The organism is Pseudomonas sp. KBW05 (genome assembly GCF_003852405.1).
Classification (GTDB): Bacteria; Pseudomonadota; Gammaproteobacteria; order Pseudomonadales; family Pseudomonadaceae; genus Aquipseudomonas.
Map to the genome: position 1 here is coordinate 240,192 of NZ_QAJM01000014.1, position 115,343 is coordinate 355,534.

At 60.8% G+C, this 115,343-nt stretch carries 99 protein-coding genes, 1 tRNA gene, 1 other RNA gene and 1 pseudogene (2 of these 102 cut by a window edge); 46 read left to right on the forward strand and 56 right to left on the reverse strand.

Features of this window, described 5'->3' with window-relative positions:
* On the reverse strand, positions 1–51 hold the 5' end (the start) of the coding sequence (locus tag DBR46_RS13675) for a hypothetical protein (protein WP_124526617.1). 414 nt of this gene lie to the left of the window's left edge; 51 of the gene's 465 nt are visible here — the first part of the coding sequence; the start codon lies at positions 49–51; its stop codon lies beyond the left edge, outside the window.
* A 155-nt stretch (positions 52–206) separates the two neighbouring features.
* On the opposite strand from DBR46_RS13675, the gene fnr reads away from it, so the two are divergent.
* Positions 207–941, forward strand: coding sequence for a fumarate/nitrate reduction transcriptional regulator Fnr (fnr, locus tag DBR46_RS13680; RefSeq protein WP_016979302.1), 735 nt, complete (start codon positions 207–209; stop codon positions 939–941).
* 80 nt (positions 942–1,021) lie between these two features.
* Positions 1,022–1,570, forward strand: coding sequence for an adenine phosphoribosyltransferase (locus DBR46_RS13685; protein ID WP_124526618.1), 549 nt, complete (start codon positions 1,022–1,024; stop codon positions 1,568–1,570).
* Between the two features lie 131 nt (positions 1,571–1,701).
* Here the strand turns inward: DBR46_RS13685 and DBR46_RS13690 are convergent, their stop codons facing one another.
* From DBR46_RS13690 to dnaX, 5 genes are all read right to left on the reverse strand, one after another.
* Positions 1,702–2,850 (reverse strand): acyl-CoA dehydrogenase family protein, encoded by a 1,149-nt coding sequence (locus DBR46_RS13690; RefSeq protein WP_124526619.1) that lies wholly within the window; start codon positions 2,848–2,850, stop codon positions 1,702–1,704.
* A 216-nt stretch (positions 2,851–3,066) separates the two neighbouring features.
* A complete protein-coding gene (gene recR, locus DBR46_RS13695) occupies positions 3,067–3,669 on the reverse strand; it encodes a recombination mediator RecR (RefSeq protein WP_083357364.1) in 603 nt (200 codons plus the stop codon).
* A gap of 66 nt (positions 3,670–3,735) precedes the next feature.
* The gene (locus DBR46_RS13700; RefSeq protein ID WP_124526620.1) at positions 3,736–4,770 is read right to left on the reverse strand and encodes an NADP-dependent oxidoreductase; all 1,035 of its coding nucleotides are present in this window, start codon (positions 4,768–4,770) and stop codon (positions 3,736–3,738) included.
* Positions 4,771–4,954: 184 nt separating this feature from the next.
* The gene (locus tag DBR46_RS13705) at positions 4,955–5,293 is read right to left on the reverse strand and encodes a YbaB/EbfC family nucleoid-associated protein (RefSeq protein ID WP_003175481.1); all 339 of its coding nucleotides are present in this window, start codon (positions 5,291–5,293) and stop codon (positions 4,955–4,957) included.
* 43 nt (positions 5,294–5,336) lie between these two features.
* Positions 5,337–7,379 (reverse strand): DNA polymerase III subunit gamma/tau, encoded by a 2,043-nt coding sequence (gene dnaX, locus DBR46_RS13710; RefSeq protein ID WP_124526621.1) that lies wholly within the window; start codon positions 7,377–7,379, stop codon positions 5,337–5,339.
* Between the two features lie 133 nt (positions 7,380–7,512).
* On the opposite strand from dnaX, the gene DBR46_RS13715 reads away from it, so the two are divergent.
* The gene (locus tag DBR46_RS13715; protein WP_124526622.1) at positions 7,513–8,271 is read left to right on the forward strand and encodes an ABC transporter substrate-binding protein; all 759 of its coding nucleotides are present in this window, start codon (positions 7,513–7,515) and stop codon (positions 8,269–8,271) included.
* Here DBR46_RS13715 and DBR46_RS13720 read toward each other — a convergent pair.
* The gene (locus DBR46_RS13720) at positions 8,222–9,121 is read right to left on the reverse strand and encodes a DMT family transporter (RefSeq protein WP_124526623.1); all 900 of its coding nucleotides are present in this window, start codon (positions 9,119–9,121) and stop codon (positions 8,222–8,224) included. The two genes, DBR46_RS13715 and DBR46_RS13720, sit on opposite strands and share 50 nt — an antisense overlap.
* Before the next feature lie 102 nt (positions 9,122–9,223).
* Between DBR46_RS13720 and DBR46_RS13725 the strand changes: the two genes are divergently transcribed.
* A complete protein-coding gene (locus DBR46_RS13725) occupies positions 9,224–10,087 on the forward strand; it encodes a LysR family transcriptional regulator (protein ID WP_124526624.1) in 864 nt (287 codons plus the stop codon).
* A 123-nt stretch (positions 10,088–10,210) separates the two neighbouring features.
* Here DBR46_RS13725 and DBR46_RS13730 read toward each other — a convergent pair whose 3' ends face one another.
* The 8 genes from DBR46_RS13730 to DBR46_RS13770 form a co-directional block, all read right to left on the reverse strand.
* Entirely contained in the window at positions 10,211–10,798 is a 588-nt protein-coding gene (locus DBR46_RS13730; protein WP_124526625.1) for a hypothetical protein, read from the reverse strand.
* Position 10,799: 1 nt separating this feature from the next.
* Positions 10,800–11,846 (reverse strand): N-acetylmuramidase family protein, encoded by a 1,047-nt coding sequence (locus DBR46_RS13735; RefSeq protein ID WP_124526626.1) that lies wholly within the window; start codon positions 11,844–11,846, stop codon positions 10,800–10,802.
* Between the two features lie 241 nt (positions 11,847–12,087).
* Positions 12,088–12,184: signal recognition particle sRNA small type (gene ffs, locus DBR46_RS13740), an RNA gene on the reverse strand.
* 238 nt (positions 12,185–12,422) lie between these two features.
* A complete protein-coding gene (locus DBR46_RS13750) occupies positions 12,423–13,589 on the reverse strand; it encodes a putative zinc-binding metallopeptidase (RefSeq protein WP_124526628.1) in 1,167 nt (388 codons plus the stop codon).
* A 120-nt stretch (positions 13,590–13,709) separates the two neighbouring features.
* Positions 13,710–16,067 carry an NAD-dependent DNA ligase LigA gene (gene ligA, locus DBR46_RS13755; RefSeq protein WP_124526629.1) on the reverse strand — a complete coding sequence of 786 codons (2,358 nt, stop codon included), beginning with the start codon at positions 16,065–16,067 and terminating at the stop codon, positions 13,710–13,712.
* An 87-nt stretch (positions 16,068–16,154) separates the two neighbouring features.
* Entirely contained in the window at positions 16,155–17,018 is an 864-nt protein-coding gene (gene zipA / locus DBR46_RS13760) for a cell division protein ZipA (RefSeq protein ID WP_017739590.1), read from the reverse strand.
* A 259-nt stretch (positions 17,019–17,277) separates the two neighbouring features.
* The gene (gene smc / locus DBR46_RS13765; RefSeq protein ID WP_124526630.1) at positions 17,278–20,766 is read right to left on the reverse strand and encodes a chromosome segregation protein SMC; all 3,489 of its coding nucleotides are present in this window, start codon (positions 20,764–20,766) and stop codon (positions 17,278–17,280) included.
* Positions 20,767–20,768: 2 nt separating this feature from the next.
* Complete coding sequence (locus tag DBR46_RS13770) at positions 20,769–21,428, reverse strand: GntR family transcriptional regulator (RefSeq protein WP_124526631.1); 660 nt, start codon at positions 21,426–21,428, stop codon at positions 20,769–20,771.
* A 280-nt stretch (positions 21,429–21,708) separates the two neighbouring features.
* Here DBR46_RS13770 and xdhA point away from each other — a divergent pair, with 280 nt between their 5' ends.
* The 4 genes from xdhA to guaD all read left to right on the forward strand — a co-directional run bounded on the left by xdhA (position 21,709) and on the right by guaD (position 27,828).
* A complete protein-coding gene (gene xdhA / locus DBR46_RS13775) occupies positions 21,709–23,157 on the forward strand; it encodes a xanthine dehydrogenase small subunit (RefSeq protein ID WP_124526632.1) in 1,449 nt (482 codons plus the stop codon).
* The gene (xdhB, locus tag DBR46_RS13780; protein ID WP_124526633.1) at positions 23,150–25,549 is read left to right on the forward strand and encodes a xanthine dehydrogenase molybdopterin binding subunit; all 2,400 of its coding nucleotides are present in this window, start codon (positions 23,150–23,152) and stop codon (positions 25,547–25,549) included. The genes xdhA and xdhB overlap by 8 nt, the downstream gene beginning before the upstream one ends.
* Positions 25,550–25,671: 122 nt before the next feature.
* Complete coding sequence (gene xdhC, locus DBR46_RS13785; RefSeq protein ID WP_124526634.1) at positions 25,672–26,511, forward strand: xanthine dehydrogenase accessory protein XdhC; 840 nt, start codon at positions 25,672–25,674, stop codon at positions 26,509–26,511.
* 12 nt (positions 26,512–26,523) lie between these two features.
* On the forward strand, positions 26,524–27,828 hold the full coding sequence (gene guaD / locus DBR46_RS13790; RefSeq protein ID WP_124526635.1) for a guanine deaminase: 1,305 nt from the start codon (positions 26,524–26,526) through the stop codon (positions 27,826–27,828).
* Positions 27,829–27,968: 140 nt separating this feature from the next.
* On the opposite strand, the gene DBR46_RS13800 is transcribed toward guaD, so the two are convergent.
* A complete protein-coding gene (locus DBR46_RS13800) occupies positions 27,969–28,733 on the reverse strand; it encodes a GntR family transcriptional regulator (RefSeq protein ID WP_017739583.1) in 765 nt (254 codons plus the stop codon).
* 213 nt (positions 28,734–28,946) lie between these two features.
* Between DBR46_RS13800 and DBR46_RS13805 the strand changes: the two genes are divergently transcribed.
* Positions 28,947–30,137 carry a benzoate/H(+) symporter BenE family transporter gene (locus tag DBR46_RS13805; protein ID WP_124526636.1) on the forward strand — a complete coding sequence of 397 codons (1,191 nt, stop codon included), beginning with the start codon at positions 28,947–28,949 and terminating at the stop codon, positions 30,135–30,137.
* Positions 30,138–30,174: 37 nt separating this feature from the next.
* On the opposite strand, the gene DBR46_RS13810 is transcribed toward DBR46_RS13805, so the two are convergent.
* A complete protein-coding gene (locus DBR46_RS13810; RefSeq protein ID WP_124526637.1) occupies positions 30,175–30,519 on the reverse strand; it encodes a YggL family protein in 345 nt (114 codons plus the stop codon).
* A 237-nt stretch (positions 30,520–30,756) separates the two neighbouring features.
* On the opposite strand from DBR46_RS13810, the gene dacB reads away from it, so the two are divergent.
* The gene (gene dacB / locus DBR46_RS13815; RefSeq protein ID WP_124526638.1) at positions 30,757–32,217 is read left to right on the forward strand and encodes a D-alanyl-D-alanine carboxypeptidase/D-alanyl-D-alanine-endopeptidase; all 1,461 of its coding nucleotides are present in this window, start codon (positions 30,757–30,759) and stop codon (positions 32,215–32,217) included.
* Positions 32,218–32,349: 132 nt separating this feature from the next.
* Here dacB and DBR46_RS13820 read toward each other — a convergent pair whose 3' ends face one another.
* Positions 32,350–34,749 (reverse strand): GGDEF domain-containing protein, encoded by a 2,400-nt coding sequence (locus tag DBR46_RS13820; RefSeq protein ID WP_124526639.1) that lies wholly within the window; start codon positions 34,747–34,749, stop codon positions 32,350–32,352.
* Between the two features lie 232 nt (positions 34,750–34,981).
* On the reverse strand, positions 34,982–37,246 hold the full coding sequence (gene rlmKL / locus DBR46_RS13825) for a bifunctional 23S rRNA (guanine(2069)-N(7))-methyltransferase RlmK/23S rRNA (guanine(2445)-N(2))-methyltransferase RlmL (protein WP_124526640.1): 2,265 nt from the start codon (positions 37,244–37,246) through the stop codon (positions 34,982–34,984).
* A gap of 532 nt (positions 37,247–37,778) precedes the next feature.
* Here rlmKL and DBR46_RS13830 point away from each other — a divergent pair.
* The gene (locus DBR46_RS13830) at positions 37,779–37,994 is read left to right on the forward strand and encodes a ribosome modulation factor (RefSeq protein WP_002553055.1); all 216 of its coding nucleotides are present in this window, start codon (positions 37,779–37,781) and stop codon (positions 37,992–37,994) included.
* A gap of 297 nt (positions 37,995–38,291) precedes the next feature.
* Here DBR46_RS13830 and DBR46_RS13835 read toward each other — a convergent pair whose 3' ends face one another.
* The 5 genes from DBR46_RS13835 to DBR46_RS13855 form a co-directional block, all read right to left on the reverse strand.
* Positions 38,292–39,311 carry a quinone-dependent dihydroorotate dehydrogenase gene (locus DBR46_RS13835; protein WP_124526641.1) on the reverse strand — a complete coding sequence of 340 codons (1,020 nt, stop codon included), beginning with the start codon at positions 39,309–39,311 and terminating at the stop codon, positions 38,292–38,294.
* An 85-nt stretch (positions 39,312–39,396) separates the two neighbouring features.
* Positions 39,397–39,858, reverse strand: coding sequence for a transglycosylase SLT domain-containing protein (locus tag DBR46_RS13840; protein WP_124526642.1), 462 nt, complete (start codon positions 39,856–39,858; stop codon positions 39,397–39,399).
* Entirely contained in the window at positions 39,851–40,237 is a 387-nt protein-coding gene (locus DBR46_RS13845) for a winged helix-turn-helix domain-containing protein (protein ID WP_124526643.1), read from the reverse strand. Before DBR46_RS13845 ends, DBR46_RS13840 begins: the two co-directional genes overlap by 8 nt.
* Before the next feature lie 165 nt (positions 40,238–40,402).
* A complete protein-coding gene (locus DBR46_RS13850) occupies positions 40,403–40,618 on the reverse strand; it encodes a FliM/FliN family flagellar motor switch protein (RefSeq protein WP_124526644.1) in 216 nt (71 codons plus the stop codon).
* Positions 40,619–40,633: 15 nt separating this feature from the next.
* The gene (locus DBR46_RS13855) at positions 40,634–41,608 is read right to left on the reverse strand and encodes a secretin N-terminal domain-containing protein (RefSeq protein ID WP_256659296.1); all 975 of its coding nucleotides are present in this window, start codon (positions 41,606–41,608) and stop codon (positions 40,634–40,636) included.
* A 208-nt stretch (positions 41,609–41,816) separates the two neighbouring features.
* On the opposite strand from DBR46_RS13855, the gene DBR46_RS13860 reads away from it, so the two are divergent.
* The 8 genes from DBR46_RS13860 (at position 41,817) to cobA (ending at position 53,188) form a co-directional block, all read left to right on the forward strand.
* Entirely contained in the window at positions 41,817–43,043 is a 1,227-nt protein-coding gene (locus DBR46_RS13860) for a CmpA/NrtA family ABC transporter substrate-binding protein (RefSeq protein ID WP_124526645.1), read from the forward strand.
* Positions 43,044–43,056: 13 nt separating this feature from the next.
* On the forward strand, positions 43,057–43,632 hold the full coding sequence (locus tag DBR46_RS13865; protein WP_124526646.1) for an ANTAR domain-containing response regulator: 576 nt from the start codon (positions 43,057–43,059) through the stop codon (positions 43,630–43,632).
* Positions 43,633–43,843: 211 nt separating this feature from the next.
* The gene (locus DBR46_RS13870) at positions 43,844–45,055 is read left to right on the forward strand and encodes a NarK/NasA family nitrate transporter (protein WP_124526647.1); all 1,212 of its coding nucleotides are present in this window, start codon (positions 43,844–43,846) and stop codon (positions 45,053–45,055) included.
* Positions 45,055–46,725, forward strand: coding sequence for a bifunctional protein-serine/threonine kinase/phosphatase (locus DBR46_RS13875; RefSeq protein ID WP_124526648.1), 1,671 nt, complete (start codon positions 45,055–45,057; stop codon positions 46,723–46,725). Before DBR46_RS13870 ends, DBR46_RS13875 begins: the two co-directional genes overlap by 1 nt.
* A 233-nt stretch (positions 46,726–46,958) precedes the next feature.
* A complete protein-coding gene (nirB, locus tag DBR46_RS13880; protein ID WP_124526649.1) occupies positions 46,959–49,412 on the forward strand; it encodes a nitrite reductase large subunit NirB in 2,454 nt (817 codons plus the stop codon).
* A complete protein-coding gene (nirD, locus tag DBR46_RS13885; protein ID WP_017739567.1) occupies positions 49,409–49,726 on the forward strand; it encodes a nitrite reductase small subunit NirD in 318 nt (105 codons plus the stop codon). Before nirB ends, nirD begins: the two co-directional genes overlap by 4 nt.
* Positions 49,726–52,434, forward strand: a complete 2,709-nt coding sequence (locus DBR46_RS13890; RefSeq protein ID WP_124526650.1) for a nitrate reductase — start codon at positions 49,726–49,728, stop codon at positions 52,432–52,434. The genes nirD and DBR46_RS13890 overlap by 1 nt, the downstream gene beginning before the upstream one ends.
* A 10-nt stretch (positions 52,435–52,444) precedes the next feature.
* Entirely contained in the window at positions 52,445–53,188 is a 744-nt protein-coding gene (gene cobA, locus DBR46_RS13895; protein WP_124526651.1) for a uroporphyrinogen-III C-methyltransferase, read from the forward strand.
* A gap of 60 nt (positions 53,189–53,248) precedes the next feature.
* On the opposite strand, the gene DBR46_RS13900 is transcribed toward cobA, so the two are convergent.
* The 8 genes from DBR46_RS13900 to ppsA all read right to left on the reverse strand — a co-directional run bounded on the left by DBR46_RS13900 (position 53,249) and on the right by ppsA (position 61,345).
* The gene (locus tag DBR46_RS13900; protein WP_124526652.1) at positions 53,249–54,229 is read right to left on the reverse strand and encodes an OmpA family protein; all 981 of its coding nucleotides are present in this window, start codon (positions 54,227–54,229) and stop codon (positions 53,249–53,251) included.
* Between the two features lie 107 nt (positions 54,230–54,336).
* Entirely contained in the window at positions 54,337–54,927 is a 591-nt protein-coding gene (sigX, locus tag DBR46_RS13905; RefSeq protein ID WP_124526653.1) for an RNA polymerase sigma factor SigX, read from the reverse strand.
* An 87-nt stretch (positions 54,928–55,014) separates the two neighbouring features.
* Entirely contained in the window at positions 55,015–55,839 is an 825-nt protein-coding gene (locus DBR46_RS13910; RefSeq protein ID WP_003175519.1) for a mechanosensitive ion channel domain-containing protein, read from the reverse strand.
* Positions 55,840–55,841: 2 nt separating this feature from the next.
* Entirely contained in the window at positions 55,842–56,087 is a 246-nt protein-coding gene (locus DBR46_RS13915; RefSeq protein ID WP_005790375.1) for a hypothetical protein, read from the reverse strand.
* An 86-nt stretch (positions 56,088–56,173) separates the two neighbouring features.
* Entirely contained in the window at positions 56,174–57,169 is a 996-nt protein-coding gene (locus tag DBR46_RS13920) for a zinc transporter ZntB (protein ID WP_124526654.1), read from the reverse strand.
* 24 nt (positions 57,170–57,193) lie between these two features.
* Entirely contained in the window at positions 57,194–57,685 is a 492-nt protein-coding gene (gene rraA, locus DBR46_RS13925) for a ribonuclease E activity regulator RraA (RefSeq protein ID WP_017527456.1), read from the reverse strand.
* A gap of 188 nt (positions 57,686–57,873) precedes the next feature.
* Positions 57,874–58,863: an alpha/beta fold hydrolase gene (locus DBR46_RS13930; RefSeq protein ID WP_124526655.1), complete on the reverse strand. Its 990-nt coding sequence runs from the start codon at positions 58,861–58,863 to the stop codon at positions 57,874–57,876.
* Between the two features lie 106 nt (positions 58,864–58,969).
* A complete protein-coding gene (gene ppsA, locus DBR46_RS13935; protein ID WP_124526656.1) occupies positions 58,970–61,345 on the reverse strand; it encodes a phosphoenolpyruvate synthase in 2,376 nt (791 codons plus the stop codon).
* A 178-nt stretch (positions 61,346–61,523) separates the two neighbouring features.
* Between ppsA and DBR46_RS13940 the strand changes: the two genes are divergently transcribed.
* Positions 61,524–62,342, forward strand: a complete 819-nt coding sequence (locus DBR46_RS13940) for a pyruvate, water dikinase regulatory protein (RefSeq protein ID WP_017739558.1) — start codon at positions 61,524–61,526, stop codon at positions 62,340–62,342.
* A 127-nt stretch (positions 62,343–62,469) separates the two neighbouring features.
* Here the strand turns inward: DBR46_RS13940 and DBR46_RS13945 are convergent, their stop codons facing one another.
* Positions 62,470–63,894 (reverse strand): PLP-dependent aminotransferase family protein, encoded by a 1,425-nt coding sequence (locus tag DBR46_RS13945; RefSeq protein ID WP_124526657.1) that lies wholly within the window; start codon positions 63,892–63,894, stop codon positions 62,470–62,472.
* A 160-nt stretch (positions 63,895–64,054) separates the two neighbouring features.
* Here DBR46_RS13945 and DBR46_RS13950 point away from each other — a divergent pair, with 160 nt between their 5' ends.
* From DBR46_RS13950 to DBR46_RS13980, 7 genes are all read left to right on the forward strand, one after another.
* Positions 64,055–64,948 carry a DMT family transporter gene (locus tag DBR46_RS13950; RefSeq protein WP_177325364.1) on the forward strand — a complete coding sequence of 298 codons (894 nt, stop codon included), beginning with the start codon at positions 64,055–64,057 and terminating at the stop codon, positions 64,946–64,948.
* Between the two features lie 23 nt (positions 64,949–64,971).
* On the forward strand, positions 64,972–66,834 hold the full coding sequence (moeB, locus tag DBR46_RS13955) for a molybdopterin-synthase adenylyltransferase MoeB (RefSeq protein ID WP_124526658.1): 1,863 nt from the start codon (positions 64,972–64,974) through the stop codon (positions 66,832–66,834).
* 15 nt (positions 66,835–66,849) lie between these two features.
* On the forward strand, positions 66,850–67,764 hold the full coding sequence (locus DBR46_RS13960) for a PLP-dependent cysteine synthase family protein (RefSeq protein WP_017739554.1): 915 nt from the start codon (positions 66,850–66,852) through the stop codon (positions 67,762–67,764).
* Between the two features lie 37 nt (positions 67,765–67,801).
* Entirely contained in the window at positions 67,802–68,794 is a 993-nt protein-coding gene (locus DBR46_RS13965) for a serine O-acetyltransferase (RefSeq protein WP_124526659.1), read from the forward strand.
* A 2-nt stretch (positions 68,795–68,796) separates the two neighbouring features.
* Positions 68,797–69,525 carry an alanyl-tRNA editing protein gene (locus tag DBR46_RS13970; protein WP_124526660.1) on the forward strand — a complete coding sequence of 243 codons (729 nt, stop codon included), beginning with the start codon at positions 68,797–68,799 and terminating at the stop codon, positions 69,523–69,525.
* Positions 69,526–69,762: 237 nt separating this feature from the next.
* Positions 69,763–71,508: an ABC transporter permease subunit gene (locus DBR46_RS13975; protein ID WP_124526661.1), complete on the forward strand. Its 1,746-nt coding sequence runs from the start codon at positions 69,763–69,765 to the stop codon at positions 71,506–71,508.
* Positions 71,509–71,523: 15 nt separating this feature from the next.
* A complete protein-coding gene (locus tag DBR46_RS13980) occupies positions 71,524–72,846 on the forward strand; it encodes an AAA-associated domain-containing protein (protein ID WP_124526662.1) in 1,323 nt (440 codons plus the stop codon).
* Between the two features lie 148 nt (positions 72,847–72,994).
* On the opposite strand, the gene prpD is transcribed toward DBR46_RS13980, so the two are convergent.
* The 6 genes from prpD to DBR46_RS14010 all read right to left on the reverse strand — a co-directional run bounded on the left by prpD (position 72,995) and on the right by DBR46_RS14010 (position 81,478).
* Positions 72,995–74,479: a 2-methylcitrate dehydratase gene (gene prpD / locus DBR46_RS13985; protein ID WP_124526663.1), complete on the reverse strand. Its 1,485-nt coding sequence runs from the start codon at positions 74,477–74,479 to the stop codon at positions 72,995–72,997.
* 233 nt (positions 74,480–74,712) lie between these two features.
* On the reverse strand, positions 74,713–75,903 hold the full coding sequence (prpF, locus tag DBR46_RS13990; RefSeq protein WP_124526664.1) for a 2-methylaconitate cis-trans isomerase PrpF: 1,191 nt from the start codon (positions 75,901–75,903) through the stop codon (positions 74,713–74,715).
* A 9-nt stretch (positions 75,904–75,912) separates the two neighbouring features.
* On the reverse strand, positions 75,913–78,507 hold the full coding sequence (gene acnD / locus DBR46_RS13995; RefSeq protein ID WP_124526665.1) for a Fe/S-dependent 2-methylisocitrate dehydratase AcnD: 2,595 nt from the start codon (positions 78,505–78,507) through the stop codon (positions 75,913–75,915).
* Between the two features lie 199 nt (positions 78,508–78,706).
* Positions 78,707–79,834 carry a 2-methylcitrate synthase gene (prpC, locus tag DBR46_RS14000; protein ID WP_124526666.1) on the reverse strand — a complete coding sequence of 376 codons (1,128 nt, stop codon included), beginning with the start codon at positions 79,832–79,834 and terminating at the stop codon, positions 78,707–78,709.
* 40 nt (positions 79,835–79,874) lie between these two features.
* Positions 79,875–80,768, reverse strand: a complete 894-nt coding sequence (prpB, locus tag DBR46_RS14005) for a methylisocitrate lyase (protein ID WP_017739215.1) — start codon at positions 80,766–80,768, stop codon at positions 79,875–79,877.
* Positions 80,768–81,478, reverse strand: coding sequence for a GntR family transcriptional regulator (locus tag DBR46_RS14010; protein WP_124526667.1), 711 nt, complete (start codon positions 81,476–81,478; stop codon positions 80,768–80,770). Before DBR46_RS14010 ends, prpB begins: the two co-directional genes overlap by 1 nt.
* Before the next feature lie 272 nt (positions 81,479–81,750).
* Between DBR46_RS14010 and DBR46_RS14015 the strand changes: the two genes are divergently transcribed.
* From DBR46_RS14015 to pabB, 4 genes are all read left to right on the forward strand, one after another.
* Positions 81,751–82,287, forward strand: a complete 537-nt coding sequence (locus tag DBR46_RS14015) for an ATP-dependent zinc protease (RefSeq protein WP_124526727.1) — start codon at positions 81,751–81,753, stop codon at positions 82,285–82,287.
* Positions 82,288–82,292: 5 nt separating this feature from the next.
* Positions 82,293–83,825, forward strand: a complete 1,533-nt coding sequence (locus tag DBR46_RS14020; RefSeq protein WP_124526668.1) for an inactive transglutaminase family protein — start codon at positions 82,293–82,295, stop codon at positions 83,823–83,825.
* On the forward strand, positions 83,825–84,811 hold the full coding sequence (locus DBR46_RS14025; protein WP_027603666.1) for an alpha-L-glutamate ligase-like protein: 987 nt from the start codon (positions 83,825–83,827) through the stop codon (positions 84,809–84,811). Before DBR46_RS14020 ends, DBR46_RS14025 begins: the two co-directional genes overlap by 1 nt.
* Before the next feature lie 180 nt (positions 84,812–84,991).
* Positions 84,992–86,335 (forward strand): aminodeoxychorismate synthase component I, encoded by a 1,344-nt coding sequence (pabB, locus tag DBR46_RS14030; protein WP_124526669.1) that lies wholly within the window; start codon positions 84,992–84,994, stop codon positions 86,333–86,335.
* 123 nt (positions 86,336–86,458) lie between these two features.
* Here pabB and thrH read toward each other — a convergent pair whose 3' ends face one another.
* Positions 86,459–87,076: a bifunctional phosphoserine phosphatase/homoserine phosphotransferase ThrH gene (gene thrH / locus DBR46_RS14035; RefSeq protein WP_124526670.1), complete on the reverse strand. Its 618-nt coding sequence runs from the start codon at positions 87,074–87,076 to the stop codon at positions 86,459–86,461.
* Positions 87,077–87,228: 152 nt separating this feature from the next.
* Here thrH and DBR46_RS14040 point away from each other — a divergent pair, with 152 nt between their 5' ends.
* The 3 genes and pseudogenes from DBR46_RS14040 (at position 87,229) to DBR46_RS14050 (ending at position 90,661) form a co-directional block, all read left to right on the forward strand.
* The gene (locus DBR46_RS14040; protein WP_124526671.1) at positions 87,229–87,963 is read left to right on the forward strand and encodes a phosphoadenylyl-sulfate reductase; all 735 of its coding nucleotides are present in this window, start codon (positions 87,229–87,231) and stop codon (positions 87,961–87,963) included.
* Positions 87,964–88,393: 430 nt separating this feature from the next.
* Positions 88,394–89,919, forward strand: a pseudogene (locus DBR46_RS14045) (NCS1 family nucleobase:cation symporter-1).
* Positions 89,920–89,932: 13 nt separating this feature from the next.
* Positions 89,933–90,661 (forward strand): aspartate/glutamate racemase family protein, encoded by a 729-nt coding sequence (locus tag DBR46_RS14050; RefSeq protein ID WP_124526672.1) that lies wholly within the window; start codon positions 89,933–89,935, stop codon positions 90,659–90,661.
* A gap of 122 nt (positions 90,662–90,783) precedes the next feature.
* Here the strand turns inward: DBR46_RS14050 and DBR46_RS14055 are convergent, their stop codons facing one another.
* The gene (locus DBR46_RS14055) at positions 90,784–91,707 is read right to left on the reverse strand and encodes a LysR family transcriptional regulator (protein WP_124526673.1); all 924 of its coding nucleotides are present in this window, start codon (positions 91,705–91,707) and stop codon (positions 90,784–90,786) included.
* Positions 91,708–91,833: 126 nt separating this feature from the next.
* On the opposite strand from DBR46_RS14055, the gene DBR46_RS14060 reads away from it, so the two are divergent.
* The gene (locus DBR46_RS14060) at positions 91,834–92,580 is read left to right on the forward strand and encodes a 3-oxoacyl-ACP reductase family protein (protein ID WP_124526674.1); all 747 of its coding nucleotides are present in this window, start codon (positions 91,834–91,836) and stop codon (positions 92,578–92,580) included.
* Between the two features lie 111 nt (positions 92,581–92,691).
* On the opposite strand, the gene DBR46_RS14065 is transcribed toward DBR46_RS14060, so the two are convergent.
* Complete coding sequence (locus DBR46_RS14065) at positions 92,692–93,378, reverse strand: HAD-IA family hydrolase (RefSeq protein ID WP_017739227.1); 687 nt, start codon at positions 93,376–93,378, stop codon at positions 92,692–92,694.
* Between the two features lie 109 nt (positions 93,379–93,487).
* On the opposite strand from DBR46_RS14065, the gene DBR46_RS14070 reads away from it, so the two are divergent.
* The 7 genes from DBR46_RS14070 to DBR46_RS14100 all read left to right on the forward strand — a co-directional run bounded on the left by DBR46_RS14070 (position 93,488) and on the right by DBR46_RS14100 (position 99,600).
* Entirely contained in the window at positions 93,488–93,853 is a 366-nt protein-coding gene (locus DBR46_RS14070; RefSeq protein ID WP_124526728.1) for a DUF2784 domain-containing protein, read from the forward strand.
* Positions 93,854–93,907: 54 nt separating this feature from the next.
* Entirely contained in the window at positions 93,908–94,486 is a 579-nt protein-coding gene (locus DBR46_RS14075) for a DUF4337 domain-containing protein (protein WP_017739229.1), read from the forward strand.
* Positions 94,487–94,768: 282 nt separating this feature from the next.
* Complete coding sequence (locus DBR46_RS14080) at positions 94,769–95,428, forward strand: M24 family metallopeptidase (RefSeq protein ID WP_124526675.1); 660 nt, start codon at positions 94,769–94,771, stop codon at positions 95,426–95,428.
* A 17-nt stretch (positions 95,429–95,445) separates the two neighbouring features.
* On the forward strand, positions 95,446–95,799 hold the full coding sequence (locus tag DBR46_RS14085) for a gamma-glutamylcyclotransferase family protein (RefSeq protein ID WP_124526676.1): 354 nt from the start codon (positions 95,446–95,448) through the stop codon (positions 95,797–95,799).
* An 86-nt stretch (positions 95,800–95,885) separates the two neighbouring features.
* Entirely contained in the window at positions 95,886–96,263 is a 378-nt protein-coding gene (locus tag DBR46_RS14090) for a c-type cytochrome (protein ID WP_124526677.1), read from the forward strand.
* Between the two features lie 301 nt (positions 96,264–96,564).
* Positions 96,565–97,314 carry a fimbrial protein gene (locus DBR46_RS30540; protein ID WP_124526678.1) on the forward strand — a complete coding sequence of 250 codons (750 nt, stop codon included), beginning with the start codon at positions 96,565–96,567 and terminating at the stop codon, positions 97,312–97,314.
* Positions 97,315–97,662: 348 nt separating this feature from the next.
* Positions 97,663–99,600 (forward strand): acyltransferase family protein, encoded by a 1,938-nt coding sequence (locus DBR46_RS14100; RefSeq protein WP_124526679.1) that lies wholly within the window; start codon positions 97,663–97,665, stop codon positions 99,598–99,600.
* Between the two features lie 221 nt (positions 99,601–99,821).
* Here the strand turns inward: DBR46_RS14100 and DBR46_RS14105 are convergent.
* Positions 99,822–99,911 (reverse strand) — tRNA-Ser (locus DBR46_RS14105).
* Positions 99,912–100,247: 336 nt separating this feature from the next.
* Here DBR46_RS14105 and DBR46_RS14110 point away from each other — a divergent pair.
* From DBR46_RS14110 to DBR46_RS14120, 3 genes are all read left to right on the forward strand, one after another.
* Positions 100,248–100,940 carry a crotonase/enoyl-CoA hydratase family protein gene (locus DBR46_RS14110; RefSeq protein WP_124526680.1) on the forward strand — a complete coding sequence of 231 codons (693 nt, stop codon included), beginning with the start codon at positions 100,248–100,250 and terminating at the stop codon, positions 100,938–100,940.
* Positions 100,941–101,153: 213 nt separating this feature from the next.
* Positions 101,154–101,876 carry a 1-acyl-sn-glycerol-3-phosphate acyltransferase gene (locus DBR46_RS14115; RefSeq protein WP_124526681.1) on the forward strand — a complete coding sequence of 241 codons (723 nt, stop codon included), beginning with the start codon at positions 101,154–101,156 and terminating at the stop codon, positions 101,874–101,876.
* 155 nt (positions 101,877–102,031) lie between these two features.
* Positions 102,032–103,003: a magnesium and cobalt transport protein CorA gene (locus DBR46_RS14120; protein ID WP_124526682.1), complete on the forward strand. Its 972-nt coding sequence runs from the start codon at positions 102,032–102,034 to the stop codon at positions 103,001–103,003.
* Here DBR46_RS14120 and DBR46_RS14125 read toward each other — a convergent pair.
* From DBR46_RS14125 to DBR46_RS14135, 3 genes are all read right to left on the reverse strand, one after another.
* Complete coding sequence (locus tag DBR46_RS14125) at positions 103,000–103,725, reverse strand: amidotransferase (RefSeq protein ID WP_124526683.1); 726 nt, start codon at positions 103,723–103,725, stop codon at positions 103,000–103,002. The two genes, DBR46_RS14120 and DBR46_RS14125, sit on opposite strands and share 4 nt — an antisense overlap.
* Before the next feature lie 94 nt (positions 103,726–103,819).
* Positions 103,820–105,964 (reverse strand): 3-hydroxyacyl-CoA dehydrogenase NAD-binding domain-containing protein, encoded by a 2,145-nt coding sequence (locus DBR46_RS14130; RefSeq protein WP_124526684.1) that lies wholly within the window; start codon positions 105,962–105,964, stop codon positions 103,820–103,822.
* Between the two features lie 16 nt (positions 105,965–105,980).
* A complete protein-coding gene (locus DBR46_RS14135) occupies positions 105,981–107,186 on the reverse strand; it encodes an acetyl-CoA C-acetyltransferase (RefSeq protein WP_124526685.1) in 1,206 nt (401 codons plus the stop codon).
* 650 nt (positions 107,187–107,836) lie between these two features.
* Here DBR46_RS14135 and DBR46_RS14140 point away from each other — a divergent pair.
* Entirely contained in the window at positions 107,837–108,643 is an 807-nt protein-coding gene (locus tag DBR46_RS14140; RefSeq protein ID WP_124526729.1) for a cytochrome c, read from the forward strand.
* Between the two features lie 55 nt (positions 108,644–108,698).
* On the opposite strand, the gene DBR46_RS14145 is transcribed toward DBR46_RS14140, so the two are convergent.
* From DBR46_RS14145 to DBR46_RS14185, 10 genes are all read right to left on the reverse strand, one after another.
* The gene (locus tag DBR46_RS14145) at positions 108,699–109,502 is read right to left on the reverse strand and encodes a transglutaminase family protein (protein ID WP_124526686.1); all 804 of its coding nucleotides are present in this window, start codon (positions 109,500–109,502) and stop codon (positions 108,699–108,701) included.
* On the reverse strand, positions 109,499–110,449 hold the full coding sequence (locus DBR46_RS14150) for an alpha-E domain-containing protein (protein ID WP_026137110.1): 951 nt from the start codon (positions 110,447–110,449) through the stop codon (positions 109,499–109,501). The genes DBR46_RS14145 and DBR46_RS14150 overlap by 4 nt, the downstream gene beginning before the upstream one ends.
* A 4-nt stretch (positions 110,450–110,453) precedes the next feature.
* On the reverse strand, positions 110,454–111,863 hold the full coding sequence (locus DBR46_RS14155; protein WP_017739244.1) for a circularly permuted type 2 ATP-grasp protein: 1,410 nt from the start codon (positions 111,861–111,863) through the stop codon (positions 110,454–110,456).
* 63 nt (positions 111,864–111,926) lie between these two features.
* Positions 111,927–112,094, reverse strand: coding sequence for a hypothetical protein (locus tag DBR46_RS30225; protein ID WP_158619154.1), 168 nt, complete (start codon positions 112,092–112,094; stop codon positions 111,927–111,929).
* A gap of 169 nt (positions 112,095–112,263) precedes the next feature.
* Positions 112,264–112,605: a ribonuclease E inhibitor RraB gene (locus DBR46_RS14160; RefSeq protein WP_015885395.1), complete on the reverse strand. Its 342-nt coding sequence runs from the start codon at positions 112,603–112,605 to the stop codon at positions 112,264–112,266.
* A 213-nt stretch (positions 112,606–112,818) separates the two neighbouring features.
* On the reverse strand, positions 112,819–113,055 hold the full coding sequence (locus DBR46_RS14165; RefSeq protein ID WP_124526687.1) for a hypothetical protein: 237 nt from the start codon (positions 113,053–113,055) through the stop codon (positions 112,819–112,821).
* 103 nt (positions 113,056–113,158) lie between these two features.
* A complete protein-coding gene (locus tag DBR46_RS14170; protein WP_017739246.1) occupies positions 113,159–113,764 on the reverse strand; it encodes an START domain-containing protein in 606 nt (201 codons plus the stop codon).
* 41 nt (positions 113,765–113,805) lie between these two features.
* A complete protein-coding gene (locus DBR46_RS14175) occupies positions 113,806–114,060 on the reverse strand; it encodes a YkgJ family cysteine cluster protein (RefSeq protein ID WP_026137112.1) in 255 nt (84 codons plus the stop codon).
* Positions 114,061–114,222: 162 nt separating this feature from the next.
* The gene (locus DBR46_RS14180; protein WP_124526688.1) at positions 114,223–114,687 is read right to left on the reverse strand and encodes a translation initiation factor 2; all 465 of its coding nucleotides are present in this window, start codon (positions 114,685–114,687) and stop codon (positions 114,223–114,225) included.
* 104 nt (positions 114,688–114,791) lie between these two features.
* A protein-coding gene (locus DBR46_RS14185; protein ID WP_017739249.1) for a PLP-dependent aminotransferase family protein crosses the window boundary here: on the reverse strand, positions 114,792–115,343 show its final stretch. 888 nt of this gene lie beyond the right edge of the window; 552 of the gene's 1,440 nt are visible here — the last part of the coding sequence; its start codon lies off the right edge, out of view; it ends in the stop codon at positions 114,792–114,794.

Sequence of the window (115,343 nt, forward strand, 5' to 3'; positions counted from 1 at the left end):
CGTCGTCGTAATCTGCGTGCGCATTGCCAGGTCGAGCGTAAGGGAAGCCATCTTGTGAACATCCAGGTTCCAGGGTTGATAGCAAGCCATCGGCACCCGACGAAAAATCTTTATACCCCTGTCGGTTTTTTGTACAGGCTGGCCTCACCCTCCCTCAGTGCGTTACCCTTACGTCTTATGTGTGTTTTCCCACAAGGATTTAAGAAATGTCCGAGCCAGTTAAACTGCGCGCTCACAGCCAGGCTCATTGCAAGGATTGCAGCCTGGCCCCCCTCTGCTTGCCACTTTCGTTGAATTTGGAAGACATGGATGCGCTGGACGACATCGTTAAACGCGGCCGCCCACTGAAAAAAGGCGAGTTCCTGTTTCGCCAGGGCGACAAGTTCGATTCCGTCTATGCAGTACGTTCCGGCGCGTTGAAGACGTTCAGCCTGAGCGACAGCGGCGAAGAGCAGATCACCGGTTTCCACTTGCCCAGCGAATTGGTCGGGCTATCCGGCATGGACACCGAGATTCATCCGGTGTCGGCCCAGGCGCTGGAGACCACGTCGGTGTGCGAAATTCCTTTCGAACGCCTGGACGAACTGGCCCTGCAATTGCCGCAGTTGCGCCGCCAGTTGATGCGCGTGATGAGCCGCGAGATTCGTGACGACCAACAAATGATGCTGCTGCTGTCGAAGAAAACCGCCGACGAGCGCATCGCTACCTTCCTGGTCAACCTGTCCGCACGCTTCCGCGCCCGTGGCTTCTCGGCCAACCAGTTCCGCCTGAGCATGTCGCGCAATGAAATCGGCAACTACCTGGGCCTCGCGGTGGAAACCGTGTCCCGCGTGTTTACCCGCTTCCAGCAGAACGAGCTGATCGCCGCCGAGGGCAAGGAAGTACATATCCTCGACCCGATCCAACTGTGCGCGCTGGCCGGTGGCTCCCTCGAGGGCTGATCCAGACACTTGCGGCCGCGCCAACCAGCGAGGCCGCAGGTATACTTCGAGTCCGTTTCCAACCCCAGGACTCTTCGACGATGACCTTCGATTCGTTCGACATAAAATCCCTGATCCGCCCTGTCATCGACTTCCCCAAGCCTGGGGTGATCTTTCGTGACATCACGCCACTGTTCCAATCGCCCCGCGCCCTGCGCCTGGTGGCTGATACCTTTGCCCATCGCTATGTCGAAGCTGACTTCACCCATATCGGCGCGATGGATGCGCGGGGCTTCCTGATCGGCTCGATCATCGCCTACCAGTTGAACAAGCCGCTGATCCTGTTCCGCAAGCAGGGCAAACTGCCGGCCGATGTGCTGGCCGAGGGTTACCAGACCGAATACGGCGAAGCCTTCCTGGAAGTGCATGCCGACAGCCTGTGTGAAGGCGACTCGGTGCTGATGTTCGATGACCTGATTGCCACTGGCGGGACCTTGATTGCTGCGGCGAATCTGGTGCGGCGCATGGGCGCGAAAATTTTTGAAGCGGCGGCGATTATTGATTTGCCGGAGCTGGGTGGCTCGCAGCGCTTGGAAGATATGGGGATTCCGACGTTTTGTTTGACGCAGTTTGCCCTGACTGAGCAGTAACTTTTTCGGTTGTCTGTGCTGGCCTCTTCGCGAGCAAGCCCGCTCCCACATTCGACCTCATTCCAAAGGATGTACTCGGTCAACTGTGGGAGCGGGCTTGCTCGCGAAGAGGCCCTAAAAACACTACAAAACTACAGCCCCATCTGCTTGCTGATGATCTCGTTCATCACCTCTCGCGTCCCCCCACCAATCGACAGAATGCGATTGTCGCGATACAGCCGCTCCACCAGGCTGCCGCGCATATACCCCTGCCCGCCGAGGATCTGCACCGCGTCATAAGTGACCCGATCCGCCGTGTCGGTCGCCAGGTTCTTGGCCATGGAAATTTCCTTGATCACACTCTTGCCCGCCGCCATCTTCGCCGCCTGGCGATAGGTGAATTCCCGCGAGACTTCCACCGCCGTGGCCATTTCCGCCAACCGGTGCTTGAGCACCTGGAATTTGCCGATAGGCTTGCCGAACGCTTCACGCTGAGCGGCCCACGTGAGGCTTTCTTCCAGGGCCATTTGCGCCGTCATGTTGGCCATCAACGCCAGGGCCAGGCGTTCGCTCTGGAAGTTGCCCATGATGCAGGCAAAGCCCATGTTCTCGGCGCCGATCAAGTTGCCTACGGGCACTCGGCAATCGTCGAAGAACAATTCGGCTGTGTCCGACGCCCACCAGCCCATTTTCTTCAGGGGCTGACCGACGGTGAAACCGGGAGTATTTTTTTCGATGAGTAGCAGGCTGATGCCGGCAAAGCCCGGCCCGCCGGTGCGCACGGCAACCGTATAGAAGTCGGCGCGGATGCCGCTGGTGATAAAGGTCTTGCTACCGCTGACCCGGTAATGGTCGCCATCACGGACGGCGCGGGTTTGCAGGTTGGCCACATCGGAACCACCGCCCGGCTCGGTGACGGCCAGGGCGATGATCTTTTCGCCCGCCAGCACCAAAGGCGCCACGCGTTCGCGCACCTCGGGCCGCGCCCATTTGACGACGGGCGGCAGGCCTATATCCAGCGAACCGAGCCCCGCCACCACACCGCCAGAGCCACAGCGCATCAACTCCTCGCTGGCCGCGACCTTGGCGAACAAATCGCCTTCATGGCTGCCGCCGAGGGCTTCGGGGTAGCCGATACCCAGGATCCCCGCCGCGCCGGCCTTGAGGTATAGCTCGCGGGGAAAGCTCTCGGCCTCCTCCCATTGCTCGATCCCCGGCAGCATCTCGCGCTCGACAAAACGGCGCACGCTGTCGCGGACCAATTGGTGGCTAGGGTCGAAGTAGTCCTGATAGGCAGACATCGGCAAGCTCCACGGTGAGGTGGAGGAAAATTACCAAGCGCTTGCTTGGTTATCAAGCCAGACACAAATATCACCCACAACACAAAACCACTGTGGGAGCGGGCTTGCTCGCGAATGCGGTGGGTCAGTCAATAAATCTGGTGACTGACACACTGTATTCGCGAGCAAGCCCGCTCCCACACAAGCCCTCACCCACCGTTAGTTTTGCAGTATTGGTTAGAGCGCGATTGGCTTGCGACCGGCAAAGGAGTGCGCCAACGTGCCGCCGTCCACCAGCTCCAACTCGCCCCCCAACGGCACGCCATGGGCGATACGCGAAGTGATCAGGCCTTTGTTGGTCAGCAGTTGCGCGATGTAATGCGCCGTCGCTTCGCCTTCCACCGTCGGGTTGGTGGCCAGGATCACCTCGGTAAAGGTGCCCTGCTCTTCAATTCGCGCCACCAGTTGCGGAATGCCAATCGCCTCCGGCCCCAGGCCGTCGAGCGGCGAGAGGTGGCCCTTGAGCACAAAGTAGCGCCCGCGATAACCGGTCTGCTCCACCGCGTACACATCCATCGGCCCTTCCACCACGCACAGCAACGTGTCGTCGCGGCGCGGGTCGGCGCATTGCGGGCAGAGGTCTTCTTCGGTAAGGGTGCGGCACTGGCGGCAGTGGCCCACGCCAGTCATGGCCTGGCTCAGGGCCTGGGCCAACCGGGTGCCGCCACTGCGGTCACGCTCCAGCAGTTGCAGCGCCATGCGCTGGGCGGTTTTCTGGCCGACGCCGGGCAAGGTGCGCAGGGCGTCGATCAGTTGGCGAATCAGGGGGCTGAAGCTCATGGGCGAAGGGTCCGACAAAACAACGAGACGCGGTTTATACCCGCGCCCCGGATTAGCGTCAAATGCTCAATCCTGCGCGACGCGCACCACCAACTTGCCGAAGTTGCGCCCTTCGAGCAAACCGATAAAGGCTTCGGGCGCCTGCTCCAGGCCGTCCACCACGTCTTCGCGGAATTTCACCTTGCCCTCGCGCACCCACGGCACCATGGCGCTGATGAACTCGGGTTGGCGGTCGCCGTAGTCGTCGAACACGATAAAACCCTGGATGCGCACGCGCTTGGTCAGCAACGTGCGTTGCAATGCGGGCAGCCGGTCAGGACCGCTCGGCGGCTGATGGGCGTTGTAGCCGGCGATCAACCCGCACAACGGGATGCGCGCCTTGGGATTGAGCAACGGCACCACCGCGTCGAACACCTTGCCGCCGACGTTTTCGAAATAGATGTCCACGCCCTTGAAGCAGGCCTGGGCCAGTTCATCGGCGAAGTCCGCGCTCTTGTGATCGATACAGGCATCAAAGCCCAACTCGTCCACCACATAGCGGCACTTGTCCGCACCGCCGGCGATACCCACCACACGCAAGCCCTTGAGCTTGGCCACTTGCCCCACCACCGAGCCCACCGCACCGGACGCCGCCGCCACCACCAGGGTTTCGCCGGCCTTGGGCTGGCCGATGTCCATCAGGCCCATGTAGGCGGTCATGCCCGGCATGCCGAGCACGCCCAAGGCCATGGAGGGGCTGGCGAGGCCCTTGGGCACCGGGATCAGGTTGCGTCCGTCGGAGATGCTGTGGCTTTGCCAGCCGGTGGCGCCCACAACTAGATCACCTTCCGCGAATTTCGGATTACGCGACTGCTCGATACGGCTGACAGCACCACCGGTCATCACCTCGTCGATTTCCACCGGAGCAGCGTAGGACGGCGCGTCACTCATGCGTCCGCGCATGTAGGGGTCGAGGGACAGGTACAAGGTCTTTAGCAGGACTTGGCCGTCTGCCAACTCCGGAAGATTCACACGCTCCAGGCGGAAGTTTTCCGGGGTGGGTGCGCCCTGTGGGCGTGAGACCAGGACAATGCGCTGGTTCAAAGTCGGTTGTTGAGGCATCTGGGGCTCCTTTCGCGAATCCATCGGTATAGGGTGCAGACCATGGTAGAGCGGTTGGGGTTCGATGTTTTATCAACAGCACCGAGGTGAATGCATCGCAGGCAAGCCAGCTCCCACAGGGGGCGCGCGTAAAAAAAATGCCAGGCACGTGGCCTGGCATTTGAGTCTAGCTAAAGCTCGCCGATTAGAACGGCAGCTTCATGCCTGGCGGCAGTTGCATGCCAGCGGTCACGCCGCCCATTTTTTCCTGGCTGTTGGCTTCGATCTTGCGCACGGCGTCGTTGACGGCCGCGGCGAACAACGCTTCGAGCATTTCCAGGTCGTCTTCGCCAACACCTGGCAATACGCTTGGGTCGATGCTGACGCGCTTGATGTCGTGACGACCGGTCATCACCACGCTGACCATATCGCCACCGGCTTTACCGGTGACTTCGGCGTTGGCCAGTTCTTCCTGCATCTTGGCCATTTTTTCCTGCATCTGCTGCGCCTGCTTCATCAGGCCGGCCATGCCACCTTTCATCATGGGAATTACCTCAAAGTACGTGGATCAAGTGAGTAGCCCGGTATCAGGACGCCTGGGGCACCGGGGCTTCGACAGGTTCAATAGTATCGTGACGGACGACCGCACCGAACTGTTGCATCATTTGCTGGATGAGCGGATCAGCGTGGATCGAGTCCTCGGCTTCGCGCTGGCGGTTGATGCGCCGGCGGGTCGCGGCCTGGGCCGGGGTTTCCTGCTCAGGCTTGATCAACTCGATGGCGATGGTCAGCGTGCGCTCATGGTACTGGTTCAGTGCGTCATTCAGGCGACGTTGCTGGGTGGCGTTGAACAGGGCGCTGTGGGCCGGGTCCAGGTGCAGCAGCCAATGGTCGCCGTCAATGGCGATCAGTGTGCAGTTGGCAGCGATGCTACCGGTCATGCCGGAAATCGGCAGTTTCGGGAACAGCTCCAGCCATTGCAGGGCCAGGCCGGTGGCCGGCGCCGCAGCGGGTTCCGCCTCGGGTTCGGGGGCCGGCTCGGCAGTGTGCTCGCTGGCCAGGTCGTCCAGGTAGCTGTAGGCCGAATCCATGTCCGGCTCGATGTAGTCTTCGTCCAGCGGCGGTTCGTCGTCGTCGATACCCGGCACGGCCGCTTCAACCTGGGCGACGGTCGGCTCGGGCACGGGTGCAGACACCCACTCAGGGGCGTCGGGCACCGCGCTGTCCGGGGTCGGCGTGGGCATTGGCGTCAGCTCGGGTTGCTCGCCGGTGGTTTCCAGCACAGGCTCCACGGCGGGCTGTTGCTCAGCTTCGGGCTCGGCCTCGGCTGCCACCGGGTCGTTCCACGGCAGGTCAACGACCGGCTCGGGCTCGACCACAGGTTCCGGCGCGACCACGGGCGCAACCACCACCGGCTCGGGAGCCGGCGCCGGTGCAGCAACCACTGGCGCGACAACCGCCGCGCCAGCCACTGGTTTGGCGGAATCAACTGTGGCCTGGCTGATCCCCACTGGCTTTAGCGGCTGTCTCGGCGCATCTGCCGAGTCAGCGGGCCGGAACGCCAGCATCCGCAGCAGGACCATTTCGAAACCACCGCGCGGATCCGGCGCCAGGGGCAGGTCGCGACGACCGATCAGGCCCATCTGGTAGTAGAACTGCACATCTTCGGCCGGCAGCGCCTGGGCCAGGGCCAGCACGCGATCACGGTCACCGTGGCCGTTATCGACGCCTTCAGGCAAGGCCTGGGCGATGGCGACGCGGTGCAGCACGTTGAGGATTTCCGAGAGCACGCCGTTCCAGTCCGGGCCCTGCTCCGACAGGTGGCGCACGGCTTCGAGCAACGCCTTGGCGTCGCCTTCGATCAGCGCGTGCAGCACGTCGAACACCTGGCCATGGTCGAGGGTGCCGAGCATGGCGCGCACATCGGCGGCCATGACCTTGCCTTCACCAAAGGCAATGGCCTGGTCGGTAAGGCTCATGGCGTCACGCATCGAACCATCGGCGGCGCGGCCGAGCAGCCACAGCGCGTCGTCTTCGAATGGCACGTTCTCGACACCCAGCACGTGGGTCAAGTGCTCGACCACCCGCTCGGGGGTCATGTTCTTCAGGGAGAACTGCAGGCACCGCGACAGAATCGTTGCAGGAAGTTTCTGCGGGTCGGTGGTGGCCAGGATGAATTTGACGTAGGGCGGCGGCTCTTCCAGGGTTTTCAACAAGGCGTTGAAGGAGTGGCTGGACAGCATGTGCACTTCGTCGATCAGGTAGACCTTGAAGCGGCCGCGGCTGGGCGCGTACTGCACGTTGTCGAGCAGCTCGCGGGTATCTTCGACCTTGGTGCGGCTCGCGGCGTCGATCTCGATCAGGTCGACAAAGCGCCCTTCGTCGATTTCCCGGCACACCGAACAGGTGCCGCAGGGCGTCGAAGTGATACCGGTTTCACAATTCAGGCATTTGGCGATGATGCGCGCGATGGTGGTCTTGCCCACCCCGCGTGTGCCGGTGAACAGGTAGGCATGGTGCAGCCGCTGGCTGTCCAAGGCATTGATCAGAGCCTTGAGCACATGGGTCTGGCCGACCATTTCGCGGAACGAGCGCGGACGCCATTTACGTGCAAGAACCTGATAACTCATCGAAAACCGTCGCAACTGGGAAGCGGAAGCCGGTAATGCTAGCGGAGCAAGGGGGAAATTGCATCCGGCACGCTCGCCTAATCTGACTAAGCTCATCGCATTGGCCCCGAAAAGGCCTGAACCCGGAGAGCATATGCGCGTAGTCCTGGGCGCTTTATGGATGATTGCCACGGCTAGCCTGGCGGCGCCTGCACCGCTGCGTTTCTCGGTTTCCGACAGTTGGGCGATGCCCATGGTGCAACTGGAGGACGGCCGGCCTACCCAGGGTATTTTGTATGATCTGATGTCCAGCCTCGCCACCCAGGTCGGGCACCCGGCGCACTTCCACGTGCTGGCCCGGGCACGCATTGCCGCCGCCATGGAGCATGGCGAGATTGATGTGCGCTGTTATGTCGCCCAGGCGTGGGTCGATGACATGTCCGGCGACTACACCTGGAGCGTGCCGCTGTTTGTGCAGCGCAACCTGCTGGTCAGCACCCACGTGCCCGCACAGACCGTGCAACTGGACACGCTGGCACCGCAGTTGATCGGCACGGTGCTCAACTACCGCTACACCACCCTCGACCCCTTGTTCGCCAGCGGCCAGCTCATCCGTGACGACGCCCGCAGTGAAGAGCAGGTGCTGCACAAACTGGTGGCCGGTCGCTTCAAGTACGCGGTCACCAATGAATGGATACTCGACCGCTTCAACCAACGCCTGGCGCCTGGCCGGCGCTTGCACAAAGTCGCGATAATCGAGGAGCAAAGCCTGGGCTGCACCGTGCGCAATGACCCGAATGTGCCGGTGCAACGCATCCTGCGCACCTTGTTGCGGATGAAAATGTCCGGCGAGATCGACGACATCATCCAGCTGTACACCGGGGAGCGCGCAGCCGGCGCCCCTCCAGACTGATCGCCGCCACGCTGGCCAGCACGATCCCCCCACCCAGCACCACTTGCGCGGCAATCTGCTCGCCAAGCAGCGTTGCGGCCATCAGCATGGCCACCGGCGGAATCAGGTACATCGCCACCGACGCGCGGCTGACCTCGACATGCTTCAACACATAGGCCCACGCCAAGTATGCCAAGGCACTGGGAAAAATCCCCAGCACCAGCACTGCCAGGTTCTCCGCCAAAGGCGCCTGCGCCACGGCGGCGGGCAGGCCTGGCAGGTTGATGCACAGCATCAAGGTGCCCGCCCACACCATGTAGCACGCCATCGTCAGCGGGCTGTAGCGCTGGGCATAGTGCTTCTGGATGGCGAAATACACACTCCACGACAGCGCCGCCAGCAGGATCAACGAGCCACGCGGATCGATGTCACCTACCCCCTGATCGCACCACATCACCACCAGCACACCCAGCAAGCCGAGCAGCACACACCCCCAGCGCCAGCCGCTGACCCGCTCCTTCAAAGCGAAAAACGCGATCAACACGCTAAACAGCGGCGCCGACTGCGCCAACACGCTGGACGCCGCCGCCGTGACGAATTGCTGCCCATAGTTGAGGCTGGTGTGGTGCAGGAACACACCGAAAAAACCCAGCACCAGCAACCACGGCAGATCCCGCAGGCGCGGCCGGCCGATGCCCATCGCCAACGCCACGCCGCCCATGAACAGCGACGCAATCAGAAACCGCAGCAAGGCCAATTGCCCGGGGCTGTAGCTGTGCAGCCCCATGTGCACGCCAATTGGCGAATAGGCCCAACAGAGGATGACGCTGGCAACCACTAGCGTAAGCTTGACGGGTGACGGGGAATTCATCGAAGGCATCCAGAAACAGAGAAGGAATGCCGTCAGTCTTGGCCCCGGTAATCCGTAGGACAATTAACCGTTTCTGACTTCTGCAATCACTGGAACTGAGCAATGGAACTGGCCCAACTGAAGATGGTGCGAGCCGTGGCGCAAACCGGCAGCGTGGCCCAGGCCGCCGTGCAATTGCACTGCGTGCCGTCCAACATCACCACGCGCATCAAGCAACTGGAAAACGAGTTGGGCACACCGCTGTTTATCCGTGCCGGGCGCGGGCTGGCGATCAGTGCCGCCGGCGAGATCTTCCTGGAGTACTGCGAACGCATCCTCGCACTGGTGGACGAATCCAAACGCGCCGTGGACGCCAACGCCATACCCCGCGGCACCTTGCGTATCGGCGCGGTGGAGTCCAGCGCCAGCGGGCGTTTGCCGCCGCTGCTGGCGGAGTATCACCGGCGTTACCCGGACGTCAGCCTGGAGTTGGTGACCGGCGCCTGGAGCCAACTGCTCGACGACCTGCAACACCATCGCCTGGACGTGGCATTGGTGGCCAGCGGCGGCAAGCGCGCCAAGCTCGAACACAGCGTGGTCTACAGCGAGCGCCTGGTACTGATCGCCAGCGCGTCCAGCGCGCCGATCCACAGCGCCGAAGACCTGGCCGGGCGCACGTTGCTGGTGTGGCCACCGGGCTGCCCCTATCGCGCGGCGCTGGAGAACTGGGTCAAGCCCCAGGCTTTCAAGCCAAGCATTGCCAGTTATGCCAGTTGGGGCACGATCATCGGTTGCGTGAGCGCAGGGATTGGCGTGGCCTTGGCGCCGGAGGGCATTTTGGCGCGGTATGAGCAGGCCAATCAGCTGGCGTCGTATCGGTTTGAGGAGTTGCAGGCGGTGGATAACCTGCTGTTCTGGAACACGGACACCCAACGGCACGTGGCCAGGGATGCGTTTGCGGGATTACTTCGAGAAACCTTTGGCTGACACATCCCCCTGTGGGAGCGGGCTTGCTCGCGAATGCGGTGTATCAGTACCAGATTCATTGACTGACACTACGCATTCGCGAGCAAGCCCGCTCCCACATGGGTATGTGTGTTGTTGTTGAAATCAGCTTTTCGAAGGAGTCAGGCGCGCGTACTGATCCTGGCTGATCCAGCCAATAAACGAACGATTCTGCGCATTGATGAACTCAACCTGCGCCCAGCCATCCTTGAAGGCCAGCACGCCCACCACATCATCCTTGATGATATACGGACGTTTGGCCGCCTTGGCCCCCGGGGTTTTCAGCAGGTAAACCTTGTCGGAGGCCACCGTCACCAGGCCAATCCACTGTTTATTCGCGGTCTGGGTCAGGTCCAACCCCGTGGCAATCTCTGGCATCAACACATTCATGCAGCCGGGATGTTGGCGGCCCTGCTCCACGGTCAAGGTCACGCCGTCGGCGGACGGTGTCACGTTGCCAGGGTAGGCATCGACGAGCCAGGTGGTCAGTACGTTCCCGTTGCCTTGTAGGTAGAACGCGCATCTGCTGACGCCCTCCCCCAGTTCCTCCGCGTAAAAACCTTCCACCCGGTGCTCGGGCGTCACCGCCAGCATCAGCCCTTCATACATCCCCGAATGCAGCGCAGGCGCCCCCGCAAATGCCGGGGCCACGGCGCACAACGACAACACACCCATCGTCAGAAAACGGATCATCTTATTTTTTCCCTTCAAGTGCGTTGTAGGCTTTTTCGATAAGCACGTCATAGTTACCGTAATCCTTGCCGTTATAGTTACGCGCCATGGACACGTAATCCTTGTCTTTCATAGCCTTCATCAGTGTCGGGCTCTGACTGCAAAAACTCAGGAACGCCCTTAGTTGGCTGCCGGCATTTATCTTTAATGCCGCGACAAACTCAAACACCGTCTTGTAACCGCACGCCGCAAAGTTGAAACCCATGACCTGAAACATGCCCCAGGACGCCGACATCAACGCCGCTTCCTGATCCAACGCAAAGGCGGTGGCCATGGTCTCCCAGGCCTTGACCTGATCCTTGTTGTTGACCTGCCACTGCGGCCCGGCTTTTCGCACATAGGGATATGACAGCAGCGGATGCGCCTGGTCGTAAATGTGCTTGGTGTACTTGCGAAACAGGTGCCCTTCAAAGGCGATCACCGGCAACTTCGCCGGCCCGAACCCCGAGCGCCCGCCCGACTCAACCGTGGCGAAGGCCTTGATGATATTTACCGAGATGCCGTTGCCCAACTGCTTGGCGGCGTTCTGGAAGTCAGTTTCAGTCAGGGTCATGCCCCCGTCGCACGTGGCCTGGAGCACCAACTGGCGGTTGCGCCGCTCGGCCTCGACCATGGCGCGCATGCGGTCCAGGTACACATTGACCGTAGCCTGCACCGCATCGCCCTGATTATTGCCGAACACATTGAGAAAGCTCGGGATACGCATCGCCGGGAACGCCTTCACCGGCACTTTCACCGCTTCTTCGATCAGGCTGTTAAAGGTGCGCCCCGTCGGATCGATAACACCATCAGGGTGGGCATATTTGAGATGGCGGAACTGGTACTGGCTGATGCATTGCACCAATTGGCCGTCGCACTTGCCGTTCTCGGCCAGCGGAAAACCCAGCTTGGGAATGATCAGATTGAATAAATACTGGATGCACTGCACATCGGCGGGCAAGTTGCGGGCTTTACCGGGAGCGCCCACCGACGCACTGATAAGACGGGGCAACCCTTGCAGGCTTTTCATCACAGACATCCTTGTTAGTTAAAGAAGTGATAGCACTTCAATATCAATTCCGTGCACTTGTCACATTCTGAAACAAGCGGCCGGCGCAAACTAACAAGGTGGTTTTGGCTTGTAAAGTGGGGGAAATTTAAAGTTGTGAGGCAGCCGTCATCGCTGCGCAATAAGTTTGGCAGGTGGCTAGATATAATATTTTTGATTAGGCGCAGAAGAGGTACTGCAAGGAAGAGCGTTATGGAGGCAACCCCACCAGCCACACCCCGGCACACAATGTTCCCGCTGTGGCTGCTGCCTTCCGGCTCTGACCAGGTTCACGGGTAATCGTTGCGGGGGGACCGATGGGGTCACCATAACGACGCCTGCCTCTCGGCAAGCGGGGCCATTGTACCGATCTCATCGGAAGTTACAACCGTTGGTGCTGGAATAAAAACATCTGGCTGTTCAAGCACTTGCCCACGGCCTCAGCCAGTACATCGCCCCCTGTGGGAGCTGGCTTGCCTGCGATAGCGTCACCTCGGCCCAACTGATACACCGAGGTGCCTGCATCGCAGGCAAGCCAGCTCCCACAGAAAAGCCATTTCACTGGGCCTGTAGGACCTCATCCGCCCTTCCGCCCTCCTCCTGGATCACCAGATGGATAAAGTGCAACTTGGCAATCACCGCCGGTGGCAGCACAAAGGGATAGAAATCCGGCTGGCCCATGCTGCGTGACAGCTCGTTGAGCATGCCGGCCAGTTCGATCCAGGCGTTGACGAACGACAGGAACGCCACGCCACCCGGATGTTCAGGGTCGTAAAGGGTGCTGAGGGGGAACGGCTGGTAATCCAGGTCCATCTCGCGGGCGCTCATGCCAAAGCCCAGCGCGGTGTCGACGGCATCCATCATATGCAGGTAATGGGCCCAGGTTTCGGCCCAGTCTTCCCAGGGGTGCATGGTGGCGTAGGCGCTGACGCAGGTCTGTTGCCAGTCGGGACGCGGGCCGTTCTGGTAGTGCTGGTCGAGGGCATCGGCGTAGCTGGCGCGTTCGTCGCCGAACAGGCGGCGAAACGGTTCAAGCCAGTGGGTATTGGCGATCAGGCGATCCCAGTAGTAATGACCCACTTCATGGCGAAAATGCCCGAGCAAGGTGCGGTAAGGCTCACGCATCTGTACGCGAACTTTCTCACGATGGGCGTCGTCGGCTTCCTTGATGTCGAGGGTGATCAGGCCGTTGGCATGGCCGGTCATGGGCGCGTTGCCTTCCAGGTCGATACCGACAAAGTCGAAGGCCAGGCCGGTGTCTTCGTCGACGCTCTTGGGCACCACTTGCAAGCCGAGGCTGATGAGCTGGGCCACCAGGCGGCGCTTGGCGATCTCCACTTTGCGCCAGCGTTCGGGGTTTTCCGCGACAGACAGGTCGGGAATGGTGCGATTGAGGCTGCACGCCACGCACAGTGGCGCGGTGCTATGGGCGGGGATCAGCCAGTTGCAGGCGGCCGGGGTGTCGAGGTTGGCGCAGCGGCGGAAGGCGCCGGCGTCCAGATTACCGTCTTGCAGCCAGGTGCCTTCCACGGGGCCGGGTTGCAGGGAGGCAAGCCGGCTTTGTTGCGGTTGGTAGCCCAGCAGGGCCTGGCAGGCCAGGCATTGGCTGTTGCGAAAAAACAGGGATTGGCCGCAGCGGCATTGCCACACCTTGCCGTCGCGGGACGGCCCGGCCACGAAGGGGGCGGCGATGCGTGAACTGAGCTGCTCGAAGTAGCGGAACATGGCGATCTCTCCCCTGGATGACTGAGACTAGATCATTTGCGGGTTGAGATCGTTCCGTTTTCCTACAAGGGGGCCGCTGCGCGGCCCAGCGGGAGCAAGCTCCCTCGCCTCAGGGCGCGATCAGACGGTGATGTTGTGCTTGGCCAGGAAGGCGACGAAGGCTTCTTCGTCGAGAACCTTGAGCCCCAGCTCGCTGGCCTTGGCCAGTTTTGAACCGGCGCCCGGGCCGGCCACCACGCAATGGGTTTTCGCCGAGACGGAGCCCGCCACCTTGGCGCCGAGGCTTTCGAGCTTGTCCTTGGCCACGTCGCGGCTCATCAGCTCCAGGGAGCCGGTGAGTACCCAGGTATGCCCTGCTTCGGGCAAGCCTTCGACGACCTTCTTCTCGCTCTCCCAATGCATGCCGAAGTCTTTGAGCTGCTGCTCGATGGCCAGGGCGCGGTTGGCGTTGTCAGGGTTGTCGAAAAACTCACGCACGGCCTTGGCCTGCTTTTCCGGCAGCGCCTGGCGCATGTCCAGCCAGTCAGCCTTGATCACGCCTTCGAGGCTACCGAACTTGTCCGCGAGTTTCTGCGCCGCACCCGGGCCAACGCTCGGCACATGCAACTTGTCGAGCAAGCCGCCCAAGGTGGTGCTGGCGGCGAACTCGGCACTCAGGTCGCCCTGCTCCTGCAATTGCAGGCCGCACTCGTCCGGCGCCAGCAACGCGCCAATCACTTCCTGGTTATGGCTGTCCTCAAAGAAGCTGTGAATCTCGTGCGCCACTTCCAGGCCCACGTCCGGCAAGTACGTCAGCACTTCCGGCAAAGCCTTCTGCACGCGCTCCAGGGACGCCAGGGAACGCGCCAGCACCTTGGCCGTCTCCTCGCCCACGTCGGGGATGCCCAGCGCATAGATAAAGCGCGCCAGGGTCGGCGTCTTGCTGTTTTCGATGGCCGCGATCAGCTTCTTGCTGGAGATGTCGGCAAAGCCTTCCAGGTCGATGATCTGCTCGTACTTGAGCTTGTAGAGATCCGCCGGCGAGCCGATGAGCTTTTCGTCCACCAGTTGCTCGATGGTCTTGTCGCCCAGGCCATCGATGTCCATGGCGCGGCGCGAGACGAAATGGATGATCGCCTGCTTGAGCTGCGCGCCACACGCCAGGCGCCCGACGCAGCGGTACACCGCGCCTTCGCTGACGGTTTCCTTGCCCTTGCTGCGCTTGACCAGCTGGGTGCGTTCCACATGGGAACCGCACACCGGGCAGCTTTCAGGAATCGGTACTGCGCGGGCGTCTTCCGGACGGCGCTCCAAAACAACCGAAACAACTTGCGGGATCACGTCCCCGGCGCGGCGGATGATCACGGTGTCGCCGATCATCACGCCCAGGCGCGCCACTTCATCCATGTTGTGCAAGGTGGCATTGGACACGGTGACGCCCGCGACCTTGACCGGCTTCAAGCGCGCCACCGGGGTGACGGCGCCCGTGCGGCCGACCTGGAATTCCACGTCGAGTAGTTCGGTCAGTTCTTCCAGGGCCGGGAATTTATGCGCGATGGCCCAGCGCGGCTCGCGGGCGCGGAAGCCCAGCTCGCGCTGGTAGGCAATGCTGTTGACCTTGAACACCACGCCGTCGATCTCGTACGGCAGGCTGTTGCGGCGCTCGCCGATGTCGCGGTAGTAGTCCAGGCAATCCTGAATGCCCTTGGCCAGCTTCAGCTCGTGGCTGATGGGCATGCCCCACTGCTGCAGCTGTTGCAGGTTGCCGATATGGGTGTCGCTGATGTCAGTGGTCACGCCATAGCAGCAGAACTCCAGCGGACGGCTGGCGGTGATCTTCGAATCCAGCTGGCGCAGGCTGCCGGCGGCGGCGTTGCGCGGGTTGGCGAAGGTCTTGCCGCCGACTTCCAGCTGCGAGGCGTTGAGCCGCTCGAAACCGGCCTTGGACATGAACACTTCGCCGCGCACTTCGAGGGTCGCCGGCCAGCCGTTGCCGTGCAGTTTCAGCGGGATATTGCGCACGGTGCGCACATTGACGCTGATGTCTTCGCCGGTGGTGCCATCGCCACGGGTGGCACCGCGCACCAGTTCGCCGTCCTGATACAGCAGGCTGACCGCCAGGCCGTCCAGCTTGGGTTCGCAGCTGTATTCCACCACCGCACCACCGCCGAACAGATCAGCGGCCGGCAAGTCGAGGCCTTCGGTGACCCGGCGATCAAACTCCAGCATGGTGGTTTCATCAAACGCGTTGCCGAGGCTGAGCATTGGCACTTCATGCTTGACCTGGGTGAACGCCGACAACGCCGCACTACCGACCCGCTGTGTCGGCGAATCCCGCGTGACCAGCTCCGGGTGCTCGGCCTCCAGGGCCTTGAGCTCGTGGAACAACCGGTCGTACTCGGCGTCCGGGATGCTCGGCTCGTCGAGGACGTGGTAACGGTAGTTGTGCTGATCCAGTTCAGCGCGCAGTTCGAGAATGCGGGTGTGGGCGGCGGTCATGGGTGTTCTCTCATAAAGCAAAAGAGCAGCCGAAGCTGCTCAATATGTTAGTGCACGGATTCTACAGACAACGCTTAAGCTCAGGCCTCAGCGTTTCTGTGTCAGGGCGCGACGCTCGAACTCGACGATGCGCTGACGGTAATGTTCGATTGTCTGCGCGGTGAGGACGCTGCGTTGGTCGTCCTTCAGCTCGCCATTCAGTTCCTGGGACAGCTTGCGTGCTGCGGCCACCATCACGTCGAACGCTTGTTTCGGGTGACGTGGGCCTGGCAGGCCGAGGAAGAAGCTCACCGCCGGGGTGCTGAACAGGTCGATGTCGTCCAGGTCAAACGTGCCCGGCTTGACCGCGTTGGCCATGGAGAACAGCACTTCGCCGTTGCCGGCCATGCTTTCGTGACGGTGGAAGATATCCATCTCGCCAAAACGCAGGCCGCTTTCGAGGATGTTCTGCAACAGCGCCGGGCCTTTGAAGCCGGCGGCGTCGCGGCAGATCACGCTGATCACCAGCACTTCTTCAGCGGCCGGCTGGTCGTTGACCGATTGGCGCGGCGCGGGCTTGCCGACGTTTTCATCCGGGAAATCATCGTCGCGGCTGCTGAAGCTCGGGCCGTCATCGACGTCGAGGTTCAGGTCGCCCTGATGCGGCTCGGCCACGGCGGCACTCGCACGCTTGCCACGCTTGGACGACGGCTCGCGAGCCTCACGCAACGGCGCGCTCATCGACGGCAGGTCATGCTCGTCCAGTTGCGGTTCTTTATGGGTATCCAGCACACGGGGCGGCCCCAGCAGCTCGGCGGCGCCGTCATCGTCTGGCAGGTTGGACAGGTTGCGGTCCAGACGAAATTTAAGCTTGCCCTTGCCACCGCGCATCCGGCGCCAGCCATCAAAAAGAATACCGGCAATGACAATAATGCCGATGACGATCAGCCACTCGCGCAGACCGATTTCCATGTAATCCCGTGCCTCTAATAAAAAATGCTGAAAAATAAGGGGTTTAGCACCGTGCAAACCGCTTTAAAACGTGGCGCCAACTCTATGTTCTGACTGACGTTTTGCCCACGCACACGAAAAATTGACATTAAACTAGCACGACCAAAGATAACTTTACACCGTCTGTCAAAATGCCTTGAACAATTATGTCGTTAGGCCATCTTTGCCAGACCGGTAAAACACCTTACATCCTGCTGAAAATTCTCTTTCGAAGCCTGGGTCAGGATTCCACCATCGCCATTGCTTCTTCCACATCCACCGCCACCAGACGCGAACAACCCGGTTCATGCATCGTCACGCCCATCAACTGATCAGCCATTTCCATGGCGATCTTGTTGTGGGTGATATAGATGAACTGCACGGTCTGGGACATCTCTTTGACCAGTCGTGCATAGCGTCCAACGTTAGCGTCATCCAGCGGCGCGTCAACTTCATCGAGCATGCAGAACGGCGCCGGGTTCAACTTGAAGATGGCAAATACCAGAGCCAATGCGGTCAGGGCTTTTTCGCCGCCGGACAACAAATGGATGGTGCTGTTCTTCTTGCCCGGAGGCCGCGCCATGATCGTTACCCCTGTATCGAGTAGATCTTCGCCCGTCAGTTCCAAGTAAGCGCTGCCACCGCCGAAAACTTTCGGGAATAACGCCTGTAAACCGCTATTAATCTGATCAAAGGTATCTTTGAAGCGGTTGCGGGTTTCCTTGTCGATCTTGCGGATCACGTTTTCCAAAGTATCCAGGGCTTCGACCAGGTCGGCGTCCTGCGCGTCCAGATAACGTTTACGCTCGGATTGTTGCTGGTATTCGTCGATGGCCGCGAGGTTGATCGCGCCAAGGCGTTGAATGCGCGCGGCAATCCGCTCCAGTTCTTCTTCGGCGTCTTTTTCGTTGGCCTGGGTGGTCAACGTGTTGAGCACGCCATGCAAGTCGTAGCCGTCTTCCAGCAACTGGTCTTGCAGGGTCTTGCGGCGCACGGTCAGGGCTTGCCATTCCATGCGCTGTTGTTCGAGCTGGCCGCGGATCAACTGGGATTGCTGCTCGGCCTGGGTCCGGCGTTTCTCGGCGTCGCGCAGTTCGCGGTCGGCGTCTTCCAGGGCGATTTGCGCGGTCTTGAGTTCTTCGTCGACGGTCATGCGCTTGTCGAGCAACTCTTCGAGCTTGAGACGCAACTCTTCCAGCGGCGCCTCGCCCTCTTCCAGGTTGAGGCTCAGTTGCTCGCGCTTTTCGGTGAGGCGTTCGGACTGCATCTCCAGGCGTTCAAGGGCCTGGGCGGTGGACGCGTGCTGGGCCTTGAGCGAGCCCAGGCGCACCGCCAATTGATGTGCGTGGTCCTTGTGCTGACGGGCTTCCTGGCGCACGCGGTCGAGGCGTTCGCGCAGGCTGTCGCGCTGGGCCAGCAACAGTTCGCGCTGCTCGGTGTCGAGGGCCATGCTGTCGAGGGCTTCCTGCAACTGCAGGCGCGCTTCGCCGATCTGTTCATGTTCCAGGGCGCGCTGCTCGCCCATCTCGGCGACTTCTTCGTCGAGGCGGGTGCGGCGCAGGGTCAACTGTTCGGCCTTGGCCTTGCTCGCGGAGAGCTGGGCCTTGAGTTCACCTTGCTGGCGCGCTTCGTCCTGCAACAGGCGGCGCAGGTGTTCGCGACCGGTTTCTTGCTGGCGCTGGGTGGCGCGCAAGGTTTGCAGTTGGGTTTCCAGGCTTTCGAGGGTGGCTTCGCGTTCTTCGCGTTCGGCGATCAGGTTGACGATTTCCTGGCCACGGGCCAATACGCCGCTTTCCGCTTCGCTGGCGCGGCGCACCCGCAGGAAGTGCCGGCCGACCCAGTAGCCGTCGCGGCTGATCAGGCTTTCGCCGGCCGCCAGTTGGCCGCGCTGGGCCAACGCTTGCTCAAGTGACTCAACCGGCTTGACCTGGCCCAGCCACGGCGACAGATCAATCGCCGCCTCGACCTTGTCCAGCAAACTGCCCGGCACCCGTTTGCCATCGGCAGCAGGGCTGAGCAAACGCAGGTCGCCCTGGGCAAAACCGGCCAGGTCGAAGCCGCCAAAGTCATCCACCAGCACGGCTTGCAGGTCGGCGCCCAGCACGGTTTCCACCGCCAGCTCCCAACCGGCTTCCACTTTCAAACCTTCGGCCAGGCGCGGGCGCTCGGCCAGGTGCTGGTCGCGCAGCCATTCAGCGGTGCCGGTGCCGGGGTCCAACGCCGCTTGTTGCAACGCCTCAAGGGACGCCAGCCGACCGTTAAGCCGCTGCAAATCGCCCTGGGCCTGCTGCTGCGCCTGGGTCGCCTGTTGCAGTTGCTGACGCAATTGCTCCAGGCGCTCCACTTGTTGTTCTTCGCTGGCTTCCAGCTCCTCAAGGGTCATTTCGCTTTCGGCCAGTTGCTCGCTCAGCTCCATGATCGCCGCGTCTTCCGGGTCGGCGGCGAGCAGCACGCGCTCTTCCTGCAAGCGGCGCTGGCGCTCGGCCAGACGCTCCATGCTGGTTTCCAGTTGCTGGATGCGCGACTGCTGCACCTCGGCCTGGCGGCGCGGCTCGGCGGATTGCAGGTTGAACGTGTCCCACTGCTCCTGCCAGCCGTGCATGGTGCTTTCGGATTCTTCCAGGGCGGCGGCGGCCTCTTCGGCGGCAGCGCTGGTGACTTCCTGCTCGGGGGTGAGCATGTCCAGCTCTTCGCCGAGGGTCAGCAGCAACGTGCGGTCGTGGCCCAGGTGAGATTCGGTCTCCAGGCGCGCGCGTTCGGCTTCCTTGAGATCGTCCTGCAACTGGCGCAGACGCTGCTGGCCGTGTTGGATACTTTGCTCGACGCGGGCGATATCGCCGCCCACGGAATAGAAGCGGCCCTGCACCAGATTGAAGCGCTCGGACAGATCATGGTGCCCATCACGCAGGCGTTCGATGCTGGCGTCGGCATTGCGCTGTTCGGCCACCAGCGCTTCAAAGCTGATTTCCTGGTTGCCGATGATCGCCTCGCGCTGGCCGACCTGCTCGTTCAGCGCCTGCCAGCGCAGGGCCGACAGTTGTGCCTTGAGCTGGCGCTCTTCGCCCTTGTATTCCTGATACTTCTCGGCCGCCTGGGCCTGGCGGTGCAGGCGCTCCAACTGGCGCTCCAGCTCTTCGCGCAGGTCGGTGAGGCGGGCGAGGTTTTCGTGGGTGCGGCGGATGCGATTTTCAGTCTCGCGGCGGCGCTCCTTGTACTTGGAGATGCCGGCCGCTTCCTCGATAAAGTTGCGCAGATCTTCGGGCTTGGCTTCGATCAGCTTGGAGATCATGCCCTGCTCGATGATCGAGTAGCTGCGTGGGCCCAGGCCGGTGCCGAGGAAAATATCGGTGATGTCCCGACGGCGACACTTGGTGCCGTTGAGGAAGTAACTGTTCTGGCTGTCGCGGGTCACTTTGCGGCGAATGGAAATTTCCGCGTAGGCCGCGTACTCGCCAATCAAGGTGCCGTCGGAGTTGTCGAATACCAGTTCGATGCTGGCCTGGCTCACCGGTTTACGGCTGGTGGAGCCGTTGAAGATGACGTCGGTCATCGACTCGCCGCGCAGGTTTTTTGCCGAGCTCTCGCCCATCACCCAACGGACGGCGTCGATGATGTTCGACTTGCCGCAACCATTGGGCCCGACCACCGCCGCCATATTACTGGGGAAGTTCACCGTGGTCGGGTCGACGAAGGATTTGAACCCCGCCAGTTTGATGCACTTGAGCCGCACGTTTAGGCGTCCGCCAACGCAGCGATGACCAGCGAGCAGCTACGTTCGCCGTAGGCCGACAGCACCTGGCGAATCTGTGGCAGGTCACGGGCGAGGACGGCGGCGAGCAATTGCTCGAACAACACCAGGTATTCGCTCATGGACGCCTTGCGCTGATCCAGGGCCAGGTAATAGGCGCGGTTCATCGCCGGTTGCAGGTTTTCGACGGTTTCCTGCAAGTACGGGTTGTTGGCGAACGGGTACGCGGCGCGCATCACGTTGAAGCTTTCTTCGACGAAGGCACGGATGTCCTGGCGCTCGAAATTAGTCACCAGGCGCTGCTGGATCTGCACGAACGGCGCCATGTCGGCCTGGGTCTGCCAGCCTTGGGCGACCGCATTGCCGAGCAGGATGTACAACTCGCCCATCAGCGTGCACAGGCTCTGCACCTTGTGCGCGGTGAGTTCGGTGACGTGGGCGCCACGGCGCGGCAGGATCGCGATCAGGTGGCGGCGTTCGAGGATCAGCAAGGCTTCGCGCACGGAACCACGGCTGACATTGAGTGCCAGCGTGACCTTTTGCTCCTGGATCCGCTCCCCAGGCTTGAGTTCGCCGCGAATGATGCGTTCGGCGAGGTGGTGAGCGATTTGCTCGGCGAGACTGTCCGGCGCCTTGAACGTCATGTTTTACCTTCAAAATCTTCTATCGATACAAGCGCGGCAGTGTAGCGCATTGGCCCGCTGATGGCGCTACGCCCACCGTGGCGAATTTGGCACGGAATAAGCACAGCTGAAAACTCAAAAGCCCCTGAAAACGCCGGTTCCAGAAGACTGGACCATAATTGAAAGTGTTGTGATCGCAATTTCTTGACCTTCCGGTCAGAAAACCATTGACCGAAAAGTCAGAGATGACTAGATTCGGCGCAAAGCGGTTAACAACAATAATGAGTCTGCGAGGCCTTCCGTGATCCAGTTTTTACTTAACCAGGAACTCCGTAGCGAGCATGCCCTGGACCCCAATCTCACCGTGCTCAACTACTTGCGCGAGCACCTGGGCAAATCCGGTACCAAGGAAGGCTGCGCCAGTGGCGACTGCGGTGCGTGCACCGTGGTGGTCGGCGAGCTGCACACCGATGCGCAAGGCGCGGAGCAGATTCGTTACCGCAGCCTCAACTCGTGCCTGACCTTTGTCTCGTCCCTGCACGGCAAACAATTGATCAGCGTCGAAGACCTCAAGCACCAGGGCCAACTGCACAGCGTGCAACAGGCGATGGTCGAGTGCCACGGCTCGCAATGCGGCTTTTGCACCCCAGGTTTCGTCATGTCGTTGTTCGCCCTGCAAAAGAACAGCGACGCCCCCGACAGCCAAAAAGCCCACGAAGCCCTGGCCGGCAACCTGTGCCGCTGCACCGGTTATCGGCCGATCCTCGCCGCCGCCGAACAGGCTTGCTGCAACAAGCCGCAGGATCAGTTCGACAGCCGCCAAGCCGAGACCATCGCGCGCCTCAAAGCCATCGCGCCGACGCAGACCGGCGAACTCAACAGCGGTGACAAACGCTGCCTGGTGCCGCTGACCGTGGCCGACCTGGCCGATCTCTACGACTCGTATCCGCAGGCACGCCTGCTGGCCGGCGGCACTGACCTGGCACTGGAAGTCACCCAGTTCCACCGCACGCTGCCGGTGATGATCTATGTCGGCAATATCGAAGAGATGAAGCGCATCGACGACTTCACCGACCGCCTGGAAATCGGCGCCGCCACTGCCCTCTCCGATTGCTACACCGCACTGCACCACGAATACCCGGACTTCGGCGAGCTGCTGCACCGCTTCGCCTCCTTGCAGATCCGCAACCAGGGCACCCTCGGCGGCAATATCGGCAACGCCTCGCCGATTGGTGACTCGCCGCCCCTGCTGATCGCCCTCGGTGCGCAGATCGTGCTGTGCAAGGGCAACACCCGGCGCACCCTGGCGCTCGAAGATTACTTCATCGACTACCGCGTCACCGCGCGCCAGGACAGCGAATTCATCGAGAAGATCATCGTGCCGAAGGGCCACGCACTGTTTCGCGCCTACAAGCTTTCCAAGCGCCTGGACGATGATATTTCCGCCGTCTGCGCCGCGTTCAACCTGAAGATCGATAACGGTGTGATCCGCGAAGCCCGCGTGGCGTTCGGCGGCATGGCCGCCACGCCGAAACGCGCGAAAAGCTGCGAAGCCGTGCTGGTCGGTGCTACCTGGAACAGCGCCACCGTGGAGAAAGCCTGCGCCGCCCTGGCCGAGGATTTCACCCCGCTGTCGGACTTCCGCGCCAGCAAGGAATACCGCCTGCTCAGTGCGCAGAATTTGCTGCGCAAATACTTCATCGAACTGCAAACGCCGCACATCGAGACTCGGGTGACCGCTTATGTCTAACCATCACGCCGTCGTTAAAACCCAGGCCGAACTCGCCGAGTTGTTCGCCCAGGACCTCACCTCCGGTGTCGGCCGCAGCGTCAAGCATGACAGCGCCGCCAAGCACGTCAGCGGTGAAGCGCAGTACATCGATGACCGCCTGGAATTCCCTAACCAACTGCACCTGTATGCGCGCATGTCCGACCGCGCCCACGCCCGCATCATCAGCATCGACACCGCGCCGTGCTACGCGTTTGAAGGTGTGCGCATAGCGATCACCCACGAAGACGTACCCGGCCTGAAAGACATTGGCCCGCTGATGCCCGGCGACCCGTTGCTGGCCATCGACACGGTGCAGTTCGTCGGCCAGGTCGTCCTCGCCGTCGCCGCGCGTGACCTGGAAACCGCACGCAAAGCTGCAATGGCAGCCGTGATCGAATACGAAGACCTGGAACCGGTGCTGGACGTGGTCGAGGCCTTCCGCAAGAAACACTTCGTGCTCGACAGCCATACCCACCAACGCGGCGATTCGGCCAGCGCACTGGCGTCGGCGAAAAACCGCATCCAGGGCACCCTGCACATCGGCGGCCAGGAACACTTCTACCTGGAGACCCAGATCTCCTCGGTGATGCCCACCGAAGACGGCGGCATGATCGTCTACTGCTCCACGCAAAACCCCACCGAAGTGCAGAAACTGGTGGCCGAAGTGCTGGACGTGTCGATGAATAAAATCGTCGTCGACATGCGCCGCATGGGCGGTGGTTTCGGCGGCAAGGAAACCCAGGCCGCCAGCCCCGCGTGCCTGTGTGCGGTGGTGGCGCGCCTCACCGGCCAGCCGACCAAGATGCGTCTGCCACGCGTCGAAGACATGCTGATGACTGGCAAGCGCCACCCCTTCTACATCGAATACGACGTGGGCTTTGACGACAGCGGCCGCCTGCACGGGATCAACCTGGACCTGGCCGGCAACTGCGGCTGCTCGCCGGACTTGTCCAACTCGATCGTCGACCGCGCGATGTTCCACTCCGACAACTCGTATTACCTGGGCGATGCCACGGTCAACGGCCATCGCTGCAAGACCAATACCGCGTCCAACACGGCCTATCGCGGTTTCGGCGGTCCGCAAGGCATGGTCGCCATCGAAGAAGTGATGGACGCCATCGCCCGTCACTTGGCCCTCGACCCGCTGGCGGTGCGCAAGGTCAATTACTACGGCAAGACCGAGCGCAACGTCACCCACTACTACCAGACCGTCGAGCACAACCTGCTCGAAGAGATGACCGCCGAACTTGAGGCCAGCAGCCAATACGCCGAGCGCCGCGAAGCGATCCGCCTGTACAACGCCCACAGCCCGATCCTGAAAAAAGGCCTGGCGCTGACCCCGGTGAAATTCGGCATTTCGTTTACCGCCAGTTTCCTCAACCAGGCCGGTGCGCTGATCCACATCTACACCGACGGCAGCATCCACCTGAACCACGGCGGCACCGAGATGGGCCAAGGCTTGAACACCAAGGTCGCGCAGGTGGTGGCCGAAGTGTTCCAGGTGGAAATCGACCGCGTACAGATCACCGCCACCAACACCGACAAGGTGCCCAACACCTCGCCAACCGCCGCCTCCAGCGGCGCCGACCTGAACGGCAAGGCCGCGCAGAACGCCGCCGAAATCATCAAGCAGCGCCTGGTGGAATTCGCCGCGCGCAAGTACGACGTGAGCGAAGCGGATGTGCAATTCCACAACGGCCATGTGCGCGTGCGTGAGCAGATCCTCACGTTCGAGGCGCTGATCCAGCAGGCGTATTTCGCCCAGGTGTCGCTGTCGAGCACGGGCTTCTACAAGACCCCGAAAATCTTCTACGACCGCAGCCAGTCGCGCGGTCGGCCGTTCTACTACTTCGCCTTCGGCGCGGCGTGCTGCGAAGTGATCGTCGATACGCTGACCGGCGAATACAAGATGCTGCGTACCGACATCCTCCACGACGTGGGCGACTCGCTGAACCCAGCCATCGACATCGGCCAGGTGGAAGGCGGGTTTATCCAGGGCATGGGCTGGCTGACCATGGAAGAGCTGGTGTGGAACAACAAAGGCAAGCTGATGACCAACGGCCCGGCCAGCTACAAGATCCCGGCAGTGGCGGACATGCCGCTGGACCTGCGGGTGAAGCTGGTGGAAAACCGCAAGAACCCGGAAGACACGGTGTTCCATTCCAAGGCCGTGGGTGAGCCGCCATTTATGCTGGGGATTGCCTCGTGGTGTGCGATCAAGGATGCGGTGGCGAGTTTGGGTGACTATCGGCATCAGCCTAAGATCGATGCGCCGGCGACGCCGGAGCGGGTGTTGTGGGGGTGTGAGCAGATGCGGCAGTTGACTGTGCCGAAAGTGGTTGAGGCTGATACCGAGATGGCTTCGCTTTAGACCGAGGTGCTGCCATCGCAGGCAAGCCAGCTCCCACATTTTGAGCTGTGAACACCGGCAAATGTGGGAGCTGGCTTGCCTGCGATAGCGGCCTGACTGACAACAGAGATGTTGAGGTAGACATGAACAACTGGATCAGCGCCCTCGCCCACCTGCAAACCAGCGGCGAACCCTGCGTACTGGTAACCATCATCGAAGAACTCGGCTCCACCCCGCGTAACGCCGGTTCCAAGATGGTCATCAGCGCCGCCCAGACCTTCGACACCATTGGCGGCGGGCACCTGGAATACAAGGCGATGCAGATTGCCCGCGACATGCTTGTACGGGGCCAGCAGAACACCCATCTGGAGCGTTTCAGCCTGGGCGCCAGCCTGGGCCAGTGCTGCGGCGGCGTGACCGTGCTGCTGTTCGAGCCCATGGGCCAGGTACAGGCACAGATCGCGGTGTTTGGTGCTGGACACGTCGGCCGCGCGCTGGTGCCGTTGCTGGCCAGCCTGCCGTGTCGGGTGCGCTGGATCGATTCGCGTGAACAAGAGTTTCCGGAACACATCCCCCAGGGCGTGCGTAAAATCGTCAGCGAAGAGCCGGCCGACGAAATTGCCGACCTGCCGGTGGGCAGTTACTGCATCGTCATGACCCACAATCACGCGCTGGACCTGGAACTCACCGCCGCCCTGCTCAAGCGCAATGACTTCGCCTACTTCGGCCTGATCGGCTCCAAGACCAAACGGGTCAAGTTCGAACACCGCCTGCGTGATCGCGGCTTCGACGCCGCACAGTTGCAACGCATGCGCTGCCCCATGGGCCTCACCGAGGTGAAGGGCAAACTGCCGGTGGAGATCGCGATCTCCATCGCCGGCGAAATCATCGCCACCTATAACGCTAATTTCGGCCAGCACACCGCCAGCGCCGAACCCATTGCCAAACTGCTGCCGGCTTCGCGTCGCAGCCAAGCCATTTGAATTGAGATGACCATGCCTTTGACTCGCAAAGCCTACCGTGCCGCCATTCTGCACAGCATCGCCGACCCCGCTGAAGTGGGCATCGAAGCCTCTTATGAGTATTTCGAAGACGGCCTGCTGGTGATCGAAAACGGCAAGATCAGCGCCGTCGGCCATGCCAGCGATTTGCTGCCGACCCTGCCCGCCGATATCGACGTCACCCATCACCAGGATGCCCTGATCACTCCCGGCCTGATCGACACCCATATCCACCTGCCACAGACCGGCATGGTCGGCGCCTACGGCGAGCAGTTGCTGGACTGGCTCAACACCTACACCTTCCCGTGTGAAAGCCAATTCGCCGACAAGGCCCACGCCGAGGAAGTTGCCGACATCTTCATCAAGGAACTCCTACGCAACGGCACCACCACCGCACTGGTGTTCGGCAGCGTGCACCCGCAGTCGGTGAACGCGTTCTTTGAAGCGGCCGAAAAGCTCGACCTGCGCATGATCGCCGGCAAGGTGATGATGGACCGCAACGCCCCGGACTACCTGACCGACACCGCCGAATCCGGCTACCAGGAAAGCAAGGCGCTGATCGAGCGCTGGCACGGTAAGGGCCGCCTGCACTACGCCGTCACACCACGTTTTGCGCCGACCAGCACGCCGGAACAACTGACGCTGGCCGGGCAACTGCTGGGGGAATACCCGGACCTGTACATGCAGACTCACATCAGTGAGAACAAGCAGGAAATCGAGTGGGTAAAAGAACTATTCCCTGAGCGCAACGGCTACCTGGACGTGTACGACCATTACCAGCTGCTCGGCGAGCGCTCGGTGTTTGCCCACGGCGTACACCTGTGTGACGACGAGTGCGCGCGGCTGGCGGAGACCGGTTCGGCGGTGGCGTTCTGCCCGACGTCAAACCTGTTCCTCGGCAGTGGTTTGTTCAACCTGCCGATGGCGGAAAAACACAAATTGCATGTCGGCCTGGGCACCGACGTGGGCGGTGGCACCAGCTTCTCGCTGCTGCAAACGTTGAACGAAGCCTACAAGGTCATGCAGCTGCAGGGCGCGCGGTTGAGCCCGTTCAAGTCGCTGTATCTCGCCACATTGGGCGGCGCGCGGGCGCTGCGCCTGGAAGACAAGATCGGCACGTTGCAGCCGGGCACGGATGCGGATTTTTTGGTGTTGGATTACAACGCTACGCCGCTGCTGAGCTATCGCTTGAAGCAGGCGAAGGACATTGCCGAGACGTTGTTTGTGCTGATGACGCTGGGGGATGATCGGACGGTGTTGCAGACGTATGCGGCCGGGCAATTGGTACACCAGCGCTAATTTTAGAATCACCGAAAATCAAATGTGGGAGCGGGCTTGCTCGCGAATGCGGAGTGTCAGTCAACAGATCCATTGACTGATCCACCGCATTCGCGAGCAAGCCCGCTCCCACATTTTTTGTCCCAGGTGAGTCAGGAAGATCAGAGTTTGACCGAAGAGCGCCCTGGCTTCTTGGTCTGCAACAAATGCGAAAACACCGCATGCAAATCATCCGACGCACTTTCCTCATCGAGGTTGAGCTTGCTGTCGATGTGATCCATGTGATGCATCATCAGATCCACCGCCAACACCGCATCCCGCGCTTCGATCGCGTCGATCAGCTGGGTGTGTTCATCGTACGAGCAGTGCGAGCGGTTGCCGCTTTCGTACTGGGCGATGATCAACGACGTCTGGGACACCAGGCTGCGCTGGAAGCTGATCAGCGGTGCGTTCTTCGCTGCTTCGGCCAGCTTGAGGTGGAACTCGCCGGAAAGACGGATGCCCGCCCCCCGGTCGCCACGGGAAAAGCTGTCGCGCTCGTCGTTGACCATCTGGCGCAACTCGGCCAGTTGCTCGGCCGTGGCGTGCTGCACTGCCAACTCGGTAATCGCCCGCTCCACCAGACGCCGCGCCATGAAGACCTGGCGGGCCTCTTCGACACTCGGGCTGGCCACCACGGCACCGCGATTGGGCCGCAGCAACACCACGCCTTCATGGGCCAGGCGCGACAGCGCGCGGCGAATGATGGTGCGGCTGACGCCGAAGATTTCGCCCAGTGCCTCTTCACTCAATTTGGTGCCGGGTGCCAGGCGTTGTTCGAGGATCGCCTCGAAGATATGCGCGTAGACGATATCGTCCTGGGTTCCGCTGCGACCGGCCTTGCCGGCTCGCGGTTGTTTCTTGAGAGGTTGCAACTGTTCGTTCATGGGCACTCGGTTTGGAGAACGGCGGCGAATTAACGGTAATACGGCAACAACGGGTTGCTGGCAAGTATCACCTAAAAACATGGCACATTGTACACAACCGTATGCGCCAACACACTGTACGGCTGTTTGTGGCCTCGGCTGTATTGCAATGAGTGGTTACGTTTGAGTTTAGGCTTGAATCAGCAACTTCTCTGGTTAAAGGAACACCTTTCTATGTCCGACGCCGCCCAAGCGCCCCTGCGCCCGCTGGCCGACACATCGCCATCCGCCATCGTCGCCGGTTTCATCGCCATGATGACCGGCTACACCAGCTCCCTGGTACTGATGTTCCAGGCCGGACAAGCCGCCGGCTTGACCACGGCACAGATTTCCTCGTGGATCTGGGCGATCTCCATCGGCATGGCGGTGTGCAGCATCGGCTTGTCGCTGCGCTACCGCACACCTATCACCATTGCCTGGTCCACACCTGGCGCCGCGCTGCTGATTACCAGCCTGGGCGGCGTGAGTTACGGCGAGGCCATCGGCGCCTACATCACCTGCGCGGCGCTGGTGACGATTTGCGGGCTGACCGGCAGCTTTGAAAAGCTGGTCAAACGCATTCCGGCGTCATTGGCGGCGGCCTTGCTGGCGGGGATTCTGTTCAAGATCGGCAGCGAGATCTTCGTCGCCGCCCAACACCGTACCGGCCTGGTGCTGGGGATGTTTTTCACCTACCTGATCATCAAGCGCCTGTCGCCGAGGTATGCGGTGCTGGCTGCGCTGGTGATCGGCAGCGTACTGTCAGGGCTGATGGGCCTTCTGGATTTCAGCGGCTTTCACCTGGAAGTGGCGACGCCGGTGTGGACCACCCCGCACTTCTCCCTGGCCGCGACCATCAGCATCGGTATCCCGCTGTTCGTGGTGGCGATGACCTCGCAGAACATGCCGGGCGTCGCGGTGCTGCGGGCCGACGGTTACAACGTGCCCGCCTCCCCGTTGATTACCGCCACCGGCCTGGCTTCACTGGTGCTGGCGCCCTTCGGTTCCCACGGCATCAACCTGGCGGCGATCAGCGCGGCGATCTGCACCGGGCCCCACGCCCATGAAGACCGCAACAAGCGCTACACGGCGGCGGTCTGGTGCGGGGTGTTCTACGGGATTGCCGGGGTGTTTGGCGCGACGCTGGCGGCACTGTTCGCCGCCTTGCCCAAGGAACTGGTGCTGTCGATTGCGGCATTGGCGCTGTTTGGCTCGATCATCAATGGCCTGAGCATCGCCATGAATGAGCCGAAGGAACGGGAAGCGGCGCTGATCACCTTTATGGTCACGGCGTCTGGCTTGACCCTGTTTTCCATCGGGTCGGCGTTCTGGGGGATTGTCGCGGGGGTGTTGACGCTGTTGATTCTGAACTGGCGCAAGGCATAAAAAAACGGCGACCCTCAGGTCGCCGTTTTTTTCAGTATCACTTAGCCGCGTTGATCGGCTTTTCTGGATACCACACGTCCAGCAGCGGGCTGACTTCAGCCTTGGTCAGCTCGGAACGGGTTTTCAGCCAGGCTTCAACAGCCGCACGTTGCTCTTCGGAAACCGAGCCGCGCTTCTGCAGGCAAACCAGACCGTAGTCGTCGCCGCCAACATAGCCCAGACCGTTGGCTTCCATGGCTTCGTTAATGAATGCTTCGAGGAAAGCGTCGATAGCTTCTTCACTCAGGCCTTCGCTGAAGTCCAGGTTCAGTTCGAAACCCAGCTCTTGAAATTCATCAACGCACAGTTTTTTGCGCAGACGCTGGGAACGGTTAGTCGCCATTGGAACAATCCTCTTAAGTAATAACGGGCGGCACTTTAGCAGTTTAAGGCGGCGATTGCCCGACTCTCTGGGACGGGCGGCAAATTGCCTGCAAAAAAACGCCGATTTCCAGCTATCGTTCAGCTACAAGAGGCCCCACCTTGGGGCATAATGCCGACACTTTCGTGACCAATGAGGGATTTTTCTTATTTACCCCTCGCCTTTTTCACCCTCCTCAGCAGTAGGGTTTTATTCTCTATGATCAAATCTTTGCGTCCATTGCTCCTTGCCGGTCTTCTCCTGCCACTGGCCTTCTCTGCCACCGCCGCCACCGTCAACAACACCCTGCCGCCGAACGTCCAGCAGGCACTGACAAAAGCCAAACTGCAAAACAACGCACTGTCCCTGGTGATGATCCCCCTGAACGGCCCGGGCACGCCGACCGTCTTCAACGCTGATGTCTCGGTCAACCCGGCCTCCACCATGAAGCTGGTCACCACCTACGCGGCCCTGGAGATGCTTGGCCCCAACCACCAGTGGAAAACCGAGTTCTACACCGACGGCACCCTCAGCGGTGGCGTGTTGCACGGCAACCTGTACCTCAAGGGCGGCGGCGACCCCAAGCTGAACATGGAAAAACTCTGGCTGCTGATGCGCGACCTGCGCGCCAACGGCGTGCAGCAAGTCACCGGCGACCTGGTGCTGGACCGTGCCTTCTTCAAACAACCGCTATTGCCCGAGTTCAATGACGACGGCAACGACGAGAACAAGCCCTTCCTGGTCAAGCCCGACGCCCTGCTGGTCAACCTCAAGGCCCTGCGCTTCGTGACCCGCAATGACTCGGGCCGGGTCATCGTGTCGGTCGAGCCGCCGATTGCCAGTATCCGTATCGACAACCAGGTCAAGGTGTCCAACACCAAGCAGTGCACCGGCGACGTGCGCTACAACCCGGTCACCGCCGCCGATGGCAGCGTGACGGTCACCGTCAGCGGCCAACTGGCCGATGGCTGCAGCTCGCAGACTTATCTGTCGCTGCTCGACCACGCCACCTACACCGCCGGCGCCGTGCGCGCGATCTGGCAGGAACTGGGCGGCAGCATCCAGGGCCGCGATATCCAGGCACCGGTCCCCAAGGACGCCAAGGTCCTGGCCCGCGCGTTCTCGCCGGACCTGGCGGAAATCATCCGCGACATCAACAAATACAGTAACAACACCATGGCCCAGCAATTGTTCCTGAGCCTGGGCGCACAGTTTCGCAACGATGCCGACGGCGACGACGCCAAGGCGGGCCAGCGCGTCGTGCGCCAGTGGCTGGCGAAAAAAGGCATTACCGCGCCACACCTGGTGATGGAAAACGGCTCCGGCCTGTCCCGCGCCGAACGGGTCAGCGCCCGGGAAATGGCCGCGATGCTGCAAGCCGCGTGGAAAAGCCCGTATGCGGCTGAATACATCAGCTCGCTGCCGATTGCCGGCACCGACGGCACCATGCGCAAACGCCTGAAGACCACCGCCATGCGCGGCGAGGCCCACGTCAAGACCGGCACCTTGAACACCGTGCGCGCCATCGCCGGGTTCAGCCGCGATAACAACGGCAACACCTGGGCGGTGGTGGCAATCCTCAACGATCCGAAGCCGTGGGGCGCTTCGTCGGTGCTGGATCAGGTGCTGCTGGACCTGTATCGCCAGCCGAAGCTTGCCGCTGCCGTACCAGTGCTCTAACACTTTTTGTGGGAGCGGGCTTGTGTGGGAGCGGGCTTGCTCGCGAATGCGGTGGGTCAGCCAACTTATCAGATGACTGATACACCGCTTTCGCGAGCAAGCCCGCTCCCACATGGGGTACTGCGTCAGCCTTCAGGCCCGTATCCGCTCCGCTTCTACCCGATCCCGCCCCGCCTGCTTGGCCACATACACCGCCGAGTCCGCACGTAGCAGCAACCCATCGATCCCTTCATCAACACGCCAACTGGCCACGCCAAAGCTGGCGGTGACAATACCGACCGGCTCCATCGGCTCGCTGCGCAACGATTGCCACAGCTCCATCGCCAGGCTGTAGGCCTGCTCGCCATCGGTGTTGGGGCACAGCACCATGAACTCTTCCCCACCCAGGCGACAGAACACGTCGGTACGCCGCAGGCGCACGCTGATGCGCTTGCACAACTCCTGCAACACACCGTCGCCCACGCCATGCCCGTGCTGGTCGTTGATCCGCTTGAAGTGGTCGATATCCAGCATGATCAGCGACAGCGCCCCCGACACCCGGTTGAGCCGCACCATCTCGGCCTTGAGGCGATCCTGGAAATACCGACGGTTATGAATCCCCGTCAGAGAATCGGTAATCGACAAGGCGCGCAGCTCTTCCTCAACCCGTTTCAAATCGGAAATATCCGACACATAGCCATGCCACAACGTACCGCCTCCCGGTAACTCTTCCGGCGTCGCCTCGCCGCGAATCCAACGCACGCCCCGGTGCGGCAACTGCACGCGGTATTCTTCACGCCAATGGCTCAATTGCAGCGCCGACAAGCGAATCGAAGCCCGCACCCGCTCGATGTCCAGTGGATGAATACGGTCCAGCGCCTTGCTGGCGTCCTGTTGCAGCATCCCCGGTTCGATCTCATAGATATCGCGTATGCCATCGCTGGCGTAGATAAAGCGCCAGTTGTCCTTGGGCTCAAGGGTGAACTGGAAGATCCCGCCGGGGACATGGGCGCTGAGTTTTTTCAGCAGGCGATCCCGTGCCGCCAAGGCTTCGTAGGCACGTTTTTGTTCGGTGACGTCCAGGTAAATCGCCAAGTGCCCAACCCACAAGCCATGGTCATCCAACAACACCGTGGCCAACATATTCACCGTCAACTGGCTGCCATCCTGGCGTTTCAAGGTCCACTCGCGGGCCTCATGCTGGTGGTCGGGGCTTTCTACCAGCATTGCCTGGCTCGGCGGAATGCGCTTGCCCATGATCTGGCTCAGGCTGGCGGCGCGCGCCTCCAACTCAGGTGCCAGATGCAGGCTTTCCAGGGTCAAGCGGCCCAGCACTTCATCGGACTTGAACCCCAGCATCTGCTCGGCGCCGGCATTGAACGTATTGATCACGCCGCGCAGGTCAGTGGCAATGATCGCCACCTGGGTCGCCGCGTTCAGCACGCTGCGCAACTGTCCATGGGCGCCGCGTAACTCAAGCTCGCGCAGGCGCAATTGCTCGGTGCGTTGTTCGACCAGCTTCAACGCGCGTTGGCGCTGGCTGACCAGCACGTACAACAACGCGCTGAGCAGCAGGCTGAGCAGGCCGCCCATGGTCAGGATCGTGTTCATCGAGGAGTGGTTGGCCTGGTCGAACACCTGGCTCGCTTGCAGGCTCAGGGCGTAGACATGATCGCCCAGGGTCAACCGGCGCGCGGCGGCCAGGTCGCTGCTGCCCGGCGTGTTGCTCGACGCGTACAGCACGCGCTTCTGGGTATCGGAGGTGTCGATGATCTGCATCACCAGATTGTCGCGGTTTGGCTTGGGCAACCCATCGGCCACCAACTGCCGCATGCTGATCACGGCCATCACAAAGCCATAGGCCTCGGATTGGGATTGCTGGCTGTCCGGCAGTTTGCTGACGGGTGCTACCAGCAACACGCCGGCAGCATAGGACGGTTCCACCCCCACCAGTTGCATGGGTTGCGACACCGCCATCTTGCCGGTCTTCAGCGCACGTTCAAGGGTTGAACGGCGCAGTGGCTGGGCCAGCAAATCAAAGCCCAAAGGCGAACCGAGCAGGCTCTGGGTCTGGCTGTAGAGCACCGGCACGTACTCATCACGCAGGGGCGCAGGGGTCAGCTCACCCGTGGCGTCCAGCTCGCGAATGACGAAGGGCTTGCCGAGTTGGCGTGACACCGTCTGCTCAAACGCGTCGCGCTGATCGCGAAACACCCGCGGCGCCCAGGAATAGGCACGGGCGCGCAGCAGCAGGGGTTGGGCGAAACCATCGAATTCGTCACGGGATACGTCGCCTGAATTGACGAAAAAACGCCGCAGGCTACCCAGGCGTTGCTCCTGGTCCTCAAAGCGCTCTTGCAGGCGACTGTAGCGTTCATTGACCAGCAACTGAAAGCGCTGGCGCACCTGTTGCTGATAGAGGTTGGACGCCGCCCACGCAACGATCAGCGTCAGCGCAGCCCCCGCCAATAACACCACCAATGCCACCAGCCAAGCCGATGCCTGCTCACTGATAAAACCAAGGATTTTCGGGCGAACGGCTTGCAACGGCATAGGCAACACTCACAACGCCAGCGTGCGGGGGGGTGTCACTTTGGCTAGGCGTTAAGTTATAGCCATAGGGCCTGGGTTTGACCAGCGTAATAACGGTAATTACAGCAAGCTTATGTGGCGAGGGAGCTTGCTCCCGCTGGGGTGCGAAGCGGCCCCAATATCTGGGGACTGCTGCGCAGTCCAGCGGGAGCAAGCTCCCTCGCCACAACAAGCTCTCGTCTACAAGGGACGATCAGCGCGCGGTGATTTTCCACGCCCGGTGGATCTTCGCGTTACGCGCGAAATCCGGGTCGATGGTCTTGTCGCTGATTTCCTCGACCGCGTAACGCTCGCTGAGGTTGTCCTCCAGCGCGAACTTGCGGAAGTTGTTCGAGAAATACAGCACGCCGCCCGGTGCCAGGCGGGCCATGGCCAGGTCGAGCAACTGCACGTGGTCGCGCTGCACGTCGAAGATGCCTTCCATGCGCTTGGAGTTGGAGAAAGTCGGCGGGTCGATGAAGATCAGGTCGAACTCGTCGCGGCTGGCTTCCAGCCATGCCATCACATCACCCTGCTCCAGACGGTTCTTGTCGGAGAAACCGTTGAGGGAGAAGTTGCGACGCGCCCAGTCCAGGTAAGTCTTCGACAAATCGACGCTGGTGGTGCTGCGCGCGCCGCCCTTGGCTGCATGCACGCTCGCGGTAGCGGTGTAGCAATACAGGTTGAGGAAACGCTTGCCCGCCGCTTCTTTCTGGATGCGCATGCGCATCGGGCGGTGGTCGAGGAACAGGCCGGTGTCGAGGTAGTCGGTGAGGTTGACCAGCAGCTTCACGCCGCCTTCGCTGACTTCGGTGAACTTGCCCTGGGCGCTCTGGCGCTCGTACTGCTTGGTGCCGCTCTGACGCTCGCGGCGCTTGACGACGACGCGGCTCTTGTCGATGTTCAGCGCCTGGGGAATCGCGGCCAGGGCGTCGAACATGCGCGCGGAGGCCTTTTCCGGGTCGATGGACTTCGGCGCGGCGTATTCCTGAACGTGGACCCAATCGTGGTACAGGTCGATGGCCATGGAGTATTCCGGCATGTCGGCGTCGTACACGCGGTAGCAATCCACGCCTTCACGTTTGGCCCACTTGCCCAGCAACTTGAGGTTCTTTTGCAGGCGGTTGGCGAACATCTGCCCGCCTTCGCTCAGGCGCGCCTGCTCAACCACCGGCGCCGGGGCCGGCTTGATCGGGTTGCCGTTCTTGTTGTACTGGCGCTCTTGTGGCTCAACCGGCGCTTGATCGTAAGCGGCTTGCTCGCGTTCGGCCTGGCGCTGCTCCGGGGTGCGGCGCTCGCCGGTGACAAACTGGTCCGGGTTGACCTTGATCAGCAGCAATTTGCACGGCAACGCGCCGTTCCAGAACGAATATTGCTTGTGGCTGCGGATGCCCATGCGCTTGCCCAGGTCCGGTGCGCCGGTGAACACCGCCGCTTCCCAGCCCATGCACGCCTGGCGCAGACGCTCGCCGAGGTTCTGGTAGAGGTACAACAGGCTGGCTTCGTCACCCAAACGCTCGCCGTACGGCGGGTTGCAGATGACCAGGCCTTTCTGGTTCTGGTCCGGGCGCGGCTCGAAGGTACCGACTTCGCCCTGGTAGACCTTGATCCAATGGCTCAGGCCGGCACGCTCGATGTTGTTGCGTGCAGGCTGAATCAGGCGCGGGTCGGCTTCATAGCCACGCACCCACAACGGCGGCTTGTTCATGCCGATAGCGGCACGTTCCGACGCCTCGGTGTGAAGCTTCTTCCACAGCGCCGGGACGTGACCGAGCCAGGTGGTGAAACCCCACAGCTCACGGTTCAGGTTGGGCGCCATGTCGGCAGCGATCATCGCGCCTTCCACCAGGAAGGTGCCCACGCCACACATCGGGTCAGTCAGCGCGCCACCTTCGGCAGCAATGCGCGGCCAGCCGGCACGGATCAGGATCGCGGCGGCCAGGTTTTCCTTCAACGGCGCGGCGCCCTGCTGCAGGCGGTAGCCACGCTGGTGCAGGCTGTGGCCGGAAAGGTCGAGGGACAGGATCGCCTCGCCACGGTCCAGGCGCAGGTGAATGCGCAGGTCCGGGTTGATCTTGTCGATGGACGGACGTTCGCCGGTCGGGGTGCGCAGCTTGTCGACAATCGCATCCTTGACCTTCAGCGCGCCGAAGTGGGTGTTGTCGATGCCCGAACCATGGCCACTGAATTCCACGGCCAGGGTGCCGTCCGGGACCATATGGTCGGCCCATTCGATATCCAGCACGCCGTGGTAGAGGTCTTCGGCGTCCTTCATCGGGAAGCGCTTGAGTACCAGCAACACGCGGTTGGCGAGGCGCGACCAGAGGCACAGGCGGTAGGCGGTTTCCATGTCGGCCATGCCGCGCACGGCCGAGGTGTGCTCGCGGGCTTCCTCAAGGCCAAGCCCGACGGCTTCCTCGATCAGCAGGCCTTCGAGGCCCTTGGGGCAGGTGAGGAAGAGTTCAAAACGGTCCGACATGGGGCATTCCAGGCTTTTCAGCAATAAATGAACGGGCGACGCATCGCCGGCTCGGTTTTCAATCAAGCACTTTTCTTGAAGAGTGCTCGCGTGGCACGAATGTGCCGTCCCACCCCGCCTGCCGGGCCTTTAGGCCGTGGTTGACGGGGCAGATAGATAATGTGGCGTAACAAAAGGAAATATTCCGACCCTTCGTCGAATAGTAACCGACTGCAACGGGCGGACATTCTCACTAAAGGATTAAACCCATCCTCTTTGCAGGGTGCATCATAGCTGGCTTTGCTAGGTAAATGGGGCGAAAAGCCATCCCAGCTTATGGCTATAGCATCGTTATCGTTACGTGCTTATGACAAAACGATCATTGAATCCATGTGACCTATTGGTTAGAACTCAACACAGGTTGGCGCCGTAACGACGCCGACACATAGGCTCGCCACGCCGGCAGCGAGCCCACCAACGGCAGAAAAACTCTGCCCGGCCCCAGACGAGGCCGAAGGATATCAAGACAGTCAACAAGTGAGGGAAACACCCTATGAGAAGACTTAAGCGTGATCCGTTGGAAAGAGCATTTTTACGCGGATATCAATATGGCGTTCATGGCAAATCCCGTGAGCTTTGCCCATTTACTCTACCGTCGGTACGCCAAGCCTGGATCAACGGCTGGCGAGAAGGACGCGGCGACAACTGGGACGGTATGACTGGCACTGCGGGAATCCACAGACTCAACGAACTTCACGCCGTCGGCTAATAAGGGCATTCAATTCCGACATACACTGTTGAAGATGTAATGACTTAACCACGCACGTCCTATCCGGGCGGCGGGCTTCGGCCCAGGGGGCTCCTTTATGGAGCCCTTTTTATTGGCTGGAGAATACTGTGGGAGCGGGCTTGCTCGCGAAGGCGACCTGTCAGCCAACACTGCTACAACAGACCCACCGCCATCGCAGGCAAGCCAGCTCCCACAGTTTGATCGGTGTGAACCTGAACTGGCGTGTGAACCCAATCCCCTGTGGGAGCGGGCTTGCCCGCTCCCACAGTTAATGCATCAGCGCAGTGCCGCGATCGCATCCACCGCCTGGCGAATCAACGCCGGGCCCTTGTAGATAAAGCCGGAGTACAACTGCACCAGGCTGGCGCCAGCGGCGATCTTCTCGGCGGCGTGCTGGCCTTCGGTGATGCCACCGGCAGCGATGATCGGCAAGCGCCCGGCCAGTTCGGCTGCCAGCACCTTGACGATATGGGTGCTCTGCTCACGCACCGGCGCGCCCGACAGGCCGCCCGCTTCGTCGCCATGGGCGAGGCCTTCGACGCCAACACGGCTGAGGGTTGTATTGGTCGCGATCACTGCGTCCATGCCCGAGTCCACCAGGGCCTGGGCCACCAGCACCGTCTCTTCGTCGCTCATGTCCGGGGCAATCTTGATCGCCAACGGCACACGTTTGCCATGGCGCACGGCCAGGTCTTCCTGGCGCTGGCGCAAGGCTTCGAGCAATTGCTTGAGGGAGTCGCCGAACTGCAGGCTGCGCAGCCCCGGGGTGTTGGGCGAGCTGACGTTGACGGTGACGTAACTGGCGTGGGCGTAGACCTTGTCCAGGCAGATCAGGTAGTCATCCACCGCACGCTCCACCGGCGTGTCGAAGTTCTTGCCGATATTGATGCCGAGGATGCCTTTGTACTTCGCCGCCTGAACCCGCGACAGCAAGTGATCCACGCCCAGGTTGTTGAAGCCCATGCGGTTGATGATCGCTTCAGCTTCCGGCAGGCGGAAGATACGCGGCTTGGGGTTGCCCGGCTGTGGGCGCGGGGTCACGGTGCCGATCTCGACAAAACCGAAACCCAGCTGCGCAAAACCATCGATGGCCGCACCGTTCTTGTCCAGGCCAGCCGCCAGCCCGACCGGGTTGGGGAAGTCGAGCCCCATCACCGATACCGGCATTTTTGCCGGTGCCTTGCATACCAGGCCATTGAGCCCCAGGCGGCCACCGGCACCGATCAGGTCCAGGGACAGATCGTGGGAGGTTTCCGGGGAAAGTTTGAACAACAGCTGGCGGGCCAGGGTATACATGGGCGGGCTAGACTCGGATGGCGGCGAAAGGTGGCGACGATTATAGCCGGGGTGGCGGGCTGCATGCGAGGCGTGCCGCCAATCGTCATTGGCGATTGGCTACCAGCTCTTCGTAGCGTGCCCAGATCTTTTGCGCATATTGCATGCGCAAGGCGTCACGTTTGGGGCCTGCCCCCCCACCGACGTTATAGGAGCCGACGGCAGTCCAGTTGTAACCAAAGCGCTGGATGAACTCGGTAAGAATCGACGCTGCCACCTCCACCGAGAGACAGGGCTCGCTCAACAACCGCTCTTCCGTGATGCCCAGCTTCAGCAGACGGGGCAGATGAATGCTGTTGATCTGCATCAAGCCGATATCCCGCGTGCCATTGCGGTTAGCGTTATTGATGGCCTGCGCGCGGTAACCCGACTCGACAGCAGCGATGGCCTGCAGTAACTCCGGCTCAAGGTCATAACGGCTGGCCACTTCGTCCCAGCAGTAGGCCAGTGCCGGGCTGCTGCCCATCAACAGACTCAAAAGCAGGCCTTTCCTCCAGGCTTTAAACATTGTTGACCTGACCACAAGCCGCACACACATGCGCTACCGGCCTAGCATCAGCACTTCCCACCTGCACCGGACAAGTAAACCGATACCCCCTGCCATAGATCGTCTTGATAAACCCCTTGTCGGCCTTCAAGTACTTGCGTAACGAGTAGATGCAGCGCGTCAGCGACTCCTCGGCCACCTCGCCTCTGGGCCATGCGAGTTCCAGCAAGCGGTCCTTGGTCATCAGCGTGCCACCCGAACCCAGCAGCAACCGCAGCACCTGGCCCTCCTTGGGTGGCAATTGAACGTCTGTCCCGCCCCCGGTCAACCGGCCATCGCCATGTAAGGTCCAGTGGGCAAAAACGAGGGACGTCGCTGACCTGTCAATCACGACCGCCATACGCACCTCTGTATTCAACTACTGACATTGAAATCCTTATTTCCTGTATTGGCTCACCCGCAAACATCGCGACTATAAGAAACAGTCCTACACCTGGCCCTAGGGAAAAACCCATTCATCCGGCGTTTTTCGCAGCTACTCAGTAGGACAATTCTTCATCCGGCCCTACCGGGCGACCCAATCGTGATAAACCTCGTGCAACTCGACCCCCAACCGATCCTCCAATTGCACCAACTCGCCCAAAGCCATTAACTGACCATTGACCCGCACCTCCACACAGCGAATGACGTCAGGTGTCAGCGGTAACACCTTCCCTACTGCAAACGCCGCCAGACGCTTGCGACTGATCAGTTGCTCTTGCAGAAGTATTTCCAGGTGCATGGACAAGCGCCCTATTCATGGAGAAATTTCGCGACCCCGTGGCATGTACGCGCGATGCACACGCTCATGCTGCTCCGCCGTCAAGGGTGATGGTCCGGGAGGGGCGGTCAGAGTCTTGAGTTCATTCTGATCGGTGCCTACCTGCCACAACGAGACCTCATCCGGCGGGGTGAGCACATCCAGCTCCGCGACCCACTGCTTGATGAGACTCACCTGATCGGGCTTGCCCCGGATCAGCAGGCTGTTGGTGTCTGGATAAGCAATGAACGTTAGGCTGCCTTCTGCCAGTTGAGCTTTGTGCTCGCTGGACAACCGGGCTTCGATCATTGAAGCCATCCCAGGCACGGAAATCGTGTCCGTACCCACGCCATAATGACGATCAGCCACATCGACATTGAACACCTGCACCACGCCTACGGAGGGCAACACCACACGCGGCGGGGCAGGCGGCCGATCCATCAGTTTCGCCAGGCGCAGCACTTGATCGACATAGCTTGGCGGCCCCGTGACGGAGAACATGCGCTCCGCGCTTTTACGCAAGGGATAGCTGGACTCGTCCAGCCCCGTACGACGCATCTGCCCCCGCAGCCTGTCGACGGAAATGTGCCGCAGCGCAACTGCCGAGTTCCTCACCTCATCGGCTTCGTAGAGGTACAGGACTTGCCCATCGCGATGCCAGATCAGGCCCTCCTGCAGGGCCAGTACCTCCAGGACCTGTTGCGGCGCGTCAAAATCAAACAGCCCACTGACATGCAGGCGAGCGACTTTGCGGCTGAGGACAATCGACAAGCCCAATGGCACCGAGAGCGCGGTAAAAAACCGCTGCAGGTTCTCTTCCTGCGCCCGGTAGGGCTCGCCCCTCGCCGCACAGGTGCCCAGCGATAACGCAGCGCACAACAACCAGCTGCACAGCCGCTGGTGGGTCATCCTTGCAGGGAACACACTATTCACCTTGGTTTTCTCGGCAGCCTGGCGTGACGAAGCGGCCATACTGAGAGCCCGCCAGTTTTCAATCTTGACGGAAAACTGACGGCACGCGTCCACACCCTGGCCATGGCATGTGCATTGCTACACACACTCATCAGAGCGCGCGCCAACGAAGGCACGGGCCTACGGACAAAGGCGTCGTTACCCTGCAATGGCCTCTAGCGCCATCCGAGGGAACGACGTTTTTTTTTGAGAGAAAAGGCAGGCATTGATGAACGAACCGGCAGATAACCGCCCGAGAAAAGACCCACTGGCTTGGGTCAACGGCAGTGACGCGCCGGAAAAGAGCAGTCTCGACCTGGGCTTCATGGCCCTGAGTGATTGCGCCTCGCTGGTAGTTGCCGCCACCCAGGGCTTCGCCCAACCCTACGGCCTGACACTCAACCTCAAGCGTCAGGCGTCATGGGCCAACCTGCGCGACAAACTGGTCAGCGGCGAACTGGACGCCGCCCACAGCCTGTACGGGCTGATCTATGCCGTGCACCTGGGCATCGGCGGCGTAGCGCCCACCGACATGGCGGTACTGATGGGGCTCAACCAGAACGGCCAGAGCATCAACCTGTCCCACGGCCTGCAACAGCAGGGCGTGGTCACTCCTGAGGCACTGGATCACCATGTGCACCAAAGCCGCACAAAACTGACTTTCGCCCAGACGTTTCCCACCGGCACCCACGCCATGTGGCTGTATTACTGGCTGGCGAGCCAAGGCATCCACCCGCTGCAGGACGTCAACAGCGTGGTGGTACCGCCGCCGCAAATGGTCGCGCACCTGCAAGCCGGGCGTATCGATGGTTTTTGTGTCGGCGAACCCTGGTGTGCCAGCGCCGTGCAGCAAAATCAGGGCTTTACCCTGGCCACCACCCAGGCGATCTGGCCAGACCACCCGGAGAAAGTCCTCGGCTGCACCCAGGCGTTTGTCGAGCAATACCCCAACACCGCCCGCGTGCTGGTGATGGCCATCCTTGAAGCCAGCCGCTTTATCGAACAGAGCCAGGAGAACCGCCGCTCCACCGCCCAACTGCTGAGCGCCCGCGACTACCTCGACGCGCCGCTCGACTGCATTGAGCCGCGCCTGTTGGGCAGCTACGACGACGGCCTCGGCAACCAATGGCAAGACCCCCACGCCCTGCGGTTTTTTGCCGATGGCGAGGTGAACCTGCCGTATCTCTCGGACGGCATGTGGTTCATGACCCAATTCCGTCGCTGGGGCCTGCTGCGCGAAGACCCGGATTACCTGGGGGTTGCCCGCCAGGTGCAGCAATTGACGCTGTACCGCGAGGCCGCCAGCGCCGTCGGCGTTCCCCCGATCGCCCAGGACATGCGCAGCAGCCAACTGATCGACGGCAAGATCTGGGATGGCCGCGACCCCGCCGCCTATGCGCGCAGCTTCCGTCTGCACGCGATGAACGATCCCACCAGCCGCCAGGCCTTGCGCTGACAGGAAGACCGATATGCTGCGAATCCTGTTGATCAATGACACGCCGCGCAAAGTCGGGCGGCTTAAGGCTGCGCTGATCGAGGCCGGTTTCGAGGTGATCGATGAGTCCGGCCTGACCATCGACCTGCCCGCGCGCGTCGAAACGGTGCGCCCGGATGTGATCCTGATCGATACCGAGTCACCCGGGCGCGACGTGATGGAGCAAGTGGTGCTGGTCAGTCGCGACCAGCCCCGGCCCATCGTGATGTTTACCGACGAGCATGACCCGAATGTAATGCGCCAGGCGATCAAGTCCGGCGTCAGCGCCTACATCGTCGAAGGCATCCAGGCCCAGCGCCTGCAACCTATCCTCGACGTGGCCATGGCGCGCTTCGAGAGCGACCAGGCCCTGCGCGCCCAGCTGCAGGCCCGTGACCAGCAGTTGGCCGAGCGCAAGCGCATCGAACTGGCCAAGGGCATGCTGATGAAAATGAAGGACTGCAATGAGGAAGAGGCCTACACGCTGATGCGCCGCCAGGCCATGAGCCGCCAGCAGAAACTGATCCAGGTGGCAGAGCAGATTATCGCCATGAGCGAGTTGCTCGGCTGATCTGGCTCAGCTCTTGCTAAAGGATCCCTACAGGTAACCAACGGCGGTTGCCCCTCCACGACAAAGACGTCGCACATCCGGTTTGCCCCTCGCGAACCCGGTGGCGGCGTTTTTGCGTTTTGGCCCCAGAGCATGGGGCCGGTGGGGCGGCCTTCGCCGGCGGCTCCATCACCAGGCCTTCTTACAAGACTCCCAACCGTTGAGGTGCGTGATGAAATCAAGCTTCTGGAAATCCGGGCACACCCCGACCCTGTTTGCCGCGTTCCTGTATTTCGATTTGAGCTTCATGGTTTGGTATTTGTTGGGCCCGCTGGCGATCCAGATTGCCGCCGACCTGCACCTGACCACGCAACAACGCGGCCTGATGGTCGCGACGCCGATCCTCGCCGGTGCGGTGCTGCGTTTTGTGATGGGCATGCTGGCCGACAGGCTGTCGCCCAAGACCGCCGGGCTGATCGGCCAGGTAATCGTGATCGTCGCGTTGTTCGGCGCCTGGAAACTCGGGATTCACAGCTACGAACAAGCCTTGCTGCTGGGTGTGTTCCTCGGCATGGCCGGCGCGTCGTTTGCAGTCGCCTTGCCACTGGCGTCCCAGTGGTACCCCGCGGAACACCAGGGTAAAGCTATGGGCATCGCCGGTGCGGGTAACTCCGGCACCGTGTTTGCGGCGTTGCTGGCGCCGGTGCTGGCGGCAGCGTTTGGCTGGAGCAATGTATTCGGTTTTGCCCTGATTCCCTTGATCCTGACCCTGATCGTCTTCGCCTGGCTCGCGCGCAACGCCCCGGAACGGCCAAAAGCCAAAGCCATGGCCGACTACTTCAAGGCCCTGGGAGACCGCGACAGTTGGTGGTTCATGTTTTTCTACAGCGTGACCTTCGGCGGTTTTATCGGCCTGGCCAGCGCCCTGCCCGGCTACTTCAACGACCAGTACGGCCTGAGCCCGGTGACGGCCGGCTACTACACCGCCGCCTGTGTGTTCGGCGGCAGCCTGATGCGCCCATTGGGCGGCGCCCTGGCCGATCGTTTCGGTGGGATTCGCACCCTGCTCGGCATGTACGGCGTGGCGGCGGTCTGCATTGCCGCAGTAGGCTTCAACCTGCCGAGTTCCTACGCGGCCCTGGCGCTTTTCGTCTGCACCATGCTCGGCCTCGGCGCAGGCAATGGCGCAGTGTTCCAATTGGTGCCGCAACGTTTCCGCCGTGAAATCGGGGTGATGACGGGTTTGATCGGCATGGCCGGCGGTATCGGCGGCTTTGCCCTCGCGGCGGGCATGGGCGCGATCAAACAGAGTACCGGCAGCTATCAATTGGCCCTGTGGCTGTTCGCCAGTCTCGGCGTGCTGGCCTGGTTCGGCCTGCACGGCGTGAAACGTCGCTGGCGCACCACCTGGGGCGCGGCCGCCGTGACGGCCGCGCGCGTCTGATGAGCCTGCGACTGAGCATCGCCCAGGCCAGCGCCATCGGCCCAAGGCCGGAAAACCAGGATGCGCTGCGAGTGGTCACGCCTGTGGCCGAACTGGCCGCGAGCAAAGGCTACCTGTGCGCGCTGGCCGACGGCGTGAGCCAATGCGCCGACGGCGGCCTGGCCGCCCGTTCGACCTTGCAGGCGCTGGCACTCGACTACTACGCCACGCCGCAGACCTGGGGCGTGGCCCAGGCGCTGGAACGCTTGCTGCTCGCGCAGAATCGCTGGCTGCAGGCCAATGGCGGCGGCCAGCCATTGCTGACCACGCTGAGCGCCTTGGTGTTTCGTGGCCAGCGTTTCACCCTGGCCCATGTCGGCGATTGCCGGGTGTATCGCTGGCTGGACGGAGAGTTGCAACGCATCAGCGAAGACCATGTGTGGGAACAACCGGGCATGCAGCATGTGCTCAAGCGCGCCCTCGGCCTGGATCAACACCTGGTGCTGGATTTTCTCGACGGCGAACTGCGTGAAGGCGAGTACTTCCTGCTGGTCAGCGACGGTGTGTGGGCCACCTTGGGCGACAACAGCATCAGCACGATCCTGCACGAGCAAAGCGACCTCGACCTGGCGGTCAACACCTTGGTCAACGCCGCGCACCTGGCCGGCAGCCAGGACAACGCCAGCGCCTTGCTGGTGCGTATCGACACCCTCGGCGCCGCGACCCTGGGCGATGCGCTGGTGCAATTGCAGCAATGGCCGCTGCCGCCGCCGTTAAAAGCCGGACAATGCTTTGAAGGCTGGCAGGTCGAAGGCGTGCTGGCACATAGCCGACAGTCATTGCTATACCGGGTACGTGACGCCCATCAGCAGCCATGGTTGCTGAAAACCCTGCCCCTCAACCGCGACGACGACAACGATGCCGGGCAGGCCTTGCTGTCGGAGGAATGGTTCCTGCGCCGCGTAGCCGGGCGCGCGTTTCCTGAGGTCCACGCCGCCAGCGCGCGCCAGCATTTGTACTATGTGATGCGTGAATATCCGGGGCGAACCCTCGCGCAACTGTTCCAGCAGCAAGGTCCATTGCCCCTGGCACAATGGCTGTCCATCGCCGAGCGGTTGGTGCGGGCGGTGGGCATGCTGCATCGGCGGCAGATCCTGCATCGCGATATCAAACCGGAGAATCTGCTGCTGGGTGACGACGGCGAATTGCGCGTGCTGGATTTCGGCCTGGCCTACTGCCCAGGCCTCTCGGAAGATCGCGCCCACTTGCTGCCCGGCACCCCGAGCTTTATCGCCCCCGAGGCTTTTGCTGGCGGGCATCCTACGGCTCAACAGGATTTATACAGCGCTGGCGTAACGCTGTATTACCTGCTGACCGGGCATTATCCCTACGGTGAGATCGAAGCCTTTCAACGGCCGCGCTTCACCCAGGCCGTCAGCGCCAGCCGCTACCGTCCCGACCTGCCCGAGTGGCTGCCCCTCAGCCTGGAACGGGCGGTGGCCGCCCAACCCGCGCAACGCTATGAAACAGCCGAAGAATGGCTACGGGCTCTGGAGCAGGCCGACCGCCGCGAATTGAGCGTGCGCCCAAGGCCGCTGTTGGAGCGCGAACCGCTCAAGGTCTGGCAAACCCTGGCGGCCGTATCTTTGCTGCTCAATCTGGTGCTGCTTTACTGGCTGCTGCACCACTAGAGGGCGAAAAGCTCTGCAGCATCGAGCGCAAGGCCAATAAATCCGGGCATCTTCCAACTTGGCACAACCGCTGCATTAGCCCTTTCAACACCACACATATAGCCGCCCCTTCAACGACGAAGGGCCGTGCTTCCCGAGAGAACGGGACCAGGACAAAGGCGTCCTCGCTAGATAACTAGCGGGGACGCCTTTTTTGTTTGCGCGTGATTTGTCGAGCCATTGCGGAGAACGACATGAAAAAACTCAAATTAGTGATGATCGGCAACGGCATGGCCGGGGTTCGCACCCTTGAAGAATTGCTCAAGCTGAGCAGCGACCTGTACGACATCACCGTGTTCGGCGCCGAGCCCTACACCAACTACAACCGTATCCTGCTGTCGCCAGTGCTGGCGGGTGAACAAACCTTCGAAGAGATCGTGCTCAACGACCTCAGCTGGTACCTGGATAACCACATCAAACTGCTGCTCAACCGCAAAGTGGTGCAGATCGACCGCGTCAAGCGCGTCGTTATTGCCGAGGACGGCAGCGAAGCCGAATACGATCGCCTGCTGATCGCCACCGGCTCCACGCCGTTTATCCTACCGATCCCCGGCAACACCTTGCAGGGCGTGATCGGCTACCGCGACATCGCCGACACCCAGGTCATGATCGACACCGCCAAGACCCACACGCATGCGGTGGTGATCGGCGGTGGCCTGCTCGGCCTGGAAGCCGCCAACGGCCTGATGTTGCGCGGCATGCACGTGACCGTGGTGCATATCGGCGAGTGGCTGCTGGAGCGGCAACTGGACAAGACCAGCGGCCAATTGCTGCAAACCGAACTGGAAAGCCGTGGCCTGGTGTTTCGCCTGTGTGAACAAACCCAGGCGCTGCACGATGCCGGCAATGGCCGCGTCGGCTCGGTGCAATTCAAGAACGGCGACATCATCCCCGCCGACCTGGTGGTGATGGCTGCCGGCATCCGGCCCAACACCGAACTCGCGGAAAAATCCGGCATCCCGTGCAACCGTGGGATTCTGGTCAACGACACCCTGCAAACCTACGACCCGCGCATCTACGCGATCGGCGAATGCGCCAGCCATCGCGGGATCGCCTACGGCTTGGTGGCGCCGTTGTTCGAACAGGCCAAGGTCTGCGCCAATCACCTGGCCCAGCTGGGTTTTGCCACCTACAAGGGTTCGGTGACCTCGACCAAGTTGAAGGTCACCGGCATCGACCTGTTCTCCGCCGGCGACTTCATGGGCGGCGAAGGCACCGAGACCATCACCCTCTCCGACCCGATTGGCGGCGTGTACAAGAAGCTGGTGATCAAGGACGACATCCTGGTCGGTGCCTGCCTGTACGGCGATACCGCCGACGGTGGTTGGTATTTCCGCCAGATCCGTGAGAATCATGCGATTGGCGAGATCCGCGACCACCTGATGTTCGGCGAAAACGCCTTGGGTGACGTGGGCCATCAAGGCCAGGACAAGGCCATGAGCATGGCCGACAACGCCGAGGTCTGCGGCTGCAATGGCGTGTGCAAGGGCACCATCGTCAAGGCGATCCAGGAACAGGGGCTGTTCAGCGTCGATGAGGTGAAAAAACACACCAAGGCCGCCAGTTCCTGCGGCTCCTGCGTTGGCTTGGTGGAGCAGATCCTGATCAATACCGTCGGCGGTGCGGCTGACGTCAAACCGAAGAGCGAAAAAGCCATCTGCGGTTGCAGCGACCTCAACCACGGGCAAATCCGCCAGGCCATTCGCGACCAACACCTGCTGACCATCGCCGGCACCATGAGCTACCTCAACTGGCGCACGCCCAACGGCTGCGCCACTTGCCGCCCGGCGCTGAACTACTACCTGATTTCCACCTGGCCCGGCGAAGCCAAGGACGACCCGCAATCGCGCCTGATCAACGAACGGGCCCACGCCAATATTCAGAAAGACGGCACCTACTCCGTAGTCCCACGGATGTGGGGCGGTGTGACCAATCCGTCGGAGCTGCGCCGCATCGCCGACGTGGCCGACAAGTACAACGTACCGATGGTCAAGGTCACCGGCGGTCAGCGCATCGACTTGCTGGGGATCAAGAAACAGGACTTGCCGGGGGTCTGGAAAGACCTCGACATGCCGTCCGGCCACGCCTACGGCAAATCCATCCGCACCGTGAAAACCTGCGTGGGCAGCGAGTTCTGCCGTTTCGGCACGCAGAACTCCACGCAATTGGGCATCGAGTTGGAGCATGACCTGTTCAATATGTGGTCGCCGCACAAGGTCAAGCTGGCAGTGTCCGGTTGCCCACGCAATTGCTCGGAAGCCGGGATCAAGGACGTAGGAATCATCGGCGTCGACTCCGGCTGGGAGATGTACATCGGCGGCAACGGCGGGATCAAGACCGAAGTCGCGGAGTTCTTCGTCAAGCTGAAAACCGCCGAAGAAGTACGCGAATACAACGGCGCCTTCCTACAGCTGTACCGCGAAGAAGCCTTCTACCTTGAGCGCACCGTGCACTACCTGCAACGGGTCGGCATGGAGCACATCAAGAAAGCCGTACTGGAAGACCCGGTCCGTCGCCAGGCCCTCAACGAACGCCTGCAATTCTCCCTGTCGTTCGAACAAGACCCGTGGAAAGAGCGCCTGGAACAGCCGCTGCTGAAAAAGGAATTTGATGTCATCCCCGTCCAACAGCTGGAGGTGCCGGCATGAACTGGCTGAATATCTGCGCCCTCGACGAGATCAACGTGCTGGGCTCGCGCATCATCCAAGGGCCCAAGGGCGACATCGCGATTTTTCGTACCAGTGACGACGAAGTCTTCGCCCTCGACGACCGTTGCCCACACAAAGGCGGCCCGCTCTCCCAAGGCTTGATCTACGGCAAGCGCGTGGCCTGCCCGCTGCACAATTGGCAGATCGACCTGGCGTCCGGCGAGGCCCAGGCGCCGGACATCGGTTGCGCCCACCATCACCCGGCCCGCGTGGAAAACGGCCGGGTGCTGCTGGCCCTGCGGGACGCCGTGTGATGAACCGCCAGACCACCGCGTCCACCTGCTGCTATTGCGGCGTGGGTTGCGGCGTGCTGATCGAACATGACGGTGCGCAGATCCTCGGGGTGACGGGCGACCCGGACCACCCGGCCAATTTCGGCAAATTGTGCAGCAAGGGTTCCAGCCTGCACCTGACCGGCGACCTGACCGCCCGCGCCTTGTACCCGGAACTGCGCCTGGGCAAAGGCATGGCCCGGGCACGCACCGACTGGGACACGGCCCTGGATCACGCGGCAAACGTGTTCGCCGAGACCATCGCTGAACACGGGCCGGACAGCGTGGCCTTCTACATTTCCGGGCAACTGCTGACCGAGGACTACTACAGCTTCAACAAGCTCGCCCGGGCCTTGGTGGGCACCAACAATATCGATAGCAACTCAAGGCTGTGCATGTCCTCGGCGGTGCTCGGCTACAAACGCAGCCTGGGCGCCGATGCCCCGCCGTGCAGCTATGAAGACCTGGAAAGCAGTGACTGCGTGATGATTGTCGGCAGCAATATGGCCTACGCCCATCCGGTACTGTTCCGACGTTTGGAGGAAGCCAAAGCACGCCGCCCGCAGATGAAAATCGCAGTGATTGACCCACGGCGTACAGACACCTGCGATCTGGCTGACCTGCACCTGGCAATTCTGCCGGGCACGGATGTGGCGTTGTTCCATGGGATTTTGCATCTGTTGCTGTGGGAAGACTGGATAGACCGCGCGTTTATCCAGGCCCACACCGAGGGTTTGACCGAGCTGAAACGCCTGGTACATGACTACACGCCGCAGATGGTCACGCAGTTGTGCGGGATCAGCGTCGAGCAACTGCGCTTGTGCGCAGAGTGGGTGGGTACCTCCAGCAGTTTCCTGTCGCTGTGGTGCATGGGCCTTAACCAGTCCACCGCCGGCAGCGCAAAAAACAGCGCGCTGATCAACCTGCACCTGGCCACCGGGACGATTGGACGGCCGGGTTGTGGCCCGTTTTCCCTGACGGGTCAGCCGAATGCCATGGGCGGGCGCGAAACGGGCAGCTTGTCGAACTTGCTGCCGGGGCATCGTGAGGCAGCGAACCCTGAACATCGCGCAGAGGTCGCGGCGTATTGGGGCGTGGCGTCGCTACCCGCCACTGTTGGGCTGAGCGCTGTCGAGCTGTTCGAGCAGATGCAGGCGGGCAAGATCAAGGCGGTGTGGATCGCCTGCACCAACCCGGCCCAATCGCTGCCGGACCAGAACGCCGTGCGCGCAGCCTTGGCGATCTGCCCTTTTGTGGTGTTGCAGGAAGCCTTTCACACCACTGAAACGGCGGCCTATGCCGACCTGTTGCTGCCCGCCGCCAGTTGGGGGGAGAAAGAAGGCACGGTGACCAACTCCGAGCGGCGTATTTCCCACGTACGCCGCGCCATCGATCCACCGGGAGAAGCGCGGCCGGATTGGGCAATTACCGTGGATTTCGCGCAGCGCCTGGAGCGTCGTTTACGCCCGGGGCAGGACAGACTGTTTGCCTTCGAGCAGCCAGCGCAGATTTTTGATGAGTACAAACGGCTGACCCACGGGCGCGATCTCGACTTGTCGGGCATCAGCCACGCCGTGCTCGACAGCATCGGCCCACAGCAATGGCCGTTTCCTACAGGTGCACAAGCCGGCACGCCACGCTTGTACACCAACGGCCACTTCCCCACCGCCAGCGGGCGCGCGCAGTTCATCGCCGACCCTTACCGTGCGGCCAAGGAACAGCGTGATGCGCGTTTCCCCTTGACCCTGATCACCGGCCGCCTACGTGACCAATGGCATGGTATGAGCCGCACCGGCACCGCCGCGCAGTTATTCGGACACGTCAGCGAGGCATTGTTGAGCCTGCATCCAGACGAAATGCGCCGTCATCGCGTGAAAGACGGTGATCTGGTCAACCTCAAAAGCCGGCGCGGCCAAGTGATCGTGGCGGTCAGCGCTGACGACAGCGTGCGCCCTGGCCAGGCGTTTCTGCCGATGCATTGGGGTGATCGTTTTCTCAAAGGCGGCGTGAACGCCCTCACCCAACCGGCGTTCGACCCGCTGTCGAAACAGCCGGAACTCAAGCACAGCGGTGTGCGCCTGGAGGCGGTGAGCCTGCCGTGGCAGTTGTTCGCCTTGATCGAGGGCGATGTGCAGCAACACTTTGCAGCCTTGCGCCCGCTGTGCGAGGGCTTTGCCTACGTCAGCCTGAGCCTGGCCGGACGCGAGCGCCCGGCCCTATTGGTGCGTGCGGCACACAGCGAAGCGCCCGACCTGCAACTGCTGACGCGTATCGACGAATTACTCGGCCTCAACGACGGCCCGGTGATGGCCTATGACGACCCGCGCCGTTCCATTGGCAAGCGCGTGAAAATCGAGAAAGGCCGCATCACCGCGCTGCGCCTGGCCGGGGAAACCCTGGCGCGTCACTGGCTGCAAAGCCTGTGGTTGGAGGGGCGGACCGACGATCAACTGCGGCGCTGGCTGTTGGCGCCACTCAGTGCACCGCCGGGAGGTCCAGCGGCCAGCAGCAAGGTGTTGTGTAACTGCAAGAACGTCAGCGAGAACACCGTGTGCGCTGGCATTGCCCGTGGCCTGGACCTGGATGGGCTCAAACGGGAGCTGGGTTGCGGCACGCAATGCGGCTCCTGTGTACCGGAAATCAAGCGTCTATTGGCCAGCAATCCGCAGCCAATCGCAATCAGTGTGTGAGGGGAAGAACATGAGCGCAAAAGTCTGGCTGGTGGGTGCAGGGCCCGGCGACCCGGAGTTGCTGACCCTCAAAGCAGTAAGGGCAATGAATGAAGCCGATGTGGTGCTGATTGATGATCTGGTCAACCCGGTGGTGCTGGAACATTGCGCCGCTGCACGGGTGATTACTGTCGGAAAGCGCGGCGGTTGTCGCTCTACGCCGCAGGATTTTATCCACCGCCTGATGCTGCGTTATGCGCGCCAGGGCAAGTGCGTGGTGCGGCTCAAGGGCGGCGACCCGTGCATTTTCGGCCGGGGTGGCGAAGAGGCGATGTGGTTGCGTGAGCGTGGGGTCGAGGTGGAGTTGGTCAACGGTATCACCGCCGGCCTGGCAGGAGCGACGAATTGCTCGGTGCCCCTGACATTGCGCGGTGTCAGTCGGGGCGTGACGCTGGTGACGGCGCATACCCAAGACGACAGCAGCCTGAATTGGCGGGCGCTGGCAGAGGGCGGAACGACGTTGGTGGTGTATATGGGCGTGGCGAAGCTGGAGGAGATTCGCCTGCAATTGCTGGAGGGCGGCATGGCGGCGGATATGCCGGTGGCGATGATCGAAAATGCTTCGCTGCCCCAGCAGCGCGAGTGTCGCAGCACGCTGTTGCGGATGCAGGAGGACGCGCGGGTTTTCGCCTTGAAAAGCCCGGCCATTCTGGTGATCGGCAGGGTCGCCGCTGTCGGACAGGCCGCCTATGTTGCCGCTGCGGCCAGCGCCTGAGGCAAATCGCAGGCGAAAAAAAGCCCGGCCTAAGCCGGGCTTTTTTCTACCACTCAGTAATTACTGAGCTTGGGCTTCAACCGACGCTTCTACACGACGGTTAACAGCACGACCAGCTTCAGTTGCGTTGTCAGCAACTGGGCGGGATTCGCCGTAACCTACTGCAGTTACACGGCTAGGAGCAACGCCGTCTTTAACCAGGACTTGCTTAACAGCGTCAGCACGACGCTGGGACAGCTTCTGGTTGTAAGCGTCTGGACCTACGGAGTCAGTGTGACCAGCAACTTCTACGTTGGTAGCTGGGTACTGAGCCATGAAGTCGGCCAGGTTTTTCACGTCGCCGTAGCTGTTAGGCTTAACAACGGATTTGTCGAAGTCGAACTTAACGTCCAGCTCAACACGAACAACCTGAGCAACTGGAGCTTCTGGCTCTGGAGTTGGCTCTGGAGCTGGTGCTGGGGTAGGAGCTGGAGCAGCTGCGCCAGCGTTACCGCCGAAGTTTACGCCCAGGCCGACCAGTGCGGAGTAGTCCCACTTGCCGTTGTCCAGACCGTAGTCAGCTTCAACACCGGCACGAGCGTACAGGTTGTTGGTGAAGTAGTACTTCACGCCAGTACCAACGGTAGCGAAAGTAGTCTGATCGCGACCGCTGTGGCCGTCAGCTTTGACGTTGCCACGGCTCTGGTGACCGAAACCACCTTCAACGTATGGACGCAGGCTGTCTACGCCAGCTTGACCGAAGTGATACTGAGCAACCAGGCTGCCGGTATCGCCTTTGATCTTCTGGTTACCAGTACCGTCGTTCGAACGGGTGTGGTTGGTTTTGTCGTAGGACAGGTTCAAGGACAGGTCGTCGGTCAGGAAGTAACCGATGCGAGCGCCAGGATTGAAGCCGTCTTCGATGTGCTTGACGCTATCGTTGTACTGCTTCTTGTAGAACAGCTCGCCTTCAACTGCGCCTTGGCCTTGTGCCAGAACGCCGAAAGAAGTAGCGGCAATAAGAGAACCAATGGCCAAGCCCAAGGTGTTTTTCAGTTTCATCCGTTAAATCCCCATCTGGTGATTGTAAAGCAGTCCCACAAACCGGGGGACAACTCGGCGACAAGTCTAACAGAACTTGCCTACACGTAAGAGATATTTGCCACGCACTAAGTTTCAGTCTCGCCCGCAAATTTCTCACGTAATTTATCTAGAGCACGTTTGTAACGCATTTTTGTAGCACTCAAACCCATGTGCATGATGTCAGCGATTTCCTGAAATTCCAGTTCTGCGACAAATCGTAGCACCAGGATTTCGCGGTCAATCGGGTTCACATACACCAACCAGCGATCGAGCCCGGCCTTGTCCTCGGGTGCCGGCGTCTTTTCTTCAGACGCTTCCTCAAGGGGGTCCAGACTCAAAGCGTCCATCAAGCGACGCTTTCGCCGTTCCTTACGATACTGCGTGATGCACTCGTTGTACGTGATGCTATATAGCCATGTCTTGAACTTCGATTTGCCCTCGAAGTTCTTCAAGCCATACAGCACCTTGAGCATCACTTCCTGACAGACATCATCCGCATCTCTATCGTTCCCTAAATACCTTGAACAAACGTTGAACAGAGTGCGTTGATATCTGCGCATCAATTCTTCGTACGCGCGAGTTACGTGAAACAGCTCCGTGTGCGAGCGCGCGACCAACTCCTCATCAGAGAGCTCACGGGGGTCATAGCGCGTGGACAGCGTTTGGGCTTTATTCAAAACAAGTCGTGCCGACAGTCAGGTCAATGTCCGCTACAGCCCGGTCAGCCGGGTTTGCGGCGGCGTACATTAGCAGGGTTTGCCGGGTTAGCGGCTACTGACCTGCTGTTCCAGGAGGATCCGATTGGACAACGACACCAGGTCGCCGTCATCGGTCAGCACCGTCGTCTTGACTGTACCGATCTCCTCGATTTGCCCTTCGACCTCGCCTACACGCACCTGTTGCCCAACCTGATACAACTCACGCACATAGATTCCCGCAAGAATCTGGCCGGCAATTTCCCGGCTTCCCAAGCCCATGGCCAGCGCAACGGCCAGACCAACGGTAATCAAAACGATCACAATCACGTGGTTGAGCAGGTCAGTCTTGACCTCCAACTGGCTGATCGCGACCGAAATACTGATGATGATCACCAGGCCCTGGGCAATTCGCCCCAGGCCAGCGGCATAGTCCAGCCCCACCCCTTCAGCGGCCCCGCGCACCAAGCCATTGGCCAGTTGCGCCAGTAAAACGCCTACCAGCAGTACCAGCGCGCCGCCGAAAACCTTCGGCAAATACAGCGCCAGCATGTCGAGCGTAGCTGAAACTCGCTCAAGGCCAAGGGATTGAGCCGCAGAAACCAGAAAAATCAGCAAAACGAACCAGTAGACGATCTTGCCGATCAGTGTCGAGATCGGCACTTGCAGCCCGGCGCGCCCCAACAGCTTGGTCAGGCCGGTGCCTGCCATCAGGCGGTCGAGGCCGAGTTTGGCGAGGAGTTTGGACAACAGGGTGTCGAGCAGCTTGGCCACGACAAAACCCAGCAATACCAGGACTAGAGCCCCAAACAGGTTGGGAATGAAGTTCGCCACCTTGGTCCACAATGCGGTCATCGCGGTGACCAGGCTCTGGGTCCAGAGATCAAGTTCCATATTCAATCAGCCTTATCAGCAGTGCGAGCAAGAGGTTTACGACGGGAAACCGGTGAAACGTGGGCCGAACCGTTGTTCAGGGCCATCATCAACGCCGGCAGCCAACGCCCGAGCAGGCCGAACAAATCACCCGCCCCTACCTGACGGTTGGCGGTTTTCAACACGCGGCCCAGGCAGGCATCGTCGTCACGGTTGGACGGCGAGGCATTGAGCATGTCACGCAAAGACTGTTCGAACGGATCGTGCATAAAGACCTCTCGCAAGTGTTTTAAAAGACGAGGGTTAAATTCTTGGGGTCACATGGGACCCTTCCTACGTTCAGGTCATATTCAGGTCAAACCCAGCGCAATCGTCGAAATAGCCACCATTGCCCCAGTGCCACTGACACCATCAACAGGCAGGCAATCACAAACCCATAGGGGCTGGCGGAGAACGGAATCCCGCCCACATTGATACCCAGCAAGCCGGTGAGAAAGCTCATCGGCAGGAAGATCCCGGTGATAATGCCAAAACGGTACATCGTGCGATTCATACGCACGCTCAAACGCCGGTCTTCGGCTTCCAGCACAAGCCCCACGCGCTCCCGGGTCAATTCAAGTTCTTCCAGGTAGCGGGTCAGGCTGTTGTTCAATTCGTTCCAATAGTCGGCATCGTCGTCGCAGAACCACGGCAATTTGATCCGCGTCAGCTGGGCAAAAATATCCCGCTGCGGCGCGAGGAATCGCTTCAGCCCAGCCGCTCGCCGACGGATCTGCAAAACACTGCCATGCTCCGGGGTATACCGTTCGTCGGTATCGAGTTTTTCTTCCTCGGCATCGACGATTTCGGACAGGTCGGAGACCAGATCCTGCACTTTGTTGGTCAAGTACTGCGCCATATAAAGGATAAGTTCTGACGCTGTTTTAGGACCTTTGCCATCCGCCAACTGCACCAACAGCTCATCGGTGGCGCGCAACGGCCGCAAACGCAGGGAAATCACCCGACTGGCCGCCGCAAAAATGCGCACCGAGACCATGTCTTCCGGCTCGGCGCCCGGGTTGAGGTTGACCCCGCGCAGGAACAGCAGCAACTCGGCGTCCGGCAACGGCAACAGGCGCGGGCGAGTGTTCTCCTCCAGCAGCAAGTCACAGGCGAACTCGCTCAAGCCGCTGGATTTACGCAGCCAGGTCTGCGTCTGGGGATGGCTGCGATCCCAGTGCAGCCACAGGCTTTCCTGGGGCTGCAGTTGCAAGTCGTCGAGCTCTGTCCGGGCAATCGAACGCGCACCGCCTTTACCGTCCAGCACCAGGGCATGCACCAGCCCCCATTGCGCGTTTTCTTCCTCGAACATCCTCACCCCATCGGCTATTGCGGTTTATTCAGGCATTTTCAGCGGGCTTGGCGACACGATCACGCCGTTGTTATCGGCGTAGATGTATTCGCCGGGGCGAAACGTCACGCCGGCAAACGTGACCACCACGTTGAGGTCGCCGATACCGCGCTTGTCGGTCTTCATCGGGTGGCTGGCAAGCGCCTGCACCCCCAAATCGGTCTGCGCGATGACATCGACATCACGGATGCAACCGTAGATCACCAGCCCTTCCCAGCCGTTCTTTGCGGCCTTTTCGGCGATCATGTCGCCCAGCAACGCGCGGCGCAGGGAACCACCACCATCGACCACCAACACCTTGCCAGCGCCCGGCTGGTCGGCTTGCTCCTTGACCAGCGAGTTATCTTCGAAGCACTTGATAGTGACAATCTCACCACCAAAGGAGTCTCGGCCGCCGAAGTTGCTGAACATCGGCTCGACGACCTGCACCAGCTCCGGGTAGGCGTCACACAGGTCGGGGGTCACGTAATGGTTCATCGAAAAAATTCCTTTCTGTCAAAGAAGTGTCTTTCAAGGAAGTACCGGTCGAAGCCGGTGGGGAACATCCCACCCGCGCCGCCGCAACGCAATAGCCACTGCGCGACTGAATATGACCAGAAGCGTCCAGCGCGTCATATCTTAGCCGTAACCGTAATCGAGCGAAACGCCCGTGGCTGAGCGCTCCGTCAAACCTCGGCGACGGCCGCCGCCGAGGCCCCGAACAATGGTGTGAGCGGATCCTTCAACCACTGCGCCACCAACGGCCACACTTCAGTTTGCGCCGCTTTGCTGACCAGCATCTCTACGTGGCCGAAATCCCCGCTGAAACCCTGCTGGCGCCCCAGGCACAGGTATTGGCGATGCTCAGAGCCCACCTGCTCGAACAGCTTGCGACAGGCCCAGTCCGGGTCTTGATGGTCGCCGGCAGCACTGACAGCCAAGAGCGGCACCTCGACGGCGGCCAGGCCTTTCCACCAATCGTTTTTACCTTCGCCAAAACGTCCAAACAGGCCGTTCCAGCGCATGGCTTCGATCAGCACGCCTGCGGGTTCGTCCTCCGGGCCGCGCTTGAACCGTGAGCCGGAAATCTCGCCGAAGCGTTTCAACAGCAAGCGGCCAGTCCACTCCAGCGGCGGCAGTTTCAACGGCCAATGCGTGCGACTGACCTGACAGCCAAACAGCGCCACCGAAGCCACTGCCGGCGCGCCCAGGTGTTGCCCACCCAAGGCTGCAGCCAAGCTGGTGGCGCCCAGCGAATGACCGACCCAATGCGGGATCTGCCCGCTTTGCTCACGCACAAACGCGCCAATGGCCGGCAAATCGTAGCGCGCATAGTCAGCGACACGATTGCGCGCGTAGTCCTGATTGCGCTTGGACAGGCCATGCCCACGCATTTCCGGAATCCACACATCAAACCCCTGGCGTGCCAGGTGGGCGCCCAGACCGAGCCCCTTGGGCGAATACCAGAAGCGTCGGTTGGAAAAACTGCCGTGCAACAAAATAACGGGGATGCCCCGGTTTTCCGGGACATCGGCCTGGCCCAAGCGGGTAACCGCCAGCTCGACGGTGCCGTCGGGACTGTTACCGGGCTTGAGGCGGTATACATCTTCACTCAGGTCGCCACGACGTTCAGCGCTGATCAGGGCGACGGGAAACAGGTTGCTGCTGCTTTGCATAATGCTCTTGCACAAAAAAGGGCGGCGTCCGCGAGGAGGCCCGCCCTGTACAGATAAGAATGCCGGCCACCCTCAGCGAGTGACCGGCACTTTTGACGTACCGACTTTAGGCGGACGCTTGGCCTTCCGCCAGGAAGAACCAGGTTTCCAGCACGGAATCGGGGTTCAGCGAGACACTTTCGATGCCCTGTTCCATCAGCCATTTGGCCAGGTCCGGGTGGTCGGAAGGGCCTTGGCCGCAGATACCGATGTACTTGCCGGCCTTGTTACAGGCCTGGATGGCGTTGGCCAGCAGCTTCTTGACCGCAGGATTTCGCTCATCGAACAGGTGCGCGATGATCCCGGAGTCGCGGTCCAGGCCCAGGGTCAGCTGGGTCAGGTCGTTGGAGCCGATGGAGAAACCGTCGAAGAATTCCAGGAACTCTTCGGCCAGGATGGCGTTGGACGGCAGTTCGCACATCATGATCACGCGCAAGCCGTTCTCGCCACGGGACAGGCCGTTCTCAGCCAGCAGGTCCACCACTTGGCTCGCTTCACCCAGGGTGCGCACGAACGGCACCATGATCTCGACGTTGGTCAGGCCCATCTCGTTGCGCACGCGCTTGAGGGCGCGGCATTCGAGTTCGAAGCAGTCGCGGAACGCTTCACTGATGTAACGCGAGGCACCACGGAAACCCAGCATCGGGTTTTCTTCTTCCGGCTCGTAGAGCTTGCCGCCGATCAGGTTGGCGTATTCGTTGGACTTGAAGTCCGACAGGCGCACGATGACCTTTTTCGGGTAGAACGCTGCCGCCAGGGTGCTGATGCCTTCCACCAGCTTCTCGACGTAGAAACCCACCGGGTCGTTGTAGCCGGCGATACGCTTGTCGACGCTTTCCTTGATGTCCAGCGGCAGGCCGTCGTAGTTCAACAGGGCCTTGGGGTGCACGCCGATCATGCGGTTGATGATGAACTCCAGGCGGGCCAGGCCCACACCGGCGTTCGGCAACTGCGCGAAGTCGAAGGCACGGTCCGGGTTGCCGACGTTCATCATGATCTTGAACGGCAGGTCGGGCATGGCGTCGATGGAGTTTTGCTTGATGTCGAAGCCCAGCTCGCCTTCAAAGATGAAGCCGGTGTCGCCTTCGGCGCAGGAAACAGTCACGCCCTGGCCGTCTTTGAGCAGTTGGGTCGCGTTGCCGCAGCCCACGACCGCAGGAATCCCCAGCTCACGGGCGATGATCGCCGCGTGGCAGGTACGCCCGCCACGGTTGGTGACGATGGCGCTGGCGCGTTTCATCACCGGTTCCCAGTCCGGGTCGGTCATGTCGGAGACCAGCACGTCACCTGGCTGGACTTTGTCCATTTCGGACACATCCTTGATGATCCGCACCTTGCCGGCGCCGATGCGCTGGCCGATGGCACGGCCTTCCACCAGCACGGTGCCGGTTTCTTTCAGCAGGTAGCGTTCCATGACGTTGGCCGAAGTGCGGCTCTTCACGGTTTCCGGGCGGGCTTGCACGATGTACAGCTTGCCGTCGTCGCCATCTTTGGCCCACTCGATATCCATCGGGCACTTGTAGTGCTTTTCAATGATCATCGCTTGCTTGGCCAATTCGCTGACTTCAGCGTCGGTCAAGCAGAAACGCGCGCGATCAGCCTTGTCGACGTCAACGGTTTTCACCGAACGGCCGGCCTTGGCTTCATCACCGTAGATCATCTTGATGGCCTTGCTGCCCAGGTTGCGGCGCAGGATGGCCGGGCGACCGGCTTCAAGGGTGTGCTTGTGGACGTAGAATTCGTCCGGGTTCACCGCGCCTTGTACGACGGTTTCCCCCAGGCCGTAGGCGCCGGTGATAAACACCACGTCACGGAAGCCGGATTCGGTATCGAGGGTGAACATGACGCCGGCGGTACCGGTTTCCGAACGCACCATGCGTTGCACGCCGGCAGACAGGGCCACCAGCTTGTGGTCGAAACCTTGGTGTACACGGTAGGAAATCGCGCGATCGTTGAACAGCGAGGCGAACACTTCCTTGGCCGCGCGGATCACGTTTTCCACGCCGCGGATATTCAGGAAGGTTTCTTGCTGGCCGGCGAACGAGGCGTCCGGCAAGTCTTCGGCGGTGGCCGAGGAGCGCACGGCAACGGCCACGTCCGGGTTGCCGGCCGACAGTTCGGCGAAGGCGGTGCGGATTTCTTCGTTGAGCTTCTCGGGGAACTCGGCGTCCATGATCCATTGACGGATCTGGCTGCCGGTCTTGGCCAGGGCGTTGACGTCATCGACGTCCAGTGCGTCCAGCGCGGCGTGGATCTGAGCGTTGAGGCCGCTCAGTTCGAGGAAATCGCGGTAAGCCTGGGCCGTGGTGGCAAAACCACCCGGCACCGAAACACCAGCGCCTGCAAGATTACTGATCATCTCGCCGAGGGATGCGTTCTTGCCCCCCACGTGCTCTACATCATGGACGCCGAGCTTATCGAGGGAAACTACGTACTCTACCAAGGTGATCTCTCCACTAACTGTGTTGGAAAAGCTCAGGACGCCGGCTGCTCAGTAGGAGCTTTCGCCAGCGCTTGTGGCCTGGACCTGGAAAATAAGTGAGAATGCGGCCCACTGCGGGACGGCAAAATCGCGCCTATCATATCCAAGATTCGTCATCAGCTTAAGGCCCAGGGCTCAAATGAAACGATCTGCTTTCTTTATCTCCGACGGCACCGGCATCACCGCCGAAACATTGGGTCAAAGCCTGTTGGCGCAGTTCGAAAACATTACCTTCGCCAAATTCACGCGGCCGTATATCGACAGCGTGGATAAAGCGCGGGCCATGGTACAACAAATCAATCTGGCGGCTGAAAAAGACGGCTTTCGGCCGATCATTTTCGACACCATTGTCAATCAGGACATTCGTGAGATCCTCGCGACTTCCAATGGTTTCATGATCGACATCTTCTCGACGTTCCTCGCACCACTGGAACAAGAGCTGAGTGAACACTCCTCGTACTCGGTAGGAAAGTCCCATTCCATTGGGCACAACTCCAACTATATGGAGCGTATCGAGGCGGTGAACTTTGCCCTCGACAACGATGACGGCGCCCGCACGCACTACTACGACAAGGCCGACCTGATCCTGGTGGGCGTGTCCCGCTGCGGCAAGACGCCGACCTGCCTGTATATGGCCATGCAATTCGGCATCCGCGCGGCCAACTACCCGCTGACCGAGGACGACATGGAGCACCTGACGCTGCCTGCAGCCTTGCGCTCACACCGGCACAAACTGTTCGGCCTGACCATCGACCCGGACCGCCTCACCTCGATCCGCAACGAGCGCAAGCCCAATAGCCGTTACTCCAGCTATGCACAGTGCGAATTCGAAGTGCGCGAAGTAGAAAATCTGTTCCGTCGCGAGAATATTGCGCATATCAATTCCACGCACTTTTCGGTGGAAGAGATTTCCGCGAAGATTCTGGTGGAGAAGGGTGTGGAGCGGCGGTTCAAGTAGTTGTGTTGCCTGGGCTGGCCTCTTCGCGGGCAAGCCCGCTCCCACACTTGACTGCATTCCAAAGCTGGAACTCGGTTAACTGTGGGAGCTGGCTTGCCTGCGATGAACGATAACGCGGTAACCCTGCCTACAACTGAAACCGCCCCCCACCCTGCCCCAGCGCCGTCGCCAACGCATCAAACCCCGCCAACAACAGCTGATCATCTCCGGATGTGTTGCAGACACTCGCCCGAATAAACTGCGGCACCGCCGTCTGCCCTACGGCAAACGCCTCGGCCGTGGCGATCAGGTAATTATTCTGCTTAAGCTCCGCCTCGATCTCCGACGCGCGCCAAGGTTCCGGGACTTCGATCCAGAAGTGCGGGCTATTGAGGTGCGTGCGGTACTCAAGCCCGGCCAACAACCCCTCGACCAGGGTTTTGCGGCGGCTGATCTCGTGGATCTGCTGACGCAACAGGTATTCCGCCGTGCCGTTTTCAATCCACTGCGTCGCCAGTTCCAGGGTCACCGGCGTGGCCATCCAGCAGGTTGAGCGCAGCGCCGCCGAAATACGGCTGACCAGCGCCGGCGGCGCATGCACGTAACCCACACGCAACCCGGCCGACACCGCCTTGCTCAAACTGCTGATCAAGATCGTACGCTCGGGCGCGAAATAACTGAGTGGTGGCGGACGATCTTCCACCAACACACCGTGGGCTTCGTCTTCGAGAATCAGCAGGTTGTGTTCCCGACAAACCCTGGCCAACGCTTCCCGGCGCGAAATCGACAGGACTGCCGTCGTCGGGTTCTGAATAGTCGGCGTGCAATACAACGCGGAAACCCGGTGGTTACGACAGACTTCATCCAAGGCCCCCGGGAGCACACCCTCCTCGTCCATCTCCAGGCCGATCAAGCGCACGCCAAGCATGCGTGCTGCGGTGATCAACCCCGGGTACGTCAATTGTTCGGTGACCACCGTATCGCCAGCGCGCAACAACGCCATCATCGCGCAGAGCAAACCATGCTGGCCGCCATTGACGCAGATGACCTGCTCGGGAATCGGATGGAAGTCACGCTGCACCAGCCATTGCGCGCCGGCTTCGCGGTAACGCGGCAGGCCTGCATCGGGCGTGTAGGCGCTGATGTCCTGGAGAAACTTGGCGCTGGTCGCCAGGGTTTGCAGGCTCTGGGCGAGAAACGTCGTCTCCTGCCCGGGGATATGCATGTTGCGGCTCATGTCGAAGTATTGGCGCGGCTCTTCGCTGAAGTTACGAAAGCCTTCATCACGCTGGCGCTCCATCCCACGCTTGCGCACGAAAGTGCCGTCACCCACCCGCGCCACGACCAGACCCAGGCGTTCCAGTTCGCCGTAGGCCCGGCTGATGGTGCCGATGGTCACCCCAAGATTGTCGGAAAGCACCCGGTGGGGCGGTAGCTTTCGTCCTGGTTCAATCAGCCCTTCGAGGATGCCCCGTTCCATGACATCGGACAGGCGCTTGTACTTCACGCCCTGCCCGCTGGACAACCCCTCACGCATAATTGACACCATGTCAATATTTGTTTTGACAGCCATCTTTCGCCCTAATAGTGTGCTTTTACGGGTTCAATCGCCGAATTTAATAACTCATTACAAGTTCAATATAGAGTTCAATTCCGGCTCAGGGAAGCAATAAACGATGCCAATGTCCGCCGTTCTCGAAAACGCTGAAAAAACCAAATCCCAGAAACAGTGGTTGGCCGGCCTGGTCACCAGCCTGATGTTTCTCATCGTGTGCCTGAGCTGGGGCACCACCTGGCTGGGGATCAAGATCGCCGTAGAGAGCGTGCCGCCGCTGACGTCCGCGGGCCTGCGCTTCCTGATCGCCTTCCCGCTGTTCCTGTGTTTTGCCATGGTGCGCCGCGAGCCGATCCTGTTCCCCCGGGAAAGCCGCTGGTTCTTTGTGTTCGTGACCCTTTCCTACTTCAGCGTTCCGTATTACCTGCTCAACTACGGCGAGATGCATGTGTCGTCCGGCCTGACCGCCCTGCTGTTCAGTTGCATGCCGGTGTTCATCCTGATTTTCTCCGCGCTGTTCCTGCGCGAGCGCATCTACTTCTCCCAGGTGGTCGGCATCGGTATCGGTTTCGGCAGCCTGTACATGATCATCAAGAGCCAGGGCCTGCACCTGGACCACGCCGAGTTCTTCGGGGTACTGGCGATTCTGACCGCCGCGATCATGCACGCCTTGTGCTACGTCATTACCAAGCAAAAAGGCAGCGCCATCAGCGTGATCACCTACAACACCCTGCCCATCGGCATTGCCGGGCTGATGCTGTTCGTGGCCGGGCTGTGGTTTGAAACCCCCAGCTTCGACAGCATCACCCTGCGCTCCTGGAGTGCGCTGTTCTACCTCGGCCTGGTGGCCTCGGTCGGTGGCTTCATCGTGTACTTCATGCTGCTCAAGCGCCTGAGCCCGATCATCCTGTCGTTCGTGTTCATCATCTTCCCGGTGTTCGCGGTGATCATCGGCGCCTGGTACGAAGGCGTGGCGATTTCCCGCGACCTGATGCTGTATTCGGCCATCCTGCTGGCCGGTTTTGCGATCACCAAGTTGCCGGTTGAAAAACTCCTGGCCAAGAAAAAATGACCCTCAACAAACGCGAGAGAAACATGGACGTCCTCCGCCCAAAAGCCCTGGAACAGATCTACGCCCACGCCAGCCGCAGCTATCCCGAGGAATGCTGTGGTTTCGTCTTCGCCGACGGCAGTGTGCACCTGGGCAGCAATATCCAGAACGAGCTGCACCGCAAGAACCCCGAGATCTACCCGCGCACCGCCGCCAACGGCTACACCTTCTCGGTGGCCGACACCCTGCTGCTGAACAAGGCGTTTCGCAGCGACAACCCGGTGGTGGTGATCTACCACTCCCACCCCGACGTCGGCGCCTACTTCAGTGACGAAGACCAGGACAAGGCGCTGTTCATGGGCGAACCGATCTTCCCCGTGAGCTACCTGGTGGTCGATGTTCGCCAGGGCCAGGCCCTGTGTTCAAAGCTGTTTGCCTGGGATGGCAAGCATTTCGCCCTTAACCCTTTCAACGACCTGCACACGGAGTTGTCCATGAACGCTGTCTCTTTCCCCGACATTCTGGTTCGCGTGGCCAAGCTGCCAGAATCGACCCTTGAGGGCACCGGATCGACATTGCGCGAAGTCATTGAAAACCTCTGCACCAGCCACCCGCAGCTGCGCCCGCATCTGTTCCACGAAAAGAACAACCAGCTCAAGGAACACTTCCTGTTTACCGCCGAGGAAGAGCTGATCGGCGCCGACGATCCACTCCCAGGCAAAGCCCGGATCGAAGTGTTGCTCGCCACGTCCGGCGGCATGGATGTGCAGACGTTGAGCAATGAAGAAGTACAACGTTACGTGCGCCATATCACCCTGCCGGGCGTCGGCCGTGAAGGCCAGTTGAACCTGAAGAAAGCCAAGGTGCTGATCATCGGCACCGGCGGCCTGGGCTCGCCCATCAGCCTCTACCTGGCGGCGGCCGGCATCGGCACCCTGGGCCTGGTGGATTTCGACGTGGTGGAAAGCAGCAACCTGCAACGCCAGATCGTCCACGGCAACAGCACCTTAGGCATGCCCAAGGTCGAGTCCGCCAAGCAGCGCCTGCAAGACCTCAACCGCCATATCCAGATCAACGCCCACGACACCGCCCTGAATGCCGACAACGCCCTGGAACTGGTGGGCGCCTACGACCTGGTGATCGACGGCACCGACAATTTCGACACCCGCTACCTGGTCAACGACGCCTGCGTCCAACTGGGCAAACCCTTGGTGTACGGTGCCATCTACCGTTTCGACGGGCAGATCAGCGTGCTCAACTATAAAGGCGGGCCGTGCTACCGCTGTCTGTTTCCCCAGGCACCGCCCGCTGAACTGGCGCCCAATTGCAGCGCCGGTGGCGTGATTGGCGTGCTGCCCGGTGTGGTCGGGATGATCCAGGCCACCGAGGCGATCAAGTTGCTGATCGGCATCGGCGAACCCTTGTCCGGCCGCCTGATGCGCTTCGATGCGCTGGCGATGAAATTCAGCGAGATCCGCTTCAAGCGCCGCGCCGACTGCCCGTGCTGCTCGGACCTGCGCCACAGCGCAACCCAGGCCCCGGCGGTCTGCGCCGACGCCGTGCCCGGCACGCCATCGCTGGCCGCAGAGCGCTACATCAAGCCGCGCGTGCTCAAGCAACTGCTCGAGCATCCCCGCAGCGCCGACGTACTACTGGACGTGCGCGACGCCAGCGAGCTGGAAGTGTGCAAATTGCCGGGCGTGGTACACATCCCCCTGGCCGAGCTGGATGGGCAACTCGACAGCCTCAGCCGCGACAACACCCACTACCTGATCTGTTATGCCGGCACCCGCGCCGAGCAAGCGGCCACCACCCTGCTGGCGGCCGGCTTCGCCAACACCAAAGTCCTGCAGGGCGGCATGAAACATTGGGTGCGCGACGTCGAACCCGATATGCCTTTGTATTGAGCCGGGGGCTGACTGATGCTGCATAACTCCATTCTCGACGTCATCGGCCATACGCCGATTGTGCGCCTGGCGCAGTTTTCCGAAGACCTCGGCATCGAGGTCTACGCCAAGCTCGAATCCCTCAACCCTGGCGGCAGCCACAAGGCGCGCATCGCCCTGGGCATGATCCTCGACGCCGAGCGCCGTGGCGTGCTGATCCGTGACGCCGGGCAAACCATCATCGAGCCCAGCGGCGGCAACACCGGCATTGGCCTGGTGATGGCGGGCAACGTGCTGGGCTACAAAGTGGTGCTGGTGATCCCCGACAACTACAGCCCCGAAAAGCAAAAGCTGCTGCGCCTTTACGGCGCCAAGGTGGTGCTGTCGGACAGCCGCCTGGGCAACAATTCCCACGGCGAAAAGTGCTTGGAACTGCAACTGGAAAACCCCAGCTACGTAATGCTCAACCAGCAGCGCAATGGCGCCAACCCGCAAACCCACCGCGACACTACCGCGCCCGAGATCCTGCGTGCCTTCGGTGAACGGCGCGTGGACTACTTCGTCAGCGGCATCGGCACCGGTGGCCACATCACCGGCATCGGCGAAACCCTCAAGGCCGCCTGGCCGGAGCTGCGCGTCATGGGCGTGGAGCCGGAAGAGTGCGACCTGCTGAAAAACCAGCACGCGCCGCACCATATCCAGGGCCTGTCGATCGGCCTGATCCCCAGCATCCTCAACCTGGATGTGCTGGACGGCATGCTCAAGGTGTCGCGCCAGGAGTGCATCGACATGATGAAACGCATCATGCGCACGGATGCCATCAGCCTGGGCCTGTCCTCGGCCGCCAACATGGTGGCCATTGCCAAGCTCGCCCCGGAGCTGCCCACCGAAACAGTGGTACTGACCATGGTCTACGACAATGCCGACAGCTACCTGCCCAGTTTCGAATAAGCGGTTTCCCAACCATCCAGAATGCGGGGGTGCCTCCATGGGGGGCTTTATTGACATGCAACAGCTGCACGATGAGTTGCTCACCCACCTCATCAAGACCCTGACGCCGACGCAGATGAAGCAGCTGGAACCGCACCTGGCGCCATTGGTGCAGAACGCCGCCCAGGCCGTGGCCGAAGACTTGATCGCCTATGCCTACCGTGACCCGGCGTCGCGAGGCCGGGGCGAACTGATCCTGGAGTCCTACGCCTCGTTCAAAGCGGTGCTGTTCTACCGCCTGGCGCACCTGGTGTGGAATTTCCCCGACCAGGTCAACGGCGTGTTTTCGCGCATTGCCCTCAAGCTCAGCAACCAGGGCAAGATCCTCTCCGGCGCCGAGATCCACCCGGCGGCGCGTATCGGCCGGCGTTTTGTACTCGACCACGGCTACGGCACGGTGATCGGCGAAACCTGTGAGATCGGCAACGACTGCTACATCCTTTGCGGCGTGACCCTCGGTGCCCGTGGCATCGCCAACAACCCGGACGGCAAGCGCCACCCGCGCCTGGGCAACAATGTCGAAGTCGGCTCCGGCGCGCGCGTGCTGGGCTATGTGCTGATCGGCGACAACGTATTTATCAGCCCATCCTGCGTGATCACCCAGGACGTGCCCCCAGGCACCAAGGTCAAGGTGGTCAACCAGGTGCAATTGCAAAAAAACGACGAGTCCGAGCACAGCAATTACCTCGGTGCCTTCGCCCTCGACGAGCGTCTGCACGTGGTCGGCGAAATCAACGCCAACCACAAGGTCACGGTGCTGGACGCCGACTTTCACCCCTTGCAGGGCCTGATGCTGGAGCCGACGGTGAAAGAGCGTCACCACCTGCAATTTCGCCTGCACCGCATTGAAGCCGACAGCCACCTGCCGCGCCTGCCACTGAACCTGAAGGTCTGCGGCCCGGAGTTTGAAATCACCCTGCTTTCCCCACCTGGCTTGAGTGCAATGGTGCGTCACCTGTTGCAAACCAGCCCTTTGAACGTCGGAGGTTGAACATGTCCGTGCACACCATGGAAACCCTGGCGCTGTTCGACAGCGCGCCCTACCAGAATGCGTTCAGCGCTCGGGTCATCGCCGTCAGCGAACACGGCATCGCCCTGGAGCACACGCTGTTCTATCCCACGGGCGGCGGGCAGCCGGGCGACACCGGCCACTTCACCCTGGCCGATGGCACGCGGGTCGAGGTCGTCGGCACCGTGCGCGACCCGGTGTTGCGCTCGATCATCTGGCACCAGGTGGAACACTGCCCCGAACAGTTGACCTCTGGCGTGCAGGTTGACGCCGGCCTCGATTGGGAACGGCGCTACCAGCACATGAAGATGCACACCTGCCTGCACCTGTTGTGCTCGATCATCGACGCCCCCGTGACCGGTTGCAGCATCAGTGCCGACAAAGGTCGCCTGGATTTCGACCTGCCGGAAATGACCCTCGACAAGGACAGCATCACCCGCGACCTGAACGCGCTGATCGCGCAGGCCCACACGGTGAAGGCCCTGTCGATGCCCGCCTCGGAGTATTCGACCCTGCTGCAAATCACCCGCACCCAGGCGGTTGCGCCGCCGGTGGTGCAAGGCTCGGTGCGCATCATTGAAATTGCCGGGGTGGATATCCAGCCATGCGGCGGCACCCATGTGATCAACACCGAGGAAATCGGCCGGGTGTTTTGCGAAAAAATCGAGAAGAAGAGCAAGCACAACCGCCGCGTCATCCTGCGTTTTGAATAACCCTCAAGCGGCTGGGGAGCCGATGCCCCAGGCGCTTTTCGTACAGCGAACTGACAGGAAATTTATCCGCCTGTAACATTCAGAAACGTATCATCCCACCAGCAGCCATCGTCCTGATGTGCTGCTACCTGAATCTCCGAGAAAGCGCGCCCGCCCGTTCTCGGAAGGTCTTTCGTACAGAAGCTAAGCTCACCCCATCGCCGCCCCTGAACCTGAACGCAGCAGGAATGACTGCCTATGAATAAAGTGCTCCGTCACTACATACCAGCCTCCACATTGCGCTTGCTGCCCAATCGCTGGGACCTGGTCGCCCTGCCGCTGGTGATCGGCTTTCTGCTGTTTTTTTCCATCACCGCACGGGAAACCTGGGCGCCCATCGACACGTTGCAGAGCGAGGTCATCTCCCTCGACCCGGCCAACCTGCCGGAATACGCCATGCGCACCACCCTGCGCATGCTCGCGGCGATGGTGGCGGCGCTGGTGTTCACCTTCCTCTACGGCACCCTGGCGGCAAAAAGCCGACGCGCCGAAAAACTCCTGGTACCGGTGCTCGACATCCTGCAATCGGTGCCGGTGCTCGGTTACATCTCCTTTACGGTGACCTTCTTCCTGCTGCTGTTTCCCGGCCGTGTGCTCGGCGCCGAGTTTGCGGCGATCTTTGCGATCTTCACCAGCCAGGCCTGGAACATGACGTTCAGCTTCTACCAGTCGCTGCGCATGCTGCCCCATGACCTGGTGGAAGTGTCCACCAACCTGCGGCTCTCCGGCTGGCAACGCTTCTGGAAGCTCGACGTGCCCTTTGCCATGCCCGGCCTGGTGTGGAACATGATGATGAGCATGTCCGGTGGCTGGTTTTTTGTGGTCGCCTCCGAAGCCATCACCGTCGGCGACAAGACCATCACCTTGCCCGGCGTGGGTTCGTACCTGGCCCTGGCCATCGCGCAGAAAGACCTGCATGCCGTGGGCTACGTGATCCTGGCAATGATCGCGGTGATCCTGATCTACGACCAGTTCCTGTTCCGCCCGCTGGTGGCCTGGGCCGACAAATTCCGTATGGAAACCACCGCCTCCCAGGGCGCCGCGCCGCAATCCTGGGTGCTCAACCTGATCCAGCGCACGCGCATGGTCCAGCGCATCCTGCGCCCCATCACCCGCACCATCGGCCGAATCGGCAACAAACGTTTCAGCCTGGCCGGCGGTGCGCTCAAGGCATTGCCCACGGAATCACCGGCGGCCTCCAAGGTGATCGACTGGGTGTGGGGCGCGTTGATTGCCGTGCTGACCGCCTACGCGCTGTACCACATCGTGATGTACGTCGGCACCGAAGTGACCTTCGCCGAAGTCGGCCATGTCTTTGTGCTGGGCTTGATCACCCTGCTGCGCGTGACGGGCTTGATCCTGATTGCCTCGCTGATCTGGGTGCCGCTGGGGGTGATGATCGGCCTGCGCCCGCGCTTGGCGCAAAAGATCCAGCCCGTGGCGCAGTTCCTCGCAGCGTTCCCGGCGAACCTGCTGTTCCCGGTGTTTGTCATCGTGATCCTGCACTACCACCTCAACCCGGACATCTGGCTCAGCCCACTGATCGTGCTCGGCACCCAGTGGTACATCCTGTTCAACGTGGTGGCCGGTGCCAGTGCGTTTCCCAATGACTACAAGGAAGCCGCCGCCAACTTTCGCATTCGCGGCTGGTTGTGGTGGCGCAAGGTGATGCTGCCGGGGATTTTCCCCTACTACGTCACCGGCGCGATTACCGCCTCGGGCGGTGCATGGAACGCCAGCATCGTCTCCGAGTACGTGTCCTGGGGCCAGGACAACGTGGTCGCCCACGGCCTTGGCGCCTACATCGCGCAAACCACCGCTGCCGGCGATTTCCCGAAGATCGCCCTGGGCGTGGTGGTGATGTCGATCTTTGTGGTGGTCTTCAACCGCGCAGTCTGGCGCCCGATGTACGCCCTGGCGGAAAACAAACTGCGTCTGAATTGAGGGGGATTCACCCAGATGTCTACTACGACCGAACACACCGCCGACACCCCGCAAATCTATTCGCTGAAAGACGTGAACCGGGTGTTCGGCAAAGGCAAAGATGAACTACAAGTGCTCAGCGGCGTCGACCTGAGCCTGCACGAAGGCGAGATCGTCGGCATGCTCGGCCGCTCCGGCTCCGGCAAATCGACCCTGCTGCGCATCATTGCCGGGCTGATCCAGCCATCGTCGGGCGAGGTGCATTACCACGGCGTGCCGCTGACCGGCCCGGCCGAGGGCGTGGCCATGGTGTTCCAGACCTTCGCCCTGTTCCCCTGGCTGACGGTGCTGGAAAACGTCGAAGCGGGCCTGCAAGCCTTGCAGGTCGAACGCAAGGAAACCCGCCGGCGCGCCCTGGCCGCCATCGACCTGATCGGCCTGGACGGTTTTGAAAACGCCTACCCCCGCGAGTTGTCTGGTGGCATGCGCCAGCGCGTCGGGTTTGCCCGTGGCCTGGTGGTCAACCCGACCCTGCTGCTGATGGACGAACCCTTCTCCGCCCTCGACGTGCTCACCGCCGAAACCCTGCGCACCGACTTGCTGGACCTGTGGAGTGGCAAGCAGTTGCCGATCAAGTCGATCCTGATCGTGACCCACAACATCGAAGAAGCGGTGCTGATGTGCGACCGCATCCTGGTGCTGTCCTCCAACCCCGGCCGGGTGGTCGCCGAGATCAAGGTGCCGTTTGCCCACCCGCGCAACCGGCTGGACCCGACCTTCCGGCAAATGGTCGATGACATCTACGCGCTGATGACCGACCGGCGCAGTGCCGATGCCAGCGCCGGCAAGCCCGAGTTGAAAATGAGCAGCCTGCTGCCGGAAGTCTCCACCAACCTGATGGCCGGCCTGATCGAAACCCTCGCCGCCGAGCCCTACAACGGCCACGCCGGTTTGCCCACCGTGGCCGAGCGGCGCCTGCTGGAAGTCGACGACCTGTTTCCCGTGGCGGAGATGCTGGAGCATCTGGGCTTCGCCGAACTCAAGGGCGCCGACATCACCCTCACCGACGCCGGCAAATTGTTTGCCGACTATGGCACCCAGGAACGCAAGACGCTGTTCGCCGAGCACCTGATCCAGCACGTGCCGTTGGCTGCACGCATTCACCAAGTGCTGCTCGAACGCAGCGGCCACCGCGCGCCTCGGGTGCGTTTCGAGCAGGAGCTGGAGGACTCGATGACCGAGGCGTTCGTGGAAAAAACCCTGGAAAGCGTGGTGGCGTGGGGAAGGTATGCGGAGATTTTTTCGTATGACGACCATACCGAGACGTTTAGCCTGGAGGACGTTGAAGGCAGTATGTAATTAGCTGAGACTGGCGCAGCTCAAAATGTGGGAGCGGGCTTGCTCGCGAATGCGGTGTGTCAGCCACAGATGTGTCGACTGATCCACCGCATTCGCGAGCAAGCCCGCTCCCACATTGGCCTCCATTCACTTCAGATCTCTGGTGGTTTCAGATCACGAACAGGTCCATAAACCGATTGACGGGCGTGGCCTCAAGCTTCGCCTGATCCTTGCACAACGCAAAAATCTCCCCGCTGCGCTGCGCCGTAAAGCGCGTGGCCAGGTTGGCCTTGAACTTGTCTTCCAGCAACGGAATGCCCTCCACCCGACGGCGCCGATGCCCGATCGGGTATTCCACCGCCACTTGCTCAGTGCTGGAGCCGTCCGTGAAAAACACCTGCACCGCATTGGCAATGGAGCGCTTGTCCGCCTCCAGGTATTCGCGGCTGTAGCGCGGGTCTTCGACGATGACCATCTTGGCGCGCAGCGCGTCGATGATCGGCTGGGCGGCGTGGAATTCATCCTCGTACTGCTCGGCCACCAGGTTGCCGAACGCCAGTGGCACGGCGGTCATATATTGCAGGCAGTGGTCGCGGTCAGCGGCGTTGGCCAGTTGGCCGACCTTGGAGATGATGCGGATCGCCGATTCATGGGTGGTGATCACGATACGCTCGATTTCGTGCAGGCGATCCTTGACCAACGGGTGCAAGGTCACGGCGGCTTCGCAGGCGGTTTGCGCGTGGAATTCGGCGGGAAAGCTGATCTTGAACAGCACGTTTTCCATCACGTAGGTACCGTAGGGTTGGGACAGGCTGAACGCGCGCTTGTCCTCGGGCTTGAGGGCCAGGTCCTTGTTGGTGTGGCTGAACAGCACGTCGTAGAAACCCCATTGCGCTGCGCTCAAGACGCCGGGGATGCCCATCTCGCCACGCAAGGCGATGTCGGCCAGGCGCACGCCCCGACTCGATGCATCCCCCGCCGCCCACGATTTGCGCGAGCCGGCATTCGGCGCATGGCGGTAGGTGCGTAACGCTTGGCCATCGACAAAGGCATGGGACAAGGCCGCCAGTAGTTGCTCACGGTTGGCGCCCATCAACTTGGCGGTCACGGCGGTGGAAGCCACTTTTACCAGCAACACATGGTCAAGGCCGACACGGTTGAAGGAGTTTTCCAGGGCAATCACGCCCTGGATTTCGTGGGCCATGATCATCGCGTCCAGCACCGCGCGCACGGTCAGCGGCGCGTCGCCGTTGGCCACGCGTTTTTGCGAGAGGTGGTCGGCCACGGCGAGGATGCCGCCGAGGTTATCCGAAGGGTGGCCCCATTCGGCGGCGAGCCAGGTGTCGTTGTAGTCGAGCCAGCGCACGATGCAGCCGATGTCCCAGGCGGCCTTGACCGGGTCGAGCCGGAACGAAGTGCCGGGCACCCGTGCGCCAAACGGTACCACCGTGCCTTCGACAATCGGCCCCAGGTGCTTGGTGCACTCCGGGAAACGCAGGGCCAGCAGGCCGCAACCCAGGGTGTCCATCAGGCAGTTGCGGGCGGTGTCCAGCGCGGCCGGGGAGTCGATCCGGTAGTTGAGGACGTAGTCGGCGATGTCCTGCAAGACCTGGTCGTAGTCGGGGCGGTTGTTCTGGTCGACGTTGGCGCTCATGGCAGTACTCCAAGAATGGGTTGGGGTTGGTCCTCGGGCTCACGGTTGTTGGAGAGCAGATCTTGAATGCCTGCCTTGGAATACAGATCCCCTGTGGGAGCGGGCTTGTGTGGGAGCGGGCTTGCTCGCGAAAGCGGTGGGTCAGTGAAATATGTATCGACTGAAACACCGCATTCGCGAGCAAGCCCGCTCCCACACAAGCCCTATCCCACATTGGGGATGGGTGTTGGGGCTTAGAACGCGTCGCCGGGAATGCGCACAAAGCCCTCCATCAATACCCGCGCACTGCGGCTCATGATGGCCTTCTTCACCACCCACTCCCCGTTGACTTCACTGGCCTCGGCGCCCACCCGCAACGTGCCGGACGGATGCCCGAAGCGCACCGCATTACGCTCCACACCGCCAGCGGCAAGGTTGACCAAGGTCCCGGAAATCGCCGCTGCCGTGCCGATCGCCACCGCCGCCGTGCCCATCATCGCGTGGTGCAGCTTGCCCATGGACAGCGCACGCACCAGCAGATCCACATCAGCGGCCTTGATCGCCTTGCCGCTGGAGGCCACGTAGTCCGCAGGCTTGGCGACAAACGCGACTTTCGGCGTGTGCTGGCGCTGGGCGGCTTCGTCCAGGTGTTTGATCAGGCCCATACGCAGCGCGCCGTAGGCCCGCACGGTTTCGAACATCGCCAGGGCCTTGGGGTCGCTGTTGATCGCACCTTGCAGCTCGGTGCCGGTGTAGCCGAGGTCTTCGGCGTTGATAAAAATCGTCGGGATGCCGGCGTTGATCAGCGTCGCCTTGAAGGTGCCGACGCCGGGTACTTCGAGGTCATCCACCAGATTGCCGGTGGGGAACATCGAACCACCGCCGCCCTCTTCTTCTGCGGCCGGGTCCATGAACTCCAACTGCACTTCAGCGGCCGGAAAGGTCACGCCGTCCAGCTCAAAGTCGCCGGTTTCCTGCACCGCACCGTCGGTGATCGGCACGTGGGCAATGATGGTCTTGCCGATATTGGCCTGCCACACGCGCACCACGGCCACGCCGTTGTGGGGGATGCGGGATGGGTCGACCAGCCCCGCGCTGACGGCGAACGAACCCACCGCCGCCGACAGGTTGCCGCAGTTGCCGCTCCAATCCACAAACGGTTTGTCGATGGAGACTTGGCCGAACAGGTAGTCCACGTCGTGATCGGCGCGGGTGCTCTTGGCCAGGATTACCGTCTTGCTGGTGCTGGACGTGGCGCCGCCCATGCCGTCGATCTGCTTGTCGTAGGGATCGGGGCTGCCGATCACCCGCAGCAGCAGGGCATCCCGCGCAGCCCCCGGCACCTGCGCCGCCACGGGCAGGTCGGTGAGGCTGAAAAACACGCCCTTGCTGGTGCCGCCACGCATATAGGTGGCGGGGATCTTGATTTGCGCTACGTGTGCCATGGTTACCCCTCAGGCCGTCGCCGCCGATTCCAGGAAGTCCTGGGCAAAACGTTGCAACACGCCGCCCGCCTCGTAGATCGACACTTCTTCGGCGGTGTCCAGGCGGCAGGTCACCGGCACTTCGACACGTTCGCCATTCTTGCGGTTGATCACCAGGGTCAGCGTCGCACGCGGGGTGCGCGCGCCGATCACGTCATAGGTTTCACTGCCGTCGATCTGCAAGGTGTTGCGGTCGGTGCCCGGCAGGAATTCCAGGGGCAACACGCCCATGCCCACCAGGTTGGTGCGGTGGATGCGCTCGAAACCTTCGGCGGCAATCGCTTCCACACCGGCCAGGCGTACGCCCTTGGCCGCCCAGTCGCGGGACGAGCCCTGGCCGTAGTCAGCGCCGGCGATGATGATCAGCGGTTGCTTGCGTTCCATATAGGTTTCGATGGCTTCCCACATCCGCGTGACCTGGCCTTCAGGCTCGATCCGCGCAAGGGAACCCTGCTTGACCTTGCCGTTTTCCATCACCATTTCGTTGAACAGTTTCGGGTTGGCAAACGTGGCGCGCTGCGCGGTCAGGTGGTCGCCCCTGTGAGTTGCGTAGGAGTTGAAGTCCACTTCCGGCAAGCCCATTTTCGCCAGGTATTCGCCGGCGGCGCTGTCGAGCATGATCGCGTTGGACGGCGACAGATGGTCCGTGGTGATGTTGTCCGGCAGCACCGCCAGCGGGCGCATGCCCTTGAGCGGACGCGCCCCGGCCAGCGCGCCTTCCCAGTAGGGTGGGCGGCGGATATAGGTGCTTTGCGGACGCCAGTCGTACAGCGGCGCGACTTTCGGGCCCGTGTCTTCGTGGATCGCGAACATCGGAATGTAAACTGCGCGGAACTGCTCCGGCTTGACCGACGCCTTGACCACCGCGTCGATTTCTTCGTCGCTCGGCCAGATGTCCTGCAGGCGGATTTCCTTACCGTTGGCGTCGAGACCGAGCACGTCTTTTTCGATGTCGAAGCGGATGGTGCCGGCAATCGCGTACGCCACCACCAACGGCGGCGAAGCGAGGAAGGCCTGCTTGGCGTACGGGTGAATGCGCCCGTCGAAGTTGCGGTTGCCCGACAGCACAGCGGTGGCGTACAGGTCGCGGTCGATGATCTCTTGCTGGATCACCGGATCGAGTGCGCCGGACATGCCGTTGCACGTGGTGCAGGCAAACGCCACCACGCCGAAACCGAGTTTCTCCAACTCATGGTCCAGGCCTGCGTCTTCGAGGTACATCGCCACAGTTTTCGAACCCGGCGCCAACGACGATTTGACCCACGGCTTGCGCGCCAGCCCCAGCTTGTTCGCATTGCGTGCCAACAGGCCGGCGGCAATCACGTTGCGCGGGTTGCTGGTGTTGGTGCAACTGGTGATGGCTGCGATGATCACCGCGCCGTCGGGCATTTGCCCCGGCACGTCGTCCCACTGGCCACTGATGCCTTTGGCTGCCAAATCGCTGGTGGCCACGCGGGCGTGGGGGTTGCTCGGGCCAGCCATGTTGCGCACGACGCTAGACAGGTCAAACGTGAGGCCGCGCTCGTATTGCGCGCCCTTGAGGTCATCGGCCCACAGGCCGGTGTGGCGGGCGTATTGCTCGACCAGGGTGACCTGTTCGTCTTCACGGCCGGTGAGTTTCAGGTAGGCGATGGTTTGCTGGTCGATATAGAACATCGCCGCCGTCGCGCCATATTCCGGTGCCATGTTGGAGATGGTTGCACGGTCGCCCAGGGTCAGCGCCGAGGCGCCTTCGCCGAAGAACTCCAGCCACGCGCCAACCACTTTCTGTTTACGCAGGAACTCGGTCAGCGCCAGCACCATGTCGGTGGCGGTGATGCCCGGTTGCAGCTTGCCCGTCAGTTCCACGCCGACGCTTTCCGGCAGGCGCATCCACGAGGCGCGGCCGAGCATCACGCTCTCGGCTTCAAGGCCGCCGACGCCGATGGCGATCACGCCCAGCGCATCCACATGCGGCGTGTGACTGTCGGTGCCGACGCAGGTATCCGGGAAGGCCACGCCCTCACGCACCTGGATCACCGGCGACATTTTCTCCAGGTTGATCTGGTGCATGATGCCGTTGCCCGGCGGAATCACGTCGACGTTCTTGAAGGCCTTTTTGGTCCACTCGATAAAGTGGAAACGGTCTTCGTTGCGGCGGTCTTCGATGGCGCGGTTCTTCTCGAAGGCGTCCGGGTCGAAACCACCGGCTTCGACGGCCAGGGAGTGGTCGACAATCAGCTGGGTCGGCACCACCGGGTTGACCTGCGCCGGGTCGCCACCTTGCAGGGCGATGGCATCGCGCAGGCCGGCGAGGTCGACCAGGGCGGTCTGGCCAAGGATGTCATGGCACACCACGCGGGCCGGGAACCATGGGAAGTCGAGGTCACGCTTGCGCTCGATCAACTGGCTCAGGGACGCATTGAGGGTGGCCGGGTCGCAGCGACGCACGAGGTTCTCGGCGAGCACGCGGGAGGTGTAAGGCAACGTGGCGTAGGCGCCGGGGGTGATGGCCTCGACAGCCGCACGGGCGTCGAAGAAATCCAGGCGGCTGCCGGGGAGCGGTTTGCGGTGTTCAGTGTTCATCGTCAGGACTCGGTCACGGTAGTTGCAAAAGGAAGACCTGTGCCTATCCAGAATTGAAATGCGATCCAAGTGTGGGAGCGGGCTTGCTCGCGAAAGCGGTGTGTCATTCAACACACCTGCGACTGAGACACCGCTTTCGCGAGCAAGCCCGCTCCCACATTTGATCCGGTTTCCAATTCAGGGTCGCCGGTCTTCTTACTCAGCGACGTTCGATTGCCACGAACTTGCGCTGCTCAACGCCGACGTACTCGGCGCTTGGACGGATGATGCGGTTGTTGGCGCGTTGCTCGAACACGTGTGCCGCCCAGCCGGTCAGGCGTGAGCAAACGAAGATCGGCGTGAACAATTTGGTCGGGATGCCCATGAAGTGGTACGCCGAGGCATGGTAGAAGTCGGCGTTGGGGAACAGTTTTTTCTGCTCCCACATGGTCTTGTCGATGGCTTCCGAAACCGGGAACAGCACCTTGTCACCCACTTCGTCGGCGAGCTTTTTCGCCCAGCCCTTGATCACTTCATTGCGCGGGTCGTTGTCTTTGTAGATCGCGTGGCCGAAGCCCATGATCTTGTCCTTGCGCGCCAGCATGCCAAGGGTGCCTTCGACGGCCTCTTCAGCCGAGCTGAAACGCTCGATCATTTCCATCGCCGCTTCGTTGGCGCCGCCATGCAGCGGGCCACGCAGGGAGCCAATGGCCGCAGTGACGCAGGAGTACAAATCCGACAGGGTCGAGGCGCACACGCGGGCGGTGAACGTCGACGCGTTGAATTCGTGCTCGGCGTAGAGGATCAGCGACACGTTCATCACCTTGACGTGCAATTCGCTTGGCTTTTTACCGTGCAGCAGGTGCAGGAAGTGGCCGCCGATGCTTGGCTCGTCGGTCACGCAGTCGATGCGCTTGCCGTCGTGGCTGAAGCGGTACCAGTAGCACATGATCGCCGGGAACGCGGCGAGCAGGCGGTCGGTCACGTCGTGCTGGGCACTGAAGTCTTTTTCCGGTTCGATATTGCCGAGGAACGAGCAGCCGGTGCGCATCACGTCCATCGGGTGGGCGTCGGCGGGGATGCGTTCCAGCACTTCCTTCAGGGTTTGGGGCAGGTCGCGCAGCTTGCTCAGCTTGGCGCTGTAGGCGGCCAGTTCGGTTTTGCTTGGCAGCTCGCCGTACAACAGCAGGTAGGCGACTTCTTCGAACTGCGCATCGGCGGCCAGTTCGCGCACGTCGTAGCCGCGATAGGTCAAGCCGGCACCGGCCTGGCCCACGGTGGACAGTGCGGTCTGCCCGGCCACCTGGCCACGCAGGCCGGCACCACTCAGTACTTTTGCTTCAGCCATGTCTGTTCTCCAATCTTGTATTTATAAGGAGGCGCGTTTGTTACTTCTTGGCAGCAAACAGCGCGTCGAGCTTCTGCTCGAAGGTGTGGTAGTCGATGCGATCGTAAAGCTCCATGCGGGTTTGCATGGTGTCGATCACGTTCTGTTGGGTGCCGTCGCGGCGGATCGCGGTGTAGACGTTTTCGGCGGCCTTGTTCATGGCGCGGAAGGCCGAGAGCGGGTACAGCACGATGGACACATCGGCAGCTTTCAATTGTTCGGTGGTGTACAGCGGCGTGGCGCCGAACTCGGTGATGTTGGCCAGGATCGGCGCTTTCACCCGGGCGGCGAACAGCTTGTACATCTCCAGCTCCGTGATGGCTTCGGGGAAGACCATGTCTGCGCCGGCTTCGATGCAGGCGGCGGCGCGCTCAAGGGCCGATTCCAGGCCTTCGACGGCCAGGGCGTCGGTGCGCGCCATGATCACAAAGCTGTCATCGGTGCGCGCATCCACGGCGGCCTTGATGCGGTCGACCATTTCCTGCTGGGACACGATTTCCTTGTTCGGGCGATGGCCACAGCGCTTGGCGCCGACCTGGTCTTCGATGTGGATCGCGGCCGCGCCGAACTTGATCATCGACTTGACGGTGCGCGCGACGTTGAACGCCGAGGAACCGAAGCCGGTGTCCACGTCCACTAGCAGCGGCAGGTCGCAGACATCGGTGATGCGGCGCACGTCGGTGAGCACGTCATCCAGGCCGGTGATGCCCAGGTCCGGCACGCCGAGGGAGCCAGCAGCAACACCGCCACCCGACAGGTAGATCGCCTTGAAGCCCGCGCGCTTGGCCAGCAGCGCATGGTTGGCGTTGATCGCGCCCACCACCTGCAACGGGTGCTCACTGGCGACGGCGTCACGGAAACGCTGGCCTGGGGTGCTCTTATTATTGGAACTCATCATTCACCTCGTGATTGGGCTGCGCCGTCGGGGAAGTGACGGGCGATGTTGCGTTTGGATGCGCCGATATGGCGGCGCATCAACAGTTCGGCCAGTTCACCGTCGCGATCGGCAATCGCGTCCAGAATGCGGTGGTGCTCGGCAAAGGCCTGGCGTGGACGATTGGGGGTGGCGGAGAACTGGATGCGGTACATGCGCACCAACTGATACAGCTCGCCGCAGAGCATTTGCGTGAGGGTGCGGTTGCCGGCGCCCTGGATGATCCGGTAGTGAAAGTCGAAATCGCCTTCCTGCTGGTAATAGCCGACGCCGGCCTGGAACGCTTCGTCGCGTTCATGGGTGTGCAGCACCTGGCGCAGTTCTTCGATCTCGGCGTCGGTCATGCGCTCGGCGGCCAGGCGGCAAGCCATGCCTTCGAGGGACTCGCGGATTTCATAGAGTTCGATCAGCTCGGCGTGGCTCAGCGACACCACCCGTGCGCCAACGTGCGGCACGCGCACCAGCAGGCGCTGGCCTTCCAGGCGGTGGATCGCCTCGCGCAGCGGGCCACGGCTGATGCCGTAGGTGCGCGCCAGTTCCGGTTCGGAGATCTTGCTGCCAGGGGCGATCTCGCCCTTGACGATGGCGGCCTGGATACGGCGGAAGACGTTCTCGGACATGGTCTGGGACTCGTCCGTTGTCGCCACCGCGGCTTCCACTTGATCCAGCATATTGTCGACACCTTTAAAAGCAATGTGGCAAAAACTAGCCAATCAGCCTTGGATAGTCAAAGAATAAATGCACATTGTCGACAATCGTCTAATAACCACTTCCGCACCCCAACGGGGCATGGCCGCCTGCCAGCGCTGGCGCCAAAAAAGCATCATGTTAGAATGCCCGCCGCTTTTGCCTGACATCACCTGATGAAACGGCGCACGAGGGAGTTTGCGCAGTAATGCCAGTCGCCTTGAACTCAACATCGCACTGCACCGCCTCGGGATTTATGACACTCAAGCCCTTCCTTCTATTGATCTGCCTGCTGCTCGTGCCGGGCCTTGGCGTTGCCGCCGAGAAGACCGTGTATGGCCTCAACGAATACGCCAAGCTGGCGGGTATCGACCTTGAAGTCGCCGCCAAACTCGACACCGGCGCCAAGACCGCCTCCCTCAGCGCCCGCGATATCAAGCGTTTCAAGCGCAACGGCGAATCCTGGGTGCGTTTCTACCTGGCCATCGACACCGCCCATTCCCACCCCATCGAACTGCCCCTGGCCCGCGTCAGCAAGATCAAGCGCCGCGCCGGTGACTACGATCCCGACGAGGGCAAGAACTACACCGCTCGTCCGGTGATTGCCCTCGATGTGTGCATGGGCACTGCTTTACGCAGCATCGAAGTGAACTTGACTGACCGCAGCACCTTCCAATACCCGCTGCTGATTGGCTCCGAAGCGCTGAAACGCTTTGATGCGCTGGTCGACCCTAGTCTTAAATACGCAGCAGGCAAACCCGCCTGCGCCACCGACGCTCATACCGCCGAGTAAACCGAATGCGCTCTCTGACCCTGCACCTGAAAATCCTGATCACCATCCTGGTGGTGCTGGGTATTTCGGTCACCGCCTACCAGATCTTCGTGCTGGGGATCCCCGTCACCGAGGACGCCACCGACGACTTGTGGAACATCGACGCCAAGGTCGAGTTCGTCGCCAACCCGAAAGACCCGGTGAAGATCCAGATGTTCGTGCCGCCGCTGAGCCGCGACTTTGTGAGCCTCAACGAGAGTTTTATCTCGAACAACTATGGGGTCAGCGTCAACCGCATCGACGGCAACCGCAAGGTCACCTGGTCGGCACGCCGCGCCAAGGGCAACCAGACCCTGTACTACCGCCTGGTGCTGACCAAGCGTTACAGCGGTGAAAAGGTCAAGGTCAAGGGCCCGACCTTCCGCGACAGTATCGCCGTGGAAGGCCCCGAGAAAATCGCCGCCGAAGCCCTGCTGGCGCCGATCCGCCAGCACTCGGCCGACGTCGAGACCTTTATTACCGAAGCGATCAAGCGCACCAACAACCTCAACGACGACAACGTCAAGCTGCTGCTGGCGGGCGACCCGTCGACGCCGCACAAGGCCAAGATCGTCGAGTTGCTGCTGTCCATCGCCCACGTGCCGGTGGAAAAAGTCCACACCATCCGCCTTGTCGCCGACCAGCCACAAACCCCGGAACTGTGGTTGCGCAGCTTCAATGGCAATGACTGGCTGTACTTCAACCCGGAAACCGGCGAACAAGGCCTGCCCGCCGACCGCCTGCTGTGGTGGACCGGCGATGAAAACCTGATCACGGTGGATGGCGGCAAAAAAGCCATGGTGACCTTCAGCCTGAACAACAGCGAAATGAACGCGATTCGCCTGGCCAAGCTGACCGACGAAAACACCGACGCCAACTTCCTCGAATACTCGCTGTACGGCTTGCCGCTGCAAACCCAGCAGACCTTCATGATCATGGTGATGATCCCGATTGGCGTGCTGGTGATCCTGATCCTGCGCAACCTGATCGGCCTGCAAACCCTGGGCACGTTTACCCCGGTGCTGATCGCCCTGGCGTTCCGCGAGACGCAACTGGGCTTCGGCATTGTGCTGTTTACGATTATTACGGCGCTGGGGCTTTCGTTGCGCTCGTACCTGGAACACTTGAAGTTGCAGATGCTGCCGAGGCTGTCGGTGGTGCTGACGTTTGTGGTGGTGTTGATTGCGGCCATCAGCCTGTTCAGCCACAAGCTTGGCCTGGAGCGCGGCTTGTCGGTGGCGCTGTTCCCGATGGTGATCCTGACCATGACCATCGAACGCCTGTCGATCACCTGGGAAGAACGCGGCGCCAACCATGCGCTGAAAGTCGCGATTGGCACGCTGTTCGCTGCGTCCCTGGCGCACCTGATCATGAGCGTGCCGGAACTGGTGTACTTCGTGTTTACCTTCCCGGCGATCCTGTTGATCCTGGTGGGCTTCATGCTGGCCATGGGTCGTTATCGCGGGTACCGCCTGACCGAGCTGGTGCGTTTCAAGGCGTTCTTGAAGGCTGATAAGTAATGTTCGGTTTCTGGAAGACCTGGAAAGCCCTGGAAGCGCGGGGAATCATGGGCATCAACCGGCGTAACGCCGACTACGTGCTCAAGTACAACAAGCGCAGCCTGTACCCGATCGTGGATGACAAGATCATCACCAAGGAACGGGCCATCGCCGCTGGCATCCACGTGCCGGAAATGTACGGGGTGATCTCCACCGAGAAGGAAATCGACAAGCTCGACGAGATCATCGGCGGGCGCAGCGACTTTGTGATCAAGCCAGCCCAGGGCGCCGGCGGCGACGGCATCCTGGTAGTGGCGGACCGCTTCGAGGGGCGCTATCGCACGGTGTCGGGCAAGATCATCAGCCACGAGGAGATCGAGCATCAGATCTCCAGCATCCTCACTGGCCTGTATTCCCTGGGCGGCCACCGTGACCGCGCGCTGATCGAATACCGCGTGGTGCCCGACCAGATCTTCAAAAGCATCAGCTACGAAGGCGTGCCGGACATCCGCATCATCGTGCTGATGGGCTACCCGGTGATGGCCATGTTGCGCTTGCCGACACGCCAGTCCGGCGGCAAGGCCAACCTGCACCAGGGTGCCATCGGCGTGGGTGTGGACCTGGCCACCGGCCTGACCCTGCGGGGCACCTGGCTGAACAACATCATCACCAAACACCCCGACACCACCAACGCGGTGGATGGCGTGCAACTGCCCAACTGGGACGGTTTCATGAAGCTCGCGGCCGGTTGCTATGAGTTGTGCGGGCTGGGTTATATCGGCGTGGACATGGTGCTCGACCAGGAAAAAGGCCCACTGATCCTGGAGCTGAACGCGCGGCCGGGGCTGAATATCCAGATCGCCAACGACTGCGGTTTGACCTTGCGTACCCATGCGGTGGAAGCGCGACTGGAAGAGTTGAAGGCCGCTGGCGTGACGGAAACCCCAGAAGAACGGGTGAAGTTTGTGCAGGAGATGTTTGGGCATATTCCGCCGGTTGAAGGCTGAACACCAATCAAATGTGGGAGCGGGCTTGCTCGCGAATGCGGTGGATCAGTTGAAATATCTGTGACTGACACACCGCATTCGCGAGCAAGCCCGCTCCCACATTTGAACCGCGCTCTAGGACCAAATTCTTCGGGGAGCTACAATCCCCTCCCCCACGCCAACGGCTGATCCATCCCACGCATGCCAACCTGCTCCGTACACCCGCTGCCCTACCGGGCCAACCCCGCCGAGTACTTCACGGCGATTCGCCATGCGCCTGGCGCGGTGCTGCTGGACAGCGGTCGCCCGGCGGCTGAACGTGGGTGCTATGACCTGCTCAGCGCTTGGCCACAGGCCACGCTGACGGTTTCACCAGACGAAAGCGGTAGTGATTTCCTGCAACGCTTGCGGGAAAACCTCACGCAACTAGGTGAAGCAGCGTTGCCAGCCGGTTATGTATTGCCGTTTGCGGGCGGTTTGATCGGCTACCTGAGCTACGATTTCGGCCGGCACCTGGAGCAGATGCCGCACCTCGCGGTGGACGACCTGCACCTGCCGGACGCACGTTTCGGGCTGTATGCCTGGGCACTGATCAGCGATCACCAGGCGCAGACCAGCCAGCTAGTGTTTCATCCAACGCTGGCCGACAGCGAACGGCAACGCTTGATTGCGCTGTTCAGCACCGGCATGACCGGCACGCCCGCAACCTTCAAACTCCAAGGCCCCATGGCCCCAGACCTCAGCGCCGAGGCCTATCGCCAGGCCATCGTGCGCATCCAGGACTACATCCAGGCCGGCGACTGCTACCAGGTCAACTTTGCCCAACGCTTTCGCGCGCCGTGCAGCGGTGATCCGTGGGTCGCTTATTGCGCCCTGCGCGCAGCCTGCCCTACGCCCTTCTCCGGGTTCCAGAGCCTGCCCGATGAGGGTGCCGTGCTGAGCCTGTCACCGGAGCGCTTCGTGCACATCAGCGAACGCCGCGTCGAAACCCGCCCGATCAAAGGCACCCGCCCCCGTGGCCTGACGCCAGAAGAAGACGCCGCCAACGCCGTCGAACTGCTGGCCAGCCCCAAGGACCGCGCGGAAAACCTGATGATCGTCGACCTGCTGCGCAACGACCTCGGCCGCACCTGCCGCACCGGCTCGGTCAGCGTGCCGGAGTTGTTCAGCCTGGAAAGCTACCCCAACGTGCACCACTTGGTGAGCAGCGTCATCGGCGAATTAGCCGATGACAAAGACGCCCTCGACCTGATCGCCGGCAGCTTCCCCGGCGGCTCCATCACCGGCGCGCCGAAGATCCGTGCGATGCAGATCATCGACGAGCTTGAACCTACAAGGCGCGGTTTGTATTGCGGCTCGTTGGTGTACCTCGACGTGCGTGGCGAAATGGACAGCTCCATCGCCATCCGCAGCTTGCTGGTCAAGGACGGGCAAGTGTGCTGCTGGGGCGGCGGCGGGATTGTCGCGGACTCGGAGTGGGAGGCGGAGTACCAGGAGTCGCTGACGAAGGTGCGGGTGTTGTTGGAGACACTGGAAGGTTTGTAGTGACAGGGCTGGCCTCTTCGCAGGCAAGCCAGCTCCCACACTTGACCGCGTTCCAACATGAGAATGCAGTCAAATGTGGGAGCGGGCTTGCCCGCGAAGAGGCCATCCGCCGCGCTGAAGAACCTACAGGCTCAACGACCGATTCGACGCCTTGATAAACTCCTGCTTCAAATCCTCAAACGTATGCACCGCCGGGAATTGCGGGAACTCGCGGATCACATTCTCCGGCGCATGGAACAGAATCCCACGATCAGCCTCGCCCAGCATGGTGGTGTCATTGTAGGAATCACCCGCAGCGATCACGCGGTAGTACAGGCTCTTAAAGGCCAATACCGACTGGCGCTTGGGATCTTTCTGACGCAGCTGGTAACTCACCACACGGTCGGTTTCATCGGTGATGAGGCGGTGGCACAACAGGGTCGGAAAACCCAACTGGCGCATCAGCGGCTGGGAGAATTCGTAGAAGGTGTCCGACAGGATCACCACCTGGAAGCGCTCGCGCAGCCAGTTGACGAACTCGATGGCACCGTCCAGCGGCGTGAGGGTGGCGATCACTTCCTGGATATCGGCGAGCTTGAGCCCATGTTCGTCGAGGATGCGCAGGCGTTGCTTCATCAGCACGTCGTAGTCGGGAATGTCGCGGGTGGTGGCCCGCAGGGATTCAATACCGGTTTTTTCAGCGAAGGCGATCCAGATTTCCGGGACCAATACCCCTTCCAGGTCGAGACAGGCAATTTCCACAAGACACTCCCATTAGATGTTGTTGGTTGAGCGAGCAAAAGGACTGCCGAACTCTAGCGATTCATGCTCGCCGCCGCAACGCAGAGCGGATTTTGATACCATCGCCCACCTATAGAGCGCTTAGCGCCACTGACCTTGTAGGAACCGTGCTGATGAACCAAGCCTTCGACGTCGTTGAACTCGCCGCGACTTATGCCAACAAGTCCGCCCAGGACATCCTCAAGCTGGCGTTCAGCCAGTTCGGCGATGACCTGTGGATTTCCTTCAGCGGTGCCGAGGACGTGGTGCTGGTGGACATGGCCTGGAAGCTGAACAAGAACGTCAAGGTGTTCAGCCTCGACACCGGCCGCCTGCACCCGGAGACCTACCGGTTTATCGAGCAGGTGCGTGAGTTCTACAAGATCGACATCGAACTGATCTCGCCAGACCAGACCAAGCTGGAACCCTTCGTCAAGGAAAAGGGCCTGTTCAGCTTCTACAAGGACGGCCACGGCGAATGCTGCGGCGTGCGCAAGATCGAGCCGCTGCGCCGCAAACTCTCCGGCGTCAGCGCCTGGGCCACCGGCCAGCGTCGCGACCAGAGCCCCGGCACCCGCAGCCAGGTGGCGGCGCTGGAAATTGATGGCGCGTTTTCGACCCCTGAGCGCACCTTGTACAAGTTCAACCCGCTGGCACAGATGACCAGCGAAGAGATCTGGGGCTACATCCGCATGCTGGAACTGCCGTACAACAGCCTGCATGAGCGCGGTTTTATCAGCATCGGCTGCGAGCCCTGCACCCGCCCGGTGTTGCCGAACCAGCACGAGCGCGAAGGCCGCTGGTGGTGGGAAGAAGCGACGCAGAAGGAATGTGGGTTGCACGCGGGGAACATCATCAGCAAGGCTTGAAGCTGATGCAGTAAACCATCTGGAATGAGCTTGTGTGGGAGCCCGCTCCCACACAAGCCCGCTCCCACATTTGCTTTGTGTTGGTTGCTAGAGATGTACACACAGATGTAACCATCGGTGCCATTTATGTGTGCAATTTTTCTTTACCCGCACCATTACGTAACACCTCTTTGCGCCTATCTTCTCCTCTCATGAATCACTCCCTTCCCACCGAAAAATAAATACCTGTTCAATCGGTCAATTTATATTTCTTCTAATTCAGCTAGTTATTCAACTCACCTATAAAAACGAAATTAACCCAAGTTTTCATAGATCAAAAACTGGCACGCATGTGGCTTAAGGTGAAAAGTGCTTTGTATACAATAAATACAAAATCTACATACACTTTGCCATCCGCGGATCTCTCGCAGATGTGCTGGAGCCTGCCGGAATGCGTACAAGTCTCTCGAATAACATCGCACTGGATCTGCCCTCCTCCCTGACCCCTGCAGCCGAGGGCCCCGGCCCATTGGTGCTGAGCCCGCGCCTGCACAACAAGGACCTGGCGCCACCAAGGTCGAAGGCCGACGCTGGGGGCGCTATAGCATCTTCGCGCTGTGGACCAATGACGTGCACAACATCGCCAACTATTCGTTCGCCATTGGTTTATATGCATTGGGCTTGGGCGGCTGGCAGATTTTGCTGTCCTTGGGGATAGGTGCCGCACTGGTGTACTTCTTCATGAACTTGTCGGGGTATATGGGCCAAAAGACCGGGGTGCCGTTCCCGGTAATCAGCCGTATCAGTTTCGGCATTCATGGCGCGCAGATTCCGGCGTTGATCCGCGCGGTGATTGCGATTGCCTGGTTTGGTATTCAGACCTACCTGGCCTCGGTGGTTTTCCGCGTCTTGCTGACGGCTATTCATCCAGGTTTTGCCGACTATGACCACGACTCGATCCTCGGCCTGTCGTCCCTCGGCTGGGCGTGTTTTGTCGCGATCTGGCTGGTGCAACTGGTGATCCTGGCTTACGGCATGGAGATGGTACGTCGCTACGAAGGCTTCGCCGGGCCGGTGATTTTGCTGACGGTGGCGGCGTTGGCCGGCTGGATGTACTTCCAGACGGGCGGCAACATCGCCTGGTCGATCCGCGAACCGCTCAGCGGCGGCGAGATGTGGCGCAATATCTTCGCCGGTGGCGCGCTGTGGCTGGCGATCTACGGCACGCTGATCCTCAACTTCTGTGATTTCGCCCGTTCCTCGCCGTGCCGCAAGACCATTCAGGTCGGCAACTTCTGGGGCCTGCCGGTGAATATCCTGGTGTTTGCCGCGATCACCGTGCTGCTGTGCGGCGGGCAATTCCAGCTCAATGGCCGGGTGATCGAAAGCCCGACCGAGATCATCGCCGCGATCCCCAATACCTTCTTCCTGGTGCTCGGCTGCCTGGCGTTCCTGATCGTCACCGTCGCGGTGAACATCATGGCCAACTTCGTGGCGCCGGCGTTTGTGCTGAGCAACCTGGCGCCCAAGTACCTGAACTTCCGCCGTGCCGGGTTGATCAGCGCCACCGTTGCGGTGCTGATCCTGCCGTGGAACCTCTACAACAGCCCGCTGGTGATCGTGTATTTCCTTTCCGGCCTGGGCGCGCTGCTGGGGCCGCTGTACGGGATCATCATGGTCGATTACTGGCTGATCCGTAAAAGCCAGGTCGACGTGCTGCAACTGTATAGCGAAGACCCGAACGGCGTTTATTACTACAGCCGGGGCGTCAACCTGCGCGCAGTGGCGGCGTTTATTCCTGCTGCCGTGATCGCCATTCTCCTGGCATTGCTGCCCGGTTTCGCCAGCGTGTCACCGTTTTCCTGGATGTTTGGCGCCGGTATTGCAGGGTTGCTGTACCTGCTGATCGCCAAGCGCCAGCCGTTCTACGCCGATGTCAGCGGCGAAAGCATTGCCGTCGATAACGTCAGCCATTAATCAAGGACATTCCATGCGCATCCTCGTGGTCAACGTCAACACCACCGAATCCATCACCGACACCATCGCCCAGCAGGCACGGGCCGTGGCCGCGCCAGGCACCGAGATTGTCGGGCTCACGCCGTACTTCGGCGCGGAATCAGTGGAGGGCAATTTTGAAAGCTACCTGGCCGCCATCGCGGTGATGGACCGGGTGATGGCCTACGACCAACCCTTCGACGCGGTGATCCAGGCCGGCTACGGCGAACACGGCCGCGAAGGCTTGCAGGAGTTGCTCAACGTGCCAGTGGTGGACATCACCGAAGCGGCCGCCAGCACCGCGATGTTTCTGGGCCACGCCTATTCGGTGGTGACCACCCTCGACCGCACGGTGCCCCTGATCGAAGACCGCCTGAAACTCGCCGGGCTGTACCAACGCTGCGCGTCGGTGCGAGCCAGCGGCATGGCGGTGCTGGAGCTGGAAGAAAACCCGCTGGCCGCGATGGAAGCCATCGTGCGCCAGGCGGAACTGGCGATCAGCGAGGACAAGGCCGAGGTGATCTGCCTGGGCTGCGGCGGCATGGCCGGGCTGGACGAGCAGATTCGCCAGCGCACCGGCGTGCCGGTGGTGGATGGGGTGACGGCGGCGGTGACGATTGCGGAAGCGTTGGTGCGGTTGGGGTTGTCGACGTCTAAGGTGAGGACCTATGCGACGCCAAGGCCGAAGAAAGTCATTGGCTGGCCTAGCCGGTTCGGGCGGTAGACCGAGGCGCCTGCATCGCAGGCAAGCCAGCTCCCACCGTTGATCGCATTGCAACTTTGGAATGCATTCCCCTGTGGGAGCTGGCCTGCCTGCGATGGCCACGACTCGGTCTGACAGTGTGATCAGACCGCACTGAACCGCCGCCCCCACCCCTGCTCGGCAAACTGCTCAATAATGAAATCCACGAACGCCCGAGTCTTGCCCGGCAACAACTTATGCTCGGCGTAATAGATGGAAATGTTGCCATCATCCACATACCAGTCCGGCAACACCCGCACCACCGCGCCACTGTCCAGGAACGGCACGGCCATCGGCATGCTCACCAGCGCAATGCCCAAGCCTTGGGCACTGGCGCAGCAGGCGGCTTCGGAGTCGCTCATGGTCATGCCCGGCTTGAGCACCAGCGGGCGGTGTTCTCGCTCGACGCTGGTCAGTTGCCACGAGCGCACGCGCCCGGTTTGTGGTGAACGGATCAGGATGCCGCTGCAGCGCGCCAGGTCTTCTGGCGCGTTGACCGGCGGGCGTTGCGCCAGGTAATCCGGCGCGGCCACCAACACCCGATGGGCCGGCGTCAACTTGCGCGCCACTACACCCTGGGGCAGCTCAAAACCGCCGCCGATGGCTGCATCAAAACCTTGGCCGATCAGGTCCACCTGGCGGTTATCGAAATGCCAATCCGGGCTGATATCCGGAAAGCGCTGCATGAACGCGCCCAGCAGCGGCACTACGTAGCGATTGCCAAACACCGTGCCCATGCTGACTTTGAGGGTGCCCACCGGCCGCCCTTCGGCGCTGGCCAAATTGGCCACCGCATTCTGGATGGTGGTGAGGCTGGCGCCGACTTCGTCGAGGAACAACTTGCCGGCTTCGGTCAGGGTCAGGCGCCGAGTGCTGCGCTGGAACAGACGCACGCCCAGACGCGCCTCCAACTTGGCGACACTTTTGCCCACCGCCGCCGGGGTGAGGCTCAGGTGCCGCGCGGCCTCGGCAAAACTGCCACCTTCGGCGCTGCGCACAAAGCATTCGATACTGCCAAAGCTTTCCATGTCGCCTCACTCTAAACTTTTGGTTTACACAGACTATAGCAATCACGGTCTACCGGCGCCCCAGGGCGAGGCGGATACTCGGCTCCAACAACAAGGCATTCCGCCTTGAACAGCTAGGAGATCGACATGACCACACAAAACCTCAGCGGCAAAGTCGCCTTGATTCAAGGCGGTTCCCGCGGTATCGGCGCCGCCATCGTCAAACGCCTGGCCGCACAGGGCGCAACAGTTGCCTTTACCTACGTCAGCTCGGCCGCCAAGGCTGAAGAACTGCAGAACAGTGTGATCAGCGCCGGCGGCAAAGCCCTGGCGATCCACGCCGACAGCGCCAGTGCCGATGCGATCCGCAACGCGGTCAACGCCACCGTCGAAGCCTTTGGGCGCCTGGACATCCTGGTGAACAACGCCGGCGTACTGGCCATCGCCCCGCTGGAAGACTTCAAACTGGAAGATTTTGACCAGACCCTGGCGATCAACGTGCGCAGCGTGTTTATCGCAACTCAGGAAGCGGCCAAGCACATGGGTGACGGTGGCCGGGTGATCAATATCGGCAGCACCAACGCCGAGCGCATGCCCTTTGGTGGCGGCGGGCCTTATGCAATGAGCAAGGCCGCGCTGGTGGGCCTGACCAAGGGCTTGGCACGGGACCTGGGGCCGCGCGGGATTACCATCAACAATGTGCAGCCAGGGCCGGTGGACACAGATATGAACCCGGCGAACAGTGATTTTGCCGAGAGCTTGATGGGGTTGATGGCGGTCGGCCGGTATGGGCATGTGGAAGAGATTGCCAGCTTCGTTGCCTACCTGGCAGGCCCGGAGGCCGGCTACATCACCGGTGCCAGCCTGACCATCGATGGTGGCTTCAGCGCCTGAGTCCTCAAGCACACTGCAAAACCAAATGTGGGAGCTGGCTTGCCTGCGATGGCGTCTTCAAGATCGCTATCACAGGCAAGCCAGCTCCCACATTTTTTTGACCGCGTTTATTCAGCGCAATGGCGGCAGGCCATAGGCCGCCAGGTCAAACTCCGCGAGCTTGCGGATGATCTGGTCGGCATGCTGGTACTTGCTGTCGGCCATGGCCTCATCCGGCACGGCAATGGCGGTCATGTTGGCAGCCTTTGCAGCAGTCACACCGAACGGCGAATCCTCGAACACCAGGCAATCCTCAGGCGCAACGCCCAGGCGGCGGGCGGCAGTGAGGAAGATGTCGGGCGCAGGCTTGGCGGCACCAACTTCCGGGTCATCGGCGGTGACGATGGTGTCGAACAAGCCAAACCATTCGCGGTGCAAGGTGGTCTTGTGGCCAAACGAATTGCGCGACGAGCTGGTGCCCACGGCAATCGGAATATTGTGTGCCTTCAAGTGCCGCACCAGCGCTTCGGCACCGGGCATGCCCAGGGCCTTGGGGAAACGCTCACTCATCAACGGCTCGCGAATCACCAGGAACTCCGCCGGCGTGATCGGCAGATCCAGCGCCTTGACCACATACTCGGCCAAGTCCTGCGCGCCGCGGCCGATGATGTGCTGCTTGATCCCCCAGTCGTAGGTGCGACCGTAACGTTCAGCGATGATCTGTGTGACTTCGGTGTAGATGCCTTCTGTATCCAGCAACAAACCGTCCATATCGAAAATCACGGCCTTGATCGGGCCGGCGGTACGCGGTGCGTTCATCAAAACAGATCCTTGGGGGGAAGGACTAAAAGGATTCAGCACAATAACGGCCACGCTTGCCGGCAGGCAACCCTTTAGACTGTGCGCCTCTCCTTTTGAAGTGACCATGATGCTCTACCGCCTTGCCGCCGACAGCCTGGTGCTGTTTCACCTCAGCTTTATCCTGTTCGTCTTGTTTGGCGGGCTGCTCGCCCTCAAATGGCGCCCGGTGCTGTGGCTGCACCTGCCCGCTGTAGCGTGGGGAATCGCCGTCGAGGTGCTGCACCTGCCCTGCCCGCTGACCCACTGGGAAAACCTGCTGCGCCACCTCGCCGGGCAGGACGGCTATGGCGCTGGGTTTATCGAGCACTACATCCTCGCGCTGATTTATCCCGCCGGGCTGACGCCCGATATCCAGTTGGTGCTGGGCGCGGTGGTGGTGGCGATCAATGTCGCGGTGTACGGCTGGCTGATCCGGCGTTACGTACAGGCTTGAGACAGCTCTGCTGGTGAAGAATCAGGCTCCCTCAGTCCGTTCGTAGCCGAGCCCATGTCCGAAGCCTTCGAAGTCCCCAGCCCCCACGAAAAACACATCGAACACACCACCGAACATGCCCACGGTCGCGGGGACAATTTCGCCAGCCGCATTGCGGTGATGACAGCACTGATGGCCACCCTCGGCGCCATGCTCAGCTACCAGGCCGGCTCCACCGAAAGCGAAGCGGCGATGGACAAGAACAACGCCGCCATTATCAAGACCGAGGCCGCCAACCAGTGGAACTACTACCAGGCCAAATCCAGCCGGCAGAACCTGGCGGAACTGGCCACCCACATACCCGGAGTAGACGCGGCGCATTACAAGGACGAGATCGAGCGCTACAAAAGCCAGAAGGAAGACGTGCGCAAACAGGCCGAGAAGCTTGAGGCCACGTCGAAGGCATGGGACGAAAAGTCGGAACAGGCGCTGCACCAGCACCACCGCTGGGCCCAGGCGATGACCGCGATTCAGATCGCGATTTCGCTGGCGGCGATTACGTTGTTGACGAGGAAGGAGTGGTTGAAGCGCATGTCGTATGCGGCAGCGGGTGTGGCGGTGGTATTGGGCAGCCTGGCGTGGCTACATATCTGACACACCGCAGTCCCACTGTCTTAAGAGCTTCAGCGAGACAGCCGGTAGAGTGGTTGCCTGAGCCACCGCTATCGCAGGCAAGCCAGCTCCCACAGGGGATCAGCTGTGTCTGGGGGATCTCCAGCCGAACACTGACAGCCCAACAACGCCGATCAACTGTGGGAGCTGGTTTGCCTGCGATAGCGGTGGCTCAGCCAGCACAATTTGCACTGTCACTCCACCGCTCCATCGCTATATAGTAAAAAGCATAACGAAAAACCGACACAAGCCGAGGAACCGCTGGTGACCGCACAACCCAAGGAAGCCGTGGGCGCCGCCTACAGCATCGAATCCATGCGCTACGCCCAGGCCATGACCTGGCAAGCGATCGAACAACTCGCCCAACGCATCCGCCCCGGCATGCTCGAATCCCAAGCCCGCGAACTGGGCAAGCAGGTCCTCGCCGACCTCGACATGCAACGCATCTGGCACCCGCTGCTGGTGCGCTTCGGCGCCAACACCCTGAAAGCCTTCAACCAGCGCTCCGACGGCGACCCCGTGCTGGGCGAAGACGACATCTTCTTCATCGACATGGGCGCCGTGTGGCAAGGCCACGAAGGTGACGCCGGCGCCACGTTCACCACCGGCAACGATGCACAAATGATCGCCTGTGCCAGCGCCGCCAAAGCGCTGTTCGACCGCGTCCAGGCGCGCTGGAAAAACGACCAGGTTGTCGGCCTTGAACTCTACCGCTACGCCGAAGAACAAGCCCAGGCCATGGGCTGGCAACTGAACCTCGACATCAAGGGCCATCGCGTCAGCGACTTCCCCCACGCCATCCACCGTGGCGGCGACCTCGGCGACTTCGAGCACTACCCGAACGCGGGATTGTGGATCCTCGAAATCCAGATCGCCCACCCCACCAAGCCCTACGGCGCTTTCTACGAAGACCTGCTTGCCTGACTCCCTAAGGAACATCCATGGAACGCTCCACCGAATACCCCGTACTGCTTTTTTCCTACGGCACATTGCAGGACAAAGCCGTGCAACTGGCCAACTTCGGCCGCGAACTGGCGGGCCAGCACGATGCAATGCTCGGCTACTCGAAAAGCTGGGTAGAGATCACCGACCCCGAAGTACTGGCCACCAGCGGCAAGACCCATCACCCGATCGTGGCGCCAACCTTGGAAAACGGCGACAGCGTTGAAGGCATGGTCTTTCAGATCACCGAGCAAGAACTGGCGGCAGCGGATGCCTATGAAGTTTCGGACTACAAGCGGGTGTCGGTGGCCCTGGCGTCAGGGCTGACGGCCTGGGTGTACGTGCAGGCATAATTAGCCGTGGGGGCCTGAACACTTGCCGGCCCCCAGCCAAGCACGCCTTCGACCCAAACCTTCTTTATGAAAAAGGCCATCTATCAATGAGGATGTCACTCATCGCTGCGTTGGGATTTTTATCGCTGATACAGGCGCCACTCTCCCTCGCGGAGACTATCAACGGGAAGAATCTCTTTTCACAGCGATGCGCCATGTGTCACGGAGCCGACCTCAAAGCCACAGGACCACTGGCCAACAAAAGCACCCCGCCTACCCCCAACCTGACCACACCCGCCTTCAAGAAACGTCTGAGTGATTATCCGGGCGTCATCGTGTCTTCGATCATACTTCGCCCCAATGGCGACTTGATTCCGAGAACCTTACGAGAGAATGGGGTAAAGCTCGCGCCGCATACGTGGACCATCCAGGACCTGCGCGACTTGAATGAATACATGAGCGGCGCGATCACCAAAGCCCGATGAGCAGGCTGAAAGTGCACAGCAATCAATTAGGGAACGTCTGATATTCGCAGGCTTCGATGCTGAATAGAGTGCTTCATTCTTCAGATCACTCTATCGGTATCAACATGACGTTTTGGAAAAGTTTATTGGCCAGCGCTGCCGCAGTATTGCTGGCTTACTCATCATCGAGTGCTGCAGCAAGCTGTTACTTGAGTAATAGCAACGCACTTACCGTTAATTTCGGAAAAATCTAACTCAGAGTATTTCGACACCCCAAGATGCACCGAACGGAACGGTAATTTACTCGGAAACTTCCGAAGTAATGCAAAAATTTGACCTTTTTTGCCAAAACGGAATAATCGGTTTTAACGTCAATCCTGCCTTGGGTAGTGCGACCACTGGAACGGTCTTTCCTTTAGGAGTGCCTGGGCTCGCGTTCCGAATATCTTTCGGTAACTATTATGTATCCACGCCAACACTTCAATCCGGTAACATCACCTTTTTCTACCCCTCTACAAGCTACCGCCTTGAAATCATCAAGTCTGGCGAGACTTTATCACAGAGCCCGGTCCCTGCAATCTCACTGGGAGAGTTCCGAGGCGACAACTTGAAAGTAATCACCTTCAACCTAATCAACCCAGTGACGGTGAATGCTGCATCCTGCCAAACGCCCTCGGTATTCGTGGCGATGGGTGACGACTATCAACTGTTTGAATTCGATAACGCTGGCGACGCACCTCGGCCGATAAAATTCGACTTGTCGTTGAACAACTGCCAGCGCGGAATACAAAAAGTAACTTACCAACTCCAGGCCAATACGCCGGTAATCGACGCGCAAAAAGGCATTGTCGCACTGAGCGGCGCATCAACTGCCAAAGGCATCGGCTTGCAGTTGAAGAACGATGCAGGCCAACCCATTGTGCTAAATACCCCTTACGTGTTCAGCGGGTTCAACACCACGGGCACCGACTTCAAAATCCCTTTGTCCGCTGCTTACATTCGCCTGGCGGACAGCGCCCTTCAAGCCGGCAGCGCCAATTCTGAAGTCACCTTTATCGTGAACTACTTATAGCCGAGAAGACCGTTTCATTTAGTCCAGAAGCGGCCTCTCAAAAAGCGCGGACTCGCAACCAAGGCCTGGGTTTACAAGCGCCTCATCCCGTTCAGACCTACCCATTACTAAAATTTCCTTTTTCCCACACCGTGCCCGAAAAATAGCCATGCGCTAACCGTTTTGGCGTTTTTCCTCATGCTTTCGATCGGCACAGACCGCCTGAAATTAATGACGATGCTGCGCAATGTCCCGAAATGGCGCCCCCTCTGACCACACGTAATGGCAAAATGCTTCATATAACCAAATGTATCAGGCATGATACATCGTTAAGCTAGTCCTCTACGCAACGGAAATGGATAGTTCTCAGTGCAAAAAGCTACTTTTAGAAAAGATATTAATGGGCTTCGAGCAGTCGCTGTAATCGCAGTAATTCTTTACCACTTTGGCATCACTGCTTTCGGAGGAGGGTTCGTTGGGGTCGATGTATTCTTTGTTATTTCTGGGTACTTAATGACCGAGATAATCACCTCTAGAATTGAGCAAAAAAAGTTTAGCCTTTTCGATTTCTACTTATCTCGAGCCTCGCGTATATTCCCAGCATTAATTGCACTTTGCGCGCTCCTTTTGCTCCTGGGATGGTTCTACCTGCCGCCCAACGAGCTCAAAGAGTTGGCAAAACAGGTAAAGTCCAGCCTGCTTTTTTATTCAAACCAGAAGTTCATGGCAGATGCCGGCTATTTTGATAGCGCCTCCCATGAAAAATGGTTACTGCACACCTGGTCGCTTTCAGTTGAGTGGCAATTCTACCTGGCCTATCCGTTGTTTATCCTGGGTGTATTGAAATTATCCAAGAAAAACACAGTGTTAATTTGCGCACTGGCCTTACTGGCAGTCGCCTCATATGTTTTCTCCAGCCTGGTAGCTGAAAGCAAAGCCTCTTTGAACTTTTACTCGCTTGGCACACGCGCCTGGGAAATGGCTGTTGGCGGACTCGTGTGTTTGTTAGCTGCCAAAAAGCCAAGCACACATTCCAAATATTATCTCGGGCTCCTCGGTCTGGCGCTTGTGATCCTATCCAGCCTTTTTCTCAAAGGAGGCGGGAAATGGCCAGGCATTTCAACAATCGCCCCCGTACTGGGTTGTGCTCTGGTGATATGGAGTGCAAGTAAACTATGGCTGCTTGAAAACCGCGCCATGCAATGGTGCGGCAAAATATCCTACTCGCTGTACCTATGGCACTGGCCTGTCGTCGTGACGCTCGTGTACTTCCAGCTCCTAGAGAAATCAACATGGATGCTGGCTGGTTTACTACTAACCGTTCTCTTAGGCACTGCCTCCTATTTGCTTTTCGAACAAGCACCACAACGCCGACTAAAAAGCACAACACCCCGCAAAAGTTTTTTTGCTCTTGCGTGCGCGATGGTACTCATCATCGGATCAGCGCAAGTCTTCAGAGGCACTGGTTTCCCGAGCCGAACGCCTGCCGCCATTGCAGTCGCCGAAAATGAGGCGGGAAACATGAACCCAAGAAGACGAGAATGCATGATTTCGTCGGGCGTGGAGTCGCCATCTTGCAACTATGGTGGGCCGGGCGAGATAGCGGCCATCGTATTAGGGGACAGTCACGCAGATTCTGCGGTGACCGCCGTTTTAGAGGCGCTACCCGATAAAAACCTGAAGGTTCAAGAATGGAGTTACGCAAGCTGCCCGACCATATTTGGCTTGAATCTGGTTATTAATGATCGTCAATGCAGGGAGTTCAATGAGTGGGCAGCCGAAAAGCTCAACGCCCTAGACACAAAAATCCCTGTCATCATTGTCAATCGTTCATCGTCCTATCCCATGGGTGACGAAGGCGGGACAACACATCCAAAGGGGGCACCCTATATTTACTTCAGCAAACCGTATGACCGTGCAACCCCGGAGTTCCTCGCCGAATACAAGACCCATTACATCAAGACGATCTGCGAAATATCTAAAAAACGAAAGGTGTACCTGGTCCGTCCCTTCCCTGAAATGCCGCTGAACGTACCAAAGCTCCTCTCGAGAAAGCTCATGGTCAGTGAGCGGGCTGAAGTATCGATCAGCATGGACGCCTATACAAAAAGGCACGCGGTTGTGTTCTCAGCTCAAGATGCCGCAGCAGAAGAGTGTGGCGCGACCATTCTTGACTCCGTCGCCTATCTTTGCGACCCGGCAACCTGTTATGGAAGTGAGTCAGGCAGACCTTATTATTATGACGCCAGCCATCTAAGCGAGTTTGGCAACAGACGATTGATTCCGATGTTTCAAGCGGTCTTTTAATTTCAAGGCAACACCCAATAAATCGCCGATGGTATTTGCCGAAGGGGATCCCCTCAGATCCCCTTCAAGCAGAAACACCCATAGCACGCATCTCATGCAAATCACTGCACGTTGATTGCCCTACCCAACGCCGAGGTGACAGCCAGGTATTTTTCCAGACGCCAGAAACCACAAACCCCCGGTTTCCTCTAGGAAAACCGGGGGTTTGTGTTTACTTAATGTGGCGGTGAAGGAGAGATTCGAACTCTCGATACAATTTCTTGTATACACACTTTCCAGGCGTGCTCCTTAAGCCACTCGGACACTTCACCGTATCTCGTCAAACTAGTTCAGTCTGTCGAGGCGCGCTAATGTAGTCGAAAGCCTTTCAGATGGCAAAGGTTTTTTTCAGAATTTTCATGCGCTTAGCGGGAAATGCCATTTCCTCCCCAGCAAGGTGCGGTGTTTCTGCCATTCTCGGGCATCGGCAGCGCACGCCCGGGGAGGCTGTTGTGCCCTGCCCTAGGCCGCCCAGCGCGGGGCAGGCGGGAAAAGTCTGACTGGGTAGTCAGTCATGGCGCTTTACCGGGAAGGGCGTGGTGGGTAACGTCTGTGCATGCTCGTCTATAAACAGCCTATCTATAACAAGTCCTACAAGGAACCGCGTCATGAGTGAGTTGATTGCTTACCACCTCGAAGACGGTATCGCGACCCTGACGTTGAGCAACGGCAAGGTGAATGCCATTTCTCCGGATGTGGTCAGTGCGTTTAACACAGCGCTGGATCAGGCGGAGAAGGATCGGGCGGTGGTGATTATCACCGGCACGCCGGGGATTTTGTCCGGTGGTTATGATTTGAAGGTGATGACCGCCGGCCCTAAAGAGGCGATTGGTTTGGTGACGTCGGGTTCGACGCTGGCACGCCGTCTGTTGTCGCACCCGTTCCCGGTGATTGTGGCGTGCCCTGGGCATGCGGTGGCCAAGGGCGCGTTCCTGTTGTTGTCGGCGGATTATCGGATTGGGGTCGAGGGCCCGTTCAGCATTGGCCTGAATGAAGTGGCCATCGGCATGACCATGCACCATGCCGGGATCGAATTGGCGCGGGATCGCCTGCGCAAGTCGGCGTTTCATCGTTCGGTAATCAATGCCGAGATGTTTGACCCGCAGGGCGCGTTGCAGGCTGGCTTCCTGGATAAGGTGGTGGCGCCTGAAGAACTGCACGCGGCAGCGCTGGAAGCAGCGCGACAGCTGAAGAAGATCAATATGAATGCGCACAAGCACACCAAATTGAAGGTGCGCAAAGAACTGCTGGAGGCCCTGGACGACGCCATCATCCAGGATCAGGGGCATAACCTGAGCTGACCGCCTACATCCGCAGCACTAGAGCCCGACCTTGAGTCGGGCTTTTTCTTACAAAGAAATCCGAAACACCTTTAACCGCTCTAGCCAGACGCTGCTGGCACAGGCTGAAACATGTACTTAAACATCGCCTATCTCCTACCTCTACAGGGGTAATTGCCGAATACAGTGCACATCCGTACACTGCGCCACCTTTTGTCTCGATAGGCCGTGTCGATGCTTTTTCTGTTGCGTATGTTGTTGATGGGCCTGCATTTTATGATCGCTGGTGTGTTGGGCGTTTTCATCGGGATCTGCCGGCCGTTCAACCCGGACAACAGTCGCCTGTGTGCACGCCTCTACGCGCTGCCGGCCATGTGGATTCTGGGGCTGAACGTCAAGACCGAGGTGGACTCGCTGCGAGACAAGCCGAGCGGTTGCGTGATCATCGCCAACCACCAGTCCAACTATGACCTGTTTGTGTTCGGCAACGTGGTGCCCTATCGCACCGTGTGCATCGCCAAGAAAAGTCTGAAATGGGTGCCGCTGTTCGGCCAGTTGTTCTGGTTGGCGGGCAATGTGCTGATCGACCGGGGCAACGCGCACAAGGCGCGCCGGGCGATGCTCACCACCACCGATACCCTGCAACACAAAGACACCTCGATCTGGGTGTTCCCCGAGGGCACGCGCAACCTGGGCAAAGGTCTGCTGCCGTTCAAGAAAGGCGCGTTCCATATGGCGATTGCGGCCGGCGTGCCCATCGTGCAGGTGTGCGTGAGCAATTACGTCACGCATATGCGGCTGAATCGCTGGAACAGTGGTGATGTGCTCATACGCTCGTTGCCGCCGATTCCTACGGTGGGGATGACGGTGGATGACGTGCCGAGGTTGATGCAGGCGTGTCAGGTGCAGATGGAGGCGTGTATTACGCAGATGGATCAGGAGCTGCGGGCGGGCTGAGAATCGTTGGGGGCGCTTCGCACCCCAGCGCGAGCAAGCTCGCTCGCCACAACAAGCTCGCCACCGCCACAACAAGCTAGCTCGCCGCAACAACGGAACGCCTTTCAGGCTAAGCTGCCCAACACCTGTCCTCCTAATAAGAAGTGATCAGCACCATGGGTAGAGTTGTTGCGGCCGCCGTCTACAGCGCCGGTAAGAAAGTTACTGATATCACCCTCGACGAAGGCGCGGCCTGGGCCGCCAAACCCGGCCACTTTGTATGGATCGGCCTGGAAGAACCCAGCGCCCAGGAGCTGGCCAACCTGCAACGCCAGTTCAACCTGCATGAACTGGCCATCGAAGACGCCCTGGAAAAACACAGCCGCCCGAAGCTGGAAACCTTCGGTGACGCGCTGTTTATCGTCACCTACTCACCGGTGCGCGAGAACGGCAAGCTGGTGTTTATCGAGACCCATATCTTTGCCGGCAACGGCTATATCATCACCGCACGTAACGGCCACTCGGCATCCTACGGTTTTGTGCGCCAGCGCTGTGAGGCGCGGCCGCTGTTGCTGGAGCATGGGGAGGATTTCGTACTCTATGCGCTGCTGGATTTTGTCACCGAGAACTACCAGCCGGTCAGCGAAGCGATCCATGCCGAGATCGATGAGCTGGAGCGCAACGTGCTGTGCAGCTCATTGAATGAACGCGATATCCAGAAGATTCACGGCCTGCGCCGCGATGTGCTGCGACTCAAGCGTTATGTCGCGCCGATGGTGGAGATCAGCCAGGAGTTGCAGAAGCTGAGCTTCCCGTTTATCGACAAGAACATGCGCCCGTATTTCCGTGACGTGCAGATCCACGTGACGCGGCAAATGGAAGACCTCACCACCCTGCGCGATATCGCCAGCCAGACCATCGAGATCGGTGTGTTGCTGGAGGCGTCGCGCCAGAGCGTGGTGCAGCGCAAGTTCGCCGCGTGGGCGGCGATCCTCGCGTTCCCCACGGCGGTCGCAGGGATTTATGGGATGAACTTCCAGAACATGCCCGAGCTGCAATGGCACTACGGCTATTTTGCGGTGCTCGGGTTTATCGCGTTTGGCTGCACAGGGCTGTGGGCCAGCTTCAAACGTTCGGGCTGGCTTTAAGCCACAGCGCCAGGTTTGTGCGCGACAAAACGCATCATCCATTCCGCCACGGTCACGCCGTGGTGGTCATGCTCCAGGCTCGCCACACCGCTGCTGTAGATCTTCTCGCCGAGGTTTTGCTGGCGAATATCCAGCAAGGCGCGGGAATAATCGTGGATAAATTCCGGGTGGCCCTGGAAGCACAACACCTGGTCATTGATGTGGTACGCGGCAAACGGGCAGAAATCGCTGGAAGCAATGACGGTGGCGTTTTCCGGTAGCGCGGTGACCTGGTCCTGGTGGCTGATCAGCAGGGTCAGTTCCTCCACCACCGGGCTGATCCACGGCGCCTTGGCGGCCATTTGATAGTTGTGGATGCCCACGCCCCAGCCTTGGCTCGCGCGCTCGCTCTTGCCGCCCAGCAGCAGTGCCAGCAACTGGTGGCCGAAGCAGATGCCCAAGAGTTTGTCGCCGCGCTCGTAGCGGTTGAGCAGGTAGGTCTTGAGGGTCTGGATCCACGGGTCGGTGCCGAACGAGTCGGCCTTGCTGCCGGTGACGAGGTAGGCGTCGAACACCTGCTCGTCCGCTGGGTAATCGCCGTTCATCACGTTGTACACGGTGAACTCGGCCGCGATCGGCTGCTGGGAAAACAGACGCTGGAACATCTGCCCGTAACCCTGATATTGATCCACCAACTCCGGGCGCAAAAAATCGGTTTCCAGAATGCAGACGCGTAGCGACATAAAAAATACCTGACACGGTGATGGGAATAATGCACACCCCAGAGCCTGCCTTGAAATACCCCTTCAAGGCAAGCCCTGCCCGTGCGCCCATGCCCTAGAAGCTAGCACCCTGCGCGGCTTTTTCCAGCAGCAACGCCGGCGGTGAGAAGCGCTCACCATACTGCTCGGCCAGATAGCGGGCGCGGGCGATGAAGTCGTTCAAGCCATACTGATTGATGAACTGCAACGCGCCGCCACTCCAGGCGGCAAAGCCGATGCCGAAGATCGAGCCGACGTTGGCGTCAGCCGTGGACAGCAGCACGCCTTCCTCCACACAACGCACGGTTTCGATGGCCTGGATAAACAGCAAGCGGTCACGCACATCCTGCGCCGAGATGCGTTGCCCAGGCCGTTCGAAGCGGCTTTTCAGTTCAGGCCACAGCTGCTTCTGACCATCGGCGGGATAATCGTAAAAACCGCCGCCTGCCGCCTTGCCCAAGCGCTTGTACTCGTTGACCAACAGATCAATCACCAGCGTCGCCGGATGCGTCGGCACGGCCTTACCTTCGGCCTGTAGATCCTTGGCCGTCTGCTGTCGGATATGGCTCATAAGGCTGAGGGACACTTCATCGGATACCGCCAACGGCCCCACCGGCATACCGGCCTTGCGTGCTTCGGTCTCGATCATGGGCGCGGCCACGCCTTCGCCAAGCATGGCGATGCCTTCGTTGGTAAAGGTGCCGAACACCCGCGAGGTGAAAAAGCCGCGACTGTCGTTGACCACAATCGGGGTTTTCTTGATTTGCAGTACGAAGTCGAAACCGCGGGCCAGGGTTTCGTCCGAGGTGTGGGCGCCCTTGATGATTTCCACCAAGGGCATCTTGTCCACCGGGCTGAAGAAATGCAGGCCGATAAACTTGCCTTGGTCCGGCACGGCCGTCGCCAGCCCGCTGATGGGCAAGGTCGAAGTGTTGGAGGCGATCACCGCGTCGGTACCGACCACACGTTGCGCCGCAGCGGACACCTTGGCCTTGAGTTCGCGTTCTTCGAACACCGCCTCGATGATCAAATCACACCCCGCCAGGTCGGCGTCCTCCGCCGTAGGATGAATCCGCGCGAGGATGGTTTCGCGCTGTTCGGCGGTCAATTGCCCACGGCTGACTTTCTTGTCCAGCAACGCCGCCGAGTGTGCCTTGCCCTTCTCGGCCGCCGCCAGGTTGATGTCCTTGAGCACCACCTCAACCCCGGCACTGGCGCTGACATACGCGATACCCGCGCCCATCATCCCGGCGCCGAGCACGCCGACCTTACGCGTGACGTAGGGCGCAACGCCTTGTGGCCGCGAGCTGCCGGCGTTGATTTCATTGAGTTGAAACCAGAAGGTGCCGATCATGTTTTTCGCCACCTGCCCGGTCACCAGTTCGGTGAAGTAGCGGGTTTCGATCAAATGCGCGGTGTCGATATCCACCTGGGCACCTTCCACGGCGGCACACAGGATTTTCTCCGGGGCGGGGAAACAGCCCTGGGTTTTACTGCGCAGGATCGACGGTGCGATGGCCAGCATCTGCGCCACCTTCGGATTCGACGGCGTACCGCCGGGGATTTGGTAACCCTTGTTGTCCCAAGGCTGCCAGGCCTCGGGGTTGGCCAGGATCCAGGCGCGGGACTTGGCCAACAGTTCATCGCGATCCGCCGCCAGTTCATTGACCAGCCCGGCCTGCAACGCCTGTTGTGGCCGGACTTTTTTGCCCTCCAACAAGTACGGCAGGGCCTTTTCCAGCCCGAGCATGCGCACCATGCGCACCACGCCGCCACCGCCAGGCAGTAAACCCAGGGTGACTTCCGGCAGGCCGAGCTGCACCGATTTATCGTCCAGCGCGACGCGGTAATGGCACGCCAGGCAAATCTCCCAGCCGCCGCCCAGCGCTGCGCCATTGATCGCGGCGACCACCGGCTTGCCGAGGGTTTCCAGGCGGCGCAGTTGTGCCTTGAGCACCCGTACGCCGTCGTAGAAATCCTTGGCGTGGGCCTTGTCGACCTTGATCAGTTCATTGAGGTCGCCACCGGCAAAAAAGGTCTTCTTCGCTGAGGTGATGACCACGCCGGCCAACGCGTCTTTTTCTGCTTCCAGGCGCTCGACCGTCGCGGCCATGGCCTCGCGGTACACGCCGTTCATGGTGTTGGCACTCTGGCCGGGCATGTCGAGGGTGAGCACGACGATCTGGTCCTGGCCTTTTTCGTAACGAATAGCTTGGGTCATGTTGGAATCCTTGGGCTCAGAGCCGTTCGATGATGGTGGCGATGCCCATGCCACCGCCGACACACAGGGTGGCCAGGCCGTAGCGCTGCTGGCGCGCTTCCAGCTCGTCGAGCAAGGTGCCGAGAATCGCGCAGCCGGTGGCGCCCAAGGGATGGCCCATGGCGATGGAGCCGCCGTTGACGTTGACCCGGTCGGCGTCGATGCCCATGTCCTTGATGAATTTGAGGACCACCGAGGCAAACGCTTCGTTGACTTCAAACAGGTCGATGTCTCCCACGCGCAAGCCGGCCTTGGCCAGGGCCTTGCGCGTCGCCGGCGCAGGGCCGGTGAGCATGATGGTCGGGTCGGTGCTGGTCACCGCCGTGGCGACGATGCGCGCACGGGGTTGCAGGCCCAGCTCGCGGCCCTTGGCTTCGGAGCCGATCAGCATCAGCGCCGCGCCGTCGACAATCCCGGAACTGTTGCCCGGCGTGTGAACATGGTTGATGCGCTCCACATGGCTGTAGACCCGCAGCGCGGTGGCGTCGAAGCCCATCTGCCCGATCATCTCAAAGCTGGGCTTGAGCTTGCTGAGGCCTTCGAGGGTGGAGTCGCCACGGATGAATTCATCGTGGTCGAGCAATACGATGCCGTTCTGGTCCTGCACCGCGATCAGCGATTTGTTGAAGGAACCGTCTGCACGAGCCCTGGCCGCTTTCTGCTGGGAATGTAGGGCGAAAGCGTCCACATCCTGGCGCGTGAAGCCTTCCAGGGTGGCGATCAGGTCCGCGCCGATGCCCTGGGGCGTGAAATGGCTGTGCAGATTGGTGTGCGGGTCCAGCACCCAGGCGCCACCGTCGCTGCCCATGGGCACGCGGGACATGGACTCGACGCCGCCGACCACCACCAGGTCTTCAAAGCCGGAACGTACTTTCATCGCGCCAAGGTTCACCGCTTCCAGGCCCGAGGCGCAGAAGCGATTGACCTGCACGCCGGCGACGCTGATGTCCCAGTCCGCCACCAGCGCAGCGGTCTTGGCGATGTCGGCACCCTGGTCGCCCACCGGGGTGACGCAGCCGAGGACGATGTCATCCACCTGGTGCGTGTCGAGGTCCGTGCGCCGCGCCAGCGCACTGAGCAGGCCGGCCACCAGGTTTACCGGCTTGACGCTGTGCAAGGCGCCGTCGGCCTTGCCTTTGCCACGGGGCGTGCGTATCGCATCAAAGATCAAAGCTTGGGTCATGACGTCCTCGAACCGCTGTGCATGTGTGCCCCTTACCTTAGGCCCGATTGACACGGTTTCAATGACGGATGCGCTCATTGCTTTTGACCCCCACGCTCGGACGAACGGTAGGCAGTGGAAGCGATCAGCGGGTTAATCGTTTTAGCTGTCTAGCCAACGGTCTGGCGCCAAGATGGCGTTACGCCTCATGCCTTTTTTAGCGCAAATATTGATTAGCTGATATGAAATGGATCTAAGCCACGCAGAACGAGGGCTCTAAGGTTGAATCAGTAGGAGGCTGCTGCCGGGTTTTGCTGGAGCAGCTGTAAGAAAAGTGTCACGCCACAGCGCAATACTGAAATTGACCGGCACGTATTTGACGCTCAGGAATAACAACAAAAGGCAGTCAGCCATGTTCAAACATTCGAAAGTACGTCAGGCGGGACTTATTCTGTTCGCCACCACACTGATTCTGATCTTGCCCAATCTGACCAAGGTCATTGGGTGACCCTTCAGCCCACACATTCCGTGCACACACAGCATCAGGACTGCAGCTTTTGGCAGCTCCTGCCGGGACATTGCGCATAGCGGTCCTGTTGCAGGAGCTGTCTTTTTGCCTGCGCATTTCCGGTATCGTGGGCGCCATCGCCACTTTGTATCGGGCCTTCCTCTTGAAATCGATCCTCGCCCTCCTCGCCTTGTTCTTCACCCTGCCGGTCGCGGCGGCGCAATTGACCGTCGAACTGGACCACGCCAGCAAGACCTGGCAGACCGCCGAGCTGCTCAAGCATCCGGATGCGCAAACGGTGCAGATCGTCGATGACGTTTCCTACAAGCGCAGCATGAAATATCGCGCAGTGCCCCTGGCGGTGCTCCTACCCGGCCTTGACCCGCAGAGCCATCTGCAAGCGGTTGCCCTGGATGGGTTCGCGGCCGAACTCGCTGCTGCCCCGTTGCTGGAGAAACGTGGCGCCCGCGCCTGGCTGGCGGTGGAAGACCCGGCGGATCCGTGGCCCGCACTGGCGCCGGGCAAACCGAGCGCCGGGCCGTTTTACCTGGTGTGGACGGACCCGCAAACCGGCCATATCAGCCCGGAGCAGTGGCCCTTCCAGGTTGCCGTGATCAAGCAGTTGAAGGGCGTGGCCGAACGGTTTCCGGCCCTGTTGCCGGACCCGAAACTGGCCGCCGATGATCCGATCAACCAGGGCTTTGCGCTGTTCCAGAAGAACTGCCTGGCCTGCCACCGCCTCAATGGCGCTGGCGATGCGCAGGTGGGGCCGGACCTGAATATTCCCTACAACCCCACGGAGTATTTCGGCGGGGATTTCCTCAAGCGTTATATCCGTGACCCGCAAAGCCTGAGGCATTGGCCGCAGGCGAAGATGCCGGGGTTTGCGGCCAGTGTGTTGCCGGACAGCGAGTTGGAGTTGTTGGTGAGTTACCTGAAACATATGTCAGGGCGTAAACAACAGCCTTGAGCCCAGCGCAGTCCCCTGTGGGAGCGTCCACAGTTGATCTGCTCCGCTCTGCCGATTACTGTTGCTGCACCGCAATCACCGGCGTCGGCGCCACAAACACCTTGGCATGCATCTGCTCATGCCCGCCGCCACGGCGCATGCCGCGCACCGGGCAGGCGTCGAGGTAGTCCAGGCCCACGGCCAGCTTCAGGTGCCGCTCGGGCCGTGCGAGCTGGTTGGTCACGTCAAAGCTGTACCAGGCGTCATCCAGCCAGGCTTCGGCCCAGGCGTGGCTGGCCAGGTGCGCGCTGTCTTCTGTGTACAAATACCCCGACACATACCGCGCCGGCACTCCCAGGCTGCGGGCGCAGGCCAGGAACGCGTGGGTGTGGTCCTGGCACACGCCTGCGCGGCCAGCGAAGGCTTCGGCGGCGCTGGTGTCCACTTCGGTGGCGCCGGGGGTGTAGACCATCGAGTGATTCAGCGCCTGCATCAGGTCGATCAATGCGCTGCGGTCGCGACGTTGCTGGCAGTGTTGCCGGGCAAAGCCGCGCAGGGCCTCGTCGGCCTCGGTCAGGCGTGTGCTGCGCAGGAAGGGGAACGCGGACTGGCTCTCGTGTTCGGCCTCGCGCAGTTCGTCGATGTCGACCTGGCCACGGGCGCCGATGATGATGGCGTCGTGGGGTTCGTCCAGAGTCAGCACGTGCAGGATATTGCCGAACGGGTCCACTTGGGCGCGCACCGGGCGTGGCAGGTCCAGCTGCCAACTGAGGACGTGCTGGCGCTCGCTGTCGTGGGGCGTAAGGCGCAGGTACTGGATGCTGGCGCGAACCTGGTCGTCATAGTGGTAGGTGGTTTCGTGGCTGATGGAGAGTCTCATGCGGCCTCCAGGTAGGAACTGTAGATGGCGTCGCCCAATTGGCGTACCAAGGGGATAAAGTCGGTCAGCCAGGCGTGCAGGCCTTCCTCGAGGATTTCATCGATAGCGGTAAAGCGCAGGCGCGCGTCCATCTCCGCGGCCAGGCGCTGGGCCGGGCGGCCGTTGAGGCCGGGCAGGCTGGCGAGGATCTGGTCGATTTCTTCGCTGCAGGCGCGCAGCGAACGCGGCACATCGGCGCGCAACAGCAGCAACTCGGCGACTTGCCGCGCGCCAGGCGCATCACGGTAGATCTCGGTGTAGGCCTCGAACGACGACAGCGCGCGCAGCAAGGCGCTCCATTGATAGTAGGCGTGGGCCGTGCCGTCGGTGACCGCAGCGGCTTGGTCGCCGGCCATTTCGTAGCGCGCATCCAGCAGGCGCAGGGTGTTGTCGGCCCGCTCGATAAAGGTGCCCAGGCGAATAAACCGAAAGGCGTCGTTGCGCATGATGGTGCCGTAGGTCGCGCCGCGAAACAGGTGGGAGCGCTCCTTGACCCACTCACAAAATCGGCTCATGCCGTAGCGGCTCAAGCCTTGCTGGGCGATATCGCGGATATCCAGCCAAGTGGCGTTAATGTTTTCCCACATGTCGGCGGTGATTCGCCCACGCACGGCATGGGCGCTGGCCCGCGCCGCACCGAGGCAGCTGTAGATGCTCGCCGGGTTGGCCGCATCCAGGGCGAAAAAGTGCAGCAGGTGTTCGGCGTGCAGTTCACCGTGGCGCTCGCGGTAATCATCCAGCGTGCCGGTGATCAGCAGCGGCATCGCCAGTTCATGCAGGCCATCACCGCGCCCATCCTGGGGCATCAGCGACAGCGAATAGCTGACATCGAGCATGCGCGCGAGGTTTTCCGCGCGCTCCAGGTAGCGCGACATCCAGTACAAATCCGAGGCAGTTCTACTCAGCATGGCATCAGTCCTCCACCACCCAAGTGTCTTTGGTACCGCCGCCCTGGGATGAGTTGACCACCAGCGAGCCTTCGCGCAAGGCCACGCGGGTCAAGCCACCCGGCACAACGCGGGTTTCCTTGCCGGACAAGACGAACGGGCGCAGGTCGATATGGCGCGGCGCGATGCCGTTTTCGACAAAGGTCGGGCACGTGGATAAACACAAAGTGGGCTGGGCGATATAGGCGTGGGGCTTGGCCTTGATGCGCGCGCGGAAAGCTTCGATCTCTGCCGCAGTGGACGCAGGGCCCACCAGCATGCCGTAACCGCCGGAGCCTTGGGTTTCCTTTACGACCAGATCCGGCAGGTTGGCCAGCACGTGGGACAGTTCGTCGGGCTTACGGCACTGGAAGGTCGGAACGTTCTTCAGGATCGGTTCTTCATCGAGGTAAAAACGGATCATATCGGTGACGAAGGGGTACACCGACTTGTCATCCGCGACCCCGGTGCCGATGGCGTTCGCCAGCACCACATTGCCGCAGCGATAGGCCGCGAGCAGGCCGGGCACGCCGAGCATGGAGTCGGGGTTGAACGCCAGCGGATCGAGGAAGGCGTCGTCGAGGCGGCGATAGATCACGTCCACCGCTTTGGGGCCGTCGGTGGTGCGCATGAAGACGCGGTCGTCGCGCACGAACAGGTCGGCGCCTTCCACCAGCTCCACGCCCATTTCCCGGGCCAGGAAGGCATGCTCGAAGAACGCGCTGTTGAAACGCCCCGGCGTCAGCACCACCACGCTGGGGTTGTCCAGGGGGCTGGAGCTTTTCAGGGTGTCGAGCAGCAGGTTGGGGTAATGGTCGATGGGGGCGATGCGCTGGGCAGCGAACAGTTCGGGGAACAGGCGCATCATCATCTTGCGGTCTTCGAGCATATAGCTGACGCCGCTCGGGGTACGCAGGTTGTCTTCCAGCACGTAGTAGGTGCCGTCGCCATCACGTACGAGATCAACCCCGGAGATGTGGGAATACAGGTCGCGGTGCAGGTCCAGGCCCTGCATCGCCAACTGGTACTGCTCGTTGGCCAACACCTGCTCGGCGGGGATGATCCCGGCCTTGATGATGCGTTGCTCGTGGTACAGGTCGGCGAGAAACATGTTCAGCGCCTTGACCCGCTGGATGCAGCCGCGCTCGACAATCCGCCATTCGCTGGCAGGAATGCTGCGCGGGATCGTGTCAAAGGGGATCAGGCGCTCGGTACCCTGTTCGTCGCCGTAAAGGGTGAAGGTGATCCCGGCGCGGTGAAACAGCAAATCGGCTTCGCGCCGGCGCTGGGCCAGCAGTTCAGCAGGGGTTTCGGCCAACCAGCGGGCGAATTCGCGGTAATGGGGGCGGACCTGCCCTGCCCCATCGTACATTTCATCGTAATAAGTGCGGATCATGCCGTACTCCTTGTCACCCGGACGCAAGAACCATCGCAAGGCCCGTGCCAGCGGCATAAACACTTAAAAATCAGTGAGTTGAATAGAAACAGAAATCCAGCCGCACCGTCCTGGTGCGCAGAATGCCCGCTGTCCTGTCGCACGCTTCATCGCAATGCGGGCTTTGACTATCAACAGCATAGTCAGAGTTGATTTCACTGCCCGGCCCAGCCTGCGGATAATCGCGCTCATCTGCTGAACCCGCTCCTTTCAGCACATCGCTCTTCCCTTTAGGCCACCCTCGTTGGGTGGCTTTTTTTTGGTGCTGAAAAAGGGTTCGCAAGTTCCGAAAAGTTTTCCTACGGCACAAACAAAATCGGCCGACCCAAAGGTCAGCCGATACGCTGTGTTTCTCATACTGCTACATGGGTAACCCACGCACCTCCTGCTTGACGCCCCAGCCTTCGATGATCCCGCCCAACGGTTCGACCACGGCTTCAAAGTCTTGCTCGAAGTCGCCTATGCCGTCGTAGGTGGCAAACATGATCTTGCTCAGTTCCAGGTACCAGGCGCCATCGTCGCGCGCGCTGACCTGGGCATTCAGGGATTCCCCACGAAACTCACCCGCAGCTCTGCGCGCCCGTTCCTCATCCGGGAAAATGGCGTAGAACTCAATGGGGTGAAAACGCGAGAAGTCGAAGCCGCCTTCTTTCATGCGGCGCAGAACGTTGGTGCTGATGTCTTCTTGATAGGCTGTGCTCATGAAAAGTGCTCCTCTAACCGATGGATAGACTTTCCGTGCTTCCCGAAGCCCACGCCGTAATAGCGTGGGTACTACGGCAATAACAACACCGCTGGAAAACAAGCATGTAGCTGACAAGACCAGACCTTAGCGATTCATTCGCTGATCTCGATTGCAGAGTAGCGCGAAGCTATCACCTCCACCAGAGGCGCTTTAATGGCAATCAGGGAATGTTCAGGCGGCAGGCGAGATGTCGAGGATTTGAATGCTGTTCTGGTCTTTGAGGATCTTGACCGTGGGCTCGGACTCCCGGCCATCGTAGTCATTGAGGTCAAGTTCGGCGGCGACAGGTACCACGCTGCTGCGAATCAAGTGCGCAGCGTCTTCGAGGCTGGGCTTTTGTTCGCAGTTGAACTCACGCACGGCCGTTTCACCGTGATCATCAACGAAGGTAATTTGCCACGTTTGCATCGGTGCCTCCTCGATAAAGCCCGCGTGTGGGCTCACATCTATCTGGACCTTGAGGGTTCGCCAAACGTTCCACTCAAGGCCGGAGACACCTGATCGGCTGCGCTTACTTCTCAGCGTGATCCTTGAGGGCTTTCAAGGTGTTGAACGGCGCGTCCACCACGAACTTGTTGGCCAACCACGATGGCACGCTGCCGCCTGGCTCGGTGTGTACTTGATAGGTGACTTCGGTCAGGTTGTCGCCTTTGGGCACCAGCTTCCAGAAACCTTCGACCTGGGCGACACGCACGTAGCCTTTGACTTCCGGCTGATAGGTGGGCACTTCCAGCAGCTTGCGGGTGAGCGTGCCATCGGCGGCCTTGGAGGTGGTGATCTCCAGGATGGAATCACGGTCGGTCACCGGGAACGGTGCCTTGAACTGGGTGTAGGTCCAGCTCTTGTCGCCTTCCTGCTTGAGCAGTTTTTGCGATTTGCACTCGTGAATCCAGGAGCAGGCGCCCGCCACGTCTTCTTGCAGTGCCTGGATCTTGGCCACCGGCGCCTTGATCGTGGTCACACCGCGATACGCCTTGTACTTGGAGCCGGCGACTTCGCTCAACGACACCTTGATCCCGTCTTCGTCCTTGGCGACCTGCCAATCCTCAGCCTGGGCAGTGGCAGCAAACATCACCGTAAAACCGCACAACACAGCCATTCGTTTCAGCGAACCCATTGTTGTATTCCTTATTGTTGAAGTTCCGATAGTAAAGCCCATCAAGCCGCCGTCATCTGCTCCCACCAGCCGATCAACCGGATCGCATCGGCCTGGTCGGTGCCGCAGACCTCGATATCCGCCTTGAAATCACTGCACACCGCCGGGCGCTCCGGTTGCCCGAACAGTTGGCACAGCTGTTCGACCGACAGGTGCAGGCAGCGTTCGCCCGCCGGTTTGCCCTGCGGCATTCCGGGGAGTGGCGAACTGATGGAGGGGGCGATGCAGCATGCGCCACAGCCTTCACGGCATTTCATGACCAGCAGGTCCTCGACGACTCAATGTGGATGGCCGGGCTAGAGTACGCCCTTAAACAGCCGTTTTAAAATGGTCTAACAGGGGTTTTTCGCAGAAAACAAAAGTGACTGACCAGTCTGCGACAGATGGTCGAAGAGCGCCGTCACGTTTGTGGGAAAAGTTTACTGCTTGAACTCGAATTCCAGCGCTGCGCCTTCCACGTCACGGCGCTCTTCATTGCGCAGTTGCAGCTTCATCTCATTGCTGAGCAGGCGACCGTTGATCTGGAAGGCGCTGTTGTCGGTGGGTTTCTCACCAAACATCGGCGGCAGCAAGGGCACGCTCTTGGGTTTGGGCATGGTGCCAATGGGCTGCAAGTGCCTGACCATGTCCGAAGGCAGGGACAGGTCCAACTGTGCCGGTGGCAATTTAGTCTGGGCCACTTCGCTGGCGGACTTGCTGGCTTTCGCTGCGCGCTTTTTCACTGCTGGGGCTTTCTTTTTCGCCACCGGGGCTTTTTTCGCCGGCGTCTTTTGCTCGGCAGCGGCAGGTGCGCGTTCAGTCACAGGCGCCGCCGCCAGCACGGTGCCGACATTGCACAGGCTTAGCAGGCCAATCACCCAGACAGCACGAAAAATAGAGGTCATATCGCCAACAGCATTAACGGCAGAGGGCCATATGCTCGCTTGTTGCGCGCGGCATGACAAGCGCGGTGATTAGCCCGCTACCGATCATGCCCCTGTTCCTGGGTTCAAAAGCCCGCTGCGGTTTCCTGGCACAGCTGGCTGGCGAGCATCCCCAAGGTCATCAGCGCGCGCTCTGCCTCGCGGTTCCACGGCGTGCCGCAGTTGAGACGAATACAGTGGTTGAACTGCTCGGTGTTACTGAAAATCAACCCCGGCGCAATGCTGATGCCCTGTTGCAGGGCGCGTACGTGCAGTTCCTGGGTATTGACCCGCCCCGGCAAACTGACCCATAGGATAAAACCACCACTGGGGCGGGTCATCTGCGTGCCTTCGGGGAAGTACTGCTGCACCGCCAGCTGGAAAGCGTTGAGATTTTTGCGGTATTCCTGGCGGATATAGCGCAGGTGGCGGTCATACCCACCGTTTTCCAGGTAGGCGGCAACGCCCATCTGCGTGACGCTGCACGCCGAATGGGTGCTGAACATCTGCAAGCGCTGGATTTCCTGCTGGTATTTGCCGGCAATCATCCAGCCGATCCGCACGCCGGGGGACAAGGTCTTGGAAAAGCTCGAGCAGTAGATCACCCGATCCAGGCGGTCATAGGCTTTCAGGGCCTT

Bases quoted from the DNA above. Each gene is read 5' to 3' on its own strand.
- DBR46_RS13690 (WP_124526619.1), bottom strand. From the start codon at position 2,850: ATGTCTGCCTATCAGGACTACTTCGACCCTAGCCACCAATTGGTCCGC.
- DBR46_RS14180 (WP_124526688.1), bottom strand. From the start codon at position 114,687: ATGACCTCTATTTTTCGTGCTGTCTGGGTGATTGGCCTGCTAAGCCTG.
- DBR46_RS13700 (WP_124526620.1), bottom strand. From the start codon at position 4,770: ATGCCTCAACAACCGACTTTGAACCAGCGCATTGTCCTGGTCTCACGC.
- DBR46_RS13850 (WP_124526644.1), bottom strand. From the start codon at position 40,618: ATGCACCTGGAAATACTTCTGCAAGAGCAACTGATCAGTCGCAAGCGT.
- prpC (WP_124526666.1), bottom strand. From the start codon at position 79,834: ATGGCTGAAGCAAAAGTACTGAGTGGTGCCGGCCTGCGTGGCCAGGTG.
- DBR46_RS14090 (WP_124526677.1), top strand. From the start codon at position 95,886: ATGAGGATGTCACTCATCGCTGCGTTGGGATTTTTATCGCTGATACAG.
- DBR46_RS13900 (WP_124526652.1), bottom strand. From the start codon at position 54,229: ATGAAACTGAAAAACACCTTGGGCTTGGCCATTGGTTCTCTTATTGCC.
- DBR46_RS14125 (WP_124526683.1), bottom strand. From the start codon at position 103,725: ATGTCGCTACGCGTCTGCATTCTGGAAACCGATTTTTTGCGCCCGGAG.
- fnr (WP_016979302.1), top strand. From the start codon at position 207: ATGTCCGAGCCAGTTAAACTGCGCGCTCACAGCCAGGCTCATTGCAAG.
- DBR46_RS13860 (WP_124526645.1), top strand. From the start codon at position 41,817: ATGAACGAACCGGCAGATAACCGCCCGAGAAAAGACCCACTGGCTTGG.
- DBR46_RS13870 (WP_124526647.1), top strand. From the start codon at position 43,844: ATGAAATCAAGCTTCTGGAAATCCGGGCACACCCCGACCCTGTTTGCC.
- DBR46_RS13705 (WP_003175481.1), bottom strand. From the start codon at position 5,293: ATGATGAAAGGTGGCATGGCCGGCCTGATGAAGCAGGCGCAGCAGATG.
- cobA (WP_124526651.1), top strand. From the start codon at position 52,445: ATGAGCGCAAAAGTCTGGCTGGTGGGTGCAGGGCCCGGCGACCCGGAG.
- DBR46_RS13915 (WP_005790375.1), bottom strand. From the start codon at position 56,087: ATGCACGATCCGTTCGAACAGTCTTTGCGTGACATGCTCAATGCCTCG.
- guaD (WP_124526635.1), top strand. From the start codon at position 26,524: ATGCCTTTGACTCGCAAAGCCTACCGTGCCGCCATTCTGCACAGCATC.
- DBR46_RS13735 (WP_124526626.1), bottom strand. From the start codon at position 11,846: ATGAAAAGCCTGCAAGGGTTGCCCCGTCTTATCAGTGCGTCGGTGGGC.
- DBR46_RS14165 (WP_124526687.1), bottom strand. From the start codon at position 113,055: ATGCAAACGTGGCAAATTACCTTCGTTGATGATCACGGTGAAACGGCC.
- ligA (WP_124526629.1), bottom strand. From the start codon at position 16,067: ATGACCGCCGCCCACACCCGCATTCTCGAACTGCGCGCTGAACTGGAT.
- moeB (WP_124526658.1), top strand. From the start codon at position 64,972: ATGGACGTCCTCCGCCCAAAAGCCCTGGAACAGATCTACGCCCACGCC.
- DBR46_RS13975 (WP_124526661.1), top strand. From the start codon at position 69,763: ATGAATAAAGTGCTCCGTCACTACATACCAGCCTCCACATTGCGCTTG.
- DBR46_RS14065 (WP_017739227.1), bottom strand. From the start codon at position 93,378: ATGAACGCACCGCGTACCGCCGGCCCGATCAAGGCCGTGATTTTCGAT.
- rlmKL (WP_124526640.1), bottom strand. From the start codon at position 37,246: ATGTCGGACCGTTTTGAACTCTTCCTCACCTGCCCCAAGGGCCTCGAA.
- nirB (WP_124526649.1), top strand. From the start codon at position 46,959: ATGAAAAAACTCAAATTAGTGATGATCGGCAACGGCATGGCCGGGGTT.
- DBR46_RS13875 (WP_124526648.1), top strand. From the start codon at position 45,055: ATGAGCCTGCGACTGAGCATCGCCCAGGCCAGCGCCATCGGCCCAAGG.
- DBR46_RS30225 (WP_158619154.1), bottom strand. From the start codon at position 112,094: ATGAGCGCGATTATCCGCAGGCTGGGCCGGGCAGTGAAATCAACTCTG.
- DBR46_RS13890 (WP_124526650.1), top strand. From the start codon at position 49,726: ATGAACCGCCAGACCACCGCGTCCACCTGCTGCTATTGCGGCGTGGGT.
- DBR46_RS13865 (WP_124526646.1), top strand. From the start codon at position 43,057: ATGCTGCGAATCCTGTTGATCAATGACACGCCGCGCAAAGTCGGGCGG.
- DBR46_RS14155 (WP_017739244.1), bottom strand. From the start codon at position 111,863: ATGATCCGCACTTATTACGATGAAATGTACGATGGGGCAGGGCAGGTC.
- DBR46_RS30540 (WP_124526678.1), top strand. From the start codon at position 96,565: ATGCAAAAATTTGACCTTTTTTGCCAAAACGGAATAATCGGTTTTAAC.
- DBR46_RS14170 (WP_017739246.1), bottom strand. From the start codon at position 113,764: ATGGGTTCGCTGAAACGAATGGCTGTGTTGTGCGGTTTTACGGTGATG.
- DBR46_RS13770 (WP_124526631.1), bottom strand. From the start codon at position 21,428: ATGACGTTCAAGGCGCCGGACAGTCTCGCCGAGCAAATCGCTCACCAC.
- DBR46_RS13835 (WP_124526641.1), bottom strand. From the start codon at position 39,311: ATGTATACCCTGGCCCGCCAGCTGTTGTTCAAACTTTCCCCGGAAACC.
- DBR46_RS14120 (WP_124526682.1), top strand. From the start codon at position 102,032: ATGGGTAGAGTTGTTGCGGCCGCCGTCTACAGCGCCGGTAAGAAAGTT.
- DBR46_RS13945 (WP_124526657.1), bottom strand. From the start codon at position 63,894: ATGGCTGTCAAAACAAATATTGACATGGTGTCAATTATGCGTGAGGGG.
- rraA (WP_017527456.1), bottom strand. From the start codon at position 57,685: ATGAACCATTACGTGACCCCCGACCTGTGTGACGCCTACCCGGAGCTG.
- DBR46_RS14020 (WP_124526668.1), top strand. From the start codon at position 82,293: ATGCGCTCTCTGACCCTGCACCTGAAAATCCTGATCACCATCCTGGTG.
- nirD (WP_017739567.1), top strand. From the start codon at position 49,409: ATGAACTGGCTGAATATCTGCGCCCTCGACGAGATCAACGTGCTGGGC.
- DBR46_RS13720 (WP_124526623.1), bottom strand. From the start codon at position 9,121: ATGAATTCCCCGTCACCCGTCAAGCTTACGCTAGTGGTTGCCAGCGTC.
- xdhB (WP_124526633.1), top strand. From the start codon at position 23,150: ATGTCTAACCATCACGCCGTCGTTAAAACCCAGGCCGAACTCGCCGAG.
- DBR46_RS13965 (WP_124526659.1), top strand. From the start codon at position 67,802: ATGGGGGGCTTTATTGACATGCAACAGCTGCACGATGAGTTGCTCACC.
- DBR46_RS13685 (WP_124526618.1), top strand. From the start codon at position 1,022: ATGACCTTCGATTCGTTCGACATAAAATCCCTGATCCGCCCTGTCATC.
- DBR46_RS14055 (WP_124526673.1), bottom strand. From the start codon at position 91,707: ATGGAAAGCTTTGGCAGTATCGAATGCTTTGTGCGCAGCGCCGAAGGT.
- DBR46_RS14070 (WP_124526728.1), top strand. From the start codon at position 93,488: ATGCTCTACCGCCTTGCCGCCGACAGCCTGGTGCTGTTTCACCTCAGC.
- DBR46_RS13805 (WP_124526636.1), top strand. From the start codon at position 28,947: ATGTCCGACGCCGCCCAAGCGCCCCTGCGCCCGCTGGCCGACACATCG.
- dnaX (WP_124526621.1), bottom strand. From the start codon at position 7,379: ATGAGTTATCAGGTTCTTGCACGTAAATGGCGTCCGCGCTCGTTCCGC.
- DBR46_RS13855 (WP_256659296.1), bottom strand. From the start codon at position 41,608: ATGGCCGCTTCGTCACGCCAGGCTGCCGAGAAAACCAAGGTGAATAGT.
- DBR46_RS13800 (WP_017739583.1), bottom strand. From the start codon at position 28,733: ATGAACGAACAGTTGCAACCTCTCAAGAAACAACCGCGAGCCGGCAAG.
- DBR46_RS14115 (WP_124526681.1), top strand. From the start codon at position 101,154: ATGCTTTTTCTGTTGCGTATGTTGTTGATGGGCCTGCATTTTATGATC.
- DBR46_RS13960 (WP_017739554.1), top strand. From the start codon at position 66,850: ATGCTGCATAACTCCATTCTCGACGTCATCGGCCATACGCCGATTGTG.
- DBR46_RS13845 (WP_124526643.1), bottom strand. From the start codon at position 40,237: ATGGCGGTCGTGATTGACAGGTCAGCGACGTCCCTCGTTTTTGCCCAC.
- DBR46_RS14040 (WP_124526671.1), top strand. From the start codon at position 87,229: ATGAACCAAGCCTTCGACGTCGTTGAACTCGCCGCGACTTATGCCAAC.
- DBR46_RS13840 (WP_124526642.1), bottom strand. From the start codon at position 39,858: ATGTTTAAAGCCTGGAGGAAAGGCCTGCTTTTGAGTCTGTTGATGGGC.
- DBR46_RS14025 (WP_027603666.1), top strand. From the start codon at position 83,825: ATGTTCGGTTTCTGGAAGACCTGGAAAGCCCTGGAAGCGCGGGGAATC.
- DBR46_RS14075 (WP_017739229.1), top strand. From the start codon at position 93,908: ATGTCCGAAGCCTTCGAAGTCCCCAGCCCCCACGAAAAACACATCGAA.
- DBR46_RS13820 (WP_124526639.1), bottom strand. From the start codon at position 34,749: ATGCCGTTGCAAGCCGTTCGCCCGAAAATCCTTGGTTTTATCAGTGAG.
- prpD (WP_124526663.1), bottom strand. From the start codon at position 74,479: ATGAGCGCCAACGTCGACCAGAACAACCGCCCCGACTACGACCAGGTC.
- DBR46_RS14085 (WP_124526676.1), top strand. From the start codon at position 95,446: ATGGAACGCTCCACCGAATACCCCGTACTGCTTTTTTCCTACGGCACA.
- DBR46_RS14135 (WP_124526685.1), bottom strand. From the start codon at position 107,186: ATGACCCAAGCTTTGATCTTTGATGCGATACGCACGCCCCGTGGCAAA.
- DBR46_RS13920 (WP_124526654.1), bottom strand. From the start codon at position 57,169: ATGTTCGAGGAAGAAAACGCGCAATGGGGGCTGGTGCATGCCCTGGTG.
- prpF (WP_124526664.1), bottom strand. From the start codon at position 75,903: ATGGCACACGTAGCGCAAATCAAGATCCCCGCCACCTATATGCGTGGC.
- DBR46_RS13970 (WP_124526660.1), top strand. From the start codon at position 68,797: ATGTCCGTGCACACCATGGAAACCCTGGCGCTGTTCGACAGCGCGCCC.
- zipA (WP_017739590.1), bottom strand. From the start codon at position 17,018: ATGGAAATCGGTCTGCGCGAGTGGCTGATCGTCATCGGCATTATTGTC.
- prpB (WP_017739215.1), bottom strand. From the start codon at position 80,768: ATGAGTTCCAATAATAAGAGCACCCCAGGCCAGCGTTTCCGTGACGCC.
- DBR46_RS13980 (WP_124526662.1), top strand. From the start codon at position 71,524: ATGTCTACTACGACCGAACACACCGCCGACACCCCGCAAATCTATTCG.
- DBR46_RS13810 (WP_124526637.1), bottom strand. From the start codon at position 30,519: ATGGCGACTAACCGTTCCCAGCGTCTGCGCAAAAAACTGTGCGTTGAT.
- xdhC (WP_124526634.1), top strand. From the start codon at position 25,672: ATGAACAACTGGATCAGCGCCCTCGCCCACCTGCAAACCAGCGGCGAA.
- DBR46_RS13940 (WP_017739558.1), top strand. From the start codon at position 61,524: ATGAAACGATCTGCTTTCTTTATCTCCGACGGCACCGGCATCACCGCC.
- DBR46_RS14175 (WP_026137112.1), bottom strand. From the start codon at position 114,060: ATGAAATGCCGTGAAGGCTGTGGCGCATGCTGCATCGCCCCCTCCATC.
- dacB (WP_124526638.1), top strand. From the start codon at position 30,757: ATGATCAAATCTTTGCGTCCATTGCTCCTTGCCGGTCTTCTCCTGCCA.
- acnD (WP_124526665.1), bottom strand. From the start codon at position 78,507: ATGAACACTGAACACCGCAAACCGCTCCCCGGCAGCCGCCTGGATTTC.
- DBR46_RS13730 (WP_124526625.1), bottom strand. From the start codon at position 10,798: ATGATCCGTTTTCTGACGATGGGTGTGTTGTCGTTGTGCGCCGTGGCC.
- DBR46_RS14160 (WP_015885395.1), bottom strand. From the start codon at position 112,605: ATGAGCACAGCCTATCAAGAAGACATCAGCACCAACGTTCTGCGCCGC.
- DBR46_RS13930 (WP_124526655.1), bottom strand. From the start codon at position 58,863: ATGCAAAGCAGCAGCAACCTGTTTCCCGTCGCCCTGATCAGCGCTGAA.
- pabB (WP_124526669.1), top strand. From the start codon at position 84,992: ATGCCAACCTGCTCCGTACACCCGCTGCCCTACCGGGCCAACCCCGCC.
- DBR46_RS13830 (WP_002553055.1), top strand. From the start codon at position 37,779: ATGAGAAGACTTAAGCGTGATCCGTTGGAAAGAGCATTTTTACGCGGA.
- DBR46_RS13725 (WP_124526624.1), top strand. From the start codon at position 9,224: ATGGAACTGGCCCAACTGAAGATGGTGCGAGCCGTGGCGCAAACCGGC.
- DBR46_RS14010 (WP_124526667.1), bottom strand. From the start codon at position 81,478: ATGCTGGATCAAGTGGAAGCCGCGGTGGCGACAACGGACGAGTCCCAG.
- DBR46_RS13715 (WP_124526622.1), top strand. From the start codon at position 7,513: ATGCGCGTAGTCCTGGGCGCTTTATGGATGATTGCCACGGCTAGCCTG.
- DBR46_RS14145 (WP_124526686.1), bottom strand. From the start codon at position 109,502: ATGAGACTCTCCATCAGCCACGAAACCACCTACCACTATGACGACCAG.
- recR (WP_083357364.1), bottom strand. From the start codon at position 3,669: ATGAGCTTCAGCCCCCTGATTCGCCAACTGATCGACGCCCTGCGCACC.
- DBR46_RS13910 (WP_003175519.1), bottom strand. From the start codon at position 55,839: ATGGAACTTGATCTCTGGACCCAGAGCCTGGTCACCGCGATGACCGCA.
- DBR46_RS14130 (WP_124526684.1), bottom strand. From the start codon at position 105,964: ATGACCCAAGCTATTCGTTACGAAAAAGGCCAGGACCAGATCGTCGTG.
- DBR46_RS14110 (WP_124526680.1), top strand. From the start codon at position 100,248: ATGAGTGAGTTGATTGCTTACCACCTCGAAGACGGTATCGCGACCCTG.
- DBR46_RS14050 (WP_124526672.1), top strand. From the start codon at position 89,933: ATGCGCATCCTCGTGGTCAACGTCAACACCACCGAATCCATCACCGAC.
- DBR46_RS13750 (WP_124526628.1), bottom strand. From the start codon at position 13,589: ATGTTCCGCTACTTCGAGCAGCTCAGTTCACGCATCGCCGCCCCCTTC.
- DBR46_RS14015 (WP_124526727.1), top strand. From the start codon at position 81,751: ATGACACTCAAGCCCTTCCTTCTATTGATCTGCCTGCTGCTCGTGCCG.
- DBR46_RS14060 (WP_124526674.1), top strand. From the start codon at position 91,834: ATGACCACACAAAACCTCAGCGGCAAAGTCGCCTTGATTCAAGGCGGT.
- DBR46_RS14150 (WP_026137110.1), bottom strand. From the start codon at position 110,449: ATGCTGAGTAGAACTGCCTCGGATTTGTACTGGATGTCGCGCTACCTG.